Consider the following 115,343-nt stretch of genomic DNA (forward strand, 5'->3'; position numbering starts at 1 on the left):
CGGACCAGGTCCAGGTCGTGGCTGAGCAGGACGACCGCGATCCCACCCCGGGCCAGGCCGACCAGCTCGGTCGCCACGTCGCGTCGGGTGAGGTTGTCCTGCCCGGTGGTGGGTTCGTCGGCCACCAGCGACCGGGCCCCGGCCAGCAGGGCGTGGGCGATGACCAGCCGCTGCTGCTGACCGCCGGAGAGCTGGTGCGGAAAGCGACGCAGCAGGTCGCGGTCGTCCGGCAGGGAGACCCGCCGCAGGGCGGCGCGGGCCGCGGCGTGGACCCGGTGCCGCCGGGCACGTCGGGTACCGCCCGGTGGCATGTGCCGGCCGGCGATCTCGTGCAGCACCGCGCCGACCCGGCGGACCGGGTTGAGCACCGCCGCCGGTTGCTGCGGCACGTAGGAGATACTGCCCGCCGGTGGCGGGGTCTCGGGCGTGACGGTACGACCGGCGACCTCGATCCGGCCGGTGAGCCGAACCCCCGGGCCGGCCTCGCCGAGCAGGGCCCGGCCGAGGGTGGTCTTACCGCTGCCGGAAGCCCCCACGACAGCGAGTACCCGCCCGGCCGCCAGGGTGAACGAGACATCGTCGAGCAACCGGTGCCGCCCGGCCTCGGCCCGCAGCCCGGCCACCCGCAGCACGGTCCGGCTCACCGGCCCGCCTCCGCGTCGCCCCGACCACCGCGCTCCCCGGTAGACCCGCGCTCTGCGGTAGGCCCGCGCTCTGCGGTAGCGCCGTGCTCTGCGGCGTGGCTGCGGTCCGCGTCGAGCCTGCGGTCCGTGGCGTGGCTGCGGTCCGCGGCGTGGCTGCGGTCCGCGGCGCGGTTGCGGTCCGCGTCGAGCCTGCGGTCCGTGGTGAGAAGGGGACCCTTCTCTACCGAATGCGTTAACAAGGGGCCCTTCCTTACAGAGAGGGTGTCGGTTAGGAGGTTTAGGCCGATGGCCAGGGCGATGAGCAGGGTTGCCGGGGCCACGACCGCCCAGGGTTGCAGGGCGAGGCCGGCCCGGTTGCGGTCGACCATCACCGCCCAGTCGGCGGCGTCCGGGGCCACCCCGATGCCGAGGAAGCTGGCGGTGGCGACGAGGTAGAGGGCGCCGATGACGCGGACCCCCGCGTCGGCCAGCAGCACCCGCCGGACACCCCGGCCGACGTGGCCGACCGCCCGTCGCCACCAGCTCTCCCGGTACAACCGCAGCGCCTCCATGCCGGGGCCGTGCGCGAACGGCAGTGCGGCGGCGCGGCTGATCCGGGCCACCTCGGGCAGGCCGATCACGGCGACGATCACCACCAGGGTCGCCGGTCCGCGCGGCGCGGTGGCGGAGAGCAGGATCAGCAGCAGCAGGGACGGGATCGCCAGCAGCAGGTCCAACGGCCGCATCAGCAGCTCGTCCAGCCAGCGTCGGCGGGTCGTCGCGGCCCACAGTCCCAGGGGAACACCCACCAGGTACGCCAGCGCCGTGGCCGCCACCGCGACCCCGACGACGGACCGCCCGCCGAGTAGGAGCTGTCCCCACACGTCCCGCCCGACGAAGTCGGTGCCGAGCGGTCCGTCGCCGGTGAACGGCCGGCCCCGGTCCGCCGGGTCGCCGGCCAGCACCGGCCCGACCAGGGCCACCAGCAGCGGTACCGCGAGCAGCACCGCCCCGACCACGGCCCGCGACCGGCGTCGCCGGGATCCGGCGGAGTCCGGGTCGCCCGGGGAGGCCAGTTCAGCGGGGTGTGGCCCGGGGCCGGTGCGGTCGTGCTCCGGCGCGGTCACCGCAGCGCCCCGGTGCGTGGGGCCAGCCGGAACGCGACCAGGTCGGCGACGAGGTTCACGGTGACGGTGGTGACGGCGACCAGTACGCAGAGTGCCTGGATGGTGGGGACGTCCCGGGCGGTCACCGCGTCGACCAGGGCGGTGCCCAACCCGGGGATGACGAAGACCGCCTCGACGACGATGACCCCGCCGAGCAGCCAGTCGGTGGTCCGGGCGAGTTGCTGTACGACCGGGGCGAGGGCGTTCGGCAGGGCGTGTACCAGCCAGAGCCGGTGCCCCGGCACCCCGAGCCGGCGGGCGTGCCCGACGTACGCCGAGCCGGCCGCCTCGATCATCCCGGCCCGGGTGAGCCGACTGATCGAGCAGATCGGCCGGGCCAGGAGCACGACCAGCGGCAGGATCAGCACGGCGGGCCGGGACAGCAGGTCGCCACCGGTGCCGACGGCGGTCGGCGGGAACCAGCCGAGGCCGACGCCGAAGACGGCGACGAGCAGGACCGCCAGGGCGAACTCCGGCACCGCGTACAGGCCGACGACCACTGCGGACAGGGCCCGGTCGAGTCGACCGCCCTCGCGTCGGGCGGCGAGCACGCCGATCCCGATGGCCAGCGGCACCAGCAGCGCCAGGGTCAGCGTGGCCAACAGCACGGTCGGGCCCAGGTTGGCCACCAGCACGCCGGAGACCGGTCGCTGGGAGACCAGCGAGACGCCGAGATCACCCCGGAGCAGGCCGGTCAGCCAGCCCAGGTACCGCTGCCAGGCTGGCTGGTCCAGCTCCAACTGGGCGCGGACCAGTGCGATCCGTTCCGGGTCGGGGTGGTCCCCGGCGATCACCACGGCGGCGTCGCCGGGCAGCGCCTCGGTCAGGACGAAGACGACGGTGGCGACCCCGACGACCTGACCGAGGCCGAGCAGCAGCCGTTGGGTGGCGTACCGGGGCAGACTCAACCGAGCCAGACCTTGTCGAAGCGGGCCCAGTCCAGCGTGTTGGCCGGGGCGTCGGCCGACACCCCACCCACCTGCGGCGCGGCGGCCACCAGGAAGTCGGCGAAGCCCCAGATCAGGAAGCCGCCCTCGGCGTGCAGCATCCGCTGCATCTGTCCGTACGTCTGTCGTCGGGTGGCCTCGTCGGGGCTGGAGACGGCGCGGGCGTACAGGGCGTCGAAGTCGGGTCGGGTCCACCGGGTGGCGTTGGTGGTGCTGTCGGTGAGCAGCCGCTGGGAGATGTGCGTCTCGATCGGCATCGCCCCGGAGCGGTAGCAGGCCAGTACCCCGTCGGTGAGGATGTCCCGCCAGTAGGTGTCCTTGTTGCCGGTGGTCGGCACCACCGTCAGCCCGACCTTGCCGGCCTGCTCGGCCAAGCCGCTGGCGGCCTCGACGAAGCCGCTGGCCACGGCGGCGGTGTCCAGTTTGACGGTAAGTCCCCGGGCGCCGGCCCGGTCGATCAGGAAGCGGGCCCGGTCCAGGTCCGGCGTGCGTTGCGCGATGTCGTCGGCGTAGTACTGGTAGCCCTTGCCGAACAGGTCGTTGCCTACCTGTCCAGAACCGGAGAGCACCGTCTCGACCAGTTGCTGCCGGTCGGTCAGCAGGAACATCGCCTCGCGCAGGTCCCGGTTGTCGAACGGCGGCCGGTCGACCTTCATGGTGAAGCCCTGCATGGTGCTGTTGGGCATCCGGGTGATCGTCACCCGGTCGTCCCGCTGGTACGTCCGGGCGGTGGTGGGGGTGATGTCGTGCGCGTACTCGACCTGCCCACCGAGCAGGGCGTTGATCCGGGCCGACTCCTCGTTGGCGAGCACGTACTCCAACTCGTCGAGGTACGGCGCGCCGTCCCAGTACCCGTCGAAGCGGCGCAGCAGCAGGGAGCGTCCCGGCTGGAAGGAGTCGAAGCGGAACGGGCCGGAGCCGACCGGTTGCGCGAAGCTGTCCGCGCCGGCCGGCACCACGTACGCGCCGAAGGCGGCCAGCAGGTTGGGGAACTCGGCGAACGGGCGGGTGAGCGCGAACTCGATGGTGCGGTCGTCGACCGCCCGGCTGTTCGGCAGGTCGAGCAGGGCCAGGCTGGCGCGGGCCCGGAAGGCGCGCTTCGGGTCGGTGATCCGGGCGTAGCTGTGGAGCACGTCGGCGGAACGAACCGGCTGCCCATTGTGGAAGGTCGCCTCGCGCAGGCTGACCCGCCAGCGGGTCAGGTCACCGTTGGGCTCCCAGCCGCTGGCCAGCCGGGGCCGGATGGACACGTCGGGGCCGTAGTCGGCGAGTTTGTCGAACATCGCCTTGGCCCGGGACGCCTCGACGAAGAGGTTGGCCAGGTGCGGGTCGAGGGTCTCGTTGGCGCCGCCACCGGCGAAGGCCGCGCGCAGTCGGCCGCCCCGGCGGGGGGTGCCGGCGGCGTCGGGTGCCGGTTCGTCGCCGCCGCAGCCGGTCAACGCGGCGGTGGAGAGGGCGACCGCGCCGCCGAGCAGGGCCCGCCGGCTCAGCGCCGGCAGGTGGGTGGTCGAGGGGTACATGCGGAATGGTCCTTCCTGAGCAGGGTGGTTCGGGCCGGCGGCGGCCTCGGGCGGCGCCGCTCGGGCCGTGGATCGGGCGGGAGTTGAGGGCAAGCCGGGCCGTGGGTCGGGGCGAGGCGGGCGTTGGGTCGGGGCAGGTCGGGCGGGAGGTCAGGGCAGGTCGGGCGGTGGGTCAGGCCGGGTCCGGTCGGCGCGGCGGCGGGCGACCAGGTGCAGCCGGTCGCCACGCAGGTCGGTGCCGAGCGCGGCGTCGGCCCGCCAGGGCGGGTCGGTACGCGGGCCGGGGTGGTCGAAGAGGGCCAGCACCTCGAAGCCGGTGGTCTCCAGCAGGTGCCGCAGCTCCATCGGGAAGAGCAGCCGCCAGGCGGAGGTCTGCACCAGGGGGTCGGCGCATTCCGGCCAGGTCCACGTCCGCCTCCGTCGCAACAGCTGCTCAGCGTGATCTATCCACAGCAGAGTGTGCGATGTGTACGGGGTTCCGCGCCAGAGCACGGTGCGGGTCCGTACCCCGTCGAGCAGTTCGGTGTTGCCGAGGAAGAACGCGCCGTTGCGCGACTCGGTCACCAGCAGCCCACCCGGGGCCAGCTGGGTGTGGCACCGTTCGAGGAAGGCGACCAGGTCGGCGTTGGTGTGGCAGTAGAGCAACGCGCTGTCCAGGCAGCTGACCACGTCGAAGCGTCCGGGCAGGGCGAACGAGCGCAGGTCCGCCTGGACGAAGTCGACCCCGGGGTGCCGGGCCCGGGCGTGGGCCAGCATCCGGGCCGAGGTGTCGATCCCGGTGACCGTCCAACCCCGCCCGGCCAGGTGACCGGCGTCCCGGCCGGTGCCACAACCGGCGTCCAACAGCCGCCACCCGACCCCCGCCGGGCCGGCCGCACCGGTCCGTCCTGACGCCACGCGGGCCACTCCGGCAGCCGTCGGTTCGCTGTCGGTCGGGGCGGCAAAGCGGGTCACCAGGTCGGCGACGAAGCCGGCGGCCAGGTGGTCCGGGTCGGGGAACTGGGCCTCGTACAGCTCGGGGTTGTCGGTGAGCAGGTTGGCGGTGGCGACCGTCGGTCCGGTCATGCCCGGCCCTCCCCGGCGACGGCGGGGGCGGGGGCGACGGCCGGCACGGCCGGGGTGGGGGCCGGGGCGAGCCGGCCCGAGCGGTGCAGCAGCCAGACCGCGCCGGCCGAGGCCAGCCCGAGCGCGGCGCAGCACAGCCAGGCCACCGCCGGTACGCCGGTCGCACCGCCGCCGCTGTCCATCGCCCGGCCGACGGCGGCGGTACCGGCCGCCGCGACCACCCCGGAGACCAGGTAGAAGAGGCCGAAGTAGGTGCCGGTGAGCCCGGCGCGGGCGAACTCCGGGATCAGCTCCAGCACGAACGGCTGGGCGACGAGCACCCCGACGGCGAGCAGCAGGGCCGCGCCGAGCACCGGCAGCAGCCGTACCGGGGCCGGGCCGGGCAGCGACACCAACGGCAGGAGGAAACCGCCGCCCAGCACGGCCAGGCCGAGCGCGATGGCCGGCCCCCGGGCCACGTGCCGTTGCAGCCAGCCGGTGACCGGCACCTGCCAGGCCAGGGTGGCCACGGTGGAGACGACGAAGAGCGCCGCCACCGCCGCCGGGTGCCCGCCGACCTGCTCCGCCTGCACCGGAAGCACCAGGTAGAGCTGGTTCTGTGAGGCGTACAGGGCGCTCAGTGCCAGGGTGAAGAGCAGGAACCGGCGGTCGGTGACGCACTCCCGCCAGTCGCCGAGCACGCTCTGCCCGCTGGCCACCTTCGGCTGCGCCGGCAGGACCAGGGCCTGGGCGACGGTGAGCACCGCGAAGACCCCGGCGGCGGCGAGCGCGGCGGCCCGGAAGTCGACGAGCAGCAGCGCCCCGCCGAGCAGCGGGCCGACCAGCGCCCCGGCGCTGGCGAAGACGTTGAACAGGGCGAACGCCTCGGCCCGCCGCTCCGGCGCGGCCTGGGCCAGGTAGGCCCGGACCGCCGGGTTGAACAGCGCCCCGGCCAGCCCGGAGAGCACCGACGCGGCGAGCAGCACCGGCAGCGACATCCCGACCGCGAACAACCCGAACCCGACGGTACGCAGCGCGCAGCCGGCGATGATCACCCCGCGTGAGCCGAGCCGGTCGGCGGCGGTGCCGCCGAGCAGGAAGAGCCCCTGCTGGCTGAGGTTGCGCACACCGAGGATCAGCCCGATCAGCGCGGCGGAGAGCCCCACGTCGTCGGCGAGGTACCCGGCGAGGAAGGGCAGCAGCAGGTAGAAGCCGACGTTCACGCCGAACTGGTTGACCACCAGCAGCTGGATCGCGGCCGGGAAACCGCGCAGGGTACGCCAGGTGGCGCTCACCGGATCACCTCCGCGGCCGGCTGGATCGACGCGGCCGGCTGGGTCGACGCGGCCGGCTGGATCGACGCGGCCGGCTGGATCGACGCGGCCGGGTGGGCCGACGCGGCCGGCTGGGCCGACGCCGTCGGGTCGGGCGGCGGTGCCGACCCGGCCGGGTCCAACGGGTCGGGTCGGCGGGGCGTCACGCCCAGACCGGGCGTGCCGGTCGGGCGTAACGTCCCGTCGTGGCCACCGAGGCCGGTCCACGGGTCGTCGGCCAGCAGCAGGTGCCCGTCCAGGTCGACCCAGCGGGCATACCCGGCGAGGTGCAGCGCCGGGGCGATGCCGAGCGAACTGGCGACCAGGCAGCCGAGCATGACGGCCAACCCGTGCTCACCGGCGGCGGTGACCATCCGGGTGGCGGCCCGGATCCCGCCGCACTTGGCGAGCTTGATGTTCACCCCGGCCACCACGCCGGCGAGTCGGGGCAGATCGGCCTCGGTGGCCGCGTCCTCGTCGGCGACCACCGGGACCGGGGTCCGGGCGGCCACCCAGGCCAGCCGGTCGAGCTGACCGGCGGCGATCGGTTGTTCGACGGCGTCCAACCGGTACCCGGCCAGCGCGTCGAGCCGCCGGACGGCCGCCTCGGCGGTCCAGCCGCCGTTCGGGTCGAGCAGCAGCCGGGCGTCCGGGGCGGCGGCCCGGACCGCCGCCACCCGGGCCACGTCGTGGTCGTCGCCGGCCTTGAGCTTCAGGATTCGGAACCCGGCGGCGACCAGCCGCCCGGCGACCCGACCGGCCTCGGTCGGGGAGACCAGCCCGATGGTGTACGCCGTCGGCACCGCACCCGGCGCGGGTGCCCCGACCAGCCGGTGTACCGGTCGACCGGCCAGCCGGCCGAGCAGGTCGTGCAGGGCGGCGTCGAACGCGGCGGCGGTCCCCGGGTGCAGCCCGGCGACGACCGCGGGTAGTTCGGTGTGGAGCGCCTCCGGGGTGGCGTACCCGGTGGTCCGCGACCGCAGCACGGTCAACCCGGCGTGGATCCGGTCGAGGCCCAGGCCGGCGAAGACGCTGGTCACCACCTCGCCGTACCCGGTGTGGCCGGCGTGGTCGAGGCGGACGGTGACCGCGTCCCGCCGGTCCATCGTGGAGCGGGAGATCCGTAGTGGTTCCCGCAGCACCAGCGGAGAGCTGCGCCAGGACATCGTCACGCCCATGCCGCCACCTCGTGCCTCGTCCGGCGGGGGCGCTCCCGGGTCGGATCGACCACCGTGCGGCAGCGGCTCCACCGGGTCACCTCGACCGCCCGGGGGTGCGGGATCTCCACCGGGTGACCCCGGGTCGGGCCGAGCAGCCCGTGCCGGACGCACCAGTCGTCGTCGAAGATCGTCTCCAGGTACCGGTGCGGGCCGTCGGGGAAGACCGCCAGCACCCGGGCCGCCGGCTCGGTACGGGCCACCCAGGCGGCGACCCGGGCCACCGCGCCGGTGCTCCAGCCGCCGGTGACGAAGGCGTGTCGGGCCAGCGAGCGGCAGCTCTGCACCGCCTCGTGCGGGCCTACCCAGTGCACCTCGTCGAAGGCGGCGTGGTCGACGTTGCCAGGATGGATGCTGCTGCCCAGCCCGCGCATCAGCCGGGGCCGGGCCGGCTGGCCGAAGATGGTCGAGCCGACCGTGTCCACGCCGACCAGGCGCAGCCGGGGCCAGCACCGGCGCAGCCGTCGGGCCAGCCCGGCGCTGTGCCCGCCGGTGCCGACGCTGCACACCAGCACGTCCGCCTCGTCGACCTGGCCGAACAGCTCGTCGGCGAGGCCGGCGTACCCGGTGGCGTTGTCCGGGTTGTGGTACTGGTCCGGCCACCACACCCCGGGCGTGCCGGCCCGGATCGCGGCCAGCCGGTCCAGCCGGGCCTGCTGCCAGCCGCCGACCGGATGCGGTGCGTCGACCACGTCCAGCTGTGCCCCGTATGCCCGCAGCAGCGCCCGCATCGACGGCTCCAGCTCCCGGTCCACGACCAGGCGTACCGGGTGCCCCAGGGCCTGCCCGGCGAAGGCCAACCCGATGCCGAGGGTGCCGCTTGTCGACTCGACCACCGGGGCACCCGGGCGCAGGTCACCCCGGGCGCGGGCGGCGGTCAGCATGGCCACCGCCGCGCGGGCCTTCATCCCACCGGGGCTGGCCCCCTCCACCTTGGCCCGGAACCCGCCGTGCCGGTACGGCAGTGGCGTGTCCACGACCACCACCGGCGTCCCCCCGACCAACCCGAGCAGCTGCGGCGCGCTCACGCGCTCGGCATCGGCATAGCTCATGGCTCGCTCGCGTTGCCCGCTCACGCCGTCACCCGGTAGCGGTAGAGGGTGGTCGGGCCGCCGTCGAGCCAGAAGAACGGGTACGGCTCGGCCGACACGGCGGTCAGCCCCGCGCCGAGGAAGCACGGCAGCACCGCGCTGCCGGTCTGGGCGAACGCGACAAGCGGCTTCCCGGTGTCCCGGGCATGGTCGAGCAGCGGTTCGAAGGTGCCGTTGCCAAGCGTCATCCCGGAGACCAGCAGCGCGTCGGCCTCATCGAGCAGCGGCATCGGGTCGGGCCGGCTCGGCTCGCCCCACTCGGTACTGCCGCCCGCCCGGTCACAGGGCAGGTACCGCAACCCCCGCTCGCGCAGCGCCGCGAGCAGCGAGTTGACCACCCCGACCACCAGCACCGTCGCCCCCGGCCCGACCGGCAGCAGATCGACCACGGCCGCCGCCCGCGCCGTCGACTTGGCAAGCGACGACCCGCCGGGCAGCGACACCCGCTCGGCCTGCGACGCCCGCTCGGCCTGCGACGCCCCGCCGGGCAGCGACGCCGACTCGGCTCCGTTGTGTGGCCGGACCCCCATCAGGTACGCGTCCAGCACGGCCACCCGGACCGGTGGCAGCGGATGGGCGAGCAGGTCGGCGACGGTGTGCCCGACGCAGTCGTACGCCACCTCGTCGGGCAGTTCACCGGGCTCGACGGCGCAGGAGCCGACCGCCGCGCCGACCCGCAGACTGAGTACGTGATTGCGGTACGCCCGACCGCGCCCCGGATGCCGGGCCCCCTGCCGGGTGACGAACCCGACGCTCACCCGCTGGCCGGCCGGATCCACCCCGAACCGCCCGGCCACCACCGCCGCTATCACCTCGTCCACGGACCGGTACGCCGCCGTGGTCGCGGCCCTCACGCCGGGGCCCCGGTCAGCTCGTCGGCGTACCGGACGGCCAGCCCGGAGACGAGTTCCTCGGCGGCGGCGAGCGCCCCGGCACCGGTGGTGTCCACCGTCGACACGTGCCCGAGATACTCGTTGTTGCTGCTCGCGTCGCCGGTGCGGTGCCCGGCCGGCTTCACCGAGTGGTCGACCACCCGGGGGTCGTCGGTCAGCCGGTCGGTGCCGGTGATCCCGGCGACGGTGCCGGCCCGGGGCGGCAGCAGGAACGAGATGGCGGCGCTGCGTACCCCCGTGTCGGTGGGGGTGAGGTCGGGCCGCTCACCGAGGGCGAGCTGGGCGTACACCATGGGTAGGTCGATGCCGGTGACCCGGCGGACGAGTTCGGTGATCTGGTTGCCGGCGGGCCGGGGGTTGATCTCGATGACCCGGGGCCCGGCCGGGGTGAGCCGCAACTCGGTGTGGGCCACGCCCCGGTCGAGGCCGACGGCGGCGAGCGCGGCGACGGCGGTCTCGGCGGCGGCCCGGCTGGTCTCCGCCGGCAGGTCGGCGGGGAAGAGGTGCCCGCTCTCCACGAACCACGGCGCGCCCGCGAGCCGCTTCCCGGTCACCCCGACCACGGTCGTCACCGACCCGGTCGCGGCGGCGGGAACGGTGACCGTCTCGACGCTCACCTCCGGACCGGTGAGCAGCTCCTCCAGCAGGACCAACGGCACCCGGGGCTGCCGGCGGGCGTTGACCGGGAACCCGGCGAGCGCGTCGAAGGCGGCCCGCAACCCGGCCCGGTCGTCGACCCGCCGGACGTGCATCCCGGCGCAGAGGTCGACCGGCTTGACCACCAGCGGGTACCCGATCTCCTCGGCGGCGTCGAGGGTCTCGGCCCAGCCCTGCGCCACGGCGAACGCCGGCCCCGGCACCCCGGCCCGGCGCAGCGCCTGGCGGGCCAGGTCCTTGCGGTACGCCCGCTCGACCGCCCCGGGCGCGGCACCGGGCAGCCCGAGCCGCTCGGCGATCCGGGCCACCGTGCCGAGGTAGTAGTCACAGGAGGTGAGCACCCCGTCGAAGGCGAGCGTCTCGTGCAGCTTGGCGACGTGAGTCAACAGCGCCGGTACGTCGTTGGTCTCGGTGGTGAGCACGTTGTCGGCGGCGAGCAGCGGGTGGACCGTGCCGGGGGGTGTGGCGCGCAGGTAGTGGTGCAGGTCCCGGGTGAGGAACGTGAACCGGTGCCCGCCCTCCCGGATCGCCCTCGGCAGGAGGCCGCTCATCGCGCCCACCCAGCTCTCCACCACCAACAGATGACCCATCCCGACTCCTCACCCGTGCTCCCCTGGACACCCCCATCTTGTTGGAAACGGTTTTCGATTGCAAGAAGCCCGGCGTGTCGCCCGCCCCCGCGCCGCCCGCTTTGCGGCAAAGATCTCGGAAGAAATCGGCCCCTATGGGGGCACATTTCTTCCAAGATCTTTCCCGGGGGAGCGGCCCCGCCGCGCCGCACGGACGACGGGCGCGCGTTCGCCGCGCTGCGTGGGCGATGGGCGTGCGTTCGTCGCGCTGTGTGGGTGGCGGGCGCGCGTTCGCCGCGCCGTCTGAGCTGTCGCAGACGCCTTGCAGGCGTCAAAAAGGGCAAATAGGAAATAAAACCGTTCTACTTCTCAGCCAACCCCACCACCCCCGCCCCGATGCCCGCCTCGGCGGGCATCGGGGTAGATCTTGGACACTTACCGTCGTATTTGGACGGTAAGTGTCCAAGATCTACCCACTGGGTCGGGTACGGAGCGAGCGCGCCGGGGGAGGGCGGGAGTCGGGCGTTCGACGGGTCAGGTCTTTGGCCCGCCGCAGGCGCCTGAGCTGTCGCGGGTGCCCGGCGGGGGTAGGCGGGGCAGGTGGTTCGTGCTCCGGTCAGATCTCCCCGGGTGGTCCAGGCTCGGGACCGTCGGGATCGTCGGGGTCGTCGGGATCGTCGGGGTCGTTGGAGATCCGGGGGGCGTCGGAGGTCAGCCGGGCTGCGGTGGATCGACGGAGTCGTCCGGTGGGGGCGTGGTGGCCCAGAGCCGTACCCGGGTGGCGGTGTGCAGGACGTCGCGGGCGGCGTCGGCTACCGGGCACCCTGTCGTGCGGCAGGTGGGGCAGCAGCCGTCGGGGCCGGGCCGGTGTTGGCGGAGGACCTGGCGGGCGGTGAGGATCAGTCGGTTGTGGATCTGGGCCAGGCTCAGGAACGGGCCGGTCATCAGCCGACTCCGAGGGTGATGGCGAGGTGGGTGATGGTGGTCGGGGTGCGTGGGTCGCGGGCGAGGTGGGCGAGGAGGTCGCGGCCGGCGGGTCGGTGGCGTACCTCGGCGGGTGCGGTCCGGTCGGCTTCGGCCAGGAGCCGCCCGGCCGAGAAGGCGTCGTCGGTGTGCAGGTGGGCGCGGGCGGCGTCGATCAGATGGGCGGCGCGGTGTTCGGTGGGCAGCCAGCGCCAGCCGTCGCGGCGGATACCACTGTGGTGCCAGGCGATGGCCTGTCCGGCGTCGCCGAGGTCGACCGCCGCCGCGGTGCGGGCCAGCGCGACAGCGGTCGGCCCGAACCCGGTCCAGTGGTGATCAAGGCCGTCGCCGACCTCGGCGGCCAGCCCGGCGGCCTCGTCGAGCAGTTCCGCCACCGCACTGTCGTCACCGTCCTGAGCGGCGGCCAGCGCCGCCTGCACCAGCAGCGTTCCACACAACGACAGGTCCGCACCCCGCCCGGGTACGCCCGCGGTGACCCGGTACGCGGCGGCGAGCATCGCCGACTTCGCCACCCGTACCCGACCGGCGGCGCGTAGCACCTGCCCGAGCTGCACGGCGGCTGCCGCCACCAGGCTCCGGTCCCCGGTGGCGGCGATCATCGCCCGGTCGGCGGCCAGCCATGCCGACTCGGGATCGCCGAGCTTGACCAGCAGGGCTGCGGTGAGCCGGTAGGTGTGCACCAGTGGCACCCAGCCGGCGGCGGGATCGGCGGCGTGGGTGCGCTGGGCATCACCGAGCAGATCGGGCAGCAGACCGACCAGAAGCGGGTACCGGGCGTACTGGAAGGTCGTCCACGCGTGCCCGACCTGCCGGGCCAACCGGCCGGCGGACAGCACCGGGCGGCTACCCGGCGGCCGACCGAGCGGAACCTCGTAGCGCGACAGGGCAACCCGGATACGTTCCACCTCATCGACCCGGGTGCTCACCTCGACGGGCCGGGCGTCCCGACCGAGCAGCACCGCCGGGTCGATCCGCAGCACCGTGGCGATCTCCTGAAGGGTGGAGACCTTGTCCAGGGCCCGGACCCCGCGCTCCACCTTGTCCACCCAGCTCTTCGACTTGCCGAGCCGGTCGGCGAAGACCTGCTGCGACAACCGACGCCGACCCCGCCAGTACGCCACCCGCCGACCCACCGGCAACTCACCCACGACCACGCCGCCCGGCCCGAACTGCGACCACCCGGGTCGTCTCCTCGACCGGAATCCGCTCCGCCTCGGCCAGCGCGAGTATCCGCTGGCGGGCCGCCTCGTGCTCGGCCGCCTGGATCTGCTCACCCAGGCTCCTGGCCGGCTTGTCGTCACCCACTGCCACCCCCACGGGAAGGGGCGCGCCAAGGTGCTCTTGGAAGGATCGCCGCCGGCGCGCCCGGCTTCGGTTACCTGCTGAGAAACAGCAGGTAACCGCTCCGCCACAGGTTGCAATCACAGAGAGTTGGCGGACAGGTGCGGAAAGTGCGATTCGAAGATCCGGATTCAGCGACTCGGACGTGGCGTACCAGTCAGCGTGCGCAGCCCATCAGCTCAGTCAGGTCCGCCAGCTCGTCCGTCATCGCTCGACGGCGACCCAGCGCGATGGCGTTCACGATGTCCCGCGCGTACCGCTGCTGGCGCAGCCAGGTAGGTGCCGTGCCGCTCAGCTGTGTCAACACCGCAGTTGCCTTGCCATACCGCCGCAGTTCCGCGTACGCCCACGCCAGATCCAGACGATGCCGTCGCCACGCAGACTTGCTGATGGTGGGTACGGGCGGGATCAGTGCCGACAGCTCCAGCACCCGCCCTGCGTCACCGGCCACGGCCGCCGCCTCCGCCCGCTGCATCTGCACCTTGGCGGTGTCGAACCCGCCCACCAGCATGAGGTGGTCGGCCGCCGGCACCCGTTCACCGATCCGGACCGCAGCGGCAGCGGCGACGCCCACCAGATCGGCCACCTCGTCTGGCCGGTTGTCCCTGGCCTGGGCTGCGGCGGCGCTCAACAACAGCCACCCCCACGCGGCAAGATCGGCCGGCGTCGCCCGAGACAACCGTGGCTCGACCTCGTCGGCGGTGACCACCGCCAGCTCCGCTGCCTCACCGATGCGGCCTTGGCGCATCAACAACCAACACATCGTCCGGATGACGGTCGCCGCCACGACCTGATCCCCGGACCGCTGCGCCCCGTCGAGCGCTCCAGAAAGCGCGATCTGTGCCAGGTCGTCCGCCCGCAACTGGATCAGCAGTCCACCGGCCAGGTGGTGGGCGCGGGCGAGCAGGTCGTACGCCTCGCACTGTCGCTCGTCATCGGCAAGACCGACGGCCGCACGCGCGTTCACTAGCAACGATGGCACGACTCGCAACGCGGCGGCGTAGTCACCAGCGCTGTAGACCCGGTCGGCAGCGTGGAGGTTGCCGCGCAATACGTCGAGGCTGGGCGGCTCGGCCGTCGGCACGACGAGCGGAGCACCGCTGATCCCTCGCACCGGGGCCACGACCCGGCGGATCTCCGCCAACGACAGCTGCCGGTGGCCGGGTTCCCCACGTGCGGCGGCCTGCGATGCGTCACCGAGCAACGCGGACGTCGACACACCCAGAGCACGGGCAAGTGAGTGCAGCGTTTCGAGCCGAGCCGCGCCACGGCTGCCCTGCTCCAGTTTCCGGATCACCTCGACGCTGATCCCGGACCGCTCGGCAAGCTGCTCCTGCGTCAGCTTGCCCTCACGACGGATCGCCCCGAGGCGATCACCGACAGTGGGCTGGGTCATGCCATCTCCCGCAGACGCGATGAGCAACCACCGCCCGACCCGACGGGCTGCTACTTCGGACGGTACACCTGAAGCCGGGCGCAGAGAGTACCCGAACGCATGCCCTCGGTTGAGGCTTCCCTACTCGCTAGGAAGTCCGCGCCTCTGTTCTTGACGCCTCGACCAGGAGCCGGCCGATGTCCGCCACCCGCTGGACCGCCCGGTGAGACTGCGCCCGACGAGCCAGCTCCAACGCCCGCCCGGCCGTCTCGGCCGCCTGCTCGACCTCCCCGGCCTGAAGCAGGCTCTCGGCCAGCCAGGTGAGATACAGCGACGTCTCGCGAGGTGTGTCCGGGCCGTAGTGAGCGGTCACCCGGGCCAGGATCGGCACCGCCCACAGCGGCCGACGCAACTCCGTCCACACCCGGCCCGACATGATCTCCACCTCGTCGGGAGTCAGCCAGTACGCCCATGGCGGCACAACCTCCGGGTCACGGCCCGCGTACGCCTCCTCCACCATGCCCAACGCACGCTCGGCCAAGTCCCCCTCACCGACACGGGCGTGCGCCCACGCAACCCGTTCCAGCAGCAACGCGCGGCCGGTGGCCTCAGCCGCCTGCCGGCCACCGGCGTACGCGGAACGAGCCAGGGTGACCGCCTCGCGCCGATCCCCGACGTTCGCTTCGAGATAGCTCAGGGCGCTGAGACAGTTGGCCGCGCTGGCCGGGTCCCCCGCCGCATGCGCGGCCCGCATGCCAGCCAGGTAGAAACGGCGGGCGTCGACCAGCCGGCCGGTATCCGCAGCGACGAACCCGGCAAGCTGCCCCAGGTCCGCGACCGCTCCGAGCAGCCGACGCCCGACGGCCTCGACGTGGTTGCCCTCCCGCAACAGCACGGCGGTGGCGTCCAACTCGGCGACGACCATCGCGTACGTCTCGGCACCGCCGACGTGATCGTCCAAGCGGCGCAACTGCCGGACCCGACGCTCGACCCGGTCCACCGTCTCGGCACCCACTCGCCGGCCGGCGTTCAGTTCGTAGCGCTGCGGCGGGTCGGCGATCAACCACTGGTGCGCCAACTCGACAGCGTTCTCCGGGGTCGGTAGAGCGGTGACCAGCAAATCGGCAAGCTCTTCGGCGTCCTGCTGCCGCCACCGCGTGCCACAGCCGATCGTCCACCGTCCGCCCTCGCCCAGAACCGCCAGCGCGGCAAGCTCCCCGTTGCCGTCCAGCGCGGTGTCCAGCGCCTGGGCGGCCTCCGGCGTGGGCAGTTTCCGGCCGTGTGCCAGATCGTGGAGGTAGCTCTTGCCGTAGTAGGTGCGGGCCGCGAGCGCGCGGTAGGTGACGCCCTGTTCGTTGAGCAGCTCACGCAGACGCACCGCGAAACGCGAAGACGCCGACATGTCGAAAGCTCCCGGGTACGGGGTCGGGACGGCGGCGGCAACCAGCCACCACCTCGACGGTAGCCCGGTCACCTACCGGAGACTGACCCCACACACCGTCTTGCGGACAAGAGCGGACAGCCGGCCGGATCGGTTCCGCGCAGCGATGGCCCGGACCCACTCCACCGACTGCGCCGCGCCGTCGCGCTCACCGATCGCCAACTGCGCGGCGGCAAGCTGACACACGTACGTGCCGGTCCAGTCAGCCGACGCCGAATCGGCGTCCAGCCCGGCAAGCCCTGCGGTCAGCAACTCCACCGCCCGCTGATGCTCACCTAACACCGCCCGGGTGGTCCCGGATTCCAGATCGAAGAACGCCCGGTCCCGGTAGTAGTCCCACGGCGGCATTTCCCCCTGGTACTCCAGCGCGGCAATCGCCCGATCATCGGCCGCCACCGCCGTACTGACCGCCGCCTGCCGGTCACCAACCAGGACGTACGCCCGAGCCAACTGGTAGTGGTCGTACGCGATCTGCCCCGGCGACATACCCGACCTGCCCAACGCCGCCCGGGTGACCCCAAGCAACGCACCCACGTCGCCGGACTGCCCGGCCAGATCCGCCCGGAACGACAGCACCGTGCCCAGCAGCGCGTCATGACCGCTCTCCACGGCCCACTCCAACGCCTGATTCAGCCAGTGCCGCGACCACACGTGATCACCAGTGGCGATGCCCAACCACCCTGCGAACTGCGCCCACTGCGCCGCCTGGCCGATCAACTGGATGCGCATCTCATCGTGTGCCTCGCTGACCATCCGGCTGACCAGATCCAGGTTGGCCTGCACCGCTGGCATGACCGCCGCCGCACCGAGAACGTCATCGAGCCGACGGTGACTGGCCAACAGCGCCGCCAGCGCGTCGACCGTCGCCGGATCGGTCCGGGTCGGATGGCCGGCAGCGAAGGCGATCCGGTAGGCACCATCGTCCGGCAACCTCAACGGCCGAGCCAACACGGCCAACCGACCATCCGCACCGAGGGCATCATCCAGCCGTTGCGCCACGTCCGCACTCGGCTGCCGCCGTCCGGCTTCCAGATCATGAAGTTGACTCTTGCTCTGGTACACCACAGGCGCCAACGCGCGCAGCGAGAGCCGTGCACCGGAACGCAACCGACGCATCTCGGCACCGAAACGAGGATCGGCGATGGGCGACACGACACCCTCCATTGGACCGCTCGAACGGTGGCCCATCGAATTATTCCAGCGGGCCCACCACTTCGGACGCTACACCCAGAGCATCCGCAACGTCACGCCGCGCATTTCGCCGAGCCGAGCCCATGCGCTGTCGTAAATCCACCGCTCGTCGAAGATCACGAATGGCGGCATCGCTTGCCCCTCGCCATGCGCGGGGCCATCTTGCCCGCTCCCGTGAGACAGGAGTGTCTGCGATCTTCCTTGCGGCCGAAACCATCGGAAGTCGATCTTGAGGCGGTTGTTCAGGTGGGCCAGGAGAGCGGCATGATCGACTTGCAGGTCACTGTGCGATTCGCTTCCTCGATGACATACGAGCACACCACCACCTCGCCGTCGGAAATCGAGAGCGGTACGTGGCCCCACCACAGGTTCGAGAAGCCGGGCTCCCTTCGGACTCCCTGGTAAGGGTCTTCGAAGCGGGACAGCACCCATGCCGTCACCAGGTTGATCAAATCCTGATCGGGTTGCTGGGTGCTGATCCACAGATCAAGGTGCTGCTCGAAACCACGGAGGTGCCATAGTGATGGATCAGACACTGCTGGTGAACCTCGCCCGGAGTGAATCGAGGTTGTCCGGGTTGGCGGGCCGCTCATCGGTCACCGATTCAGCGAGCCACTCGTGCAGGCGCTCGCTGTCGAACACCGGTTCCTCCGCGTCGGAAGTCGGAGCACCGGTGGTGGCGAAATAGTCCCGGATCCACTCGTTACGGATGGTGGCGCTGGCCTGAGGACTCCGGTTGCTGTCGGCGAGTTGCCAGGGGCGCTCGCCGTGGCTGAGGTTCTCCAGATCGTTGCCGGTCAGCTTGCCGTACCGGGAGATCACGTACCCGATGGTGTTGAGCTCGGCCTCGCCCAGCCCTCGACGAGGTGGTGGGGGTTGCTGGTTCTTCTCGTCGCGCCACAGGGCGGCGACGACCGGGCCCATGTCCCAGGCAGCGATCGTCTCACCGAACAGCGGTCGGTCGAAGGTGGCGAGATGGTGGCCCTGGCAGTAATACAGCAGCTTGTGCAGCTTCTTGGCCCCGAGGCCGGGAAGGCGGCGGCGAAGTTCGGCGGCGATGTCATGGGCGGAGGCGGCCATGCGTCCAGTCTACGGACGGGTCTGACATCGGGGTGCCAACGAAACGAGGGAGTTTTGCGATCGACATGGCCTCTGAGCTGGCAATTCATGAGTTTTCCTCGGCTGTTGCCGGGTCGGGGCAGGCCGGGTAGCGGGTGGCGGGATCGAGGAAGAGGAGTTGGGCGCGTTTCTCCGGTAGGTCGATCTGCGGGCCGGGGACGAAACCGGCACCGACCAGCCGGGCGATGGCCCGATCGTTGCGGGCGTCCGGCTCGGCGAGGAGCCGGGTCCGGCCCGGGGTGCTGAGCACGAAGTCGAGGAAGACGCGCAGCAGCGTGCCGGTGAAGCCGGGTTGGACCCCGTCGGGCGGAGGCGGGCCGATCATCAGGTGGATGCCGAAGTCGCCGGGGCGGACGTCGTAGCACTCACCGACCGGGTCGTGCTCGGGCTGGTACGTCTGGAAGAGCGCCACCGGCACCCCGTCGAGCCGCAGCAGGTACGCGTGGTGGGTGTCGAGCGAGTCCAGGTACGCGTAGATCTCGCCTACCCGTTCCCGGTCCAGGCCGCGCATCCCCCAGAAGCGGGCCCGTTCCTGACCGACCCAGGAGTGGATCAGCTCCACGTCGGCGACCGGGTCGACCGGCCGGATGGTGACCTGCCCGAAGCCGGGCACGTCCGTGGTGGAGCCGAGCCGGCCCCAGTCGGTGACCACGGGCAGTAGGTCGCCGGCCGCCCAGTGCGGGAGCTGGTCGCGGTGGTGCGGGTCGCCGGGGACGCCGCTGGCCCCGAACGGCACCACCCACCGGCTGGCCGCCCGGTCGTGCAGGTCCCAGACGTAGCGGGCCACCGGTACCCGGAACGCCAGGTCGGTGACGCCGGGGACGCTGGAGGTGGAGAGCACGCAGTCGTGGTCGCCGGCGAGCCCGGGGAACTCCTCGGGCGGCCCGGCCGGCACCCGCCACGGCGCGGGCCGGTGCCGGTCGCCCCAGACCACCCCGGGCTCCAGGTCGGCGACGGCCTGCTCCAGTCCGGCCCGCAGCGCCGCGTCCCGGTCCAGCTCGGGCAGCGTCGCGCCGGCAAGCAACGGGTTCAGCGCGAACCCGACCCGCGAGGTCAGCGCCAGCCAGGGCCGGAACACCTCCGGGTACGGCAGCGGCCCGGCCAGCCCGGCCAGTGGCGGTTGGCCGGCGAGATGGCGTACGACGGCGTGCCGGACGGTCGCGTACGCGGCGGCGTCGGCGCTGTCGGCGGTCATCCGCCGGTCCCAGGCCAGCAGCCGGTCCCGGAGCGCGGCGGCTGCGGGGGTGAGCCCGTCGAGGCCGGCGAGGCGGGTCAGCAGCGGCTGTGCCGAGGGCAGGTACGTGTCGGTGTGGATCTCGGCCATCCGTTCGGCCGTCCAGTCGGTGCCCGCGTCGAGCAACTCGGCGATCCGGTCGGCCCGGTACGGCGGGGCGAACTCCACCCCGTACGGCGTGGCCAGCCCGCGTTGGTTGGCCATCACGGCGATGCCGTCGACCTCGGCGCGGGCCATCGGGGCGTGCCAGCCCTGCCAGGCGTACCCGGGCTCCCAGGCCGGCACCACCCGTCGGCCGTTGTCCCGGTGCCGGACGGGGACCGCCCCGGCGACCCGGTGCAGCAGGCCGCCTTCGGTGTCGGCGGCGAGGACCACGTTTACCGGTTCCGCCCAGCCGTCGAGGGCCCGGTCGACGTCGGCCACGGTCCGCGCCCGCAGCAGCGCCGGCAGCACCGCGAAGCCCAGCTCGCCCCGGACCCGGGGTGGGTAACGGAGACTGATCGCCGCCGGGCGGTCGCCGGCCCCGCCGTCGAGACCGCCGCTATCCGCCCCTTCGGAGCCGGTGGACGCGCGATCGAGGCCGCCGCCGGTCGCCCCGTCGGCGGAACCAGCGGGCGGGCCATCGGCGTTGGCCGGCAGGCCGGTGGGGCCATCGGGTAGGCCGCCGATGATGATGGGGCCGCGTTCGGTTTCGAGCACTTCGATCTGGACCGGGTCGGCGTCGGCCACCTCGATCGTCTCGACGTGGGCCGTCGCGTCCGCCCAGCCGTCGGGGCCGAGGGCCTGGACGCCGGTGGGGGTGCGGCGCAGCCGTTCGGCGTACAGGTCCTGGTAGTCGGCCATCGCGTTGGTGATCGCCCAGGCGACCGGGCCGGCGTGGCCGAAGTGGGCGATGCCGGGCACCCCGGGCACGGCGAGGCCGACCACGTCGTACTCCGGGCAGGTGAGCCGGACCTGCTGGTAGACGTTGGGGTCCTCGGCGATCCGGTGCGGGTCGCCGGCGATCAGCGGGCCGCCGGTGGCGGTCCGTTCGCCGGTGATCAGCCAGCCGTTGCTGCCGGCGGTGGCCGGCCCGTCGACGGCGAAGAGGTCGATCGCGGCGTCGCCGAGGTGGCGGGCGACCTCGGTACGCCAGAGCTTGCCGGGGAAGCCGGCGAAGAGGATGTGCGCCGACAGCCAGAGCGCCAACGGCACCCACGGTTCCCACCGCCCGGGGCGGAGCCCGGTGGCGGCGAACTCGGGGGCCCGCTGGGCACCGGCGGTGAGCCCGGCGTTGACCCCGTCGACGTACGCGCCGACCCAGGCGGCGGTCTCCGGGTCGAGGTTGGCGTGGCAGCGGCGGGCGGTGTCGGCCAGCCGGGCCCGGCGGGCGAAGGTGTCCCATTCCACAGCCGTCACACCGAGGAAGGTGGCGCTGGTGCCCTGGGCCCGGTGCCGCTCCACCTCGAGCTGCCAGGCCCGGTCCAGGGCGGTGGCCCGACCCTGGGCGTACGCCAGGGTGAGGTGGTCGGCGGCGCGCAGCTGCGGGATGCCGTGCGGGTCCCGCAGGACGTGCGGGACGCCGGGCGCGTCCGGGGGCAGGTGGTCGGCGGTGACGGACAGTGTTAGCTCCCGTGCCTCGGAGTGTCGGATGGCCTTGACAAGGCCTTAGGTTAGGTTAACCTAAGTCGCTGTCGCCGGCTGCCCCTGGTCGGAACGCGTGTCGAAGTCCCGGGCTCCGGGTCGGCAACCAGGGGTGACGCCGGCCGACGTATGTCCACTGTAGATCGTGGAGGAACTTTCATGACCGTTTCCGGGCAGCCCGTCGGGGCCACCACGGCCCGCGCGCACCTGTTCAACGACGGGTCGGTGGCGCAGTACCGGCGGATCCTGGCCAGCGGCGTCGACCGGGTGGCGACCCGGGTGGCCGGCGTCGACCGGCCGTTCACCGGGATCAGCCCGGACCGGTTGGCCGGCGAGGTCGACGCGGTGGACCTGGACACCCCGCTCGGTGAGCCCACGGCGGCGCTGGACGAGCTGGAGGAGCTGTACCTGCGCGACGCCGTCTGGTTCCACCACCCCCGCTACCTGGCCCACCTGAACTGCCCGGTGGTGATCCCGGCCCTGCTCGGCGAGGCCATCCTGAGCGCGGTCAACTCCTCGGTGGACACCTGGGACCAGAGCGCCGGGGCGACCCTGATCGAGCGTCGCCTGATCGACTGGACCGCCGGCCGGATCGGCCTCGGCCCGGCCGCCGACGGAGTCTTCACCAGCGGCGGCACCCAGTCGAACCTGCAGGCCCTGCTGATCGCCCGCGAGGAGGCCATCACCAGCGCCATCGCCCGCGCCGGCACCGGCCCGGCCCGCGCCGGTGCCGCCGGCCCGGACCGGAGCCCGGCCACCCTCGGCCCGACCGTCGGCCCGGCCACGGTCGGGACGGCGCGGGCCGAGCTGCTGCCCCGGCTGCGGATCCTCGCCTCCGCCGCCGGGCACTTCAGCGTGCAGAAGTCGGCCACCCTGCTCGGCCTCGCCCCGGACGCGGTGGTCACCGTGCCCACCGACGCCACCCGCCGGATGGACCCCGCCGCCCTCGCCCGCGAGGTCGAGCGCTGCCAACGCCAGGGCCTGGTGGTGATGGCCGTGGTCGCCACCGCCGGCACCACCGACTTCGGCTCGATCGATCCGCTGCCGGCAATCGCCGACGTCTGCGCCACCACCGGGGTACGGCTGCACGTCGACGCCGCGTACGGCTGCGGGTTGCTGGTCTCGCCGACCCGCCGGCACCTGCTCGACGGCATCGAGCGGGCCGACTCGGTGACCGTGGACTACCACAAGTCCTTCTTCCAGCCGGTCTCCTCCAGCGCCCTGCTGGTCCGCGACGGAACGACCCTGCGGCACGCGACGTACCACGCCGACTACCTGAACCCGGCCCGCGCGGTGGCCGAACGCATCCCCAACCAGGTCGACAAGAGCCTGCAGACCACCCGCCGCTTCGACGCGCTCAAGCTCTGGCTCACCCTGCGGATCATGGGGGCGGACGCGCTCGGTGAACTCTTCGACGAGGTGGTGGAGCGGGCCGCCGAGGCGTGGCGGATGCTCGACGCCGACCCCCGCTTCCAGGTGGTGACCCGCTCCCAGCTCAGCACCGTGGTCTTCCGCTGGCAGCCGACCGGGGAGACCGACGAACTGGTCGACGGCCTCGACGGCCCCGACGGGGCCGGGGCGGAGCTGGTCGACGACGCCAACCGGTACGCCCGGCAGGCGCTGGCCGCCTCCGGCGCCGGGATGGTCGCCGGCACCGTCGTCGACGGTCGGCAGTACCTCAAGTTCACCCTGCTCAACCCGGAGACCACCGGCTCGGACATCGCGTACGTGCTGGACCTGGTCGCCGCCCACGCCCGCCGGTACGTCCGCGAGCACCGGCCCGCCGCGCTCACCTGCCCCGTCGGATGACCACCCGTACTCGCCTGGAGCACCCCATGTCCCGCCACGACTTCGTCGCCATCGGCCTCGGGCCGTACAACCTGGGGCTGGCCTGCCTCACCGAACCCCTCACCGACCTGGACGGGGTGTTCCTGGAGGCCCGGCCGGACTTCGACTGGCACCCGGGGATGCTGCTGGCCGGCACCCGGCTGCAGACCCCGTTCCTGGCCGACCTGGTCACCCTGGCCGACCCGACCTCGCCGTACTCCTTCCTGGCCTACCTGAAGGAACGCGGCCGGCTCTACCCGTTCTACATCCGGGAGAGCTTCTACCCGCTGCGCAACGAGTACAACGACTACTGCCGCTGGGCCGCCGGGAAGCTCTCCACTGTCTTCTTCGGCCACCGGGTGACCGACGTGCGCTACGACGCCGCCGAGGAGTGCTACACGGTGACCGCCACCGTGGTGGCCACCGGGGAGACCACCACGTTCGCCGCCCGGCACCTGGTGCTCGGCACCGGCACCCCGCCGTACCTGCCGCCGGCCGTCCGGGACCTCGGCGGGGACCTGGTGCACAGCTCGGCGTACCTGCCGAACCGGGCGGCGCTGCGGGCCCGGCGCAGCGTCACCGTGGTCGGCAGCGGCCAGAGCGCGGCGGAGATCTACCACGACCTGCTCACCGACCAGGACGAGTACGGCTACCAGCTGAACTGGGTGACCCGCTCGCCCCGGTTCTTCCCGCTGGAGTACACCAAGCTCACCCTGGAGATGACCTCACCGGACTACGTGGACTACTTCCACGCCCTGCCCGAGCCGACCCGCTACCGGCTGGAGGCCGAGCAGAAGAACCTCTTCAAGGGGATCAACTCCGACCTGATCAACGACATCTTCGACCTGCTCTACGCCCGCAGCGTCACCGGGCCGGTGGACACCCGGCTGCTCACCAACACCGAGCTGACCCGGGCCGAGCACCACGACGGGCAGTACACGCTGCGCCTGCGGCAGACCGAACAGGACCGCGAGTTCACCCTGGACACCGAGGGGCTGGTGCTGGCCACCGGCTACCGGCACGAGGTGCCGGAGTTCCTGACCGGCATCGCCGAGCGGCTCCGCTTCGACTCGCACGGCCGCTTCGACGTGGCCCGCAACTACAGCGTCGACCACACCGGGCGGGAGGTCTTCCTGCAGAACGGCGGCACCCACACGCACAGCATCACCTCACCGGACCTGGGCATGGGGCCGTACCGCAACTCGTGGATCATCCGGGAGCTGCTCGGCCGGGAGCACTACCCGATCGAGCAGAGCATCGCCTTCCAGGAGTTCGGCGTACCCGGTCAGGCGGCGTCGTGACGGCGGAGACCTTCCGGCGGGTCGACCGCCGGCTCGGCGCGTTCGCCCTGCGCCCGCTCGACCCGGTGGCCGACGCCCCGGTGCTGCACCGCTGGGTGACCCACCCGAAGGCCGCCTTCTGGCTGATGCAGGAGGCCGACCTGGCCGCCGTGGTGGCCGAGTACCGGCGGATCGCCGCGCATCCGCACCACGAGGCGTACCTGGGGCTCTGGGACGGCCGGCCGGCGTTCCTGGCCGAGCGGTACGACCCGGCGCACGTCGAACTGGTCGGCCGCTACGACCGGCAGGAGGGTGACGTGGGGATGCACTTCCTCTGCGCGCCGGCCGAGCAACCGGTCTCCGGCTTCACCCTGGCCGTGATCACCACGGTGATGGCCTGGCTCTTCGCCGACCCGACCGTGCGGCGGGTGGTGGTCGAGCCGGACGTGCGCAACACCGCCGTGCAGGCGCTGAACGCCGCCGTCGGCTTCACCGTCGTCGGCACCGTCGCGCTGCCCGACAAGGAAGCCCTGCTCAGCACCTGCACCCGCGCCGACTTCCAGGCCCGCTACGAAGGAGAGATGCCCGCGTGAACCCCGTCGACGCCGTCGCGCACCTGACGCCGGAGCACTGGGCCACCGCCAACCGGCACCTGGTCCGCAAGGCCCTCGCCGAGTTCGCCCACGAACGCCTCATCACCCCCACCTGCAAGGAAGGGCCCCTTGTACAACAGAAAGCGATAACAGGGGGCCCTTCCTTGCAGTACGAGGTGGGGGGTGACGACGGGAGCGTGACGTACCGGTTCGCGGCCCGGCGGCTGGCGCTGGAGCACTGGCTGATCGATCCGGCGAGCATCACCCGCTGGCGGGGGGACGAGGAGCTGCCGCTGGACGCGGTGGAACTCTGCACCGAGCTGCGGGGCGCGCTCGGGCTGACCGACGAGATCCTGCCGGTCTACCTGGAGGAGATCAGCGCCACCCTGGCCAGCGCCGCGTTCCGCCTGCACCGGCCCGCACCCGACGCGGCCACGCTGTCCCGCGCGGACTTCCAGGCCGTCGAGGCCGGCATGACCGAGGGCCACCCGTGCTTCGTGGCCAACAGCGGCCGGCTCGGCTTCGGCAGCCACGACCAGCACCGGTACGCCCCGGAGGCCGCCGCCCGCGTCGAGCTGATCTGGCTGGCCGCCCAGCGCGAGCACTCCACGTTCAGCTGCGCCGCCGACCTGGACTACGACAGCCACATCCGGGCCGAGCTGGGGGAGCCGACGCTTGCCCGGTTCGCCGCGTCCATGGCGGGGCTCGGGTTGGACCTGGCCGACTACCACCTCATCCCGGTGCACCCCTGGCAGTGGTGGAACAAGCTGTCGGTGACCTTCGCCGGTGAGGTGGCCACGCGGCGGCTGGTCTGCCTCGGCGCCGGGGAGGACGAGCACCTCGCCCAGCAGTCGGTGCGTACCTTCTTCAACGCCACCTCCCCGCACCGGGACTACGTCAAGACGGCGATCTCGGTGCTGAACATGGGCTTCATGCGGGGGCTCTCGGCGGCGTACATGGCGGCCACCCCGGCGATCAACGACTGGCTGGCCGGGCTGATCGCCGGCGACGAGGTGTTCCGGGCCACCGGGCTGTCGATCCTGCGGGAGCGGGCCGCCGTCGGCTACCACCACCGGCAGTACGAGGCGGCCACCGACCGGTACTCGCCGTACCGGAAGATGCTGGCCGCGCTCTGGCGGGAGAGCCCGGTGCCGGGCCTGGAGCCGGGGCGGCGGCTGGCCACCATGGCCTCCCTGCTGCACGTCGACTCCGCCGGCGGCTCGTTGGCGGTGGCGTTGATCGAGGAGTCCGGACTGACCCCGGCGGAGTGGCTGCGCCGCTACCTGGACGCGTACCTGACCCCGCTGCTGCACGCCTTCTACGCCCACGACCTGGCGTTCATGCCGCACGGGGAGAACGTCATCCTGGTCCTTGAGGACGGCGTCGTGCAGCGGGTGATCTTCAAGGACATCGCCGAGGAGATCGTGGTCTTCGACCCGGACGCCGAACTGCCGCCGCTGGTCGGGCGGATCCAGGTACGGGTGCCGGAGTCGGAACGCCTGCTGGCGATCTTCACCGACGTCTTCGACTGTTTCCTGCGTCACCTCGACGCCGTGCTCACCGGGGCCGGGGTGCTCACCGGGGAGGAGTTCTGGCGGACCGTCGCCGAGTGCGCGCTCGCCTACCGCGACCGGGTGCCGCACCTGGCCGAGCGCTTCGACCGGTACGACCTCTTCGTCGAGGAGTTCGCGCTCTCCTGCCTCAACCGCCTCCAGTTGCGCAACAACCGGCAGATGGTGGATCTCGCCGACCCGTCGGCCGCGCTGCAGTTCGTCGGCACGCTGCGTAACCCCATCGCGGCGTACCGTCCGGCGCCGGCGCCGGCCTGACCGGGGCGCGTCGCGGGCCCGACGGTCAGCTCGTGGAGTGGTCGGCCCGGCGGGGGAAGGTGGCCCAGATGTGCTTGGTGGTCTCGGTGGCGTACCAGCCGACGTCGACGGAGAAGCTGCGGGCCAGCAGCAGTCCCCGGCCGCCCGAGCCCTCCGGCAGGGTGTCGGAGAGCTCCGGCAGCGGGGTCAGGTCGTGGTCGGCCACGTCGAGGACCAGGCAGTCGTCGGCGCGCAGCAGCCGGACGATGGTCGGCGGCAGCCCGTGCCGCAGGGCGTTGGTGGCGAGTTCCGTCGCCACCAACGCCATCTGCTCGGGCACCTCGTGCATCTGCTCGCCGTCGACCAGGGCGTTGCCGGTCAGCTCCCGGTGGATGGCCACGCGGAGGTCACGTAGTTCGGCTCCGCTGGTCAACGTCCAGCGTTGCACTTCGACCGCGTCGGGCGCGGGAGGAGACGTGCGGAGCGGCGTCATGGTCCAGACTTACCCTGGGTAGTCGGAATCCATGCCTGCTCCGCGCCGTTCCCACCGAGACGTGGGTAACTCAGCTCAGCGGCTTGCCGCCGGTGACCCCGAGCACCTCACCGGTGATGTAGCTGGACTCTCCGGCGGCGAAGAAGACGTACGCCGGCGCCAGCTCGGCCGGCTGCCCGGCCCGGCCCAGCGGGGTGTCGCCGCCGAACGACTCGACCTTCTTCTCCGGCATGGTGGCCGGGATCAACGGCGTCCAGATCGGCCCCGGTGCGACGCAGTTCACCCGGATACCCCGGTCGGCCAGGTTCTCCGCCAGCGCCTTGGTGAAGTTGACGATGCCCGCCTTGGTGGTGGCGTAGTCGAGCAGCTGGAACGAGGGCTGGTACGCCTGGATCGAGGCGGTGTTGATGATCGTCGCGCCCTCCTTCATGTGCGGCACGGCGGCCTTGCTCAGCCAGAACATCGCGTACAGGTTGGTCTTGAAGACCCGGTCGAGCTGCTCGGTGGTGATGTCCAGCAGACCGCCCTCCTGGGCCATCTGGTACGCGGCGTTGTTGACCAGGATGTCCAGCCCGCCCAGCTCGCTCACCGCCTGCTCGATGACGGCCTGGCAGTGTTCCTCGTCACGGATGTCGCCGGCCACCGCCACCGCCCTACGGCCGGCCTCCCGCACCAGCCGTACCGTCTCCCGGGCGTCCTCCTCCTCTTCGGGCAGGTACGTGAAGAGCACGTCGGCGCCCTCGCGCGCGTACGCCAGGGCGACCGCCCGGCCGATCCCCGAGTCGCCGCCGGTGATCACCGCGCGTCGATCGGTCAACTTGCCCGTGCCCTGGTACGACTCCTCGCCGTGGTCCGGCTCGTCCGGCATCCGGCTGGTCTTTCCTGGGGGCTCCTGCTGCCCGCCTGACTGCTCTTCCGGGGAACGGTACTGCTCCTGCGGATCCTGCGACTCGTACTGGTTCTGGCTCATCTCTGGTCCTCTTCCGGGGCCGGGTGCGTACCGGCTATCCCTTCCCCGTCAGGGCGCGCTCAATCCGGTCCGGTGTGGGGCAACGGGCACCGCGCGGTGGGTCTACCATCACCCAGGGCCGCGCGCGTCGTGACGCGCGCTACCCGGTAGGTCGGAGTCCCGTCCACTCCGGATCGCACCCCGTGGCGACACCCGCAACCGGTCGCCCTCGTTGAGCGTCCGACCCGGTGAAGACGATCACCGCTCAGAAAGAGAGCATGACCATCGCTACGAACGCGCCCAAGATCAGTGTCGTGGTGCCGGCCTACAACCCGGGACCGCACATCGAGAAACTGATCTCCTCGCTGCTGCGCCAGTCGTTGCCGGCGGAGGAGTTCGAGGTGATCGTCGTCGACGACGGCTCGACCGACGAGACGCCCGCCCGGCTGGACGAGCTGGCGGCCGAGCACCCGCACTTCCACGTGGTGCACATCGAGAACTCCGGTTGGCCGTCGCGCCCGCGCAACATCGGCATCGAGCGGGCCCGCGGCGAGTACGTCTTCTTCGCCGACGACGACGACTGGTTCGGCGACGAGGCCCTGGAGCGCCTGTACGCCTGCGCCACGGAGCACGACAGCGAGATCGTGGTCGGCAAGATGGTCGGTCACGGGCGGGGCGTGCCCCGGGAGCTGTTCCGGAAGAACCGGTTCGGGGTGACCCTGGCCGACGCGCCGCTTGTCGACAGCATGACCTGCCACAAGCTGTTCCGGCGGTCCTTCCTGCTGGCGCACGAGCTGCGCTTCCCGGAGGGGCGGCGACGGCTGGAGGACCACGTCTTCGTCATCCGGGCGTTCCTGCTGGCCAGCCGGGTCTGCGTGCTCTCCGACTACGCCTGCTACCACCACATCCGCCGGCAGGACGCCGGCAACGTCACCGCCGTGCGGATGGAGCCGGCGGGCTACTACACCAACCTGCGCGAGGCGCTCGACATCGTCGACAGGTACACCGAGCCCGGTGCGCTGCGCGACCGGTTGCACCGGCGGTGGCTGCGCAACGAGATGATCAGCCGGCTCTCCGGCAAGCCGATGCTGGAGGCCCCCGAGGACTGGGTGGCCGAGGTCGCCCGCGAGGTCCGCGACATCATCACCAAGAGGTTCGCGCCCGGGGTCGCCGCCGGGCTGCCGCCCCGGCAGCGCGCCGTGGCGTTCCTGGCCGAGCGGGGTCGCCTCAGCGACCTGCGGACCCTGGCCGAGTGGGAGACCGGGGTACGCGCCAGCGCCACCCTGGACCGGCGGGACCTGGCCGGTCACGTCCTGTCGGTGACCGTCTCCGGGCACCTGCTCTCCGGCGACCGGCCGGTCACCTTCGTCGAGGCCGACGGGCGGGACCTGCTCGCGTTGCCGGTGCCCGAGATCGACCCGGACCGGGTGGACTCCACCGTCGAGGTGGGGCGGGCCAAGATGGATCTGCTCGCCTGGCGCAAGGAGACCAAGGAGGAGATCTTCCTCCCGGTGGAGACCCGCACCGAACGCGTCGGTGTGCCGGACGGCCCGCCCGGGGCGTTCCAGCTCGTGCACCGCAGCACCGCGACCATCGACTTCGGCACCTTCAACAGTGGCCGGACGCAGGGCCAGTGGGTGCTGAAGGCCCGGATCCACAACTGTGGCTGGACCATGGACGTCAAGCTGCCCAAACCGGTCCGGATCCCCGCCGACGGCACCGCTCCCGTGGTGCCGGCGGCCCCGAAACCGGTAAGCCTGCGCCAACGGATCCGGAGCCGCCTACGCAGCCTGATCAGCCGCTGACGTGAAAGGAAGGGCCCCTTCTTAACGCTTTTTGTATAGCGGGGAACCCCTCTCACCGGCCGGGCGGCCAGGGCGTCACCCTGGCCGCGGTGGCGAGACGGGGCACCCGCGCCGGGGTCAGCCGGCCTGCCAGCCCGCCGGGTCGACGCCGCCGGGCACCGGTGCCGCCGGGTCGTAGGGCTGCCGGGTGAAGACGAAACTGCCGAGGTCGAGGTGGGTCACCTCGCCGGTGGCGTCGCGCTCCACCCGCAGCCGCTCGCCGGCGAAGTAGCCGCTGAGCCCCTCCCACCGGCCGTCACCGGTGGGGCGCAGCCGGGTGCCCCGTCCCTGCCGGCCGCTCAGCGGCATCAGCTCCAGGAAGCCGTCGGCCAGCGGGCGCAGCACGTACGGCGAGGGGCCCCAGTACCAGGGCCCGGCCAGCGCCAGCACCTGCGGATCGACCGAGGGCAGGGGTCGCCAGGGTGCCGGGATCCGGGGCTCCCGCTCGGCGACCGTCTCCAGCAGCTCGGCGGTGAGCGCGCCGACGGCGAAACCGGCGGTCACGTTGGCCAGGGCGACCGCGCCCAGCCCCTCGTCGACGCTCACCCAGATCGTGGCCACGAAGCCCGGCATCGAGCCGCCGTGGCCGGCCAGCAGCCGACCGTTGCGGCGCAGCAGCTGCACGCCGAGCCCGTACCCACCGTCCCAGTCGTGGGCCTCCGGCGGGCTTGCCGGGCGACGCATCTCGGCCACGGTGTCCGGGTGCAGCACCCGCTCGTCCCCGTCGAGCAGGAACGCGGCGAACCGGGCCAGGTCCGTCGCGGTGGACCAGAGCTCACCGGCGGGTGCCATCCGGCCGGTCCGCTCCGCCGGCTCGGGCAGCAGCACGTCGGCCCAGGGGTGCACCGCCCAGCCGGTGGCGTGCGGCGCGACCGGCAGCAGGGTGGTGCGGGTCATCCCGAGCGGCTCCAGCACCTCCCGCCGCAGCACCTCGCCCCACGCCTGCCCGCGCAGCTGCTCGACCAGCGCGCCGAGCAAGGCGTACCCGGGATTGGAGTAGTGGTGGCGTCGCCCGGCGGGGTGCAGCGGCCCGTCGGTGCCGAGCAGATCGGTCAGCTCGGGGCGGAGCGAGCCCGGGGTGCGTTCCCACCACGGGCCGGGCGGCTCGGCGGCCAGGCCGGCGGTGTGCGCCAGCAGGGTGGCGATGGTGGCCTGGCCGGCGGCCGTGCCGGGCAGGTGGGCGTCGAGCGGGTCGGTGAGGGCGAGCCGCCCCTCGTCGCGCAACCGCATCACCAGGGTCGCCACCATGGTCTTGGTGATCGAGCCGATCCGGTACTGGGTGTCGCCGTCCGGCTCTCGGCCGCCCCCGCCGACGCCGCCCCCGCCGACGCCGCCCCCGCCGACGCCGCCCCCGCCGACGCCGCCCCCGCCGACGCCGCCCCCAGCGGCGTCGCCCACAGCGGCGTCGCCGGCCACGCTGCCGTACCCCCGCACCCAGGCCGGGCCACCGTCGCGCACCACGGCGGCGACCACCGACGGCGCGCGGCCCTGCACCTGACCGGTGGCCAGCCGGTGCAGCAACGCACGTCGGGTCTCGGGCAGCAGCTCGGTTCGCAACGTCGACATGCCGGCAACCTACCGGCTGACCGGACGGTTCGGGCACCCGTTTCCCTCCCCGGCGTCCCCGTGGCCCGGCCGGTGGTGAACCGCCCGGGTAGCACCCCGCGCGGGTCGTGATTCCGGAAGAATGTGGTGGTCCCGGGGAGTCGGGCGGTGCGGGTGTCCCGACGGCTGGCCGCCGTCGGCGAGACCGGCGCGGGGGCCAAGGGCGAGGGGCGGCGTACCGGAGAGGGGGCGCCCTGATGACGGATCTGCCGACGGGTGGCTTCGGGCGTCGGCTGGACGAGCACGGTGCCCAGGGTGATTCGCCGGCCGGGCCCGGTGCCCCGGGGGAGCCGCCGGCCGGGCCCGGTGACGGGCTGGTCGACAGCGCCGTCTACGCCGCCGGCCGCCGGCTCGCGTCGCCGGGCAGCCTCGCCGAGACGTACCGGTGCATGCAGGAGCGGGCCGGGTCGATGGCCTGGATCGGCCTCTACCGGCCGGGGGCCGCGCAGATCGCGTCGCTGGCCCGGGAGTTCAAGCTGCACGAGCTGGCCGTCGAGGACGCCATCTTCGCCCACCAGAGACCCAAGCTCGAACGGTACGGCGAGACGCTCTTCGTGGTGCTGCGGGCGGCCCGCTACGACGACGTGCACGAGGTGGTCGAGTTCAGCGAGCTGCACCTCTTCCTGGGGCCCCGGTTCGTGATCACGGTCCGGCACGGCGAGGTGCCCGACCTGGTGGCGGTCCGACGGCGACTGGAGGCCGACGCGCAGGTGCTGGCCCGGGGCCCGGAGGCGGTGCTGTACGCGGTGCTGGACCAGGTGGTCGACGGGTACGCCCCGGTGGTGGCGGGGCTGGAGAACGACATCGACGAGATTGAGACCGAGGTGTTCGGCGGCGACCCCAACGCCAGCCGGCGCATCTACCAGCTCAGTCGGGAGGTGATCGAGTTCCAACGGGCGGCCCGACCGCTGCTCGGCATGATCGGCGTGCTCGCCGCCGGCAGCGGGGCGTACGGCGCCGACGAGGAGTTGCAGCGGCGGTTGCGGGACGTCTCGGACCACCTGACCCACGTGGTGGAGCGGGTGGACGGGTTCCGGCACCTGCTGCAGAACATCCTGACGGTGAACGCGACCCTGGTCTCGCAGCAGCAGAACGAGGAGATGCGCAGCCTGACCGCGGCCAGCTACGAGCAGAACGAGGAGATCAAGAAGGTCTCGGCATGGGCGGCGATCCTCTTCGCGCCGACCCTGATCGGCACGGTCTACGGGATGAACTTCGAGCACATGCCCGAGCTGGGCTGGCGCTTCGGGTACCTCTTCGCGGTGGTACTGATGGGACTGGTCTGCGGCACCCTGTACCGGATCTTCAGACGCCGGGGCTGGTTGTGACGCCGAGTAACAACCGCGTGAACAGACGTGAATTCGACTACGGCGAGTACGCGGCGACGGCCCGACGCCGGGTAGGATTCCGCCCGGCGCACCCGGATCCGGCCGGGCTGCGCGCACCGGGAGCGACGGGCGAGGGAGGTGGTCACCGCCATGGGTAGCGAACCTCCGAGTACCAACTCGACGACCATCGCCGCCCCCGCGGTCACCACCGGCTGAGCTGTCGCCGGCCCGAGGGGCGTGCCTTCCGCCCACCGGAGCCGAGGAGCCCCTCATGCCCGCGAAGCTGCGCGCTTTCGCCCTGACCAACGCCATCGGACGCTGGACCAACGGCTCGGCTGCGGTCCGGCCGCGTCCCCGCCCGCCGGCACCCAACGGGATCCCGGCGTCGACCAGCCGGCTGGTCGACAGCGCCGTCTACACCGGCGGCCGGCGCTACGCCTCCCCGGCCAGCCTCGCCGAGACGTACCGGTGCCTGCACGAGCAGGACGCGGCGATGGCCTGGATCGGGCTGTACCGGGCCGACGCGGGCCAGATCGCCTCGCTGGCCCGGGAGTTCAAGCTGCACGACCTGGCCGTGGAGGACGCGATCACCGCGCACCAGCGGCCCAAGCTGGAGCGGTACGGCGAGACGCTCTTCGTGGTGCTGCGGGCGGCCCGCTACGTCGACTCCCGGGAGCACGTCGAGTTCAGCGAGCTGCACCTCTTCCTCGGCCCCGGATTCGTGATCACCGTCCGGCACGGTGAGGCCCCCGACCTGGCCGCCGTGCGGCGCCGGATGGAGTCCGACCCGGCGATGCTGGCGATGGGCCCGGAGGCGGTGCTCTACGCGGTGCTGGACCAGGTGGTCGACGGGTACGCCCCGGTGGTGGCGGGGCTGGAGAACGACATCGACGAGATCGAGACCGAGGTGTTCGGCGGCGACCCGAAGGTGAGCCGGCGCATCTACGAGCTGAGCCGTGAGGTGATCGAGTTCCAGCGGGCGGCCCGTCCGCTGCTCGGGGTGCTGGAGAACCTGACCGCCGGCTTCGCCAAGTACGGCACCGACGAGGAGCTGCAGCGCCGGCTGCGGGACGTCTCGGACCACCTGACCCACGTGGTGGAGCGGGTGGACGGGTTCCGGCACCTGCTGCAGAACATCCTGACGGTGAACGCGACCCTGGTCTCGCAGCAGCAGAACGAGGAGATGCGCAGCCTCACCGCGGCCAGCTACGAGCAGAGCGAGGAGATCAAGAAGATCTCCTCCTGGGCGGCGATCCTCTTCGCGCCGACGTTGATCGGCACGGTCTACGGGATGAACTTCGACGCCATGCCGGAGCTGCACTGGCGGTTCGGGTACCTCTTCGCGGTCATGATGATGGGCCTGGTCTGCGGCACCCTCTACCTGATCTTCAAACGCCGCAACTGGCTGTAAGGAAGGGCCCCCTGTTAACGCTTTTGGTAGAGCGGGGCACCCCTCTCACCGACCCCGCTCGGCTGGGGCTCGCGTTGGGCGGATGCCCACCGCGGTTGCCCGCTCGGCGGGGCCCGCGCTGGGTGGTGGAGCCGGACCTGCGGCCAGTGGCGGCACCGTGACCCGGCGGCGCCCTGTTGCGTGCCGCCGGTGCACCCTCGCCGACGGGGCGTGTCGGGTCCTGAGCTTGATCCACCCTGCGTCGCGGATGGTGTGGTATCGATCCCGGCCGGCGGCCCCGGTATCCCGGATGGTGAGTGGATCAAGCTCGGGAACAGTCGTCGGCTGGCCTCGGGAAACGCCGTTGGCTTTCTTGTTCTGGCGGCCTATGGTGGTCCGATGTCGCTCCTGCGCCCTGGCTGCACCGCCGTCACCACCGTGACGGCGGGCCAGCGCGTGCGCGCCTCGGCGGGCAGTGTGCGGGGCCTGGTGCCTGCCGGGGTCAACGCGGGCGGATTGCCGAGCCCGGCTCGGTGTGGCCGCGGGCCGCCGGCAGGTCGTTCCTCCTATCGACGACCGCCAGGGCGAAGCTTCCGAGCTTCGGCCTTTTTCTTTTTCCGGACAACCCGAAAGGACCAACCATGAATATCGATGATCCTGCCGTCGACCAGCGCCGGCTGGCTGACCTGCGAGCGTCACTGACCGCCGGGTACGCGGCCCAGAGCGCCCGCCTCAGGGAACTGACCGAGCTCACCGCGGACACCGGCGACCCGGGCGCGGCGTACGGCCACTCGGCGTTGGTGGCCGCGACCCGGACCAGTATCGAGCAGATCAACGGCGCGTTGCGCCGGATCGCGGACGGCAGTTACGGCGTCTGCGAGAAGTGCGCGGTCCGGATCCCGGTGGCCCGGCTGGAGGCGCTCCCACATGCCCGCTTCTGCGTGCCCTGCCAGTCGAAGCAGCACGGCTGACCGGCCCGGCCGTCGCCGTGCGAGGCCCGGGTCGGGCGGTGCGGCGGCGGCCGGGTGCCGAAACACCCGCCACCCCTCGGCCCGGGTGCCGAAACCTCGCGGCGGATTGTCGGTGGTCGGCTCTAGAGTGCGGGGATGGCCGAGATCGATGTCAACCAGCTCCGGGTCGTGCTGACCGTCGACGACTTCGACGCCGCGGTGGCGTACTACCGGGACACGTTGGGCCTGCCGGAATCCGCCGCGTTCGCCGGCCCCGACGGAGCCCGGGTGGTCATCCTCGACGCCGGGCGGGCCACGCTGGAGCTGGCCAACGCCGCCCAGGCGCGGTTCATCGCCGAGGTGGAGACCGGGGGTACGCCCACCGGGGCGGTCCGGTTGGCCTTCGAGGTGACCGATGTCGGGGCGGCCACCGACGCGTTGACCGGGGTGGGGGCGCGGTTGGTGGCCGCACCGGTGCGGACCCCGTGGGGTTCGCGCAACGCCCGCCTGGACGGGCCTGCGGGCGTACCGGTGACGCTCTTCGAGGAGCTGGCGGCCGGCGACGGGCCGGCGGCATTGGTGGGGCAGCGGGTCGCGGAGCTGGGTGGGGAGGCTGGGGTGCTGGCCCGGACGGTCGACCTGGCGCAGCGGCACGGGGCGGCCGGGCAGTTGCCGTTCGTGGCCGTGGTGGCGCGGGCCGGCACGGTGGTGGGTGCCGGGGTGAACACCACGTTGACCGATCATGATCCGTCGGCGCACGGCGAGGTCACCGCGATCCGGGACGCCACCCGACGGACCGGGTCGGCGGATCTCGGCGGCGCGGTGGTGTACTCCAGCTGCGAGCCGTGTGCGATCTGCCGGACGGTGGCGGCCGCCGCCGGGGTGCGGGAGATCGTCTTCGCCGCCGGCCGGCACGACGTGCCGGCCGCCATCGACGCGACGCCGGAGGCCACCGGCGGGTTGATGGACGCGGTGACCGCGCGACTGCCCGGGATCGCCCGGCGCGGCGAGGCCGGCCTGTCGTCGGCCGAGCTGGTGGCACCCTTCGAGGCCTACCTCGCCGCCCGTGCTGCCGGGTGACAGGCCCTGGTCAGGGCACCCAGACGCTGTTGGGTCGGAAGGTGCCGAGGTCCGCGATCCCGCTGTTGGCCGCCACCTGGTACGGGCCGCCGGCGCAGTTGTCCAGGGCGAACAGGGCAGCCGAGGAGTTGCCGCCGTTAAGTACCGAACGGGCCCGGTCGCCGAAGCCGTGGCTGACCAGGCTGACGCAGGTGCCGCCCGAGGTGGTCGACGAGGCGGTGAACCGGGTGCCCTGGTAACCGGTCTGGTCGAACAGGCACACGGTCCTGCTGAACGGACAGTCACCGGCGGCACGTGCCGCGCCGGCAGCGCCGGTCGCCGGAGCAGCGATGACCACAGCGCCGGTGGCCGGAGCGGCGGCGGCCGGAGTCGCCGCCGCGACCACCGCCGTGCCGGTCAGGGCCAGCGTGGTCAGGGCGTACCGCACGCCGTTGCGCATCGACATTCCGGTCCCCTATCGAGTGACTCGCACAAACCGACCGTCGGAGATTAGCACTCGTCGATGGAGGTGGGGGATTGGTCGGGCTCGACTGCGGGGCACATCGCGACCAGGCAGGATCGGGGAATGACCGAACTCTTTCCACCCATTCCGTTGTCCGCCTGGCAGCCGACCAAGGAGACCCTGCACCGCTTCACGCAGATCGTCGGCAAGATCCGCCTGGACCAGGCGCCGTCGCGCAACCACTGGTGGCACGTGCCGTTCCACGTGACCGGACGCGGCATCACCACCCGGCCGATGGGGCGGGACAAGGTCTTCGCCGTCGACTTCGACTTCGTCGACCACCGGCTGGTGGTCAACACCCTCGCCGGGGAGTCGGTGTCGTTTCCGCTGGTCGGGCTCTCGGTGGCGGCCTTCCACGAGCGGCTCTTCGCCGCGTTGGCCTCGCTCGGCATCGACACCGAGATCTGGGCCGTGCCCTTCGACCTCGGCGACAGCACCCCGTTCGCCGAGGACACCGGGCACGACGCGTACGACCCGTTCTGGGTCACCCGGTACTGGCAGGTGCTCAGCCAGGTGGGGCTGGTGCTGGAGGAGTTCGCCGGTCGTTGTTATGGCAAGACCAGCCCGGTGCACCACTTCTGGCACACCTTCGACCTGGCCGTCACCCGGTTCTCCGACCGGAAGGTGCCGCAGCCGGCCGAGGCGGATCCGGTGACCCGGGAGGCGTACTCGCACGAGGTGATCAGTGCCGGGTTCTGGTTCGGCGACGACAACGTGCCCGAGCCGGCCTTCTACTCGTACACCGCGCCGGAGCCGGGCGGGCTGACCGAGGAGCCGCTGCGGCCGGCGCAGGCCCGCTGGGTGGCCAGCCGGGGTGCGCACCTGGCCCTGCTGACCTACGACGACGTCCGGGCCGCGGCCGATCCCCGCGCGGCGGTGCTGGACTTCCTGGAGAGCGCCTACCAGGCCGGTGCCCGCCGTGCCGGCTGGAACGTCCCCGAGTTGCGTACCCCGCGCGCCCCGGAGTGACCGGAGGGTACGCGAGCAGCACTCATATCCGACAGTAGTTGTCCGAATGCATTCAGCTATCTCTCAGTTTCCGGTGCTAGCTTCCCCGGCAGACCCGATCCACTGAGGACGTGCTCGATCTCCTTTACTGGCAAGGGTTTGGCGTGAATTCGGTTCACGTCACGTTCGTCTGATCGTCGTCGAGGGAGAAGTGCGTGGTCTTCAAGAAGATGCTGGGTGCCTTCGGAGTCGGTGCGCCCAGCGTCGACACGGTCCTGTCGAATCCGGACACCCGGCCGGGGCTGCCGCTGGACGGGCAGGTGAACCTCACCGGCGGCAGCCACGATGTCGAGATCGACCAGATCGTGGTCGGGCTGGTCACCCGGGTCGAGGTCGACGGTGCCGAGGAGGGGCACGACGCGGTGCTGGAGTTCCACCGGGTGCCGGTGGCCGGCGGCCTCACCCTGCGCGAGGGGCAGCACCTGTCCCTGCCGTTCCAGGTGCCGATGCCGTGGGAGACCCCGGTGACCGCCCTGTACGGGCAGCACCTGCACGGCATGACCATGGGTCTGCGTACCGAGGTCGCCATCCGCGGTGCCGTCGACAAGGGTGACCTGGACCCGGTCCAGGTCCACCCGCTGCCGGTGCAGGAGCGCATCCTGGAGGCGTTCGGCCGGCTCGGTTTCCAGTTCAAGGGCGCCGACCTGGAGTACGGCCGGATCTCCGGCCTGTCCCAGGCGCTGCCCTTCTACCAGGAGATCGAGTACTACACCGCCCCGCAGTACGCGGACGGGATCAACGAGGTCGAGTTGACCTTCGTGGCCAACGAGTACGGCGTGGACGTGGTGCTGGAGTTCGACAAGCGGGGTGGCCTCTTCACCGGCGGGCACGACTCGTACGGCCGGTACCAGGTGGCGCACGCCGACGCCGACCGGGTCGACTGGGCCGCCCAGGTCGACGGCTGGCTGCGGCAGGCCCTGACCCAGCGGCAGGGGCTGCTCGGCGGCCCCGCGCCCTACGGCATGCCCCCCGCCCAACCCGCCTACGGCCAACCCGCCTACGGCCAACCCGCCTACGGCCAGCCCGGCTATGCCCAGCCCGGTTACGGCCAACCCGGTTATGGCCCCGGGTACGGCCAGCCGGGACCTGCCCCCGGCTACGGCCAGCACGTGGAGCACCACGAGCAGCGCGGGCCCGGCATGGGCGCGGTGGTGGCCGGCGTGGCCGGCGGTGCGGCGCTCGGTTTCGCCGGAGGCATGATCGCCGACGAGGTCTTCGACTCCTTCGGTGATGACGAGGCCGAGGCCGAGGCCGGCGAGGCCGACGAGGACGAGGGCTAGGCCCGGCCCGGCGCTCTGACCGGTTCTCTGTGGCCTGTGGCGCGGCGGGCCGGGTTCATCCCGGCACGTTGGTCCTCAGTGGACCGGGTGCATCGCAAGATGATCTAATTGAGTAGGTTTAACCAGATCCGGTCGGTATTGCGCCGATCGGTGACTCAGAAGGAGTTGTGCATGCCCGTCACCGCCGACCTCACCAAGCTTGTCGACAAGGCGTACCAGGACAAGACCCTCGCCGAGCTGGTCGACGCCCCGGTTGCCGCCCTCGCCGGGGTCAGCGAAGGCGACGCCAAGCTGCTCAAGCAGGCCTTCAACATCACCACCGTGGGTGACCTCGGCCGCAACCCGTACTTCCGGACCGCCGAGGCGCTGGTCGCCCTCACCGGTAACTGACCCGGACACGCAGGCGGGTGCCGGGGCGGTTCGCGCTCACCGGCATCCGCCGCGCCGTCGGGGGTGTTAGCTGCTGGCGTGTCGAGCATCTATGGCGCTCTTGAGGTTGCTATGATGCCCGGCGTGAACCTCAAGGAGTGGGCGGCGTCGACCGGCATCGCGTACATCACTGCTCGGCGGCAGTACGCTGCCGGGACGCTGCCTGTTCCCACCTACCGGATCGGCCGGCTGATCATGGTCGGTGAGCCGGTCACCGGCACGTCGGCCGAGACCGGGCAGACCGTGGTGTACGCCCGGGTGTCATCGGCCGACCAGGAACCTGACCTGGATCGGCAGGTTGCCCGGGTGACGGTGTGGGCCACCGGGCAGAGACTCGGCGTTGACCGGGTGGTGACCGAGGTGGGATCCGCGTTGGACGGGCACCGCGAGAAGTTCCTCGCGCTGCTGCGCGATCCGGCGGTGTCAACGATCGTGGTCGAGCATCGGGGCCGGTTCGCCCGGTTCGGGGCCGAGTACGTCGAAGCCGCCTTGTCCGCGCAGGGCCGGCGTCTGCTGGTGGTCGACCCGGCTGAGGTCGACGACGACCTGGTTCGGGACGTGACCGAGATCCTGACCTCGCTGTGCGCCCGCCTGTACGGCAGTCGCGTTGCCGCGACCCGTGCCCGCCGGGCGGTCGAAGCCGTCACTGAGAGTGACCCGGTGTGAAAACGTTCCAGGCGTACCGGTTCGCCCTCGACCTCACCTCGCGCCAGGAACTCGACGTCCTCGCGCACGCGGGGGCGGCCCGGGTCGCACACAACTGGGCGCTCGCGCGGGTCAAGGCCGTCATGGACCAGCGCAGCGCCGAACGCTCATACGGCGTGCCAGACGAGTTGCTGACGCCTTCACTGCACTGGTCGCTGGCCGGTCTTCGGAAGGCGTGGAACGCCGCGAAACCCGCAGTCGCGCCGTGGTGGGGTGAGGTGTCGAAGGAGGCGTTCAACACGGGCCTCGACGCGCTCGCTCGCGGGTTGAAGAACTGGGCCGACTCCCGTCAGGGCGTGCGGGCCGGACGCCCGGCCGGTTTCCCCCGGTTCAAGTCCCGCCGCCGTACGGCACCATCCGTGCGGTTCACCACCGGGGCGATCCGGGTCGAGCCCGACCGGATGCACGTGGTGCTGCCCCGACTGGGCCGGTTGAAGTTGCACGAGTCCGCACGCAGACTGGCCCGCCGGTTGGACAACGGGACCGCCCGGATCATGTCCGCGACCGTGCGCCGTGACGGCGGCCGGTGGCACGTCTCCTTCACGGTGGAGGTCGAGCGCGCCGAGCGCGTCCCCGCCCGGCCGCAGTCGGTCGTCGGTGTGGACGTCGGGATCACGCACCTCGCGGTCCTGTCCACCGGTGAGATGGTCGGCAACCCGCGTCACCTCCTGGACGCGCAGCAGCGCGTGCGCTCGTGGGGCCGGGCACTGCCGCGCAAGACCGGCCCGGATCGGCGCACCGGACGACGAGCCTCGAAGCGGTGGGAACGAGCGGCGGCCCGGCTCGGCCGCGCTCACGCCCGGGTGGCGAACGTGCGCCGCGACGGCCTGCATAAGCTCACCACCCGACTCGCCCGCGAGCACGCCACGATCGTGGTGGAAGACCTCAACGTCGCCGGCATGCTGCGTAACCGCAGGCTGGCCCGGAACATCGCCGACGCCGCATTCGCGGAGATCCGCTGGTATCTGACGTACAAGACCCTGTGGAACGGTGGCCGGCTCGTGGTGGCCGACCGCTGGTACCCGTCATCGAAGACCTGCTCGGGTTGCGGCGCGGTGAAAGCCAAGCTCGCCCTGTCCGAGCGCGAGTACGAATGTGAGGCGTGCGGTCTGGTCCTCGACCGGGACCACAACGCCGCGCTCAATCTGGCCGCTCTGGCGGCTGATCTCGACACCGCCGGGAGTGGCCCGGTGGCAGCACGTGGAGCCGACCAGAAGACCCGCATACGCGGGCAGGTGGCGAAGAAGCGTGAACCCGGCACGGCATCCGTCGGTCAGACCGGGACCGTCCTACCGCAAGGCAGGACTACCAACCGTGTGCTCACCAAAACGCACTGAGAGGTAACGGTACGACGGGACACCCACGGTTCTGTGACGGTTGCGTGACGTTTACCCCGACGACCGGTCCATGGGTTTCGCCGGAGTCGACGCACGGGAACCAGTACGTCCGACGACAACTGTTGAAGGGACGGCTCTGGTGGAAGTTTCCGGCATCTTGACCGCCATCATCTTCGGTCTGATCATCGGCGCGCTGGGCCGGCTGGTCGTACCGGGCAAGCAGAACATCCCGATCTGGCTCACCATTCTCATCGGTGTGCTCGCGGCACTCCTCGGCACGATCGTCGCCGGCGCCTTCGGGGTGGCCGAAACCCCGGGCATCGACTGGATCGAGTTGGCCCTCCAGATCGGCTTCGCCGCGATCGGCGTCGCCGTCGTCGCCGGGACGTACGGACGCCGTCGCCACTGACCTACCGCTGACCTCCGACGGCCCGCCCTGCTCAGCAGGGCGGGCCGTCGTCGCGTTCGGGGCGTCGTCAGCTGCCGGGCCGGCCCGCCGGGGGCGAGCCGGCGTCGAGGCGGCCGGCAGGCGGGGTGGAGCCGGCGTGGTCACCGCCGGGCGGTTGCCGGGGGGCAGATCCGGTCCAGCCAGTCCAACTGACGTCGGGTGTGCAGCGCCTCGCCGCCCTCGTGGCCGTTGAACGGGTAGGTGTGCAGCTCCCGGACCGGCGGGGCCGGCAGCCCGGACGCGGCACCGTACTGGTTGTAGGCGGCGAAGCCGGTGCTCGGCGGGCACACGTTGTCCCGTAGGCCGATCCCGAAGTGGGCCGGCGCGGTCGCCCGGCGGGCGAAGGTCACGCCGTCCACGTACGACAGCGTGTGCCGGACCGCGGCCTCGGCCTCCCGGTGTACGGCGAGGTAGCGGGCGATCTCGCCGTACGGCACGGCGTCGGTCAGCTCGATGGCCCGCTGCACGTGGCAGAGGAACGGGGCGGTGGTCAGCACCGCCGCGAGGTCACCGACCAGGCCGGCCACCGCCAGCGCCAGCCCGCCGCCCTGGCTGTTGCCGGCCGCGACGACCCGGGTGGCGTCCACCCCGGGCAGGGCTCGTACGGCGTCGACGGCCCGGACCGCGTCGGTGATCAGACGGCGGTAGTGGTAGTCGTACGGGTCGAGGATTCCCCAGGTCGCCGGGGACGGGCCGCCGGCGGCGCCGTGCGGGTCCGGGGTGTCGCCGACGCCGTACAGCCCGGACTGACCCCGGCTGTCCATCAGCAGGTGGGCGTAGCCGGCGACCGGCCAGGTCAGCCGCTCGTGGGGCAGGCCACGCCCGCGTCCGTAGCCGACGTACTCGATCACGGCGGGCAGCGGCGTCGCCGCCCCGGCCGGGCGGGTGTACCAGGCCCGGACCGGATCACCGCCGAAGCCGGCGAACGTGACGTCGAAGGAGTCGACCAGGCGCAGGCCGGTGTGGTGCGGCCGGACGTCGAGCAGGACCGGTCGGGCGGCGGCCTCGGCCAGGGTGGCGCGCCAGAACCCGTCGAAGTCGACAGGTTCGGCGACGGTCGGCGCGTACCGCCGGAGCTGGTCGAGGGGGAGGTCGAACGGCACGGCACACCTCGCAGGCTCGGTGCGGGTCAGCGCGGGTCAGCGCGGGTCAGGGCAGCGCGGGTCAGCGCGGGTCGGTGCCCGTCGGGTCGGCGGGTGGCGCGGTGCTCTCCCGGACGATCAGCTCGGTCACCAGGTCGATCCGGCTGGTCGACAACTCGGCGCCCCGGGCCAGGTCGAGCAGCATCTGGGTGGCGGTGCCGGCCATGTCCCGCAGCGGCTGGTTGATCGTGGTCAGGGCGGGGCCGATCCAGGCGGCGAAGGGCAGGTTGTCGTACCCGATGACGGAGAGGTCCTCGGGGACCCGCAGGCCGAGCTGGCGGGCGGCCCGGAGCACCCCCATGGCCTGCATGTCCGACCCGGCGAAGATCGCGGTCGGCCGGTCGGGTCGGCCGAGCAGTTCCATGCCGTACGCGTAACCGGAGTCGATGTAGAAGCTGCCGTAGCGCACCAGCTCGGGATCGACCGGCACCCCGGCCTCGTCGTGGGCGAACCGGAAGCCGGCCGCGCGGGCCCGGCTGCACAGTACGTCCTGTGGGCCGGAGATGATCGCGATCCGCCGGTGCCCCAGCTCCAGCAGGTGGCGGGTGGCGAGCAGGCCGCCGTTCCAGTTGTTGGAGCCGACGGTCGGCACGGAGGCCGAGGTCGCGCTGTCGGTGTCGACGACGACGAACGGGATCAACTGGCGCTGGAGCTGCTGCTGCTGGAGCTCGGTCAGGTGGCAGAGCACGAAGAGCACCCCGAGGGGCCGGCGGGCGAGCGCCGCGTCCAGCCACTGGGCCGACGGGCTGTGCTCCCCGCCGAGCTGGGAGACGGCCACCCCGAGCCCGGCGGCGGAGGTCACCGCCTCGACCCCGCGCATGATCTCCATGGCCCACTCGGAGTCGAACTCGTGGAACACCAGGTCGATCTGTCCGGCGCTGGTCGGCTGCCGTCTGTTGCGGCGGCGGTACCGGTGGCGTTCCAGGCTGGCCTCGACCCGCGCCCGGGTCGAGGCGGAGACGTCGGAGCGGCCGTTGAGGACCTTCGAGACGGTGGCCACCGAGACCCCGACCTCACCGGCGATGGTCGCGATGGTGGCGGTGGCCGGTGGGCCGGACGACTGGGGGCGGGATGCTGTCATCGGAGCCTCATCCGCATCGAAAGTTTCGGAGACCTTAACACGCCCCTCGGCGACGCGGTGTCGGGTGTGGACGGTACGGGAGTGCGGGCCGATGACCCACCAAGACATCGATGCCCTTGACACGGTTTGACGCGGACCATAGGTTGCCGAAAACGGTAACGCCGCGATTACCGAAATTATCGGGCGCCGGTATCGGCTCCACGGGTCCTGCCCCGGCAGGCCGCACCACCCGGTCAGACCTAAGGGGTTTGCGTATGACAAGTCAGGTGTCCGTCGACAGTGGTCCATCGTCGGGTGCCATCGCCGACTGGCGCGATCCGCAGCTGTTGCCGGCCGAGCGGGCCGAGGCCCTCCTCGCGCTGATGTCGCTGGAGGAGAAGATCGCCCAACTGGTCGGGGTCTGGGTCGGCGCCGAGGCCTCCGGGGAGGGCGTCGCCCCGCACCAGTCCGACATGATCGACGGTACGCCGTCGTGGCCCGTCCTCATCCAGCACGGGTTGGGGCAGCTGACCCGCCCGTTCGGCACCGCACCCGTCGATCCGGTGCTCGGCGCGCGGTCGCTGGCCGCCTCCCAGGCGCAGATCGTGGCGGCGAGCCGGTTCGGCATCCCGGCACAGGTGCACGAGGAGTGCCTGACCGGCTTCGCCGCCTGGCGGGCCACCGTCTACCCGACCCCGCTGAGCTGGGGCGCCTGCTTCGACCCCGAGCTGGTCGAGGAGATGGCCGGGCGGATCGGGCGGTCGATGCGGGCCGCCGGGGTGCACCAGGGGCTGGCCCCGGTGCTCGACGTCACCCGGGACTACCGCTGGGGGCGTACCGAGGAGACCATCGGCGAGGACCCGTACCTGGTCGGCACGACCGGCGCGGCGTACGTGCGGGGCCTGGAACGGGCCGGCATCGTCGCCACCCTGAAGCACTTCGCCGGATACTCCGCCTCCCGGGGTGGCCGCAACCTGGCCCCGGTGGCGATGGGCCGGCGGGAGCTGGCCGACGTGATCCTGCCGCCGTTCGAGATGGCCCTGCGACTCGGCGGGGCCCGCTCGGTGATGAACTCGTACGCCGAGATCGACGGCGTGCCGGTCGCCGCCGACGAGGAGCTGCTCACCGGGCTGCTGCGGGTGCGGTGGGGATTCGCCGGCACGGTGGTGGCGGACTACTTCTCGGTGCGGTTCCTGCAGACCCTGCACGGGGTGGCCGGTCGCGGCGAGGACGCCGCGCGACTGGCCCTGCGGGCCGGGATCGACGTGGAGCTGCCCACCGTGGACACCTTCGGTCCGGAGCTGGTGGCGGCGGTGCGCGCCGGTGCGGTCGACGAGGCGTTGATCGACCGGGCGGTGCGCCGGGTGTTGCGCCAGAAGGCCGAGCTGGGCCTGCTCGACGAGGGGTGGCAGGCGCTGCCGCCGGAGGTCGACCAGCTCCGCCTCGACGACGAGGCCAGCCGGGAGGTCGCCGTACGACTGGCCCGGCAGGCCGTCGTGCTGCTGCGCAACGACGGGGTGCTGCCGCTGGCCGCCGGCCGGCGGATCGCGCTGGTGGGTCCGGTCGCCGACGACCCGACCGCGCTGCTCGGCTGCTACTCCTTCCCCAACCACGTGGGGGTGCAGCACCCCGGGCACGGGATCGGGCTGGACCTGCCCTCGCTCCGCGCCGAGCTGGCCGACCTGGTGCCCGGTCTGACCTACGTGCCCGGCTGCGCGGTCACCGGCGAGGACACCTCGGGCATCGCGGCGGCGGTCGCCGCGGCCACCGAGGCCGACGTCTGCGTGCTGGCCGTCGGCGACCGGGCCGGGATGTTCGGCCGGGGCACCTCCGGTGAGGGCTGCGACGCCGCCGACCTGCGCCTGCCCGGGGTCCAGGCGGAGCTGGTCCGGGCGGTGCTGGCCACCGGTACCCCGGTCGTGCTGGTGCTGATGACCGGGCGGCCCTACGCGCTCGGCGCGGAGTTCGACGCGGCGGCCGCCGTGGTGCAGGCCTTCTTCCTGGGCCAGCGGGGCGGGCAGGCGCTCGCCGAGGTGCTCACCGGCCTGGTCGACCCGTCCGGGCGGCTGCCGGTCAGCATTCCCCGCGACGCCGGTGGCCTGCCGGGCACCTACCTGACCCCGCCGCTGGGTAGGCGTACCGAGGTGTCGTCGGTGGACCCGACCCCGGCGTACCCGTTCGGTCACGGGCTCGGCTACACCACGTTCGAGTGGTCCGACGCGGCCCTGCTCGGGCCGGCCGACCAGCCGCGCACCGACCCGGAGCCGGCCGAGTGGGCGGTCGACGGCGAGGTGTCGGCACGGATCACCGTGCGCAACACCGGCTCCCGGGGCGGTACCGAGGTGGTCCAGCTCTACCTGCACGATCCGGTGGCGCAGACCACCCGGCCGGTGGTCCGACTGATCGGGTACGCCCGGGTGCCGCTGGCCGCCGGCGCGGCGGCCGAGGTGACCTTCCGGGTGCCTGCCGAGCTGACGTCGTTCACCGGGCTGCGCGGGCGGCGCATCGTCGAGCCCGGCGAGGTCGAGCTGCGTTTCGGCCGGTCCAGCGGCGACCCGGTGGCCCGCCTGGCGCTGCGCCTGACCGGTGCCGAGCGCGAGGTCGATCACCACCGCGAACTGCTCAGCGAGGTACGGGTGGCACCCGTCGGGCAGCACGGTCAGGCCGAGCGGTGACCTCCGGGACACTGCGGCCACCCCCGCAGCCGCCCGCCCCGCTCCCGTCGGGGCCGGTCGTCGGCCGTCCGGCGACGCGTCGTCGGAGCTGGCGGCAGGCGTTGCGCCGGGACTGGCAGCTCTACTCGCTGGCCGTCCTGCCGCTGCTGTTCTTCCTGGTCTTCCGGTACCTGCCGATGGTCGGCAACGTGATCGCGTTCCGCCGGTTCCGGCCCGGCGGCAGCATCTTCGGCGACTACTGGGTGGGCCTGCGGTACTTCCGGATGTTCCTGACCGACCCGACGTTCTGGGAGGTGTTCACCAACACCCTGGTCCTGGGGACGCTCACCCTGCTGTTCTGCTTTCCGCTGCCGATCGTGCTGGCGTTGCTGCTCAACGAGGTACGCGCCCGCCGGCTCAAGCGGTTCGTCCAGTCTGTGTCGTACCTGCCGCACTTCCTGTCCATCGTGATCGTGGCGGCCATGGTGATGCAGCTGACCTCGATGGACGGCACGGTCAACCAGCTCGTCCAGGCCACCGGGGCGGATCCGGTGCCGTTCCTGCAACGGCCGGAGTGGTTCCGTACCGTCTACGTCTCCTCCGAGGTCTGGCAGACCGTCGGCTGGGGCACGATCCTCTACCTCGCCGCGTTGACCACCATCGACGACAACCTGTACGAGGCGGCCCGGATCGACGGGGCGAACCGGTGGCGGCAGACCTGGCACGTGACCCTGCCGGGCATCCGGCCGACCATGGTGACCCTGCTGATTCTCAACATCGGCACCTTCATGGCGGTCGGGTTCGAGAAGATCCTGCTGCTCTACAACCCGCTCACCTACCCGACGGCCGACGTGATCTCCACGTACCTGTTCCGGATGGGCTTCGAGTCCAGCAACTTCAGCTACGCCGCCGCGATCGGGCTCTTCGAGGCGGTGATCGGGTTGGTCCTGGTCCTCTCGGCGAACCTCATCTCCCGGCGCACGGTGGGGACGAGCCTGTGGTGACCGTGACCGTGACGCGGGGGCGCCGGGTCTTCCAGCTGGTCAACGGGATCGTGCTGACCGGCGTGGTGATCGTGACGCTGTACCCGTTCGTCAACATCGTGGCCCGGTCGATGAGCGAGGAGGCGTACCTCATCGCCGGGCAGGTGAACCTGGTGCCGCGCGGGTTCGACCTGACCGCGTACCGGCTGGTGATGGCGGACGCGATGTTCTGGACGAACTACCGCAACACGGTGGTCTACACCGTGCTGGCCACCGCCATCGCGCTGGTGCTGACCACCTGCTACGCGTACGTGCTGTCGAAGCCGCAGCTGCGGGGCCGGCGGCTGCTGGTCGGCGTGGCCCTGTTCACCATGTTCTTCTCCGGCGGGCTGATCCCCAACTACGTCCTGATCACCAGCCTGGGGATGAAGAACACCGTCTGGGCGGTGGTGCTGCCCAACGCGATAAGCGTGTTCAACCTGCTGGTGATGAAGGCCTTCTTCGAGAGCCTGCCGACCGAGCTGGAGGAGGCCGCCGCGGTCGACGGGCTGAACACGTACGGCATCCTGCTGCGCATCGTGCTGCCGCTGTCCAAGGCGATCATCGCCACGATGGTGCTGTTCTACGCGGTGTCGTACTGGAACTCGTGGTTCACCGCCTTCCTCTACCTGGACCGTCAGGAGCTGTTGCCGGTCACCGTCTACCTGCGCAACCTGATCGCCGGGGCGACCGGGGCCAACTCGGCCGGCGCGGTCGCCGACGCCGACGCGGTCCAGGCCGCGGCCACCGTCCAGGCCGTCACGGTCGTGCTCACCACGCTGCCGATCCTGGCCGTGTACCCGTTCGTCCAGCGGTACTTCGTCTCCGGCGTGATGCTCGGCGCGGTCAAGGGATGAGCCGACCGGACCGCCGCACCCCCACCCACCCCACCTGAGAAGTGAAAGGACGAGCCATGCTCCACAGATCGTGGCGGGCAGTGGCGGTAGCCACCGCCGGTGTGCTCGCGCTCAGCCTGGTCGCCTGCTCCGAGGAGACCGCCGAGCAGACGGACCTGTCCGGCAACCGGGTCGGCGCGATGGCCGAGTACGGCACCGGAGACCAGTTCAAGGCGACCGAGGCGGTGAACTTCTCGATCCTCTACAACAACCACACGTTCTATCCGCTGAAGAACGACTGGCTGTTCTGGTCGGAGCTGACCAAGCGCACGAATGTGACGTTGGCGCCGGTGGCTGTGCCGCTGAGTGACTACGAGCAGAAGCGCAGCCTGCTGATCGGCGCGGGGGACGCTCCCCTGATCATTCCGAAGACGTACCACCCGGCGGAGAACGCCTTCGTCTCCTCCGGGGCGATCCTGCCGGTCAGCGACTACCTCGACCTGATGCCGCACTTCAAGGAAAAGATCGAGAAGTGGCAGCTCCAGCCGGAGCTGGACACGCTCAAGCAGTCCGACGGCAAGTACTACCTCCTTCCCGGCCTGCACGAGAAGCCCTGGCACGAGTACTCGCTGCTGATGCGCAGCGACATCCTCGACGAGCTGAACCTCGCCGTCCCGAAGACCTGGGACGAGGTGTACACCGTGCTCAAGGCGATGAAGGCGAAGTACCCGGACTCCTACCCGTTGTCGGACCGGTTCGGCAAGCCCACCCCGGGTGGTGCGCTGATGTCCTACCTCGGCGCGTCGTTCGGGACCCAGGCCGGCTGGACCTACCAGCACGCCACCTGGGTGCCGGCGGAGAAGAAGTTCGTCTACACCGGGGCCAGCGAGCAGTACAAGCAGATGCTGCAGTACCTCCAGAAGCTGGTGAGCGAGGGGCTGCTCGACCCGGAGAGCTTCACCCAGACCGACGACCAGGCCCGGCAGAAGCTCGCCAACGGCAGGTCCTTCGCGATCAGCGGCAACGCCCAGACCCTGGTCAACGAGAACCGGCCGGACCTGGCCAAGACCCAGCCGGACGCCAAGCTGGTCAAGATCCCGCTGCCGGTCGGCCCGGCCGGTGAGGTCAACCCGGCCAGCCGGCTGGAGAACGGCGTGATGATCAACAGCAAGGCCCGGGAGAGCAGGAACTTCGTGGCCATGATGCAGTTCATCGACTGGCTCTACTACTCCGACGCCGGCCAGGAGTTCGCCAAGTGGGGGGTGGAGGGCACCACCTACAGCAGGGACGCCGCCGGCAAGCGCACCCTCGCCGCCGACGTGGACATGATCGGGCTCAACCCCAAGGGCAGCAAGCACCTGCAGAAGGACTTCGGCTTCGGCAACGGGGTCTTCGCCTACGGCGGCAGCACCGAGCTGTTGCAGTCCTTCTTCAGCCCGGAGGAGATGGAGTTCCAGAACGTGATGAACGCCCGGCCGGCGAAGCCGGTGCCCCCGCCGTACCCGTTCACCGACGAGGAACGGGAACAGGTGTCGCTCTGGGAGAGCCCGCTGAAGGACTTCGTCACCCAGAATTCGCTGCGGTTCATCCTCGGCCAGCGACCCCTCACCGAGTGGGACGCCTACCTGACCGAGCTGAAGGGCAAGAACATGGACGCCTACCTGGAGTTGGTGGAGAAGGCGTACCAGCGTTTCCAGCAGGAGAACGGCTGACCCGCCACTCCGGTCGGGTCCGCGCGACGGCGGGCCCGACCGGGGAGCGGCCGTGACCGCCGAGGCCGGGCAGCGGTTCGGCACCGGTCCGCTGGCGCGGGCCGCCGCGCTGGTACACACCCTGCTCGTGGTGGAGGTGCTGCTGCTGGTCGGCACCCTGCCCGGCCTGCTGCCGCTGGTCCTGCTCGGCCACGACGCCAGCAACCTGCCGTTGCTCGCGGCCTGCCTGGTGCCGGCCGGCCCGGCGTTGGCCGCCGCCCTGTTCACCCTGCGGCACCAGCGGCTCGACCTGACCGAGCTGCGCCCGGCCGCGCTGTTCCGGCGCGGGTACCGGGTCAACCTGCTGCCGGTGCTGCGGATCTGGGTGCCGATGCTGGTCTGGCTGGCCGTGATCGGGGTGAACCTGGCCAACCTGCGCGCCGCCGGAGTCCCGTCCTGGTGGGCGGTGCTGCTGGTGATCGTCGCGTTGGCGGTGACCCTGGTCGGGGCGAACGCCCTGCTGGTGACCGCGCTGTTCCGCTTCCGGACCCGCGACGTGCTCCGGCTGGCCGGTTACTTCCTGACCCGTACCCCGAGTGTCCCGGTCGGCACCCTCGTCCTGCTGGCCGCGGCGGCCGGGATCACCGCGGTCTTCTCCGAGGCGGTGCTGGTGCTCCTCGGTGCCCCCTTCGTCCTGGCGTTCCTCCGGATCGGCGAACCGATGATCGACAAGATTCAGAAGGAGTTCACCACGTGAGTGTGCACGCGGCCTGGCTGCCGGCGGAGTCGTTCGTCGCGCTCGGCTCCCGACGGGTCCTGGTGCACGGCGACGGCGTCGACACCGTGCTGGACGAGGTGACCCGGGCCTGTGCCCGGCACGGCGGGCAGGTGCGCCGCTCGCCGTGCGGGGACGCCGACGTCGACCTGGTGCTCGCCCTGCGCCAGGCGGTCCCGCTGCCGGTCCCGGCCGCCCAGGCGGCCCGCCAGGCCGCCGGGGAACCCCCGGGTGACGAGGGGTTCGTGCTGACCCGCTCTGGGGACGTGACGGTGCTGCTCGCCGACACCCCGACCGGCCTGCTGTACGGGCTGTTCCACCTGGTCCGGCTCGGCGCGGCGGCCTTCACAGTGGACCAACCGACCCGGCGGCACCGCCCGGCGCTGCGCCGACGGATGCTCGACCACTGGGACAACGTCTCGGTGCACCCGGTGATGGGTCAGGTGGAGCGGGGCTACGCGGGCGGCTCGATCTTCTGGCGCGACGGGGCGGCCCGGCACGACCTGGCCCGGATCCGGGAGTACGGCCGGCTGCTGGCCGCCGTCGGGATCAACGCGATCTCGGTCAACAACGTCAACGTCGGCCCGGTGGAGGCCCGGCTGTTGACCGACCGGCTCGACGACGTGGCCGAGATCGCCGACGTGCTGCGCCCGTACGGCATCCGGGTGCACCTGTCGGTGACCTTCGCCGCCCCGGTGGTCCTCGGTGGCCTGCCCACCGCCGACCCGCGGGACGAGCAGGTACGCGCCTGGTGGGCCACCACCACCCGCCAGGTCTACGAGCGGATCGGCGACTTCGGCGGGTACGTGGTGAAGGCCGACTCGGAGGGGCAGCCGGGCCCGTTCAGCTACGGTCGCAGCCACGCCGACGGGGCGAACCTGCTGGCCGAGGCGCTCGCCCCGCACGGCGGGGTGGTGCACTGGCGGGCCTTCGTCTACAACCACCACCAGGACTGGCGGGACCGCTCCACCGACCGGGCCCGCGCCGCGTACGACCACTTCGTCCCGCTGGACGGCGACTTCCGTACCAACGTGGTGCTGCAGGTCAAGTACGGCCCGGTCGACTTCCAGCCCCGCGAGCCGGTCTCCCCGGTGCTCGCCGCCATGCCGGCCACCCGGCTGGCGATGGAGCTGCAGGTGACCCAGGAGTACACCGGTCAGCAGCGGCACGTCTGCTACCTCGGGCCGTGGTGGAGCGAGCTGCTCGGCTTCCGGCCGTGGCAGACGCCGGAGCGGACGGTCGCCGACGTGGTCACCGAGCTGGTGGCGGTCTCCAACGTCGGCGACGACCCGTTCTGGTGCGGACACCCGCTGGCCCAGGCCAACCTGTACGCCTTCGGCCGGCTCGCCTGGGATCCCCGGCTCGACCCGACCGCCGTGCTCGACGAATGGATCGACCTGACCTCCCCGCCGGGGAGCACGGGGGACACCGGGCGGGTCCGGGCGACCCTGCACGCGATCATGGACGACTCGTGGCGGACGTACGAGCGGTACACCGCCCCGCTCGGCGTCGGCTTCATGGTCGACCCGTTGCGCCACCACTACGGACCCAACGTCGACGGGTACGAGTACAGCCGCTGGGGCACCTACCACTTCGCCGACCGGGACGGGGTGGGCGTGGACCGGACCCGAGCCACCGGCACCGGCTACGCCGGCCAGTACCCGCCCGGCTGGGCCCAGGTGTACGAGTCGCTCGCCGACTGCCCCGACGAGCTGCTGCTCTTCTTCCACCACGTGCCGTACGACCACGTCCTGCACAGCGGCAGCACGGTGATCCAGCACATCTACGACACCCACTTCACCGGGGTGGCGCAGGTGGAGACGATGCGGGAGCGCTGGCGGCAACTGGCCGGGCTGCTCGACCAAGCGCTGTTCGAGCGGGTCGCCGAGCGCCTGGACGAGCAGGTCCGCAGCGCGACCGAGTGGCGCGACCAGATCAACACGTACTTCTTCCGCAAGTCCGGGGTGCCGGACGCGCACGGCCGCCCGATCCACTGACCGTCCCACATTTCGGGAAGCGGGATCTGGTGGTCGAACCGCCGACGGGCGGCCACGTAATGGCGACTGGCCGCAACCGAGGCAAGGAGACGCAGATGCCGGAGAAGAAGAAGTCCGAGCCCCCGAAGGAGGTGCGGGACCTCATCGCGCACCTCGACCGGGACGCCAAGGCCGCGTTTGAGAGTCTGCCGAAACACGTCCAGAAGCGGGTTGCGAACAAGGAGGACACGTCTGTCGTCGTGCGTGGACTGAATCGCTACCAGGCGGACGGCAGCGGGTCGAAGAAGTCCCGCTCGACCTCGCTGCGGAAACAGCTCCTCGCACATCAGACGATGCCCGGGTCCGCGGAGAGCTACCAGCAGCGACGGGCGGAGCTGAACGGGTTCGTCCGCGCCTACTGCGCGAATCGGGCGAAGCAGGACGCCGCGTCGGCCGGCACCGAACTCGTCTCGGCGGTGGCGGCGTTGTCGCTGGCCGGCGGGTCCTCCCCGGACGGCTCCAGCGCCGGGCCGGCGTACGCCAGCGGAAGCGGTCGCCACAAGGCGCCGAGCCGCTGATCCCGGCCCGGCCCCGGGCGCCCGGTTTCGGGTGACCGGCTCGCTGGCCGTACCGTTTCCCGGATGGGAGAGGACCGGGTCACGGTACGGCCGGCGACCGCGCACGACGTCGACGCCCTGGTGGCGCTCCGGGTGGCCAACGCCGACGTGCATCTGGCGCTGGACCCGCTGCTGTACCGGATGCCACCGGAGGCGGCGCTGCGGCGGCACTTCACGACGGTGCTGGCCGACGCCCCGGGGCGTAACGCCGTGTTCGTGGCCGAGCGGGACGGCCGGATCGTCGGCATGGTCGAGGTGCTGCGTGATCCGGACCCGCCGGCGCACCGGCTGCTGCGTCCCGAGCCCTCGGCGCAGATCCACACCGTGGTCTCGCCCGGGGTCCGGGCGCGGGGCGTCGGGTCGGTGCTGGTGGCGGCGGCCGAGCGGTGGGCGGCCGCGGCCGGGATGGTCCGGCTCTCCGCCGGCATCCACCACGCCAACGACCGTGCGGTGGGCTTCTACCAGCGGCACGGCTTCGTCGACGCGGAGATCTCCCTGGTCCGCCGCCTGGATGGCTGAAATCTGACCCTCGTCACTTCGAACCGTGGTGGGTTCTTGTCCGTTGATGCCTGTCGAAGCACCTTCAGCGGACGGAGTGCGCGATGGCTGACGAGTGGTACAACAACCACGACTACGGGGATCTGCGGGAACCTGACAACTACACCGCGTTCATGAACGCCCGGGCGGCATGGCAGGCCGAGCTGAGGGAACACACCGCATACAGCCCAGCGGGGGTGCGGGCGAATATGGAGCTGACTCAGGGGAAGAATGCCGCCGACATGGCGAGGGCATATCACCAGTCGAAGGCCCAGGGCCCGTTGCCCGGTGCCGAAGCACTGGGAAAGGGCGCTCCTGCCGAGGCCGGAAGGTCACCGGCCGCCCCGGCCCCGCGGATCGATGTGCTGGCCGCGATGAGTCTGTCCGAACTTGACCGGGTCGTCCTGCCGCCGCCGCAGGACCCCGGCCGTCTTCGGGTGCCCGGGTCGGCCACCGCACCGGCCCGGGACGGGCAGAACCAGGCGGCCGCCGGCGCCGGGCGGGCCAGGTAGCACGGGTGCGGTTCAGCGGGTGAGGGTGCCGGCGCGGGCCGGTGGCGGGGTGCCCGGGGTCACCAGACCACTCTGGTACGCCGCCACCACCGCGTGCGTCCGGTCGCGCAGGCCCAGCTTCATCAGGACCCGGCTGACGTGGGTCTTCACGGTCGCCTCGCCCAGCACCAGATGCTCGGCGATCTCCTGGTTGGACAGCCCGTACGCCATCAGCACCAGCACCTCGCGTTCCCGGGGGGTGAGCTGACGCATCCGGGTGGGGGTGGGCAGACCGGGGTCGGGGCGGGTGGCGAGGTCGTCGAGGAGCCGTCGGGTGACCGCCGGGTCCAGCCAGGCCTCACCGGCGGCCACGGCGCGTACCGCGGCGACGAGCTCCTGCGGGGCGGCGTCCTTGAGGACGAAACCGGACGCGCCGGCCCGCAACGCGGCGTAGACCGCCTCGTCGACGTGGTAGGTGGTGAGGATGATGACCCGGACCGGTCGCTGCGGGTCGTACTCCTCGGCGAGCCGACGGGTCGCCTCGACCCCGTCCGTGCCGGGCATCCGGACGTCCATCAGCACCACGTCGGGGTGCAGGCGGCGACTCAGCTCGACGGCCTGGGCCCCGTCGTCGGCCTCGCCCACCACCTCGACGTCGGCCACGGCGGCGAGCAGCATCGCCAGCCCGGCCCGGATGAGCGGTTGATCGTCGGCGAGCAGCACCCTGATCTGCATTCGTGCCCCCTGGTCCCACCGGGCCGGCGCGACGGTCGACCCTGTCAGAGAACAGTTATGCCCGGCCCGGCCCGGATTGGAAAGGGAGTTGTCAGAGAGCGGACGCCAGTGATCAAAGCCGGTCAGCCGTCCACCGGGTGCTGGGAGATCGGCAGGCCGGCGGCGACCCGGAAACCACCCTCGGGCCGGGGCCCGGTGCTGAGCCGTCCGCCGGCCCGGCGGATCCGCTCGCCGAGGCTGGCCAGGCCGTGCCCGGCGGAGAGCCCGACCGCCGGACGGGCCGAGGCGGCTGGGCCGTCGTCGTCGATCCGCAGCAACAGCACCTGCTCCTCCCAGGTGAAGTAGATCCGGACCCGGCTGCCGGCACCGGCGTGCTTCAGGGTGTTGGTCAGGCTCTCCTGCACCGTCCGGTACGCGGCCAGCTCCACGCTCGGGTCCAGCGGGGCGGCCCGGCCCGAGGTGTGCGTCCACACCGACAGTCCGGTCCGGCGCATCGAGGCGAGCAGCACCTCGATGTCGGCGAGCCGGGGCTGTGGCCCGAGCCGGTCGGCTCCGCCCGCCGGGTCGGCGTCGGCGGTCATCACGTCGAGCAGCCGGCGCAGCTCCGCCATCGCCTGCTGGCCGGCCTGCTGGATGTGCAGCAGCGCCTGCCGGGCCCGTTCCGGTTCGGCGGTGGCGACCTGGGCCGCGCCGGCCGCCTGGAGCACCATCACGGTCACCGAGTGGGAGACCACGTCGTGCAGCTCGGCGGCGATCCGCTGCCGTTCCCGGGTGACCGCCTCGTCCCGGGCGGCCTGCCGGTCGGTGTCGAACTGCCGGACCCGGGCCCGGTGGCCCCGCACCACCAGCCCGGCGGACCAGGCCGCGCCGTACACCAGGGCGAACATCAGCGCGGTGACCAGGAACTCGCCGAACCGGGCCCCGACGACCGGTTCGATCCGGTACGAGTCCAGCGCGTTGAGCAGCCCCCGGCCGCAGGCCGCCGCGTACGCCCCGGCGGAGACCGCGAGCGGACGCAGCACCGCCACCGAGTACAACGCGACGACCAGCGCCACCCAGGGCCGGTAGTCGTGCAGCAGGAACCACACCACGACGCCGTGCGCGCACTCGACGACGAAGACCGTGACCGGCGCCCGGTGCCGCCAGGCCAACGCCCCGACCGAGACCAGCGCGGCGAGCAGTTGCAGGAGCCAGGCGGTGGTGCTGACCGGCCGGTGCTGGATCACCACCGACGACGAGGTGAAGAGGTCGAGCAGGCCGAACGCCGGCAGCAGGACCGCGTCCCGGGGTAGCCGCCGGTGCCAGGGCAGGGTGCCGGTCACCGCTGCGTCCCTTCCGGTGCTACTGGTCGGAGTCCGGGCAGCCGATGCCGAAGAGCCGACAGGTCCAGCTCAGCGGGGTCTCCGGCGGCTCGTCCCCGCCCGGTACCCGGGCCGGTGCCGCGAGCTGCGGCCCGTCTCCGTCCGCGCGGCCGGGCCGCCGTTCACCACCGGCCGCCGCCGGGGCGTCGGCCACCGCACCACCGGCCGCCGCCGGGCCGTCGGCCATCGCGCCACCGGCCGCCGCCGGGGCGTCGGCCACCGCACCACCGGCCGCCGGGCCGTCGGCTACCGCCGGGCCGTCCGGCGCGGTCGGCGGCCAGAGCGGGTGGTCGTCCCGATCCAGCAGGGCGATGACCTGCCGTACCTCCTCGGTCGTGGTGCCGTGGGCGGCCGAGGCCGCCGGGGCGTACCCGTGGGTGGGGGTGACCATCACCAGGTCCGGCCGGCCGGCGGCGGCGCGGGCCAGCAGGCTCACCTCGTCGGCGGCCAGCGGCGCGGGCGCGCCGTCGCCGGGCCCGCCGGCCGGGTCGTCGCCGGGCCCGCCGGCCGAGCGGAGCCGCAGCTGCCCGGCGGCGGTGAGCAGGTCGGCCGCGCTGGCGCGCAGCAACAGGTGCCGGTCGTCCAGGGCCACGCCATGCGCCACCGTCGTCCACCGGTCACCGTCGGAGCTGTGTTGCAGGAGTACGACGAGCTGCGTGTCGATCGCCATCGGAGGTCCTTCGCCGAAGTGTGCACGCGGCGCTGTGCCGCGTACCCGCAGATTCTCGTCGGGGCGACCCGGCCGGCGGGTCCGTCCCCAGGGTGACTTTCCTCGTCCCCCTGTGGACGGAGGCGGACCGGGCGGCCTGCGTCCGGTCGGGGAGTCGAAAGCTCAGCCTGCGGCCGGACGGCGGCGACGGCCGGTTCGCCCAGGATGGTGGATGTCCGAAGCGCCCCGCCGACCGGCAACGACGGCGGAGCGGCGGCGGACACCCCGCCCGTATCCCGTCGTCGCAGAGGTGTGCCATGCCCACGCCAGGTGCCTTCCTGATCGCCGATCCGATCTTCGTCGACTCACCGGCGAACGTCGACGACACCGCGAGCCGCTTCCCGCTGGCCGCCGAGGTGCCGCCGGCCGGTTGGCAGACGGTCGCCGAGGGCGGCTGGGTGATGTGGTTCCCGACCGGGGTTAGCCTGCCCCGCCAGGGCTGGAAGGTGCACGTCTCGGTGGAGCTGGACGCCGCCGCCGAGGTGCTCGGCGAGGTCCGGGACTTCTGCGTCGAACGGGGCGTCGCCTTCAAGTTCCTGCGCAGCCGCCGACTGGCCCTGGCCCACAACGAGAAGTACGCCCACCGGGGCGGCAGCGGCAAACTCGCCGCCCTGTACCCGCCCGACGAGGCGACCCTGCGGCTGGTCCTCGACGAGCTGGGCGACCGCCTCGCCGGCCACCGGGGCCCGTACGTCCTCAGCGACCTGCGCTGGGGCGACGGCCCGCTGTACCTGCGCTACGGCGCCTTCGAGCAGCGGTACTGCCTCGACGGCGACCAGCCCGTCCCGGCCGTGCAGCGCCCCGACGGGACACTGGTGCCCGACGAGCGGAACCCGGTGTTCACCGTCCCCGACTGGGCGCCGGTGCCCGACTTCGTCGCCGCCCGGATGCGGGCGCTGGCCGAGGAGGCGGTCGCCGAGCAGCCGTACCGGATCGACGAGGCGCTGCACCACTCCAACGGCGGCGGCGTGTACCGGGGCACCGACCTGCGCGACGGACGGCAGGTGGTGCTGCGCGAGGCCCGCCCGTACGCCGGACTCGACGGCGCCGGCACCGACGCGGTCACCCGGCTGCGACGGGAACGCGACGCGCTGACCCGCCTCGCCGACCTGGACTGCGTACCCCGACTGGTGGACTACTTCACCTGGTGGGAACACGAGTACCTGGTGGAGGAGTACGTCGAGGGCGGCACCCTCCAGCACGAGGTGGCCCTGCGCCACCCGCTGATCTACCCGGACCCGTCGCCGACCGAACTGACCGGGTACACCGACTGGGCCCTCGACGTGGTGGACCGGGTCGAGCGGGCCCTGACCCAGGTGCACGAGCGGGGCATCGTCTTCGGCGACCTGCACACCGCGAATGTGATGATCCGCCCGGACGGCGGCGTCGTGCTCATCGACTTCGAGCAGGCGTACGGGATCGACGAGGACTTCACCCCCACCCTGGGCGACCCGGGCTTCGCCACCGCGCGGGTACGGCACGGCCGGGCGGTCGACGACTACGCCCTGGCCTGCCTGCGCCTGAGCATCTTCGCCCCGGCCACCCCGCTGCTGTCGCTTGCCGACGGCAAACTCGACGACCTGCTGGCGGTGGCGAGCCGCTTCCCGCTCCCGGCCGGCTGGCCCGAGCGGATCCGCGCCGACCTCCGACAGGCCCTGGCCGCCGGCTCCACCGCGACTTCGGATGTGGGCCCGGTTTCCGGCGCGGGCCTGGCGTCCGGCGCGGGCCTGGCGTCCGGCGCGGGCCCGGTTTCCGGCGTGGGCCTGGCGTCCGGCGTGGGCCTGGCGTCCGGCGTGGGCCCGGCTGCCGGCGCGGGTACGGCTGCCGGCGTTGGTCGGGCTGCCCGGCGGCTGCGGGCGGTCGATGCGTCCGGTGCGGTGGCGCGGCGGGTCGGGCGGTACCCCTGGCCGGTTGAGGCCGGGCCGGCCGAGCACGCCGGGCTGCTCGACTCGCTCGCCGCCGGTATCCGGGCCAGCGCCACCCCGGAACGCACCGACCGGCTCTTCCCCGGTGACCTGGGCCAGTACCCGCACGGCGGGGCCACCGTGGCGCACGGCGCAGCCGGCGTCATCCACGTGCTCACCAGCACCCGGATGGCGTACCCGGAACGGGAGGAACACCTGGACTGGCTGATCCGGGCCGCCGACCGGCTGCCCGGGGAGTACGTCGGCCTCTACGACGGCCTGGCCGGCATCGCCACCGTCCTGCACCGCACCGGACGCGGCGACGCGGCCCGCCAGCTGATCGCCAGGTGTCGGTCCCGACTGACCGAGGTACGCGGTGTCTCCCTGCACAGTGGACTCGCCGGCATCGGCCTGGCCCTCGCCGGACTGACCGTTCCGGATCGGGCGGTCGAGGACGACCTGCTGGTCATCGGGGAACGGCTGGTCCGGGCGCTCGCCGACCCGTCGGTGCCGGATGTCGTCGAACCGTCCCGCCCCGGCCTGCTGCGCGGCTGGTCCGGACCGGCGGTCTTCCTCTCCCGGCTCTACGACCGTACCGGCGACCCCCGACACCTGGCCGCCGCGTACGCCGCGCTCGACCGCGACCTGGCCCGCTGCGTGACCGACCGGTGCGGCAACCTGCAGGTCTCCGACGAACCCCGGTTGCTGCTCTACCTGGACGAGGGCAGCGCCGGGGTGGCGGTGGCCGCGCACGAGCTGCTCCGCCACGGCGAGGTAGCCCGCCTGCGCGAAACACTTACCGGGGTACGCCGGGCGCTCGGCGCGGAGTTCGTCCTGCTCCCCGGGCTGTTCCACGGCCGAGCCGGGTTGCTGGCCACCGCCGCCCGGTTGGCGACCAGCCCCCGGGCGACCACGAGTTCCCGGTTGGCAACCAGCCCCCGGGCGACCACGAGTTCCCGGTTGGCAGCCAGCCCCCGGGTGGCTGATGACCGGCCCGACCGGATCACCGTCGGCCGAGCCTGGCCGGGGGAGTCGGACCGGCAGGTCCTGGCTCACCTGGACCGGTTCGCCCACCACGCGTACGCCCTCGACGGTCAGCTCGCCTTTCCCGGCGACACGATGATCCGGCTGTCGATGGACCTGGCCACCGGAAGCGCCGGGGTGCTGTCCGCCCTGCACGCCGCGCTGCACCGGACCGGGGTCACCCTGCCCTTTCTCGACCTCCCACCGAGCCCCGCGTCCACCGACCACCCCCGTCCGGCCGGCGCCGACGAGCGAACCGTGTCGGCTGGTGCCGGCGAGCGAACCGTGCCGGCTGGCGCGGGCGAGCGAACCGTGTCGGCTGGTGCCGGCGAGCGAACCGTGCCGGCTGGCGCGGGCGAGCGACCGCTGTCGTCCGTGGCCTGATCCGCCGCGATCGACCGCCCCGACCACCGCCGGACCGGGTGGCCGACGGCCACCGCCGATCCAGGTGGGCCGACGAGCACCGGCCAACCCGGGCCGTCCCCGACCACCGCCACCCCGGCGGTTGACCGAACGCCACGACGAAGGAGGTGACCCCCATGACCGCGATCCTCGGCTTCCAGGCCCTGTCGCCCCAGAACCCGCAGGCCGTGCCCCCGATCTCCAGCACCCTGAGCTTCGGCTGCAACTGCCGCTGATCCCCTCGCACGTCCCCGCTCCAGCCGGGCGTGCCGAGGCCCCCGTCCCCTTCGACACCCGCAAGGAGGTGAAACCGACATGAGCATCCTCAACCTGCAGGGCATGCGGCCGGAGGCCGCCCGCCAGGTGCCCCCGGCGCTCTCCAGCACCGTCAGCGTGCTGTGCAACTGCAACTGATCCACCAGGGTTCCGGGGCGGGCGTGACCTCACGCCCGCCCCGGCGGCCTTCGACTCGTCTGTCCCGGCGGCCTTCGACTCGTCTGTCCAGCCTTGCGCTGCTTACCCGTCCCGTCCCGTCCCCGTTCTTCTTGATCGACTCGGTTGAGCGGAAATGGCGGTAACCAAAGCCGTTCGACCCAGCCATATCGCCCCAACCGAGTCGATCAACGCCGCCGACTAGAAGATCTAGGAACAATTCGGCCCTCATGGGTGCCCTTTCTTTCCAAGATTCTCTAACCGGTGGCCGGGCTGCAGGGCGACAGGGCTGCAGGGCGCTAACCGGCGGCAGGGCGTGGCCGGCGACCGTGCGGCAGGGCGCTAACCGGCGGCAGGGCGCTTACCGGCGGCAGGGCGCTAACCGGCGGCAGGGCGTGGCCGGCGACCGTGCGGCAGGGCGCTAACCGGCGGCAGGGCGCTTACCGGCGGCAGGGCGTTAGCCGGCGGCAGCACGGCAGCGCGGTAGCTGGCGGTAGGGCTCCAGCCGGCGGGGGCGGCGAAACCAGATCCGTTCGCGTTCACTCGACGACCTGTATCCGGGGAGAATCCGATGTCGTCCACCGGTCTGCGCCACAACCGAGACTTTCTGCTCCTGGCCGTCGCGCGTACCTCGTCCAAACTGGGCGGTCAGATCACTGCCGTCGGGCTGCCACTGTTGGTGCTGGCGCTCACCGGATCGGCGACCGCCGCCGGTCTGGTCGCCCTCGCCGAGGGGATCGCACTGGTCGTCGTCCTGCTCCCCGCAGGTCTGGTCGCCGACCGCTGGGACCGCCGGGGCATCATGCTCGTCACCGAGGCCGGTTCGCTGGCCGGGCTCGCCGCGATCGGCGTACTCGCGCTCACCGGGCATGCCTCGGTGCTGACGGTGGCCGCGCTGGCCGCGGTCGTCGCGGGCCTCGGGGCCGCGCTGCAACCGGCGGCGGCCGCCGCCACCCGGGCCGTCGTGGCCGACCGTGACCTGCGCGCGGCCACCGTCTTCAACGAAACCCGCAACGGTACGTTGCACCTGGCCGGTCCGCCGTTGGGTGGCTTCCTGTTCACGGTCAACCCGGCGCTTCCGTTCGTTGTCGACGCGATCACCTCGGCCGTCGCGCTGGCCGCGGTGGCCCTGCTGCGGGGGCCACTCAAGCGACCAGGTGCCGGGCGATCTCGTCGGGAGGGTGGGGAGTCGCTGCCCCGGCAGGCGGTCGCCGGTATCCGGTTCCTGTGGGGGCGGCCGGCGCTGCGGTACACCCTGATCAGCAGCGCGGTGCTGAACTTCGCCTTCTCCGGGGTACTGCTGGCGATCCTGGTCGTCCCGGTCCGCAACGGCGCGTCGGGGCTCTCCGCCGGCATGATCATCTCCTGTGTCGGGCTCGGCGCGGTCATCGGCTCGCTGGTCGCCTCCTGGCTGACCGCCCGGATCGCCACCCGTACCCTGATTCTTGCCGTCTTCTGGGCCTGTGGCCTGCTCACCGCCGCGATGACCCTGACCAGCAACGGGTACGTCCTCGGCGCGCTGGCCGGGGTCTCCGCCCTGCTCGTGCCGGCGGCCAACATCGGGATGCTCACCACCCAGGCCCTGCTCACCCCCGACCATCTTCAGGGGCGGGCGAACGCGGCGATCAGCTTCCTGGCGATGGTGGTGTCACCGTTCGGGCCGGCGGTGGCCGGACCCCTGATCGACCGCGCCTCGGCACCGGTGGTCTTCGGCTTCTTCGCCGTGCTGATGCTCGGCCTGGCGGCGGCCACCACCGCCAGCCCCGCCGTGCGGAGCCTGCCCGACCTGCGCCACCTCGACCGGCCGGAGGCTCCCGGTCACGCCGCCGAGGAGGTCACCCCGCAACCGGCCTGACCAGTCACACGCCATCGCTGCCCCGGATCGATCAATTATCCCCAACAGAGTGCCACGAGCCGGTTCGTATTACACTGTCTTACGTGCCGGAGCGCGAGTATGTCTGGACCGAAGAGGGCCTTGCCAACGCCCGGAGCAACGCTGTGAGCGTCGAAGAGGCGACCGACGCTCTCTATGCCCCAATGGGCCTACGCTATGAACGTACCCTCGGTGACCTGCTGCTTCTTGTTATGGGCATGGCGGGCAGCGGGCGAGTTGTGGCGGTCCTGTGCGATCGGATCGGTGGTACCCAGACCCACAAGATCATTGGGGTGCGCGCCCTGCGGGGCGGCGATCTTGACGAGTGGAGGAGGCGAGTCCTGTGAGTGAACCCGAATTCGACCGGATGACCAAGGCTGAGGTCATCGATTGGTTCCAGAGCACCGACAGTCTGGCGCCGGTGTTCGACTCGATGACGCCCGGACCGGCCGCTCCCGCCGCACCAGAGGCACCCTTGATGCTGGTGAGCATCCGTCTCCCCGTCGCAATGGTCGAGCGGCTCGATCACTTGGCGGAGGAGTCTGGCGTTCGCCGGTCCGAGGTGATCCGAACGGCTCTGCACGAGTACGTGGCTACCCGGAGCACGCCGATCGGCCGGGACGAGGCGGAGCATGCCCTCGACGTGCTGCGACGCATCGTCCGGTCGCACGCCCCGGAGGGGCATGCCGACGCCGCGTAACCCGACATCGATCGTGCGACGTCCATTCCGACTGGCAGACGTGGGGCGGCACTGAACACCGGGGCAGCGCTGAACCCGGGGCGGCTGGTGTCCGTAGAACGATTGTCGACGATCCAGCCGGCCGACGGAGAGTGGGATGACGGCAGAGCAGCTACCCGAAACGGCGGGGCAGGCGCCAGCGATCGACCCGGCGCAAAGGCGCAACCCCAGGCGTACGGCCGCTGACGACGGTCGCGCCGAACGGCTGATGACCGCCCTCGTCCGGCAGCGGGACGACCAGGTCACCGGGACCGGATACGGCTCCGACCTGCCCAGCTACCGGCCGGACGTCCGGTCGGGTCACTTCGCCGCTGAGCACGGGTCGGACCCCGCCCCCAGCTATCCGGTGCCGGGTCAGCCTGGCTTTGCCGAGATAGCTCGGGCGACCGTCCCGTCGGGACCGGCCACCGCAGCCCGCGGGCCGCAGGAACCGCCGTCCTACTCGGCCGCCACCAGGCCCGCTTCGCCAGCACTCGGCACGGCTCCGCCCGGCGGCCGGAGCACGGGGCCCGCCCGTGGTGGAGCCGGCTGAGTGGCCAGACCGGGTGAGCGAACTGGTGAGCAGAGCCGCTCCGAGCCCGTGGCCGGATCCAGGGCACCGACCACGATCTGAGTTTGCTCAGACGGGTCGCCGCCGATGTGTCTCCGGCCACGCACGCCGAGCCGGTGGGACGTGGATCGAACCGAGACGCTTCACATCCGTAGAGCCATGGTCGATGACCCTGACCAGCGGACGGAGACCCACCGTGCCCGACGAAGCGACGACGCCCAGCAGCGGCCGCCAGACCCCCGAAGATTCGGGATGGTACAGCTACAAAGAGGAGAAGTACGGCACCCTGTTCGAAGAGGGCAACTTTCGCCAGTTCGCCCAGGAGTACCTGAACCTGGATGCTCGGCAGCGGCAGAATCCCCGCCGGGATCGGGCACTGAGCGACAAAGTGGCAGAGATGCGCAAGGTCTACCTGGAGGGACGCGAGTTCCACTATCCGGAGGTGGTGCAGGCCGAGTGGGTGCAGAAAGGTCAGCAGAACCTTCGTGACTGGGACCTGACGGAGCAGTTCCAGAAAATGTCCCTGAAGGGCCAGGCGGAGCAGGGGCAGGCGTCGTTCCAGTCGCTGGGGGGTGCGCTGGCGACGTCTTCGGCCTCGCCCGGGCCACAGCCCGGCACGTCTGTCGCTGCCGGTCTGACGTCACCCGGGGCCTCCAGTTCGGCCGCGCCGCGACCTCAGCAGAACCCGTCCGACCCCTCCGCCCCGGCCAGCCCGACGCCGCATGGCGGCCGTCCCAGCAAGCGCGCCAAGAAAAGCTGATCCGGCGGCCACCGTTCCCTGGTGCCGGAACGGCCGGTCGGTCGCGGGTGGCCGTCGTGGTCCACCCGCGACCGACCGGGCCGCGACGAACAGGTACCCGCCCCGGCGAGTCACCTCCCTGGCTGGGCCCGCTTCAGGTCGGTGACGAAGGAGCGCCAGGCGGAGGGTGCGAAGGTGAGCGCCGGGCCGGCCGGGTCCTTGGAGTCCCGTACCGCGACGACCCCGGGCAGGTTGCCGGCCCACTCGACGCAGTTGCCCTCGGCACTGCGGCTGCTCTTGCGCCAGGCAGCGCCGGTGAGGTCAGTCATCGTAGCTCTCCTTGATGATGGTGCCGATCAGGTCTTCCGACGCCCGTTCGTCCAGGGCGCGGTCCCAGAGCAGTTGCCAGGCCTCGTTGTAGTCGGCGATCTCGTTGGGCCGGTCCAGGTAGAGGCTGCCGGTCAGCGACTCGCAGTAGACCGTGCTGGGCTCGGCGGGCCGAGTGCCAAACGCCGGGAAGTCCAGCAGGACGAACGCTCCCGCTACCGACACCAGGTGCGGCGGGGCCGACAGGGGTAGCACCCGCAGCCGCACATTGGGTGCCTGAGCCGCGTTCACCAGGTAGGCGAGCTGATGCCGCCATGTCTCGATGTCGGCAAGCGGACGGCGAAGGACCGCCTCGTCGACAACGGTTTCGAACAACGGGGCAGCCGGGCTGCGCCGGCTCAGCAGCTTTTGGCGTTCCAGTCGCAGGGCGACCTTGCGGGCGACCTCCCGAGGAGAGCGGCCAGGTCGGGTGGCGAAGAGCGCCTCCATGTACTCCGGTGTCTGTAGGAGGCCCGGTACCAGGGACGGTTCGTGGTAGCGGATCTGGTGGGCGGCGGCTTCCATGCCGACGTACAGCTCGAACCAGCTCGGGATGGCCTCGCCGCACGCGTGCCACCAGCCCTTGCTCTTGGTTTCCCGGGCCAGGGAGACCAGGACCTCGGTCAGCTCCGGGGAGGTGCCGTACTGCTGGCACATCAGGGTGACGTCGTGGGTGCGCAGGGCGACCTGGCCGCCTTCGAGCCGGTACATCTTGGCGCGGGACCACTCCAGCGCGTCGGCCGCCGCCTCCAGGTTGATCCCGGCCTCCTCGCGGGCCTGACGGAGCAGGCGGCCGAGTTGGCGGCGCGGTACGGAGGAACCGGTGTCGGGCATGGCACCTCGTCTCGGGTTGCCGGTGCGGATGTCTCAACTGAGACACCATGCCAGCGACAATAACGCAGCGTCAATATCGGACCACGAATTGTGGTTGAAGACGTTGCGTGTCGCCGTGCGGCTGCCGGATGGTCACTGGCAGTGAGACTTCTGGTCGATTCTTCGGGAGGCAACGGTGGCGCGATGGAAGTGGTTCCAGCGGCGGGAGGAGCCGGTCGACGTGGTGGGTCCGGCGACCCGGTACTCCAGGCAGGACGGACAGCCGCGTGGCCGCCTGGTGGTGAAGGCGAGCCATCCGGTCGTGGACCAGCCGACGGCGGTGTACCCGCAGGCGCGGCCCCTGCTGACCCGGGCCGGCTGGTGGCGGTCGAGCCGCTGCGTGGCCACCACCCGACGCGACGGCGGCACCGCCCGGCGCGGCGACGGCGCGACCCGGGAGGAGACCGGTGAGCGCTGAGCCAGGCGTGACCGACGGTGCGGCCGAGCGGGTACGGGCGGTACTGGCCGAGCTGCCCCCGGTCGAGGTGGCGAGCGTGCCGGAGGTGCTGGTGCTCGACGGCGACGAGGGGCCGATCGGCTGGGCGGTCGTGCTGCCGGAGGGGGACATCTGGATCATCAGAGACTCCCCTCGGGTGTTGACCCACTGTTCGGACGTGTCGGTGCTGGTGAGCTTCTGGGCGGCGGTCTTCGACTGTGAGGTGGGCCGGCCGACCGTCCGCCGCTGACCGGCCGGCCCACCCGGGTCAGGTGGTGGCGAGTGCGGTACGCAGGCGGCGGGCCTCGGTGACCAGTCGGCTGGAACCACCCCGGGCGGCGACCTCGGCCAGGCCGGGCACGTCGAGACGTACCCCGGTGGTGGTGGCCGTCTCGGCGGCCAGGGTGAGCAGGTCGGGCAGGCCCCGTGGGGCCTTCTGCGCGGTGAGCAGCGCCGGCAGGGCGGCGGCGAGCAGCCGCCACACGGTCAGCGGGGCACCGGCCAGGACGGCGTCGCGCAGCGGCTCCACCGCCCGGGAGAGCTTCACCCGCTCCCCGGCGACCAGCCGGCCCAACTGTTCACCGGTGCCCACCGGGTCGAACTGGCCGGCACCGGCCAGGGTGAGCAGGGCGTCCAGGGTGGCCACCCGGTCCGCGCCGTGCCGCGCGCCCAGGCCGTAGGCGACGGCGAGGTCGAGGGCCACCCCGCCGGGGCCGGTGCTCTCGGCCAGCAACGGCAGGACGGCGGTGCCGTGCTGCTGGTCCATGTCGGCACAGGCGGCCACCATCGGCAGGGCGGACGCGGCGACCACGCCCCGGTGGCCGGGCAGGACCGACGGCCACAGGTTCGGCCAGCCGAGGTCGTCCGCCTCCACCACGATCGGCGCGGGGTCGGCGGTGAGTAGCGCGTACGGGTCGGCGTACCCCTCGGGTGGGCGCAGTTCGACCAGGATCCGTCGGCTGGTGAGCTGGTCGTACTCCCAGTCGTGTTGCTTCTGGCGGTCCCGGCGCACGGCGGTGGCCTCGCGCATCGTGGGCTGGGGCAGCCCGCCGCCGCGCAGCCAGTCGGCGAGCCGGTCGCCGGCCGGGGTGCCCAGCGCGGCGGCCTTGGCGGCGACCGCCTCCTCGACCTCGGTGGGCAACCGCAGCAGGGCCTGGGTGAGGTCCCAGTGCCCCGGCTCCCGCGCACCGAGCGCGGTCAGCCGCTCCAGTAGGGCGAGCGGGTCGAGGCTGCCGTTGGCCGAGGTGGGGGTGGCCAGCAGGCCGGGGTGCCCCGGATCGTTGACGTGTACGCCGATCTCGGTGATCCGGGCCCGCAGCAGCCGGTGCACCGCCGGCACCCGGGGATTGGTGGCGACCAGCTCCGGCGTCCCCCGGTCGGTACGGCGTACCGCGGCGAGCAGGGCCTCCCACCGGCTGCGCCGTTGCGGTTGCTGGTCGGTGCCGGCGGTCTGGAACACGTCCACCACCACCTCGCAGAGGCAGAGCGGGTCCCACTGGTGCAGGCCACTCCAGGACCAGTGCCGGCGTTCGATCACCGGGGCGAGGGTGGCGTGCACCCGGGGCGCGTCGGCGGCGGTGAGCCGGACCAGTCCGTCGAGGACCCGGTCCAGCGGGGCGCCGTGGCCCCGGGTGCCGAGCAGGGCGGCGACCTCCTCGGCCAGCTCGTCCACGTCGGTGATGGGTGCCGGGGCGGGAGCCGGCGGCGCGGGCGGCGGCAGGTCGTCACCGCGCGACCGGAGCATCGCCGCACCGCCGGCAGCCTCGGCACCGGCCGCGCCACCCGGACCGGAAGCCGCACCCGGACCGGAGAGCCCACCCAGGGCGGAAGTTCCACCCTGGGCGGCAGCCGGATCGAGGCCGTGCCTGGTGGCCAGGGCGGTCGCCCGGTCCCGCAACTCGACGGCGGGATGCTCGACGGCGACCGTGATCACCTCGGCGATCTCGGCCGACCGGTCCCGGTGCGTCTTGCGGGCCAGCTGGTCCAGCCAGGTGAGCTGCGCCTTGACCAGGGATTTGTCCGGGCGGTGGAGCACCTGCCGGGAGGCGTCGAGGACCGACTCCAGCGGCAGGTCGGGCAGCTGTCGCAGCGCCTTCTGGGCCATCGTGGCGACCGGGGCCGGTGCGTCGGTGAGCAGCCGGAGGTAGTCGGTGCTGCGGGCGGTCACCTCGGCGGCGGTCGGCTGTAGCTCGCCGAGCAGGATGACGAAGGCGCGCAGCGCGCCGGGTCGGTCGCCGCGCAGCAACCGGCCGAGGGACCCGTCGACCAGCAGGGGCCGGTCGAGCACCCCCTCGGCGGCGAGGGTGGCCAGGGCGGTCGGCAGGGCGTGCCGCTCCTCGGTCTCCCGGTCCCGACCCACCAGGTCGTAGGCGAGCTGCGTGCCGAGACCGTCCACCTCGAAGATCCGGGGCAACATGGCAGGCAGGAAGGGATCCTGGCGCAACCGTTCGACCAGGGGTGCCCGGTGGCTTCGCTGGCCCCGTTCGGGGAACTGCACGCTCTGCAGCCAGAGCTGCACCGACCGCTCGTCGGTGGGTGGCGCGAGCCCTTCGGCCCGCAGCAGGGTGGCGACGAACCGCCAGCGCTCGACCCAGGTCTGCTGAGTGAACCGGGCGGCGATGCGCTGGGCCAGGTCACCGAGCCAGTCGATGCCCCGTTCGGTGGCGACCTCGCGGACCAGCGCGGCGTTGCGCTCGCCGTCGAGCGCCACCGTCCGCCGGCCGAGGATCGCCGCCGCCTTGGCGGCGGTGGGCAGGCAGCCGACCACGGCCACCGCGAGCGCACCGCCGGTACCGCTGCTCCACCACTGCGACCGGTCCCGTTCGCGCTTCCTGACCCAGCCGGTCAGCTCCTCGCCGATCTCCCGTCGGCGCTGCTCGGGCAGGCCGGCCAGGGCGTCCACGATCGGTCGGGCGGCGGCCAGGGTGATCAGTTCGAACAGGTCGGCGGTGCCACTGGCCAGCAACTGCCGGTGCCGGCGCTCGGTGGACATCGTGGCGGCGCTCATGCCCGCTCACCCATCAACTCGGTCTCGGCCTGCTCGTGGTCGGCCTGCTCGTGGTCGGCCCGGTCGGCAGTCGGGTCGTTGGTGAGCAACATCCGGGTGGCCAGGGCGTGCCGGCACGGGCCGCGTTGCCCCCGGTGTTTGGCCCACCAGGGACAGGTGCAGGTCAGGCTGCCGTCGGGCAGGTGCCGCACCCGGTAGACCTGCTCACCACTGCGGACGGTCGCCGCCGCCAACGCGGCGGATCCGCCCGCGACGCCGCCCGCCGCCCCGGCGGTGCCGGCACTGCCGGCAGTGTCCCCGGTCCCGCCGGCACTGTCGGCAGTGTCCCCGGTCCCGCCGGCACTGCCGGCGGCGTCGTCGTCCAGGGTCACGGCACCGGCTTCGAGCAGGGCCCGCGCGCCGACCAGGCGGGGATTGTCCCGCTCGGCCCGGCCCGCGTCGTAGGGCATCACCCGGTGGAAGTACGCCGCCTCGGCGACGTCGTAGCCGACCCGGCCGGCGGTGCCGAGCTGGGCCAGGGCGCCCCGGACCCGGGTGGGGTCGAGGCCGGCCTGGCCGGCGAGGTGGTCCACGTCGACGGTCGGGTCCCAGGAGAGCAGGGCGGAGATCAGGTCGGCGTCGTCGACCACGTCGTCACCGGCGAGCGCGGTCAGGGCGGCACCCTCACCGGAGAAGCCACGGTACGGCTCGGGGGAGAGGGTCAGTGACAGCCGCAGCGCGCCGGTGTCCAGCTCCCAGGTGCTCGGCACCGGGGCGGAACCCGGGGCCACCGTCGGCCCGTACACCCGGAGGGTCTTTGCGAAGCGCAGCATCGGGCGCAGCGCGACGAGCCGGCTCGCCCCGGCCAGGCAGACCGCGCCGGGAACCGGACGGGAGGTCAGCCGCAGGCTCCGCCCGGCCGGCACCACCCAGAGCACCGCCCGGTCGTTGCCGGCAGGTAGCCGGCGCAGGAACGCCGCCGCCTCGGTCGCCGGGATCTCGGCGCGGGGCTCGAACCGGGCGGCGAGCACCTGCACCTCGGCGAAGCCGCGCAGCCAGCGCACCGGCAGCGGAACCTTCTTCTCCACCACCGGACCGTCCAGCGTGGACACCGTCAGGTCGTCGGGGCCGACCGACAGGTGCAGCGGGTCGAGGCCGCCGACCCGGGCCAACGCCTCGCGCAGCGGATTGTTCACGTCGACGTTCGTGGTGCCGTGCTCGACCACGTCACCGTCGAGCCCCTCGGGCAGCGCGTCCATCCGGGCGTACACCCCGCAGCAGCCGGAGAAGGACTCGAACCGCAACCGGTCGCGGCTGCCGGTGACCACCGGGTCGAGGCTGGCCGGGCTGACCGGCCGGTGGTAGCGGGTGCGGGCCACCTCGGCCACCGCCAGCAGGCCGACCGCCGCCGCGTGCGGGGTGGTCAGGAAGCCGTCGAAGAAACGGGGATTCGGCGCCGGCCCGCCGCTGGTCTGCAGGGCCAGGCCGTCGCCCGACAGGGCCGAGGACCCGAGATACCGGTACGTCTGAACTGCGCTCACGTCCGCAGAAGCTAGAGCAGACCCCCGACAGAATCAGTCCGCGGCGGTCAGCCGGTACGCCAGCGCGGTGTGCCGACGGCCCGCCCCGACGGTGCGTACCGCCGCCGCCAGCGCCCGCCGGGAACCGACCAGCACCACCAGCTTCTTCGCCCGGGTGACCGCCGTGTAGAGCAGATTGCGTTGCAGCATCATCCACGCGCTGGTGGTCAACGGCACCACCACCGCCGGGTACTCCGAGCCCTGCGACCGGTGGATGGTCATCGCGTACGCGTGGGTCAGCTCGTCGAGCTCGTCGAAGTCGTACTCGATGGTCTCGTCCTCGTCGGTGCGGACGGTGAGGGTCTGCTCCTCGGTGGAGAGGGCGACGACCACGCCGAGGGTGCCGTTGAAGACCCCGGCCTGCCCCTTGTCGTAGTTGTTGCGGATCTGGGTGACCTTGTCGCCGACCCGGAACACCCGCCCGCCCATCCGTCGTTCCGGCTGCCCCTCGCGGGCCGGGGTGAGCCGTTGTTGCAGCAGCGTGTTCAGCGCGCCCGCCCCGGCCGGACCCCGATGCATCGGGGTGAGCACCTGTACGTCCCGGCGCGGGTCCAGGCCGAACCGGGCCGGGATCCGGGTGTACGCCACGTCGACGGTGAGCGCGGCGGTGGCCTCGGTGTCGTCGCAGGCGAAGAGGAAGAAGTCGGTCATGCCGTCGAGGGTCGGCGGCCGGCCGGCGTTGATCCGGTGCGCGTTGGTCACCACCCCGGACTCCGCCGCCTGCCGGAAGATCCGGGTCAGCCGGACCCGGGGCACCGCCTCGGCGGCGAGCAGGTCCCGCAGCACCTCACCGGCGCCGACCGAGGGCAGCTGGTCCACGTCGCCTACCAGCAGCAGGTGCGCCCCCGGCGGGACCGCCTTGACCAGCTTGTTCGCCAGCACCAGGTCGAGCATGCTGGCCTCGTCGACCACCAGCAGATCGGTGTCCAGCGGGTTGTCCCGGTCGTGGGCGGCGTCCCCGCCGGGGCGCAGCTGCAGCAGCCGGTGCACGGTGGCGGCCGGGTGTCCGGTCAGCTCGGCGAGCCGTTTCGCGGCCCGGCCGGTCGGCGCGACCAGGGTCACCTTCGCCTGCTTGGCGGCGGCCAGCTCCACGATCGACCGGACGGTGAAGCTCTTGCCGCAGCCGGGCCCACCGGTCAGCACCGCCACCTTCGAGGTCAGCGCCAGCCGTACCGCCTGCTCCTGTTCGGTGGCCAGCTCCGCGCCGGTGCGGGCCTTCAGCCAGGCCAACGCCCTGGTCCAGTCGACGGCGGCGAAGTGCGGCAGCCGGTCGGCGGTGCCGCGCAGCAGCCGCAGCAGTGAGTTGGCCAGGGACTGCTCGGCGCGGTGGAACGGCACCAGGTACACCGCCTCGACCGGCCCGCCGTCGCCGGCCCGGCCGGTGGGGACCGCCTCGGCCGGCAGCGTCTCGCGGACCACCCCGTCGGTGTCGGCCAGGTCGTCCAGGCAGGCCGTGACCAGCTCCGCCGGCACCTCCAGGATCTTCACCGCGTCCGCGATGAGCTGCGGTACGGGCAGATAGCAGTGTCCGTCGTCGGTCGCCTCGGACAAGGTGTACGCCAGTCCGGCCTTGACCCGTTCCGGGCTGTCGTGCGGGATGCCGACGCTGCGCGCGATGGTGTCGGCGGTCTTGAAGCCGATGCCCCACACGTCGGCGGCGAGCCGGTACGGCTCCCGGGTCACCACGTCGACGCTGGTGTCGCCGTACTGCTTGTAGATCCGTACCGCCAGCGAGGTGGAGACCCCGACGCCCTGGAGGAAGAGCATCACCTCCTTGATCGCCTTCTGCTCCTGCCAGGCGGCGGTGATCTTCGCGGTGCGTTTCGGCCCCAGCCCGGGGACCTCGACCAGCCGGGCCGGCTCCTCCTCGACGATCCGCAGGGTGTCCAGCCCGAAGTGGCCCACGATCCGCTCGGCGAAGACCGGCCCGATCCCCTTGACCAGCCCGGATCCGAGGTACCGCTGGATGCCCTGGACGGTGGCCGGCAACACGGTGGTGTACGAGTCGACCTCGAACTGCCGCCCGTGGCGCGGGTGTGACGACCACCGTCCGCGCAGCCGCAGACTCTCCCCGGGCTGCGCCCCCAGCAGTGCGCCGACCACCGTCAACAGGTCGCTGCCGCGCTCGGTGGCCACCCGGGCGACGGTGAAGCCGGTCTCCTCGTTGACGTAGGTCAACCGCTCCAACACCGCGTCCAGTACGGCGGTCGACGGGCGGGCGCTCACCCGCCCATCCTGCCGCCCGACCGTCCGCCGGCCCCGCCCGGGTGCAGCTTTGGCGACAACTTCCTTGTTGTAGTGGTCTCGGGCGGGTGGGTGGGGACAACATCCAGGAAGCTGCGGAACAACTGTGACGGCGGTTGCCCGTGGCGTCAGGTAGGTGTCACGAAGGGAGACGGTGCCGGGGGGCGTGAGCGGAGCGGGCTCAGGTGGTGGTGCAGGTGGCGCCGTTGAAGGTGAAGGCCGACGGTCGGCCGGTGTTGCCGGTGTGGGTGGCCTGGAAGCCGAAGCTGACCGAGGCCCCGGGGGCGAGCGCGGCGTTGTAGGACACGTTGCGGGCGGTCACCGCGCCGCTGGTCGGGGCGATGGTGGCGTTCCAGCCGCTGCTGACGCTCTGCCCGGCCGGCAGGGTGAAGGCCAGGGCCCAGCCGTTGACCGCGGTGGCGCCGGTGTTGGTGACGGTCACCTCGGCGGTCAGGCCGCTGTTCCAGGCGTTCACCGCGTACCCGACCCGGCAGGCACCGGCCGACGGCGGCGTGGTCGGCGGCGGCGTGGTCGGGGGCACCGTCGGCGGGGTGGTCGGGGGCGTGGTCGGCGGCGTGGTCGGGGGCACCGTGGGCGGCGTGCTGCCGTCGAGGCCGAAGAAGCGGATGGCCTGGGCGGCGTCGACCGGCAGGTTGTGCCCCACGCCCTGCATGCTGATCGCCTCGACCGGGGCGGTGCCGCCGGAGCCGCCGTACCGGGTGCGGGTGTAGCCGGCCTGCGGGGTGTCGGTGTACGTCGGGGTCTGGCTCAGGCCGTGCAGGTTGGTCCACTGCTTGATCTGCTCACCGAAGTTCGGGTACCGCAGGGTGTCGTCGTTGGTGCCGTGCCAGGTCTGCATCCGCGGGTGGGGGCCGGTGTAGCCCGGGTACGCGTTGCGGACCAGGTCGCCCCAGGCCTGCGCGGTCCGGGTCACCTGCCCGTTGGCGCACTCGCTGTTCCACTCCGAGCCGTTGGTGGTGGCGAAGCAGCCGAACGGCACCCCGGAGAAGGCCGCTCCGGCGCTGAACACGTCGGGGTAGAGCCCGAGCAGGACGTTGGTCATCATCGCCCCGGAGGAGATGCCGGTGGCGAAGATCCGGGTCGGGTCGACGGCGTACCGCTGCCGGACGTGATCGATCATGGACTTGATGCCGACCGGATCGCTGCCACCGTCGCGGCGCAGTGCCTGCGGCGAGGAGACGTCGAAGCACTGGCTGCTGCGGGTCACCGACGGGTAGACCACGATGTAGCCGTACCGGTTGGCCAGCTCGTCGAACTGGGTGCCGTTGTACATCGCCGGTCCGGTGCCGGTGCAGTAGTGCACGGCGACCACCAGCGCCGGCCGGGGCGCGACGTTGTCCGGCACGTACAGGTACATCCGCAGGTTGCTGGGGTTGGTGCCGAAGTTGGTCACCTCGGTCAGGGTGGCCGCCGAGGCGGGCGCGGGGACCGTCACCGCCACCAGCGCGGTCAGGACGGCGGCGAACACGGCAGCACACAGCACTCGGGCTTTCACATCCATGAGTGTGGATACGAGTGTCGGGTTTGGCAAGGGCCCGCGTGGCCGGGGGGCGGCAGTTGGCCGTCGAGCTGGCGGCGGCTAGGCGTCCAGGCGGCGGCGCAGCGTGGCCAGTGACCGGGTGATGAGCCGGGACACCTGCATCTGGGAGACCCCGACCTGCTCGGCGATCTCGCTCTGCGTCAGGTTGCCGTGGAAGCGCAGGTCGAGGATCCGGCGCTCGCGGGGCGGCAGGGTGGCGAGGGCCGGGCCGAGCGCGATCCGGCTCTCGGCCCGCTCCAGCTCGTGGTCGTCGACGCCGATCGTGTCACCGAGCTCCTGCGTGCTGTCGACACCGGTCGGCGTGGACAGTGAGGTGGCCCGGTAGGCCATCGCACCCTCCAGCCCCTCCAGGACGGTCTCCTCCGACACGTCGAGGTAGGCCGCGATGTCGGCCACGGTGGGCGAACGCTGCAACCGGTGGGTAAGGGTGCTGTTCGCCTCGGAGATCGACAGCCGGAGTTCCTGTAGCCGGCGGGGCACCCGGATCGCCCACGTGCGGTCGCGGAAGTAGCGCTTGACCTCGCCGAGGACGGTCGGGATGGCATACCCGGCGAAGTCGATGCCCCGGGCGGGGTCGAAGTTGTCCACCGCCTTGATCAGCCCGACGGCGGCGGTCTGGTCCAGGTCGTCGTCGGGGACCCCGCGCCCCGAGTAGCGGCGGGCCAGGTGGCGGGCCAGTGGCAGCCACGTCTCGATGGCGCGCTCGCGCAGCGCCGAGCGGCTCGACTCGTCGAGACCCGGTGCGGCCATCGCGGCCAGGATGTCCTCCGGGCGGTCGGTGGTGGGGACGGCTGGCTGGGTGCTCGACTTCTGCGTGCAGGTGGTGACCATGGTTGGTCCCTCCGCAACTGCCCGTGGCGGATCGACCGGAGGATCTCCGAAACCGGCGTTGGCCGGAAGCGCACCGACGGGCGGGGTGCGCTTGTCGCGGTCACGATCGCGGGCGGCGTCACCGCGTCATGTCGTGCACTGCGCACGCTACCCGAAAAGGTGGCCACCGGATAGCCGAAAGGGTGAGTTTGAGCAGGTGGATGTGGTGGGCCCGGTCACTCCGTGGCGGGTCCGGTCGGTCAGTTGCCCCGGTCCCGGCGCTTGCCGGTGGCCGTGGCCGGCAGCTCCGGGCCGACCGCGAAGGGGTGACGCAGTCGACGCATCGCCTCCTCGCTGCCGTCGAAGCTCACCTTCGCCTCGTCGGCCCCGTCGAGGGTGGGCGCGGAGAGGAACAGTGCCGGCACCTGATCGCCGTTGAGAGTCATGCAAGTCCTTTGCTGGGAAGCGGAAGCGCTTCGAGGTGCGGGAGGAACCAGCCGCCCGACATGGTGCGGCGCGGCGTGCGAGCCGGACCCGCAGGCCTGGTCGTGGTGTCCCGGTAGCGGGCGACTGCCCGTCGACACCGACCATACCCGCCCGCCACCACCCTTGATCGCCCCGGCACGACACGATGCGAAGTCGTCAGATGTCCGTCCACGTGCAGGAAACATGCTCGAGGCGGCGAGGGACGGCCGGTGGCCAGATCCCGTGATTCTTCCGGCATTCACGCATTGACGGCAGGTATCGAAAGCCTTTAACGTCTGATGTCTGGACTGCCGGGTACCACCACCCACCCCCGGTAAGTACCACCACCAACCCCCGTACTGGAGGGATTGCCATGTCCCGTCCCGCGATCTCCCGACGTTCGCTGCTGGCCGCCGCCGGCGCGACCGGTGCCGCTGCCGCCGTCGGCGGCCTGATCCGTCCCTTCCCCGCATCCGCCGCCATCCCCGGGCCGACCAGCTACTCCGAGAACTGGGCGTCGGTCGGTCAGCACCCGGCCGCGGCGGAGTGGTTCCAGGACGCCAAGTTCGGCATCTACTACCACTGGGGTGCGTTCAGCGTCCCGGCGTTCGCCAACGAGTGGTACCCGCGCAACATGTACAACCCCGGCTCGGGCGAGAACAACCACCACCGCAACACCTACGGCGACCCGGCGTCCTGGCCGTACCACAACTTCATCAACGGGGCGAACGACCGGTCGGGGCGGTTCGTGCAGTTCGCCCCGCGGCTGCGGTCGGCCGGCGGCAACTTCGACCCGAACGAGTGGGCGCAGCTCTTCGTCGACGCCGGCGCCCGCTTCGCCGGGCCGGTGGCCGAGCACCACGACGGCTTCTCGATGTGGGACAGCCGGGTCAACGAGTGGAACTCGGTGGCCCGGGGGCCCCGCCTCAACCTGCTCAAACTGCACACCGACGCGATCCGCGCGCGCGGGATGAAGGTGTTCGTGTCGATGCACCACGCCTTCAACTTCACCGGCTTCTACCAGTGGGCGCCGCAGCAGTCCGACCCGAGCCTGCGCAAGCTCTACGGGCAGCTCGGCACGGCGGCCCAGGAGCAGCTCTGGTACGACAAGCTGCGCGAGGTCATCGACCAGTCCCAGCCGGACATCCTCTGGCAGGACTTCGACCTGCGCCGGATCAGCGACGCGCAGCGGACGAAGTTCCTGGCGTACTACTACAACCGGGCCGTGGCGTGGGACAAGGAGGTCGTCGCCACCTACAAGGACGGTCTGGAGCTCGGCGGCGCGGTCTACGACTACGAGCGGGGCGGGCCGGCTGAGATCCGCCAGCCGTACTGGCTGACCGACGACAGCATCAGCAGTTCGAGCTGGAGCTACACCAACGGCCTCGGCTACTACTCGCTGCCCCAGATGCTGCACTCGCTTATCGACCGGGTGAGCAAGAACGGCACGATGGTGCTCAACATCGCGCCGATGGCCGACGGCACCATCCCGTCGGGTCAGCAGACGCTGCTGCGCGGCATCGGCGACTACCTGCGGCGTTTCGGTGAGTCGATCTACTCCACCCGGGCCTGGAGCATCTTCGGCGAGGGTCCGACCAAGATGGGTGGTGGCTACTTCGTCGCCCCGGTGGTCGGCACCCCGCGGGACATCCGGTTCACCCGCAGCAAGGACAACCGCGTGCTGTACGCGACGATCCTCGGCTGGCCGGGCAGCACCGTGAACATCACCACGCTGGCGTCGAACCGGATCAACCTCTCCTCGCTGACCGGCGTCCAGCTGCTCGGCTCGACCGCCGGCAGCTACGTGAACCTGCCGACCCGTACCCAGGACAACGCCGGCCTGCGGATCACCCTGCCGTCGGCGAACGCGCCGTTCAGCGCCACCGCCTACGTGGTGAAGTTGACCTTCAGCGGTGCGATCCCGTCTCTCGGTGGTGGCCCCGCCGTCCCGTCGACGTACCAGCGGATCACCAATGTGGTCAACGGCCTGGCGCTGGACAGCGGCGGCAACGTCGCCTCGGGTTCGCCGCTCAAGCAGTGGAGCTGGGACGGCAGCGTCAACCTCCAGTGGCAGCTCGTCGACCTGGGCAGCGGATACTACCGGATCGTCAACCGCGCCAACGGCATGGTCATCGACGGATTCGGCCAGACCGGCAACGGGGCCGCCGCCCAGCAGGCCGCGTGGAACGGTGGCAACAGCCAGCAGTGGCAGCTCACCGACCAGGGCAGCGGGCGCTACCGGATCGCCAACCGGGCCACCGGGCTGGTCCTCGACGGCGGTGGGCAGGTCGCCTCCGGCTCGACGGTCAAGCAGTGGAGCTGGGACGGCAGCAACAACCTGCTCTGGACCCTCACCGCGGTCTGATCCTTCGCCGATTCCAGGAGTGTGGCAATGAAACGTAAGGCTCTGCTGAGCGCGGGACTGACGCTGGTGCTCGGTGCGACGGCCGTCCTCGGCGCCGGCTGCGGCGAGGACGCCGGCGGCTCGACCGGCTCGGGCGGTGCCGAGCTGCTGGCCGGGGTGGACTACCCCCGCTCCGACACGGACTTCTGGAACTCGTACATCGGGTACGTGCCGCGGTTCGCCGACGAGATGGGGGTCGAACTCAAGACCACCAACTCGCAGAACGACATCGCGAACCTGATCTCGAACGCCCAGACCTTCATGAGCCAGGGTGTCAAGGGCGTGGTGATGGCCCCGCAGGACACGGCCGCCATCGCGCCCACCCTGACCCAGCTCGAAGACCGCAAGATCCCGGTGGTCACCATCGACACCCGGCCGGACACCGGCAAGGTCTTCATGGTCGTGCGCGCCGACAACCGCGCCTACGGCACCAAGGCCTGCCAGTTCCTCGGCACCAAACTGGGCGGTCGGGGCAAGGTCGTGATGCTCCAGGGCGGGCTGGACTCGATCAACGGCCGGGACCGCACCGAGGCGTTCAACGAGTGCATGCGCAGCAACTTCCCCGGCATCACCGTCTTCGGTGAGGCCACCGACTGGAAGGCCGACGTGGCGGCGTCGAAGCTGCAGACCAGGTTCGCCTCCGACCCGGACATCAAGGGCGTCTACATGCAGTCGTCCTTCGCCCTGTCCGGCACCCTGCAGATCCTCAAGCAGCGGGGCCTGCAGGTGCCGCCGAGCGACCCCCGGCACGTCTTCGTGGTCTCCAACGACGGCATACCGGAGGAGCTGAAGAACATCGGTGACGGTCTGATCGACGCCACCGTGAGCCAGCCGGCCGACCTGTACGCCCGGTACGGTCTGGAGTACGTCAAGGCGGCGATCGAGGGCAAGACCTTCCAGCCCGGCCCGACCGACCACGGCAGCACCATCATCCAGGTACGCGAGGGAATGCTGGAGGACCAGCTGCCGGCGCCGCTGGTGACGGCGGACGGCGCGCCGATCGCCGGCGAACCCACCGTGAAGTTCGACGACGCCTCGCTCTGGGGCAACAACGGATGAGTGTCGGCGCACACCACCCGTCCGGCGGGCCGGTCGGCGACGACCGGCCCGTGGTCGAGGCCGTCAACATCAGCAAGCGTTTCGGGTCGACGGTCGCCCTGGCCGGGGCGGGCATCACGGTCCGCCGGGGCGAGACGCACGCCCTGGTGGGGCGCAACGGCGCCGGCAAGTCGACGTTGGTCAGCATCCTCACCGGGTTGCAGGCCGCCGACGACGGCTCGGTCCTCTTCGACGGGCGTCCGGCTCCACCGCTGGGCGACCGCGACGCCTGGCGGCGGCGGGTGGCGTGCGTCTACCAGAAGTCGACGATCATCGACACCCTCACCGTGGCGGAGAACCTCTTCCTCAACCGGCACGCCCGGGGCCGGGCCGGGTTGATCGGGTGGTCGAGTCTGCGTCGCGAGGCGGAGCGGTTGCTGGCGGCGTGGTCGGTCGAGGTCGACGTGCGTCAGCCCGCGGCGACGCTCTCGGTCGAGCAACGGCAGTTCGTGGAGATCGCCCGGGCGCTCTCCTTCGGGGCCCGGTTCATCGTCCTCGACGAGCCGACCGCCCAGCTCGACGGCGCGGGCATCAACCGGTTGTTCGCCCGGATCCGCCACCTGCGGGCCCAGGGGGTGACGTTCCTGTTCATCAGCCACCACCTGCAGGAGATCTACGAACTCTGCGACCGGGTGACGGTGTTCCGGGACGCGCGGCACATCGTCACCGCCCCGGTGGCCGAGTTGAGCAAGCCGGCGCTGGTCGCCGCGATGACCGGCGAGGACGTGACGATGCCGGTGGCCGACCACCGATCGCTGCCGACCGACGCGCCGGTGCGGCTCGCCGTGCGGGACCTGGTCACCTCCTCCGGTGCCGAGGTGTCGTTCCAGGCCCGCGCGGGTGAGGTGGTCGGGATCGCCGGCGGCGGCGGCAGCGGCAAGGTCGAGGTCGCCGAGGCGATCGTCGGTCTGGCCCGCCGGGTGGGCGGCACCGTGGTCGTCGACGGTCGGGCGCTGCGGTCGGGCAGTGTGCCCGACGCCCTCGCCGCCGGGGTCGGGCTGGTGCCGCAGGACCGGCACCGCGAGGGGCTGGTGCCGTCGCTGTCGATCGCGGAGAACGTCACGATGACCGTGCCGGGCCGCATCGAGTGGCGCGGCCTGATCTCGCCGGCCCGGCGGGACGCCCTGGCCCGCCGGGCCATCGCCGATCTGGCGATCAAGGCGGCCGGCCCGCAGGTGCCGGTCGCGGACCTCTCCGGCGGCAACCAGCAGAAGGTCGTCATGGGCCGGGCACTGGCCAGCGATCCGAAGCTGCTGGTGCTCGTCACGCCGACCGCCGGCGTCGACGTGCGCTCCAAACAGACCCTGCTCGGTGTGGTCGAGGACGTCCGCCGCCGGGGCACCGCCGTGCTGGTGGTCTCCGACGAACTCGACGACCTGCGGATCTGCGACCGCGTGCTGGTGATGTTCCAGGGCCGGGTGGTCGCCGAGATGCCGTCCGGCTGGCGTGACAACGAGCTGGTAGCCGCGATGGAAGGGGTGGATCTCCACCATGTCTGAGACGCTCTCCACCACCACGGCACCGGCGGCGGCACCACCACCGCCGCCGGCCGGGTCACGGAGTCTGGCCCTGGCCCGGCTGCGGGACCTGGCGCTGGTGCCGGCGATCGTGGCGGTCGCGATCGTCGGGTCGATCGTCAACCCGGTCTTCCTCAGCTCCGACAACGTCATCAACGTGCTGCAGAGCATGTCGGAGATCGCCGTCCTGGTGCTCGCCCAGACCATCGTGCTGATCACCGGCAAGATGGACCTGTCGCTGGAGTCCACCTTCGGACTGGCGCCCGGCATCGCGGCCTGGTTGGTCGTGGATCCCGCCCTCACCCGGGGACTCGGGCTCGGTGCCCTGCCGGAGGCCTGGGCGGTCCCGGTCGTGCTGGCCGTCGGTGCCCTGGTCGGAGCCTTCAACGGGCTGCTCATCGTCCGGTTCGGGCTCAACGGCTTCATCGTCACGCTGGGCATGCTGATCGTCCTGCGCGGGTTGCTGACCGGCATCTCCGGCGGCCAGACCTTCTTCGCGTTGCCGGAGTCGATGACGTACCTCGGCTCCGCGACCTGGTTGCGGGTGCCGGCCTCGATCTGGGTGTCGTTGCTGCTCTTCGCGGTCGGCGTCGTGGTGCTCGGCTGGACCCGGGCGGGCCGTGCGCTGTACGCGATCGGGGGCAACGCGGACGCGGCCCGCGCGGCGGGCATCCGCACCGACCGGGTGCTGTGGATCGCGTTGGTGGTGGCCAGTCTGCTCGCGGCCCTGGCCGGTCTGCTGATCAGCGGCCGGTTGGCGGCGGTGCCGGCGGCCCAGGGCAGCGGCGCGATCTTCCAGGTCTTCGCGGCTGCGGTGATCGGTGGCGTCAGCCTCAACGGCGGCAAGGGGAGTGTCTTCGGCGCGTTCACCGGCGTCCTGCTGCTTTTTATGATCATCAACGTGTTGACCCTGGCCGGGGTGCCCGCGCAGTGGACGAACTTCCTCAACGGCACCGTCATCCTGGTGGCCCTGGTGGTCTCCCGAATCACCGGAGGCAAGTCGCAGAACTGAGGTGGACCGGTCCAACGGTAAGCAGCTGTTCGATTCTCCAGGAGTCTCGGTGACTGAGCGCATCTCGTCCGTAGAAACGATCGACGTACGGTTTCCCACCTCGCGGCACCGCGACGGGTCGGACGCCATGAACCCGTTCCCGGACTACTCCGCCGCCTACGTGGTCCTGCGGACATCGGCGGGCGCATGCGGGTACGGCCTGGTCTTCACGGTGGGGCGGGGCACCGAGATCCAGGTCGCGGCCGTGCGGTCGCTGGCGTCGATGGTGATCGACCGGCCGGTCGACGAGCTGACCGCCGACCCGGGGGCGTTGGCCCGGCGGCTGGTCGGCGACAGCCAGATCCGCTGGCTGGGGCCGGAGAAGGGGGTCGTGCACATGGCGGCCGGCGGTCTGGTCAACGCGGTCTGGGACCTCGCCGCGCGGCGGGCCGGCAAGCCACTGTGGAAGCTCCTCGCCGACCTCACCCCGGAGCAGCTCGTCGCGCAGGTCGACTTCCGCTACCTGCGCGACGCCCTGACCGAGCAGGAGGCGTTGGCCCTGCTACGGGCCGCCGTCGACGGGCGGGCCGAGCGGGAGCGGCGGTTGCGGACCGAGGGATACCCGGCGTACACCACGACCCCCGGTTGGCTGGGCTACGACGACGAGAAGCTGGCCCGGCTCTGCGCGGAGGCGGTGCGGGACGGGTACCGGTTGATCAAGATCAAGGTCGGTGGGAACCTGGCCGACGACGTACGCCGGATGGGGATCGCCCGGCGGGCGGTCGGCCCGGACGTCCGGATCGCGGTGGACGCCAACCAGATCTGGGGCGTACCCGAGGCGATCCGGTGGATGCGTGAGCTGGCCCCGTTCGACCCGTACTGGATCGAGGAGCCGACCTCGCCGGACGACGTGCTCGGGCACGCCGCCGTGCGGAAGGCCCTCGCCCCGGTCCGGGTGGCCACCGGCGAGCACGTGCACAACGCGGTGATGTTCAAGCAGCTGCTCCAGGCCGACGCCGTCGACGTGGTGCAGATCGACGCCTGCCGGGTCGCCGGGGTCAACGAGAACCTGGCGATCCTGCTGCTCGCGGCGAAGTTCGGGGTGCCGGTCTGCCCGCACGCCGGCGGGGTCGGGCTCTGCGAGCTGGTGCAGCACCTGGCCATGTTCGACTTCGTCGCGCTCAGCGGCAGCACCGAGGACCGCGCCATCGAGTACGTCGACCACCTGCACGAGCACTTCACCGACCCGGTACGGGTAAGCGGCGGCAGGTACCACGCGCCGACCGCCCCGGGTATGAGTGCCGAGATCGTGCCCGCCTCGGTCATCGAGTACCGCTACCCTGACGGGCCGCAGTGGATGCCGGTGTCGGCCGTGCCGGTCGGGACGGGAGCACCGACGGCGTGATCATCGACGCGCACCACCACCTGTGGTTGCCGGAGCGTGGCTACGACTGGCTCGACGCGCCCGAGGTGGCCGCCATCCGCCGCCCGTTCACCCCGGCGGACCTGACCGCCGAGCTCACCGCGGCCGGGGTCACCGGCACCGTGCTGGTCGAGGGCGGTCGTTGCCACCCCGACGAGGCGGCGGAGTTCCTCGGCTACGCCGCCGACACCCCGCCGATCCTCGGGGTGGTGGCCTGGCTCGACGTCGCCGCCGGGGACGTGGCCGCCACCATCGGGCGCTACCGCCGGCTGCGCGGGGGCGAGCTGCTGGTCGGGGTACGCGCCCAGGTGCAGGGCGAGGCGGACCCGGACTACCTCGACCGGCCCGACGTACGGCGTGGGCTGGCCGAGATCGGTGCCGCCGGCCTGGTCTTCGACCTGGTGATCCGGGCCGACCAGTTGCCGGCGGCGGCGCGGGCGGCGCGGGCCGTGCCCGAGCTCCGGTTCGTCCTCGACCACCTGGGCAAACCCCGCATCGACGAGGGTGCGGCGGGCCTGCGCCGGTGGCGGGACCCGTTCGCCGCGCTGGCCGCCAACCCCAACGTCACCGGCAAGCTCTCCGGGCTGGTCACCGAGGCCCGGCCGGACTGGACGCCGGCGGACCTCCGGCCGTTCGTCGAGGTGGCGGTCGAGGAGTTCGGCGCCCATCGTCTGATGTTTGGCTCCGACTGGCCGGTCTGCCTGCTCAGGTCGGACTACCCGGGGGTGCTCCGGACGCTGACCGCCGCGTTGCCGGCACTGCCGGCCGAGCAGCGGCACGAGATCTTCGCCGGCACCGCCGTGCGCACCTACCAGCTGCGGGTCGACCGGCCCGCCCCGGTGGCATCGGAATGACGGTCACCGCCGTGCGGTCAGCCACCGGCCGCCTGCGCGGCGAGCACCGTACGCAACCACGCCTCACTGGTGTTGACGTGCATCAACGCGGTGGCGTGGGCGAGCAGCTGGTCGCGCGAGCGCAGCGCGAGGTAGATCGCGTGGTGTTCGTCGATGGTCTTGTGCGCCGCGTTGCCCTCGATCAACCCGCGCCAGACCCGGGCCCGCAAGGTACGGCTGGACAACCCGTCCAGCAGCGAGGTGAGGGTCTCGTTGCCGGTGGTCGCGACGACCGTGTGGTGGAAGGCCGTGTCGAAGCGGATCAACTGCTCGGCGTCGTCGGCCGCGGCCCGCATGTCCTCCAGGATCCGGCTCAGCTCGTCCAGCTCGACGTCGGTCATCCGCAGCGCCGCCAAGCCGGTGGCCACCGGCTCCAGCATCCGGCGGACCTCCATCACCTCCAGCAGGGTGTCGTCGCGCAGCAGCTCCACCGCGACGCCCAGGCCCTCCAGGAGCAGCCGGGGGGCGAGGCTGGTGACGTACGTCCCGTCACCGCGGCGTACGTCGAGCACCCGGGCCGACTCGAGCACCTTGACCGCCTCCCGGACCCCGCTGCGGGACAGCCCCATCTGGGCGGCCAGCTGCGGCTCCGGTGGCAGTCGCGTGCCGGGTGGCAGCTCGCCGCTCTGGATCATGCTGCGGATCCGCGCGATCGCGTCGTCGGTCAGTGCCATCCGGGCCCCCTTCTCCGCGGGCCGTCGAGCGCCGTCGCGACGGGCCCGCCGCCAGTGACCGGCAACGGCGGCCCTGACCAATATAGAGACATCGGACGTTTGTTGTCGTCAGGGATGTCCCGCGACCTGACCGAGGAGCCCAGGTGAACCGCAGCGCGCACTACGTCGGCCCGCACACCTTCGTCGTCGAGGAGACCGCCGAGGTGCCGCCCGGCCCCGGCCAGGTACGCATCGACGTGGCGTACACCGGGATCTGCGGCACCGACCTGCACATCGCGCACGGCGCGATGGACCAGCGGGTGACGGTGCCGGCGGTGATCGGCCACGAGATGTCCGGCCGGATCGCCGAGCTCGGCCCGGACGTCCAAGGCCACCGGGTGGGTGATCCGGTGACCGTGCTGCCGCTGGACTGGTGCGGCGAGTGCCCCGCCTGCCGCGCCGGCCACACCCACATCTGCCACCGGCTCAACTTCGTCGGCATCGACTCGCCCGGCTCCATGCAGCACTCCTGGACGGTGCCGGCCCGGATCCTGGTGCCGTTGCCGGCGGAGCTGCCGCTGGCCCACGCCGCGCTTGTCGAGCCGACCGCGGTGGCCGTGCACGACGTACGACGTTCCCGGCTGGCCGCCGGCGAACACGCGGTGGTGATCGGGGCCGGCCCGGTCGGCCTGCTCATCGCCACGGTCGCCCAGGCCACCGGTGCCGTGGTCACCGTGCTGGAGCTCGACAAGGGTCGCCGGGACCTCGCCGCCGACCTCGGGCTGCGCACCCTGGACCCGGCGGCGGTCGACGTCGCCGAGCAGGTCCGGGAGGCCACCGGGGGTGCCGGGGCCGACGTGGTCTTCGAGGTGTCCGGCTCGGCGGCCGGGGTCCGGACCGCCACCGACCTGCTCGCCGTACGCGGCCGGCTGGTCGTGGTGGCGATCCATCCCACCCCGCGCGAGGTGGACCTGCACCGGGTCTTCTGGCGGGAACTGGAGTTGATCGGGGTACGGGTCTACCAGAGCGAGGACTACACCGAGGCGGTCCGGCTGGTCCACGGTGGTCAGGTGCCCGCCGAGCGGCTCATCTCCCGGATCGTGCCGCTGGACGACGTGGCCCAGGCCTTCGTGGCCCTCGCCGCCGGTGGTGACGTGAAGGTGCTCGTCGACTGTGGAGGTAATCCGTGAACCCGTTCGACCTCAGCGGCCGGTTGGCCGTGGTGACCGGCTGCCGGCGGGGCATCGGCCTGGCGATGGCCGAGGCCCTGGCGGCGGCCGGCGCCGACGTGATCGGGGTCAGTGCGGAGCTGGAGGAGGAGGGCAGCGAGGTCGCGCGGCGGGTGGCCGCCCAGGGGCGCACGTTCGTGGCGTACCGGGCGGACCTGTCGGACCGGGCCGCCGTCCGCGCGCTCGCCGGCTGGCTCGGCCAGCGGGACCGGCCGGTCGACATCCTGGTCAACAATGCCGGCACGATCCGTCGGGCACCGGCGGTCGAGCACACCGACACCGACTGGGAGCACGTCCTGGAGGTCGACCTCACCGCGCCCTTCGTGCTCTCCCGCGAGATCGGCCGGGACATGGTCCGGCGCGGCACCGGGAAGATCATCTTCACCGCGTCCATGCTGAGCTTCCAGGGGGGTGTCACCGTGCCCGGTTACGCCGCGGCCAAGTCCGGGATCGCCGGGCTGACCCGGGCGCTGGCCAACGAGTGGGCACCGCACGGGGTGAACGTCAACGCGATCGCGCCCGGCTACATCGGCACCGACAACACCCGTGCCCTGCGGGACCAGCCGGACCGCAACCGGGCGATCCTGGAGCGGATCCCGGCCGGGCGGTGGGGTAGCCCCGAGGATCTGGCCGGGGTCACCGTCTTCCTCGCCTCCGACGCCGCCGCCTACGTGCACGGCGCGGTGATCCCGGTCGACGGCGGATGGCTCGCCCGCTGACCCACCCCCCGACGCCCCCGGCCAGACCGGCCGAGGGTGAGGGAGGTAAGGAAGGGCCCCTTCTTAACGGCCGACGGTGAGCGGGGTGACCCGCTCTACCGAAAGCGTTAACAAGGGGCCCTTCCTTACGCGGGGGCGTGGCGGTGGCGTCGGCGGGCGAGTAGACCGAGGACCACGTCGACGACGAGGAAGCCCAGCAGGGTGACGCCGAACCAGGGCAACGCCCACCCGAGCGCCGCCACCACCGGTACGCCGACCAGCAGCGCCCACCACGGCAGATCCCGTACGCCACCCCGGGCGGGCGGGGTGCCGAGCGCGGCACGGCGGTCGGACCGGGTGGGCCGGCGCTGCCACCACATGCGGTAGCCCCAGACGATCACGCAGAGCAGACCGATGGCGAGCGCGGCCAACAGCACCTGGTTGACCGGGCCGAACAGCTGACCCATGTGCGCCTGGATGCCGAGGCTGCTGAGCTGGGCCAGTAGCGGCCAGTCGGCGAAGTCGCTGCGGTCGACCACGGTGCCGGTGGCCGGGTCGACGGCGATCCGGTCCAGCCTGACCGGCCAGGTGTTGTCGTTCTGGTTGACCACCCACGCGCTGCCGGACTCCTCGGCCGGGGTGATCTCCACCGGACCGTTCAGACCGGTGTCCCGGGCGACCGCGAGGACCCGTTCGTAGCTGGCCGGCTCCGCCGCCGTCGTCGGGGCCGGACCGCCGTGCCCCTGGTGTTCCCCGCCCCCGGCGGCCGGCGGGACGCCGTCGAGTCCGGTGGCGACGGCCGGGCGGCTGGCCGACAGCGCGTCCAACCCGGCGCTGAAGTTCGCCCCGGCGAAGCGGGACCAGGTCAGGCCGGTGACCGACAGGAAGAGCAGCCCGACGGCGAGCCAGACGCCCGTGGTGGCGTGCCAACCCCGCGTCCGTCGGACCCCCTTGCCGGCGGAGAGGTCCGGCACGAGCAGGTGCTTCATCCGGGTACGGGAGGTGGCGCGGCGACGCCACCACAGGACCACGCCGCCGAGGGCGAGGACCCACAGCCAGCTGGCCGCGATCTCGGAGTAGTGCCTGCCGAACTCGCCCAGCTGCAGGTTGCGGTGCAGGTCGTCCAGCCAGGTGCTGGCCGGGGTGTACCCGAACCAGGTGGTCAGCTGCCCCTTCACCTCGCCGGTGTACGGGTCGACGTAGACGGTGTGCTGCCGGTCGTCGGTCAGGTCGGGTTGGGAGAACGTGACCCTGGTGGTCTGCTCGTCGGTGCCGATCGCCACGGTGGCGATGGTGCCGTCGGGGTGCGCGGCGCGGGCGGCGGCGACCTGCTCGGCCAGCGGCTTCGGCTGCTCACCGACGGCGGCGACGGTGAGCTGGTCGCCGTAGAGGATCCGGTCCACCTGGGGGCTGACCGTGTAGGCCAGCCCGGTCAGCGCGGCGACCACCAGGAACGGAGCGACCAGCACCCCGGCGTAGAAGTGCAACCGGACCAGCAGGGCCGCCCACGGCGCGGGCCGGCGCACCGGGCGAGCGGGGTCGCCGTTGGCGGGCGGGTTCGGTGTGGGATCGACCAGTTCGGTCACGGACATGGACTACTCCGATCGGAAGGCGGTGCTGCGCAGGTGGCGGTGTCCAGCTGCGGGCACCGTCTCCCGGTCGAGTAGTCGGGCACGGTCCCGGACAAGTTCCCGTCCCGGTGCCGCCACAACGGGAAACCGCCAGACATCGACGCAGCTCAGGCCGGCTCTCTGGCGGCAGGCCCCGGTTCTGCCCTGGCGATGCCGGGCGGTGTCGGGCAGACTGGCGAGGCCCTGACATTTACCGGCGACGATCAGACGACGCGTGCGTACATTGAGGTGAATCGGTGGGGAGAGTCCTCCGCTTGGCGTTGGTGACCGCAACTACGAACCGGCGGGTGGGGGAACCGGAGTGACCCGGGGTGCCGCCGGGTCCCGACAGCTGGCCCTCTTCCGGGCGCTGGTCGTCGGCACCTCGGCCGCGACCTTCGGCAGCTACCTGAACATGGTGGCGCTGAACCTCTTCGTCTACCAGGCGACCGGCAGCGCGTGGCAGACCGGGGTCTTCATGGCCCTGCGCCTCGGTGCCGGCGTCGTCGCGGGTCTGGTCGGCGGGCTGGTGACGGTCCGGCTGCCCCGCCGCCCGGTGCTGGTCCTGTGTGACCTGGGTCAGGCGACCACGCTGCTGGTGTTGGCGCTCGCCGGGCAGCAGACCCGGATCGGCCTGCTGCCGGTGGTGGCCGTGCTGACCGGGCTGCTCAGCACCACGAGTTCGGTGCTGCTGCGCAGCAGTGTGCCGGACCTGGTGGGCGACGAGCACCGGATCGACGCCAACGGGCTGCTGGTGACCGGCCGGGCGGTGGCGACGGCGTTGGGGTTCGCCGCGGGTGGACTGCTGGTCGGCTGGCTCGGTTACGGGCCGGTCTTCCTGGTCACCGCCGGTGCCTTCGCCTTCTCGGCGACGATGCTGGGCGTCCTGCCGCTGCGGTTTCCCCGTCGCCGCAGCTCCATCGTGGAGGGTACGTCCCCGCCGACCGGCAAGGCCGACGGCGGAACCGGCCGGCGGTGGCGCGGGCAGGTGGTCGTCGGGGTGCTGGCCGCCGCGCCGACGGTGTCGGTCATCCTCGCCGTCCGGGCGGTCGACGCGTTGGGGTCCGCCTCGCACAACGTCGGCATGCCGGTCTACGCCACCCAGATCCAGCCCGCCGACCCGGCCGGCTTCGTCGGCAACTTCTTCGCGGTCTGGGCGGTGGGGCTGTTCGCCGCGCACCAGGTGATCAAGGGGATCCGGCGGCGTACCAGCGGTCTCGACGATCCGCACCGCAGCGAACTGGCCTTCATCGTCGGTACCTGCCTGATGTCGGCGGCCTTCGTGGCGGCCTTCGCCGGCATCGGGCAGCCGTGGGTCCTGGTGGTGGCCCTGGTCGCCGGCCTGGCCGACGGCTTCACCGAGATCACCTACACCACCCGGGTGCAGGCGGAACCCGATCCGCGTCGGGGCTACTTCTTCGGGCTCACCGCGATGGCCGAGAACGGTGGCCTGGGGCTGGGCATGCTGCTGGCCGCCGCGCTGCTGGAGGTGTGGCGGCCGATCCAGGTGGCCGGCGTGATGCACGGCGCCGTCGTGCTGCTGGCCGTCGTCGTGGCGGTGGGCGTCACGGTCGGCCGACGCAGGGCGGGACCCGCCGCCGAGCAACCGGATCCGGCCGTGCGGCCACAGCAGAGCAGGAGGTGACCGGTGGACGAGCTGACCGAGGCGTTGGCCCGACGTACCGAGCTGATCGACGTGGCGGTGGTCGACCGTACCGGCTTCGACGGCGTCCGGTACCGGGTGGCGTACGTCGTCCCCGCCCCCACCGGCACCCCGGCGCAGGCCCGGCGGGCGGCGCAGGCGGCGGTGGCGGCGACGGGTGACTCCGGTGGGCCGGTACCGGTCGCCGTGGTGTCGGGCATCCCGCGCGACGCCGACGGCGTGGCGGACCCGGCGGCGCTGCGGGCGGTGCCGGTCGCCACGACCGCCGGCGGCACCCTGGTCCGCCGGCCCGACCGGAAACCGGACCGGATCCACCTGGCCGACGTGCTGGAGCTGCCGCCGCGCTGGGGATCGGACCTGGTCGCCCCGGCCGCCGGCCCGGCACCGGCGGTATCCGGCGACACCCCGAAAGATCCGGGTACGCGGCCGGCCGAGTCGGCTGTGCCGCCGCGCGATGTGCCGGCGGCCGAGCCGGATGCGCCGTCGGCCGAGCCGGCGGTTGAGGCGGTCGGGGGCGTACCCGAGGTCGGTGGGGACCTTCCGGCGACGCTGCCGGAGGCATTGCGGCGGGCCGCCCGGGACCGGCCCGAGCAGGGGCTGCGGCTGGTCGAGGCCGACGGCACCCGGACCCTGCGCTACCCGGAGCTGCTCGACGCCGCGCTGCGGACGCTGACCGGGCTGCGGGCGGCCGGGCTGACCACCGGCGACCCGGTGATCCTGCACCTGCCGTCGCTGGCCGATCACTTCGTCGCGCTCTGGGCCTGCCTGCTGGGCGGGCTGCGGCCGGTGGCCGTCGCGCAGGCCCCCGGGTACCAGGCCCGCAACGCCACCCTCGACAAGCTGCAGCACGCCTGGCGGAGCCTGGACCACCCGGTCGTGCTCACCAGCGGCACCGTCACCGCACAGCTGGGGACCTACGCCGACCGGGCCGGGTGGGGCGGCCTGCGGGTGCTCGACCTGGCCGACTGCCGGGCCCACGAGCCGGCCGGGGAGCTGCCCCGGCCCACCCCGGACGACGTGGCGATGCTGCAACTCTCCTCCGGCAGCACCAGCGCGTCCAAGGTGATCCCGCTTACCCACCGGGGCATCGTGCGGTACGCCCGGGACGCCTGCCAGGTCGCCCGGGTACGCCCCGACGACGTCATGCTCAACTGGCTGCCGCTGGACCATGTGGCCGGCCTGGTGATGATGCACCTCGGTCCGGTCGTGCTGGGCTGCGACAACGTGCACGTCGGCACGGCGCTGGTGCTCACCGACCCGCCACTCTGGCTGGACCTGATGCAGCGGTACCGGGTGCGGCACAGCTGGTCGCCGAACTTCGGCTTCAAGCTGGTCACCGAGGCGTTGCGGGCGCAGCCGGACCGGCGGTGGGACCTCAGCGGGGTGCGTACCCTGATCAACGCGGGCGAGCAGTGCACCGAGCCGGTAATGCGCGGCTTCCTGGCGGCCACGGCCGACAGCGGGCTCGCCCCGGACGCGTTGGTGCTGGCCTGGGGGATGGCCGAGACCTGCACCGCGATCAGCTACCAGACCTTCGGCCCGGACGCGGTGCAGCACGCCGAGCTGCACGCCGACGGCAGCCGGGTCCGGCTGGCGCCGGCCAGCGCCCCGGGGACGACCACCTTCCTCAGCATGGGCCCACCGGCGCCGGGCACCCGGTTCCGGGTCACCGCACCGGACGGCCGGACCGCCCTGCCGGAGCTGCGGATCGGCCGGTTGCAGGTCCGGTCCGAGCGGGTCACCCCCGGCTACCTCAACCATGACGAGGCGAACCGGGCGGCCTTCCCGGACGGACCGTGGTTCGACACCGGTGACCTCGCGTACCTCCACGACGGCCGGCTCACCATCACCGGCCGGGGCAAGGAGGTGATCATCGTCAACGGGGTGCACTACTTCTGCCACGAGATCGAGGACCTGGTCGGGGCGGTGCCGGGGGTGGCACCTACCCAGGTGGCGGCGTTCGGGGCCCCGGGACCCGACGGCATCGAACGCATCGTGGTGCTCTTCTGCGCGCAGGAGGCGCTGGACGCGGAGCTGCTGACCCGGATCCGGCAGCGGCTGGCGCAACGGCTGCAGGTCGGCTCGGCCCACCTGGTCTGCGTGCCGCCGGAGCAGTTCGAGAAGACCACCAGCGGCAAGATCCAGCGGACCAGCATGCGCAACCGGCTGCTGGCCGGCGGCTACGAGCCGCAGTCGCGCCGGGTCGACCTGCTCGACGCCGCCCCCACCACGGTCGCCGACTGCGTCCACCGGCCGGTGTGGACAGCCCGCCGGTTCACCCGTGCCACCCCGCCAGCCGGGCCGGTGCTCGTGGTCGCCGACACCCTGGGGCTGGCCGCCCGCCTCGGCCGGGACCTGCCCGACGCCGTACTCGTGGACCCCACCGGCCGCCCGTACGACGATCCGGATCGGGCCGGCCGCCCGTACGAGGATCCGGATCGGTGGGTGGAGCTGCTGCGGTCGTTGGCGGCGGGCGGGCGTACCCCGGGACTTGTCGTGTTCGCGGCCAGTTACCTGCCCACGCCCGACCTCGACGACACCGACGCCACCCGGCGCGCCGTCGAGGTGTGCGGCACCGGTCCGCTCGGCCTGCTGTGTGCCCTGGCCGCCCTCGACTGGACGGGCACCCTGCTCACCCTGAGCCGGGGCCTGTACCGGATCCGGGGCGACGAGGCGGGTTGCCCGCCCGCCGCGTTGACCGCCGCCCTGGGCGAGACCCTCGGGGTCGAGCAGCCGGGGGTCCGCGCCTGGCATCTGGACCTGCCCGGCGACGAGGTCGCCGGGGACGCGGCCACCGTCGTCGCGGCCTGCGGCTGGGCGCACCGGGAACCACTGGTCGCCTGGCGGGGCCGACCCCTGGTCCGCGCGGTCGAACGGGTCGAGCCGGCAAAGGGGCCGGCCGTGCTCCGGCCCGGCTCACGGTGGCTGGTCACCGGCGGGCTCGGCGGGGTGGGCCGGGTGATCCTCGGTGACCTGCGCGCCGAGCTGGACCTGCGGGTGCTGGTCGTCGGACGGAGCGAACCCGGTCCGGCCCTCGCCGAGCTGGCCGCCGCCGGCCCCGACCGGGTCCGCTACGCCCGGGTGGACGTCACCGACGGCACGGCGTTGGAGGCCGCGGTCGTCGAGGCCGAACGCGCCTGGGGAGCACCGCTGGACGGCGCGCTGCACCTCGCCGGCCGGTACCGGACCGTGCCGCTTTCCGCGCCACGTGCCGGACAGTGGCGTCCGGAGACCGACCCGAAGGTGGCCGGCTCGATCGAGGTGGCCCGGCTGCTCCGGCGTCGACCGGGCAGCCACCTGGTGGCCTTCTCCTCCCTGCTGTCGCTGACCCCGGTGGTCGGTGCGGGCGGTTACGCGGCCGCCAACCGCTTCCTCGAAGCCCTCTGCGCACAGCTCGGCGACGCCCACTGCCTCAGCTACGGGATGTGGCGCGGGGTGGGACTGAGCGAGCAGGGTGGCGTGGAGGCGGCCACCCGGCGGCACATGCTCAGCTTCTCGGTACCGCAGGGACAGGCGTTGACCCGGCTGGCCCTGCACCAACCCGCCGGCCACCTGCTGGTCGGCTTCGACACCAACGCCACCCGGGTGCGACACCTGGTGCGCCCGGTGTGGGCGCTGGAAGGCGTCCGGGCCACCGCCAGCTCCGGCGCTGCCGCCGGCAGCGGGACGTCTGGCGCTGCCACCGGCAGCGGGGTGCCTGGCGCTGCCGCCGGCAGCGGTGTGCCCACGGACGTCTTCGGTGTCCCGGTGCCGGTGGTGGCCGACCCGGTCGGATCCACGCCGGACGCCGTCGACGATGCCAGCCCGGCCAGCACCGCGCCGGCTCCGGGCGGCTCGGCGACGGCCGGCCCCGACCCGGTCGGGGTCGCCAACGCGGTACGGCAGGCGCTGCGCCAGACGGTGCCCGGCGGGGTGGACGAGCACACCGCCTTCCACGACGCCGGCCTGGACTCGGTGCGCCTGCTGCGGCTGCACACCCTGCTGCAGCAGTCACTCGGTAGGCAGTTCCCGCAGACCACCCTCTTCACCCACGGCACCCCCGCCGCCCTCGCCCGGCACCTGGCTGAACGGTTCACCCCGTCGGGTGGGGAGCTGGCGGCAACCGGGTCCGCCGACAGGCCGGGTGAGCAGCGGATCGCGGTGATCGGCCTGGCCGCCCGGCTGCCCGGCGCGGACACCGTCGAGCGGTACTGGCAGAACCTGCTCGCCGGCCGGGTCGACGTACGCCGGTTCAGCCGCGCCGAGCTGCTCGCCGCCGGACTGCCACCGGCACTGGTGGACGATCCGGCGTTCGTACCGGTGAGCGGCGCGCTCGCGGACATCGAGGGCTTCGACGCCGAGTTGTTCGGCATCAGCGCCCGGGAGGCGGCGCTTGTCGACCCGCAGCAGCGGCTCTTCCTCCAGGTCTGTCTGGAGGCCCTGGAGGACGGCGGACAGGCCGGCACCGACCGGCGGGTGGGGGTGTACGCCGGTGCCGGCATGCACCTCTACTCGCTGCGGAACTACCTGCTGGACCGGTTCGCCGGGGCGGACCCCGCCGACCAGGTGGCGGCCCTGCAGGTGACCATCGGCAACCAGCCCGACTTCCTGGCCACCCGGGTCGCGTACCGGCTCGGATTGACCGGGCCGGCGATCAGCGTGCAGACCGCCTGCTCGACCTCGCTGGTCGCGGTGCACCTGGCGGTACGGGCGCTGCTGGCCGGGGAGACCGACCTGGCGCTGGCCGGGGCGGCCGCGGTGCACGTGCCGCAGGCGGCCGGCTACCGGTACGAGGAAGGGTCGATCCTGTCCCGCGCCGGAGCCTGCCGGGCGTTCGACGCGGCGGCGGACGGCACCGTCGGCGGCAACGGGGTCGCGGCGGTGCTGCTCAAACGCCTCGACGACGCGCTCGCCGACGGCGACACCGTGTACGGCGTGATCATCGGCTCGGCGGTCAACAACGACGGTGCCACGAAGACCGGCTACACCGCTCCCAGCGTCACCGGGCACGCCGAGGTCATCCGGGCCGCCCTGGCCCAGGCCCGGGTCGACGCCGACTCGATCGGGTACGTCGAGACGCACGGCACCGGCACCCGGATCGGCGACCCGATCGAGGTGGAGGCGCTGCGTACCGTCTTCGGTGGGCGCGGACGGCCGCTGCCGCTCGGCGCGGTCAAGGCGAACATCGGCCACCTCGACACCTGCGCCGGAATGGCCGGCCTGATCAAGGCGATCATGGTGGTCCGGGACGGGAAGGTCCCCCCGGTCGCCGGCCTGCGCCGACCCAACGCCGAGCTGCGGCTCGACGAGGGGCCGTTCGAGCTGCCGACCGAGGTACGGGACTGGACCGGTCCCGGTCCCCGGCGGGCCGGTGTCTCGTCGCTCGGCGTCGGCGGGACCAACGCCCACGTCGTGGTCGAGGAGCCACCGGCACCCGTGGCGGCCCGGCGGAGTCCACCGGCCGGGCCGGTCGTGGTGCCACTCTCCGCCCAGCATCCGACCGCGCTGCGCCAGCTGGCCGAGCGGTTCGCCGACCGGCTGGCCTCGGCGGACGCGCCCCGGCCCGACGACGTACTGGTCACCCTCGGCGCGGGCCGGCGGGCGTTGCGCCACCGGCTGGTGGCCTGGTCGGACTCGCCGGCCGGGGTGGCTGACGTCCTCCGGCGGGCGACCTCGACCCCCGCCGGGGCCGGGCTGGTGGCCGGGAGCGTGCCGGCTGGTGGCCCCGGGCCGGTCGTCTTCGCCTGCTCCGGACAGGGCAGCGACCTGACCGGCGCCGCCGCCGGCCTGTTGGCACACGAGCCGGCGCGCGAGGTGCTGGAGCAGTGCGCGGGGTGGTACCAGCGGACGTGGGGCGTCGACCTGCTCGCCGCACTGCGCGGCGAGCCGCACGAGTGGACCACCGCCACCGTCCAGCCGGCGCTCTACGCGGTGCAGGTCGCCTTCGGCCGGCTGCTGGAGTCGGTGGGGGTGCGGCCGGACGTGCTCATCGGCCACAGCGCCGGTGAGTACGCGGCGCTCTGCCTGGCCGGTGCGCTCCCGGTCGCCGACGGGCTGCACCTCGCGGCGGTACGCGGGCAGCTCATGCAGAGTCGTACCCCCGAGGGGGCGGCCCTGGCGGTGCTCGCCGACGCCGCGCAGCTGGCCCCGGTGCTGGCCCAGGTGCCGGGGGCGGAGCTGACCGTGCGCAACGGGCCGCGCCGGTACGTGCTCTCCGGCACCCCGGAGGTCGTCGCCCGCGCCGGTGAGCTGCTCCGGGCCGCCGACCTCGACCACCGTCCGCTGGCGGTACGCCGGGCCTTCCACAGTGCGCTGATGGAACCGGTACTGGCCGAACTCGGCGCGCAGGCCGCGACGCTCGACTGGCAACCGTTGGGCACCTCGCTGGTCAGCAGCCTCTCCGGGGTACGCCTCGCGCCGGGGACCCGGCTCGACGCCGAGCACGTCCGCCGGCAGACCCGGCAGCCGGCCGACTACCACGCCGGGGTCGAGGGGCTCGTCGCCGACGGCTGCACGACCTTCGTCGAGATCGGACCGGACGCCACCCTGACCGCCCTGGGGCGGCAGTGGCCGGACACCAGCTGGATCCCGGTCCAGCGCGGCCGCGACCGGGCCGGGTCGGTGTTGGCGGCCCTGGCCACCCTCTACGCCCGGGGCGTGCCGGTGGACTGGGCCGCCCTCGCACCGACCGGCCGCCGGATCCCGCTGCCCACCTACCCGTTCCAGCTCACCCGGCACTGGGCCGCCCCGACGCCCCCGCCACCGCTCACCCCCGAAGCACCGCACACCCCCGAAGCACCGCACACTCCCGCAGCGCCGCTCACCCCCGAAGCAGGAGGTACGCCCAGGATGTCCCCGGCCGTCCCGGCGAACCCCGCCGCCGACATCGTGCTGCGCCAGGTCCGCGAACTCACCGCCCGGCACCTCGACGAGGACCCGGACCGCATCGCCGCCGACGCCGCCTTCTTCGATCTCGGCGCCGACTCGCTGCTGATGATCAACCTGCTGCGTGACCTGGAGGCGACGTACCGGATCCGGGTGACGATGCGGGAACTCTTCGAGGACCTCGACACTCCGCAGCGGCTCAGTCAGGCGGTGCTGGAGCGGATGACGCCCGAGCGGCTGGCCGCCCTGACCCGGGACGAGGCGACCCCGGACGACGTGATCGCTGCCGCCGCGACGCCGGACGGCGTGATCGCTGCCGCCGCCCCATCAGCGGGGACGGTCCCGTCGGCGGGGACGGTCCCGTCGACGGCGGCCGTCGCGCCCAGTGTGCCGTTCGAACCGGCCGCCGTGGCGGGCAACGGCAACGGGACGCGCCCGCACCCGGCCGGGCCGCCGGACCAGACCTTCACCGGTCTGCCGTCTGTCGCACCCGCCGGTCCGCCCGCCGTAGGCCCGCCGCCCGTCGCCGGTCCGCCCGTCGCCGGTCCGCCCGCCGCGCCGGCCACGGTGAGTGGAGCGGCGGTAACACCGGCCGCCGAGTTGATCCGCGCCCAGCTCGACCTGATGGGCCGGTTCGCCGACCTGATGACCCACCAGCTCGCCGCGCTCTCCGCCAGCCCGGAACCGGGCGTGCCACCGGTCCCGGCACCCGGCCCCGCGCCGGCCCTTCCCGCGCCCGCGCCTGCCACGTCCGCGCTCGCCGCGCCCGCGCCCGTCATGCCCGCGTCCGTCATGCCCGCGCCCGTCATGCCCGCGCCCGCCACGCCTTCGACCGCCGTACCGTCGTCGGGCCCCGCGCCGCGGTCGGCCGCGTCCGCGCCGCCGGCCGGGGAACCGGGGGCGGCCGGGGATCCGGTGGCGGGGAACGGCGCGGGGCCGGCGCAGCTCGGCCCCCGGCCGCTGCGGGTCAGCGGTGGAGCCGGCAGCGGCCGGTTGGACGAACGCCAGCGGGCCCACTTCGACGACCTGGTCCGGCGGTACGTCGAACGCACCCGACGCTCCAAGGAACTCGCCCAACACCACCGGCCCTGGCTGGCCGACAGCCGGGCGGTGGTCGGTTTCCGTCGGGCGACCAAGGAGATGCTCTACCCGCTGACCGCCCGCCGGGCCCGGGGCGCCCACCTTGAGGACGTCGACGGCAACAGCTACGTCGACATCACGATGGGCTTCGGGGCGCTGCTCTTCGGCCACGAGCCGGAGTTCCTCACCAGCGCCATCGCCACCCACCTCGCCGACGGGCTCCGGCTCGGCCCGCGGGGCGAGGAGGCCGGGGACGCCGCCCGGCTGCTCTGCGAGCTGACCGGGATGGACCGGGCCGCCTTCGCCACCACCGGCACCGAGGCCAACTCGGCGGCCTTCCGGCTGGCCCGCGCGTACACCGGGCGGGACCTCGTCGTCACCTTCGACGGGGCGTACCACGGGCACTTCGACCCGGTGCTGGGCCGGGGTGTGCAGGAGGGCGGGAGTTGGCGCACCAGACCGGTCTCCGCCGGGGTGCCCGCCTCGGCCGTGGCCGACGTCCGGGTGCTGCCGTACGGCGCGGCGCAGAGCCTGGAGGTCATCCGGGAGCACGCCGACCGGATCGCCGCCGTGGTGGTGGAACCGGTGCAGAGCCGGCACCCCGACCGCCAGCCCGGCGAGTTCCTGCACGAGCTGCGCCGGCTCTGCGACACGTACGGGATGGTGCTGCTCTTCGACGAGATGCTCACCGGTTTCCGCCCGCACCCGCAGGGCGCGCAGGGGGTCTTCGGGGTCCGCGCCGACCTGGCCACGTACGGCAAGGTGATCGGGGGTGGCTTCCCGGTGGGGGCGGTCGCCGGCCGGGCCGACATCATGGACTGGGTCGACGGCGGCTTCTGGCGGTACGGCGACGACAGCGTCCCGCCGCAGGACACCACCTTCTTCGGCGGCACCTACATCCAGCATCCGGTCTCGATGGTCGCCGCCCGCGCGGTGCTGACCGAGCTGCGCCGCCGTGGGCCGGCCCTGCAGGAGGGGCTGAACCGGGCCACCACCCGGCTCGCCGACACCGTCAACGCGTTCTGCGTCGCGGAGGACTTCCCGGTCCGGGTGCACCACTTCGGCTCGCTGTTCCGCCTCGCCTCCCCGACCGACCTGAACCTGCTCTTCAACCACCTGCTGCTGGCCGGCGTACACGTCTGGGAGTGGCGGAACTTCTTCCTCTCCGACGCGCACACCGACGCCGACGTGGACACGGTGATCGACGCGGTCCGGGAGTCGCTGTACGACCTGCGCCGGGGCGGTTTCTTCCCCGGCGGCCAGGCACCACCGCCGGCCCCCGCCCGCCCCGCCGAGGCCGCACCCGCCCCGGCGGCGGCCTCAGTGCCGGCTGTGGGGTCAGCGCTGGCTGTGCAATCAGCGCCGGCTGTGCAATCAGCGCCGGCTGTGGGATCAGTGCTGGCTGTCCAGGCAGCGGCGGGCAAGGGGCGGCCGGCGGGCGTACCGGATCTCAGTCTGTACTTCTTCGGCGACTACCCGCAGCAGCGGGTCGAGGACCGGTACGCGGCGGTGCTGGCGGCGGCCACCTTCGCCGACCGGCACGGCCTGCACGCGGTGTGGTTGCCGGAACGGCACTTCGACTCGTTCGGTGGGATCTTCCCCAACCCGTCCGTGCTGGCCGCCGCGGTCGCGGCCCGGACCGAGCGGGTACGCATCCACGCCGGCTGCGCGGTGCTGCCGCTGCACGACCCGATCCGGGTCGCCGAGGAGTGGGCGGTGGTGGACAACCTCTCCGGTGGGCGGGTCGGGATCGGCTGCGCCTCCGGCTGGCACGCCCGGGACTTCGTGCTCGCCCCGCAGGTGTACGGCCGGCACCGGGAGGCGATGTACGAGGCGGTCGGACAGATCCGCACCCTCTGGCAGGGCGGGGCGCTCACCCGTACCGCCGGCAACGGTGAGCCGGTCGAGGTCCGGCTCTTCCCCCGGCCGGTGCAGCCGATGCCGCCGATGTTCGCCGCCGTGGTGGGCAACCCGGACAGCTACCGGCGGGCCGCCGAGGCCGACCTGGGGATCATCACCAACCTGATGTCGCAGAGCGTGGAGCAGTTGGGCGAGAACATCGCCCGCTACCGGGCGGCGCGGGCCGAGCACGGCCTCGACCCGGCGGCCGGGCGGGTCGTGTTGCTGCTGCACACCTACCTCGGTGACGACACCAAGCGGGTACGCGACGAGGCCTTCGGGCCGTTCTGCGACTACCTGCGGTCGTCGTTGGCCCTGTTCGGCCAGGTGACCAACAGCCTCGGGGTGACCATCGACCTGGCGAACACCGCCGAGGAGGATGTGGCGTTCCTGCTCCGTCGGGCCTACCGTCGCTACACCACCGACCGGGCCCTGATCGGCAGCCCGGCGGACTGTGCGTCCATCGTGGCCCGGGTCGCCGAGCTCGGGGTCGACGAGATCGGCTGCTTCGTCGACTTCGGGCTGCCGCCGGACCGGATGCTGGCCGGCCTGCCCGGCATCGAACAACTCGGCGCACTGGTCGGCCACCCCACCGGCCCGCCGCCGGCCGTACCGTCGTCGCCGGCCGCGCTGTCGTCCCAGGCTGTACCGTCGTCCCAGGCCGCGCTGTCGTCCCAGGCCGTACCGTCGTCGCCGGCCGCGCTGGTGGATGCCGGCTCGTCGGCGCAGGTCGCGCCGTTGTCGGTGGCGCAGCGGGAGGTCTGGTTCGTCGAGCGGATGCTGCCGGGCCGGCCGACGTACACCGAGACGAAGGTGGTCCGCCTCACCGGCGAACTCGACGTCGACGCGCTGCGGACCGCCCTGGAGTCGGTGGTCCACCGGCATCCGGCGCTGCGTTCGGTCGTGCGTGAGGTCGACGGCGAGCCGCGCCAACTGGCCCTGCCACCCGGCCGGCTCGACCTGCCGGTGGAACAGGCCGACGCCAGCGGCGACGAGGCGGGTGCCGTCGACTCCGCCGACGCCGGAGCGGTGGCCGCGGTGCTGCGGCAGGAGAACGCGCACCGGTTCGACCTGGCCGCCGGGCCACTGTTCGCCCCCCGGCTGGTCCGGCTCGCTGCCGACCGGCACCTGCTGGTCCTGCGGATGCACCACCTGGTCATCGACACCGTCTCGGCGCAACTGGTCAGCCGCGAGATCGCCGCCGGCTACCGGGCGGCGCTGGAGCGTCGGCCGGCCCAGTTGCCGCCGGCACCGCCCTGGCCGGCGGTGGCCGCCGAGCCCGACGAGGAGACGCTGCGTGGGCACCTGGCGTACTGGACCGGGGCGCTCGCCGGCCTGCCGACCCGCCCGGACCTGCCGACCGACCGGCCGCGCCCGGCCGTGCCGAGCGGCGCCGGCGGGGTGGCCGCCGCCGAACTCGACGCCGACCTGACCCGGCGGGTACGCCAGTTCGCCCGAGCCCACCGGGTCACCCCGTTCATGGTGCTGCTGGCCGGGTTCGCCGTACTGCTGAGCGACCTGGTCGGTCGACGGGAGGTGCTGGTGGGCACCCCGGTGGCGCACCGCCCGCCCGGCACCGAGCAGGCCGTCGGGATGTACGTCAACACCCTGCCGTTGCGCATCGACGTGGCACCCGAGGCCGGCTTCGGCGAGCTGGTGCGGACGGTCCGGTCGGTGCTGCTGGACGCCCAGGAACACCAGGACGCACCGCTGCCGCGCATCGTCGCCGCCCTGGGTGGCCAGCCCGAGCCCGGCCGGCACCCGCTGTTCGACGTGGTCGTCGAGTTCGACAACGGCGCGGTCTTCGAGCTGGACCTGCCCGGGGTACGCGCCGAGCTGCTGGACGCGGCCGTCGACCGGGCCCCCTTCGACCTCGCGCTGTTCCTCACCGGCCGGGCCGAGCGGGTCGACTGTCAGCTCAACTTCGCCCGGGACCTCTTTGACCGGCCCACGGTGACGCGGATCCTGGACCGGTTGGCGGTGCTGCTGCGGGCCGGCACCGACCAGCCGGAGCTGCCGGTGGCCGAGCTGCCCCGGCTCACCGACGACGAGCGGGAGCGGATCGACCGCTGGCAGGACGGCGGACCGCCGGCTCCCGGCGCGGGCCGTACCCTGCTGGCGGGGTTGTCCCTGGACACCTCGACGGTGCTCGACCAGCACGGCCGGCTGGCCGGCCCGCAGCTGGGCCGACGGGCCGAGGCGGTGGCGGCGGCGCTGCGCGCGGCCGGGGTCGGCCCCGGCCAGCTCGTGGCGGTGCACCTGCCGCGCGGGGCCGACGCCGTGGTGGCGATGCTCGGCGTGCTGGCCACCGGGGCCGGGTACGTGCCGCTCCCGCCGGACCAGCCGGCCGCCCGGTCGACCGCCATCCTGGCGTCGGCCCGGGTCGCCGCCGTGGTCGCGCACACCGCCCAGCCGAGGCTGCCGGTTTCGGTGCCCACCGTGCTGGTCGACCAACTGGCCCCGGCGGCACCCGGGGCCGGGGATCCACCGGAAACAGTCGCGCTGAGCCTTCAGGGCGCGGCCACGGCCGCGCTGAGCCGTCAAGGCGCGGCCACGGCCGCGCTGAGCCCCGAGGATGTCGCGTACGTGCTGTTCACCTCCGGCTCGACCGGTCGGCCGAAGGGCTGCGTGATCCCGCACCGGGCGATTGCCAACACCGTCGCCTGGTACGTCCGGGACCTCGGCCTCACCGCCGCCGACCGGCTGAGCTGGTTCAGCAGCCCCGGCTTCGACGCCACCTGCCTCGAGGTGTGGCCGGCGCTGACCGTCGGCGCGACGCTCTGCGTGGTGCCGGAGGAGGCGCGTTTCGACCCGGTACGGCTGCGCGACTGGCTGGTCGGGACCCGGGTGACGGTGGCGATGATGCCGACCCCGATGGGGGAGCTGCTGATCGACCTGGACTGGCCGGCCGGGACGGCGCTGCGGCACCTGGTGGTCGGCGGGGACCGGCTCCGTCGGCAGGCCCGCGCGGAGCTGCCCTTCCGGGTGACCAACGGCTACGGCCCGACCGAGGCGGCCGTGCTGTCCACCTGGGCGCAGCTGACGCCGGCCGACGGCGCGGTGCCGCCCATCGGTCGACCCGTACCGGGGACCTGGGTCCGGGTGCTCGACGGGTACGGCCGGCCGGTGCCGGTGGGCGCGGCGGGTGAGCTGCACCTCGGCGGTGCCCAGCTGGGGCTGGGTTACCTGGACGATCCGGCCGAGACCGGCCGGCGGTTCCGGCGGCATCCCGAGCACGGTCCGCTCTTCGCCACCGGCGACGTGGTCCGCTGGCGGCCGGACGGGCGGTTGGAGTTCCTGCACCGCAACGACGCCCAGGTGCAGATCCGGGGGGTACGGGTGGAGCCGGCCGAGGCCGAGTACCACCTGCGGCAGCTCGACGGGGTCCGGCAGGCCGCCGTCCGGGCCTGGCGCGACGAGCGCGACGAGGCGTACCTCGCCGGCTACGTGGTGCCGGCCGACCCGGAGGTGACCGCCGACCGGCTCCTGCGGGCGCTCGCCGAACGCCTGCCGGCACAGTTGGTGCCCACGGTCTGCGTGCTGCTGCCGGAGCTGCCCCTGCAGGACAGCGGCAAACTGGACCGGGCCCGGTTGCCCGAGCCGGACCGCGGCGACCTTGTCGCGACCGGCCCCCGGGTGGCCCCGGCGACCGAGCTGGAACGGCGGCTGCACGAGCTGTGGCGGGCCGAGCTGGGCCTGACCGACCTCAGTGTCGAGTCGAGCTTCTTCCAGCTGGGTGGCACCTCGCTGACGGCGTTGCGGCTGCTCAACCGGACCGCCACCGAGCTGGGCCGGACGGTGGAGATCCTCGACTTCCTCCGGGACCCCACGGTCCGGGCGATGGCCCGCCGACTCACCCCGCCCGACCCCGCCGGCCCTGCCGGCCTGTCCGGCCCCGCCGGCCCCGCCGGCCCCGCCGGCCCCGCCGGCCTGTCCGACCCCGCCGGCACCGCGGATCCGGCCGGCACCGCTGATCCCGCCGTGGCTGGGGGCGGGTCGGTGGGCGACGACCGGGCCGCGCCGGTCGGCGAGGTGGTACGTACCGCGCCGGCGAGCTTCGGTCAGGCCCGGCAGGTCCTGCTGACGATCCGCAGCGACGAGCCGCAGACCCTCACCGTGGCGACCCGCTTCGCGCTGCGTGGACGGCTCGACCGGGCGGCGCTGCGGCGGGCGCTGACCGCCCTGGCCGACCGGCAGGCCGTGCTGCGCACCAGGTACGCGATCGAGGACGGTGTGGTCCGGCAGGAGGTGCTCGCCACCCGCCCGGTGGACCTGCCGGTGGTCGAGGTGGCCCCGGACCGCCTCGATGACACGGTCACCGGCTGGGCGGCCCAGCCGTTCGCCCTGGAACGGGAACCCTGCTTCCGGGCCCTGCTGGTGCGACTGACCGCCCCGACCGACCGCGCCGACCCGGGGGAGCGGCACGAGTTGGTGCTGGCGGTGCACCACGGGGTCATCGACGGCTGGGGGGTCGACGTGCTGGTGCGCGACCTGGGCGCGCTCTACACCGCCGAGGTCACCGGAGCACCCGCCGACCTGCCGGTGCTGGCTGCGGACTTCCTCGACTTCAGCCGCTGGGAGCAGCGCTTCCTCGCCGAGGAGCAGACCCGTGACCTGGTACGCGGCTGGGCCGAGCAGGTCCGGGAACAGGCCGCGCCGGTCCGGCTGCCCACCGACCGGCCCCGCCCGTCGACGGTGGTCAGCGCCGGCACCTCGGTCCGCGCCGAGATCGCCGCGGACCTGGTCACCGCCGCGAACGACTACGCGGTACGCCGGAAGGTCACGCCCTTCGTCGTCTTCGCCGCCGCCTTCGCGGGGTTCCTGCACGAGCTGACCGGTCAGCCGAGCATCACGCTCACCGTACCGGTGGCCAACCGGCTGGATCCCCGCTTCGCCGACCTGGTCGGCGGCCTGGCGCACGTACCCTGGCTGGTCGTGCCGGTCGACGGCGCGGCGGGCTTCGACGAGCTGGTGGACCGGACGACCGCCGCGACCTGGCAGACCCTGGCGATGCAGTCGGTGCCGCTGCCGGTGTTGACCGAGGCGCTCGGCGAGCGGTTCGCCGGCAACCCGCCCCGGGTGTACTTCTCGATGTTCGACCTGGCCCCACCGGTGCTGCGGCTGCCCGGTCTGGACCCGGCACCGGCCCGGGACGTGCTGCTGGCCGGGGCCCGCGCCGACCAGCTCTGGCAGGTGACGCCCGCGCCCGACGGGGCGATGGCGCTGGTCGTGGAGTACGCGACCGCGCTCTTCGACGCCGACACGGTCACCGGCTGGATCGCCGGCTACCAGCACCTGCTGCGCCGGGCGCTGGCCGGACCCGACGCCACGCTGCCCGGTACGTCGGCGGTTGCCGCCGGGGACTGACGGGGGCGGCCGGACCGGTCATCCGGTCCGGCCGCCCCGGTGCGTGCGGTCAGTTGTCGAGCGGTTTGATCCAGATGTTGCGGTACTGGACCGGGTCGCCGTGGTCCTGGAGCCGGATCGCACCCGTGGCGGGGCCCTCGGGCCGGCTGCCACCGGTCGGGCCGAGGATCTCCACGTCGTCGTGGACCAGCACGCCGTTCCAGGTCACCGTGACCCGGGGGTTGGCGACCTTGGCGCCGGTCGCGTCGTAGCGGGCCTGCCGGTACTCGATGACGTACGTCTGCCAGGTCTCCGGCGGCCGGGCCGCGTTCACGTCCGGCGCCTTCTGGGTGTAGATGGCGGCGGCGTCGTTGGTCTTCGGCACGGCGATGCCGAACGAGTCGAGCACCTGGATCTCGTACCGGTCCTGCAGGTACACCCCGCTGTTGGCGCGGGCCTGGCCGGTCACCTCCGGTGGGTAGAGCGGCAGCTTGAACTCCACGTGCAGGCGGAAGTCGCCGAAGGCCTGCACCGTCCGCAGGTCACCGTTGCGGACCGTCATGGCGTTACCGGCGACCGTCCACTCCGGTTCGCGTCCGTCGGTGTGCTGCCACTCGGTGAGGTCACCGCCGTCGAAGAGGGTGATCCGCTCACCGCGTGGCCGGACGGCGAGCACGTCGAGGTTGACGTGCCCGGAGTCGGCGGCCTCCTTGCGGTACTCCACCACGTTGTGTCCCCGCCTGAGCCGGGCCTTGGTGGTGACGGTGCCCCACTCCTGCCAGGTCACCGTGGAGGGGAAGACGGTCTGCTCGACGCGCTTGCCGTTGACGTACAGGCTCAGCTGTTTGACGCCGGAGTAGGGGTTCGGGCCGTTGCTGTAGCGCATCGCCAGGTCGTAGTTGCCGGCCTCGGTCACGTCGACGGAGATCCGGGTGGACGAGCCGTCGTTGGCGAATCCGGCGGCGAAGCCGGCACCGGAGTAGGCCGGGTGGTCGGTGGCCATCCCGACCCCGACGGTACGGCCCTCCTCGGCCTCGAAGAAGGTCTGCGGCTGCACCACCCGGCCGGGGATCTCGTTGAGCGTGTACCAGGCCTCGGTGTTCCAGAGTTCCGCGCCGTCGGTGGCGGAGAACGGGCGCGGGGAGCGGACGTGCACCACCCGGTTCTCCTTCAGGCCGGCGATCTTCAGCCGGACGGTGCGACCGTTGGCCGCCAGCACCGCCTTGGTCACCCGCAACGTCTCCTGGTCGAGCTTGGGACCGCCGTACTGGCTGGTCGCGCCGTAGCGCCACTGCGTCACCTGGTACGCCTCGGCGAGCCGCTGCGCGGTCTCCGGACTCAGCGGCCTGGTGTACTCCAGGTCGAACCCGCCGGCCGTGGCCCGCATCTGCTTGACCTCGAAGACCGAGGTGCCGTTGGGGGTCAGCTTCTGCAGGCCGTACCGGAGTTTGCCCTCCTGCCCCCAGTTGCCGCCGGCCCCCAGGCCCCCCAGGTAGAGCGAGCCGTCAGGGCCGAGGGTCACCTCGTTGACGCCGGCCTCCAGGCCCTGGGTGTGCCGGAACACCGCGCCCTGGTACTGCCCCTCGACCTCGTCCAGGAAGACCCGTTGCAGACCGCCGTAGGTCACGTCGCCGACGACCAGTTGCCCCGCGTACGGGCCCTGCTCCAACAGCACCGGAGTGGAGGGCGAGTTGGCGATCTCGTTCTGCGGGAGCCACACCACGGGCCGGGTCACCGGCTTGTCGTCGAACGGGCCGGCCGGCGTGGTGTAGTGGTTGTAGAACGCCCCCTGCTGGATCTGCACCAGTTTGGACGCGGGCAGCCAGCCGCCCTGGTTGTCGGTGACGAAGACCTCGCCGCGCGGGCCCCAGCCGATCCCGTTGGGGGTACGCAGCCCGCCGGCGACGTACGAGATCTTGCCGGTCCGGGCGTTGACCTTGATCGAGGTGCCCCGGTTCGGTGCCGGCTGCGGCACCGTGGTGGCCCCACCCTGGTTGATCGCCACCGACAGGTTGAGGTGGAAGAACCCGTCCCGGTAGAGCAGGCCGAACGCGAACTCGTGGAAGTTGCCGCCCCAGGGCCAGGTGGCGACGGTACGCCGGTCGTCGGCCACCCCGTCGCCGTCGGTGTCGCGCAGGGCGGTCAGCTCGTGCTTCTGGCTGACGTAGACGGTGCCGTCGACCACCGCGACGCCCTGGGGCTCGCGCAGCCCGTCGGCGAACCGGCGGTAGGTCACCTTGCCGGGGTCGGTCTGGCCGGTGACGCCCTCGGCGACGTAGATCTCGCCGGTCGGGTTCTCGGCGCTGCCCCAGGTGGAGAGGACCAGGGCGCCGTCGGGGCGGAACGCCATCCCGGTGACCTGTGGTTCGAAGCCGTCGGGACGCAGCTCCGTCAGGGTGTAGCCGGGGTGCACCCGGTCCAGTGGCAGACCGTCGCCGGCCGAGTCGGTGGCCCCCTCGCAGTACTTCCAGCCCGGCGCGGTGACCCGGACGACGCCGGCGTCGGTGCTCAACGCGGAGGTCGGCACCAGCTCGAAGTTGGCGGCACCGGGCCGACGCCATTCCAGCCGCAGCACCTGGCCGCCGGTGTTGTCGAAGAACTCGACGCGCAGCGGGTGCAGGCCGGCGGCGAGGGTGACCGTGCCCTCCTTGGCGGTCTCGCCGTGCCGCCCGTCGTGGTCGACGACGAGCTGGTCGCCGATGGTCAGCCGGGAGCCGTCGTCGCTGGTCAGCCGGAACGTGTAGCTGCCCTCGACGGGCGTGGTGAGGTTGCCGGTGACGTGGCTGATGAACCGGTCGGTGAGCCCGAACTCGTCGGTGCTCGTCCAGTTGATCTGCGGCATGAGCTTGTCGACGTTCGGCGTCTGCGCGGGTTTGAGGGTGCAGAGTGCCGAGAGCGCGGTGCCCATGTCGTACGAGCGCAGGGTGACCCCGGGCTCCTGGGGCGGGACGTCGGCGGTGGTGGTGGGGGCGGCGGTGGCGGGTGCGGCGAGGGCGGTGGCGAGCAGGGTCGCCATCGCGGTGCCTGCGGCCACGAGCGCGGGTCGGCGCTGCCAGCGCCGCCGGCTCGGTGCGGTCATGGTTCCTCCTGTGGTGGTGGAGTCCGCGCAAGATCGATCGCTGACGCTACCAGTTTTCACTGATGCATGGAAACTTTTGCATCTCTAGGCAAAAGTTGGTCAGCGTGACCCGCCCCGAGCCGCCGGGACGATGTGCGGACGGCCGCTGTCCGGATGCGCGATGACGTGGGCGGACACCCGGAACACCCGCTTCAGCAGATCGGCCGTGATGACCTCGTCGACCGGACCGTCGGCCACCACCGTGCCCGCGTCCAGAACGACTATCTGGTCGCAGTACTCGGCGGCGAGGTTGAGGTCGTGGATGGCGACCAGTGTGGTGCCGGTGTGCGCGCGGACCAGCCCGAGCAGCTGCTCCTGGTTGGCGAGGTCCAGGTGGTTCGTCGGCTCGTCGAGGATCAGGACCGGGGCGGCCTGGGCAAGCGCCCTACCCAGGAACGCCCGCTGCCGCTCGCCACCGGACAGCGTCGCGGCGCTGCGGTGGCGCAACTGCTCCAGGTTGACCCGCCGCAGGCTCTCGGTGATCACGTCCCGGTCGCGCTTCCGGTCCATCCCGAGAGCGCCGGTGTGCGGGATGCGACCGGCGGCGACGATGTCCTCGACGGTGAGGTCGAAGACGATCGGGGTGTCCTGTGGGACGGCGGCGATCACCCGGGCCAGCTCCCGGCGAGGCAGGGTACGCAGTTCCCGGCCGTCGACCGTGACCTGTCCCTGCTGGTAGGCGGTGTGCCGGTAGAGGCAGCTGAGCAGCGTGGACTTGCCCGCGCCGTTGGGCCCGACGACGCCGACGACGCTGCCCCGCCGGACGGTGAGGTCGACCCCGGAGAGGATCCGCCGGCCGCCACGGTGGACCGTCAGGCCCCGTACGGTGAGCACGTCGTCGGGTACGGCGGTCACGGCTCTCCCAACCGGCCGCCGCGGCGCGCCATCAGCAGTAGGAACGCGGGTGCGCCGAGGACCGCGGTGACCACACCCACCGGCAGCTCCTCCGGCGACATGACCACCCGGCCGAGCAGGTCGACGGCGACCATGAAGACCGCGCCGAGAATCGCCGCGACCGGGGTCAGCCGGCGGTGGTCGCTGCCGACGAGCAGGCGGGCGGCGTGCGGCACGACCAGACCGACGAAGGCGATCACCCCGGACAGCGCGACGGAGACGCCGGTCAACGCGGCGGCGACGACGTACAGCAGCAACCGGACCCGGTGCGGGTCGATGCCCAGGGCGGCGGCCGTGGCGTCGCCGAAGAGCAGCGCGTTGAGCTGGCGGGACATCAGCAGGACCACGAGGATCCCGGTGAGCAGCACGACGGTGGGCAGCAGGAGTTGATCCCAGCGGGCTCCGGCCAGGCTGCCGAGGAGCCAGAACAGCGCCGAGTTGGTCGTACCCTGGTCCCGGGCCGTGAAGATCAGGAAGTTGGTCATCCCGGAGAAACCGGTGCCGATCACGATCCCGGCCAGGACCAGCCGGCCCGAAGAGAACGAGCCGGTGACCCGGACGAAGCCGGCCACCGTGAGCAGTGCGACGATCGCCCCGGCGAAGGCCGCCACCCCGACCGTCGCGCCGCCGAACGCCGCCGCGCCGAGCACCAGCCACGCCACCGCGCCGAACGCGGCACCCGAGGAGATGCCGAGGACGTACGGGTCGGCCAGCGGGTTGCGCATCACCCCCTGGGACACCACGCCGACCACCGAGAGCGCCGCGCCGACCAGGATCGCGAGGGCGACCCGGGGCAGCCGCAGGTTCCAGACGATGTCGTCCTGGATCAGCGTCCAACGGCTGGGGTCACCCAGGCCGGTGAGCCGGTACCCGACGATCTCCACGACCGTCGTCGACGGGATGGTGGCGCTGCCGATGCCGACCGCGACGACGCAGAACGCGACCCCCGTGAGGGCCAGTGCACCGAGCACGAGCCCGGACCGGTGCGACCGGGTGCGACCGGCCCGGGCTGCCGTGCCGGTCACTGCGGGAAGGCTGCCGGATGCAGAACCGTGGCGAGCTTCTCGACCGCCTCGGCGTTGCGTACACCGCCGAGGTAGTACGTCTCGGCGAGCACCGGTACGAACGCCTGGTTCTTCACCGCGGTCACGTTCTTCAGCGCCGGGTCGGTGGTGAAGAAGGTCTTGGCCTTGGCGACCACCGCGTCGAACTCCGCCTGGGTGGCCTTGCCGAACACCTCGATGACGATCACATCGGGATTGCGCGCGGCGACCTGCTCCCAGCTGACCTCGCCGTAGACGGCGGCGACGTCGTCGAAGACGTTCTTCCCGCCGGCCTGGCCGATGATGGCGTTGGAGAGGTTCTGGTTCCCGACGGCGTAGGCCTTCCCGCCGCCGTCCTCCCAGCTGTACGAGAACACCTTGGGTCGGGGCGCGTCCTTCGTCCGCTCCCGCACCCGCGCCACGGTGTCCTTCATCCGGGTCACCAGCGCGGCGGCCTCCTCCTCGACGTCGAAGATCGTGCCGTAGTTCTCGATGTCCTGGTAGACAACGGACAGGTCGGTCACCGGTGCGGTCCGAGCGCAGCTCGCAGCGAAGGCGAAGTAGGAGTTCAGCCCCCGCTCGGTCAGCTCTGCCTGGGACAGGGCGCCCTTGGTGGAGTCGAAGTTCGACGGCCAGCCCCCGACCACGAAATCGGGGTTCGCCGAGAGCAGCTGCTCCCGCTGTACCGGGACGAAGTTGCCCGGTACGTACGTGCCGCCGAGGCGCGGGATCGACTCCGCCATCGTGGCCAGGTCGGCGGGGAACGCCCCGGGTGCCTGAGCCTGCATGCCGACGATCCGGTCCTTGAGGCCGAGCGTCAGGAGGAACTCCACCACACTCGTGGTCACCGCGGCGGCCCGGGTGGGCGCGGCGGTGAAGGTGGCGGTGGTGCCGGTGCAGTCGGTCACCGTACGGGTGCCGTAGCCCGCGTCCGACGACGCGACCGGTTCGGCCGTACCGCTCGGGCCGCCACAGCCGGCCAGCACGACCGACACACCCATCGCTGCGGCGGCAGCCGCGACGCGCTTTCTCACCCGAGAACTCCTCCGCGTTGGCTGCCGACCCCGAGGCTTCCGGCAGCATCATCCGTACCCGTGCCGGTCCCGCAGGATCGCGGTGCCGTGCCGGTAGCGGATTGGTCGGCCAGCGCCCGGCCCGGGTTCCCGGCACCTTCGGTGGTGGCCGAAACCACGCCGGGAGACGGGCCTCGAATTAATTGACAAGTATCGAGCTAAGGAATACATTCGCGTCGATCAGGAAGCTTCTGCACCTCGCCGCACTCGCGAATGGTCCGCCTTCGTCGTGCCGTGGGAGCGCTCCCGGTTACCGTCGTCGCGCCTGGCGACAGGCGTGCCACCACCATTTCCGGAGGGCCACAGCAGCGATGAGAAGCGTCAAGAGAAGACTCAAGGTCAGGACCGCCGGGGTGGCGGTCGGTGCCACGCTCCTGGCCTCGGCCGGGGTCGCGGTGGCCCTGCCGGCCGGTGCGGCCGCCGCCGGCTGCTCGGTACGGTACGCCGTGTCGTCGCAGTGGCAGGGCGGCTTCGGTGCCGACGTCACCATCACCAACCTCGGTGACCCGGTCAGCGGCTGGACGCTCACCTGGGACTACAGCGCCGGCCAGCGGGTCGCCGAGGCGTGGAACACCACCCTGAGCCAGAGCGGTGCCACGGTCACCGCCCGCAACGTCAGCTACAACGGTGCGATCGCCACCAACGGCACCGCCTCGTTCGGCTTCAACGGCTCGTGGTCGGGCAGCAACCCGGCCCCGACCAGCTTCGCCCTCAACGGGGTCACCTGCACCGGCGGCACCGCACCCACCACGCCACCCACGACGCCCCCCACCACCCCACCGACCACGCCGCCCACCAACCCGCCGACCGGGCCGGCGGACATCACGGTCAACACCGGCACCCGGTACCAGACGGTCGACGGGTTCGGGGCCGCGCATTCGATCTGGGGCAGCGCCTGGTCCACGGCGGAGACCCAGACCCTGGTCGGGCTCGGTGCCAACCAGCTCGGGCTCTCCATCGTGCGGACCGGCATCTCACCGGTCTCCGGTGAGTGGGCGACCCACGTCAACTCGCTGAAGACGGCGAAGTCGGCCGGGTCGGGGGTGAAGATCCTCGCCTCGCCGTGGACGGCGCCGGCGTCGTTCAAGACCAACAACAGTCGGGTCAACGGCGGCAAGCTCAAGACCGACTACTACGACGACTACGCCAACCACCTGAACAGCTACGTCCAGTACATGCGCAACCAGGGCGTGCCGATCGACGTCACCTCGGTGCAGAACGAGCCGGACTGGCACCCGGACTACGACTCGATGGACTGGAGCGGCACCGAGCTGCGCAACTGGGTACGCGACCAGGGCGCGAAGGTGCAGAACACCAAACTGATGGTCGCCGAGGCGGTGAACCTGAACTACGGCTACACCGACCCGACCCTCAACGACACCACCGCGCGCAACAACATCGGCTACATCGGTGGCCACCTGTACGGCACCGAGGGGGCCGGCCGGCTGCGCTCGTACCCGCTGGCCGACCAGCACAACAAGCCGGTCTGGATGACCGAGTGGAACCTGCACGCCGCCGACGGCAACGGCTCCAACATCTGGGGCAACCCGGCCAACCAGACGGTCTGGAACGAGACGCTCGACGACATCATGCGTACCGTGCACCGGTCGATGGAGGCCAACTGGACCGCCTACATCTGGTGGTACGGCAAGCGCTACTACTCCTTCATCGGCGACGGTGAGGCGGCCTTCGGCACCACCGCCGGCGCACCGCTCAAGCGCGGGTACGCGTTCTCGCAGTACAGCAAGTACGTCCGCCCCGGCTACCAGCGGGTCGCCCTGTCGAAGAGCTCCAAGGCCTCGCCGCTGGAGGTGACCGCCTACACCGGCGGCGGGAAGACCACCCTGGTGATCCTCAACCGGTCGACAAGCGCGGTCAACAACGCGGTCATCCAGGTCCCGCAGAACATCAGCCGGGCCGAGCACTACCTGACCTCGGTGAACGCCAATGCGGCCAGCCAACCGGTGAGCGTCAACGGCGGCCAGGTGAGCGTCAACGTGGGCGCCCGCAGCATCTCCACGGTCGTGCTCACCCCCTGAGCCGGGTCCACGCCGACCGCGGACGGGTACGACCGGTAGGTCCGTACCCGTCCGCCGGTCCGGTCAGCGACTGCGCTCGACGACGTAGTCGGTCAGGTCGAGCAGGAACCGGCCGTCCTCGGTGTCGGCGGCCGGGCCGAGGGCCCGCTCTCCCTCGGCCCGGGCGGCGGCGGCCAATTCGCGGGCGCTGCACCGGGCGGACTCCACACAGTCGTAGGCGAGCAGTCTCCGGTGCAACCAGCGCACCTCCGACGCCGTCCGCTCGGCCCGGGTCCGGCCCAGGAAGCTGACCAGCCGTTCGCGCTCCTGGCCGGTACAGCGCCGCAGGAAGTCGATCAGAATCAACGTGCGCTTGCCCTCCCACAGATCACCCGCGATCTCCTTGCCGTACCGGGCGTAGTCCCCGACGAGGTTGAGCGCGTCGTCCTGGATCTGGAACGCGGCACCGAGATACCAGCCGTACCGGTCGAGCACGTCGACCGCGTCGGGCCGCCCGGTGGCGACGAGGATCCCGGTACGACACGGGTAGATGCAGGTGTACCAGGAGGTCTTCTTCAGGCACATCCGGTAGTAGTCGTCCGCGTCGAGGTCACACACGTTGTCCCGGATCCAGCCGACCTCGATCGCCTGCCCCTCCACCGAGTGCCGCAGCATGAGCTGGGTCTCCTCGAACAGCCGCCAGGAGACCTGCGAGCCCAGGGCCTGCCGGTTGGCGGCCAGCCGTTGCAGCGCGAGCAGATTCGTCATGTTGCCGACGTTGAGGGCGACGCCGACGCCGTACTCGCCGTGCAGGGTCCGTGCCCCGCGCCGCTGCTCACTCTGGTCCTGGATGTCGTCGTGGATGAGGAACGCGTTGTGGAACAGTTCCACGGTCACCGCGGCGTTGAGCCCCACCGCCGGCGTACCGCCGAAGGCCCGGCAGGCCGCCAGGCAGAGCGCGGCGCGCAGCCCCTTGCCCCACCGGCGCGGGTACTCGGCCACCAGGTCGTAGAGGTAGCGGGGGCCGCCCGTGGGC

The 115,343-nt window shown here is 72.5% G+C and carries 85 protein-coding genes and 1 pseudogene (2 of these 86 only partly in view); 43 read left to right on the forward strand and 43 right to left on the reverse strand.

Going from position 1 to position 115,343, the window contains the following annotated elements; all coding sequences use genetic code 11:
• From GA0070617_RS30990 to GA0070617_RS03445, 19 genes and pseudogenes are all read right to left on the reverse strand, one after another.
• Window positions 1-644, reverse strand: the start of a protein-coding gene (locus GA0070617_RS30990) for an ATP-binding cassette domain-containing protein (RefSeq protein WP_217628763.1). Its footprint begins 1,384 nt before the window's first position; only the first 644 of its 2,028 coding nucleotides appear in the window; the start codon lies at window positions 642-644; its stop codon lies off the left edge, out of view.
• Window positions 641-1,750 carry an ABC transporter permease subunit gene (locus GA0070617_RS03365; protein ID WP_229688404.1) on the reverse strand — a complete coding sequence of 370 codons (1,110 nt, stop codon included), beginning with the start codon at window positions 1,748-1,750 and terminating at the stop codon, window positions 641-643. The genes GA0070617_RS30990 and GA0070617_RS03365 overlap by 4 nt, the downstream gene beginning before the upstream one ends.
• Window positions 1,747-2,697 carry an ABC transporter permease gene (locus GA0070617_RS03370; protein ID WP_091433826.1) on the reverse strand — a complete coding sequence of 317 codons (951 nt, stop codon included), beginning with the start codon at window positions 2,695-2,697 and terminating at the stop codon, window positions 1,747-1,749. Before GA0070617_RS03370 ends, GA0070617_RS03365 begins: the two co-directional genes overlap by 4 nt.
• Window positions 2,694-4,256 (reverse strand): ABC transporter substrate-binding protein, encoded by a 1,563-nt coding sequence (locus GA0070617_RS03375; RefSeq protein WP_091433833.1) that lies wholly within the window; start codon window positions 4,254-4,256, stop codon window positions 2,694-2,696. The genes GA0070617_RS03370 and GA0070617_RS03375 overlap by 4 nt, the downstream gene beginning before the upstream one ends.
• 150 nt (window positions 4,257-4,406) lie before the next feature.
• Complete coding sequence (locus tag GA0070617_RS03380; RefSeq protein ID WP_091433835.1) at window positions 4,407-5,321, reverse strand: class I SAM-dependent methyltransferase; 915 nt, start codon at window positions 5,319-5,321, stop codon at window positions 4,407-4,409.
• A complete protein-coding gene (locus tag GA0070617_RS03385; protein ID WP_091433838.1) occupies window positions 5,318-6,595 on the reverse strand; it encodes an MFS transporter in 1,278 nt (425 codons plus the stop codon). The genes GA0070617_RS03380 and GA0070617_RS03385 overlap by 4 nt, the downstream gene beginning before the upstream one ends.
• Entirely contained in the window at window positions 6,592-7,791 is a 1,200-nt protein-coding gene (locus GA0070617_RS03390) for a dipeptide epimerase (protein WP_091433839.1), read from the reverse strand. Before GA0070617_RS03390 ends, GA0070617_RS03385 begins: the two co-directional genes overlap by 4 nt.
• Window positions 7,782-8,858 (reverse strand): PLP-dependent cysteine synthase family protein, encoded by a 1,077-nt coding sequence (locus GA0070617_RS03395; RefSeq protein WP_280519200.1) that lies wholly within the window; start codon window positions 8,856-8,858, stop codon window positions 7,782-7,784. Before GA0070617_RS03395 ends, GA0070617_RS03390 begins: the two co-directional genes overlap by 10 nt.
• Window positions 8,859-8,902: 44 nt before the next feature.
• Window positions 8,903-9,775, reverse strand: a complete 873-nt coding sequence (locus tag GA0070617_RS03400) for a Rossmann-like domain-containing protein (RefSeq protein WP_091433843.1) — start codon at window positions 9,773-9,775, stop codon at window positions 8,903-8,905.
• Window positions 9,772-11,061: an ATP-grasp domain-containing protein gene (locus tag GA0070617_RS03405; protein WP_091433844.1), complete on the reverse strand. Its 1,290-nt coding sequence runs from the start codon at window positions 11,059-11,061 to the stop codon at window positions 9,772-9,774. Before GA0070617_RS03405 ends, GA0070617_RS03400 begins: the two co-directional genes overlap by 4 nt.
• A gap of 690 nt (window positions 11,062-11,751) precedes the next feature.
• Complete coding sequence (locus tag GA0070617_RS03410) at window positions 11,752-11,985, reverse strand: hypothetical protein (protein WP_091433846.1); 234 nt, start codon at window positions 11,983-11,985, stop codon at window positions 11,752-11,754.
• Window positions 11,985-13,172: a helix-turn-helix domain-containing protein gene (locus tag GA0070617_RS03415; protein WP_229688403.1), complete on the reverse strand. Its 1,188-nt coding sequence runs from the start codon at window positions 13,170-13,172 to the stop codon at window positions 11,985-11,987. Before GA0070617_RS03415 ends, GA0070617_RS03410 begins: the two co-directional genes overlap by 1 nt.
• A complete protein-coding gene (locus GA0070617_RS30345; RefSeq protein WP_175440379.1) occupies window positions 13,165-13,329 on the reverse strand; it encodes a hypothetical protein in 165 nt (54 codons plus the stop codon). The genes GA0070617_RS03415 and GA0070617_RS30345 overlap by 8 nt, the downstream gene beginning before the upstream one ends.
• A gap of 193 nt (window positions 13,330-13,522) precedes the next feature.
• Window positions 13,523-14,761, reverse strand: a complete 1,239-nt coding sequence (locus GA0070617_RS03420; protein ID WP_091433848.1) for a helix-turn-helix domain-containing protein — start codon at window positions 14,759-14,761, stop codon at window positions 13,523-13,525.
• 127 nt (window positions 14,762-14,888) lie between these two features.
• Window positions 14,889-16,118 (reverse strand): helix-turn-helix domain-containing protein, encoded by a 1,230-nt coding sequence (locus tag GA0070617_RS03425; protein WP_175440422.1) that lies wholly within the window; start codon window positions 16,116-16,118, stop codon window positions 14,889-14,891.
• 96 nt (window positions 16,119-16,214) lie between these two features.
• Window positions 16,215-17,384: pseudogene (locus GA0070617_RS03430) on the reverse strand (helix-turn-helix domain-containing protein); the annotation flags it as partial.
• A gap of 230 nt (window positions 17,385-17,614) precedes the next feature.
• On the reverse strand, window positions 17,615-17,908 hold the full coding sequence (locus tag GA0070617_RS03435) for a hypothetical protein (protein ID WP_091433854.1): 294 nt from the start codon (window positions 17,906-17,908) through the stop codon (window positions 17,615-17,617).
• Complete coding sequence (locus tag GA0070617_RS03440; RefSeq protein WP_091433856.1) at window positions 17,901-18,452, reverse strand: Panacea domain-containing protein; 552 nt, start codon at window positions 18,450-18,452, stop codon at window positions 17,901-17,903. Before GA0070617_RS03440 ends, GA0070617_RS03435 begins: the two co-directional genes overlap by 8 nt.
• An 85-nt stretch (window positions 18,453-18,537) precedes the next feature.
• Window positions 18,538-21,222, reverse strand: a complete 2,685-nt coding sequence (locus tag GA0070617_RS03445) for a GNAT family N-acetyltransferase (RefSeq protein WP_229688413.1) — start codon at window positions 21,220-21,222, stop codon at window positions 18,538-18,540.
• Here GA0070617_RS03445 and GA0070617_RS31245 point away from each other — a divergent pair.
• The 5 genes from GA0070617_RS31245 (at window position 21,157) to GA0070617_RS03465 (ending at window position 26,877) form a co-directional block, all read left to right on the forward strand.
• On the forward strand, window positions 21,157-21,333 hold the full coding sequence (locus tag GA0070617_RS31245) for a hypothetical protein (protein ID WP_229688402.1): 177 nt from the start codon (window positions 21,157-21,159) through the stop codon (window positions 21,331-21,333). The genes GA0070617_RS03445 and GA0070617_RS31245 overlap by 66 nt on opposite strands.
• Before the next feature lie 174 nt (window positions 21,334-21,507).
• On the forward strand, window positions 21,508-23,157 hold the full coding sequence (locus tag GA0070617_RS03450; protein WP_091433860.1) for a pyridoxal phosphate-dependent decarboxylase family protein: 1,650 nt from the start codon (window positions 21,508-21,510) through the stop codon (window positions 23,155-23,157).
• Between the two features lie 26 nt (window positions 23,158-23,183).
• The gene (locus GA0070617_RS03455) at window positions 23,184-24,476 is read left to right on the forward strand and encodes a lysine N(6)-hydroxylase/L-ornithine N(5)-oxygenase family protein (protein WP_091433862.1); all 1,293 of its coding nucleotides are present in this window, start codon (window positions 23,184-23,186) and stop codon (window positions 24,474-24,476) included.
• Entirely contained in the window at window positions 24,473-25,048 is a 576-nt protein-coding gene (locus GA0070617_RS03460) for a GNAT family N-acetyltransferase (RefSeq protein WP_091433864.1), read from the forward strand. Before GA0070617_RS03455 ends, GA0070617_RS03460 begins: the two co-directional genes overlap by 4 nt.
• A complete protein-coding gene (locus GA0070617_RS03465; protein ID WP_091433866.1) occupies window positions 25,045-26,877 on the forward strand; it encodes an IucA/IucC family protein in 1,833 nt (610 codons plus the stop codon). Before GA0070617_RS03460 ends, GA0070617_RS03465 begins: the two co-directional genes overlap by 4 nt.
• A gap of 25 nt (window positions 26,878-26,902) precedes the next feature.
• Here GA0070617_RS03465 and GA0070617_RS03470 read toward each other — a convergent pair whose 3' ends face one another.
• On the reverse strand, window positions 26,903-27,349 hold the full coding sequence (locus tag GA0070617_RS03470; RefSeq protein WP_091433867.1) for an ATP-binding protein: 447 nt from the start codon (window positions 27,347-27,349) through the stop codon (window positions 26,903-26,905).
• A gap of 70 nt (window positions 27,350-27,419) precedes the next feature.
• Window positions 27,420-28,319: an SDR family oxidoreductase gene (locus GA0070617_RS03475; RefSeq protein ID WP_091433868.1), complete on the reverse strand. Its 900-nt coding sequence runs from the start codon at window positions 28,317-28,319 to the stop codon at window positions 27,420-27,422.
• Between the two features lie 257 nt (window positions 28,320-28,576).
• Between GA0070617_RS03475 and GA0070617_RS03480 the strand changes: the two genes are divergently transcribed.
• Window positions 28,577-30,103 carry a glycosyltransferase family 2 protein gene (locus GA0070617_RS03480; RefSeq protein WP_091433869.1) on the forward strand — a complete coding sequence of 509 codons (1,527 nt, stop codon included), beginning with the start codon at window positions 28,577-28,579 and terminating at the stop codon, window positions 30,101-30,103.
• A 117-nt stretch (window positions 30,104-30,220) separates the two neighbouring features.
• Here GA0070617_RS03480 and GA0070617_RS03485 read toward each other — a convergent pair whose 3' ends face one another.
• The gene (locus tag GA0070617_RS03485; RefSeq protein ID WP_091433870.1) at window positions 30,221-31,708 is read right to left on the reverse strand and encodes a serine hydrolase domain-containing protein; all 1,488 of its coding nucleotides are present in this window, start codon (window positions 31,706-31,708) and stop codon (window positions 30,221-30,223) included.
• Between the two features lie 236 nt (window positions 31,709-31,944).
• Between GA0070617_RS03485 and GA0070617_RS03490 the strand changes: the two genes are divergently transcribed.
• The 4 genes from GA0070617_RS03490 to GA0070617_RS03505 all read left to right on the forward strand — a co-directional run bounded on the left by GA0070617_RS03490 (window position 31,945) and on the right by GA0070617_RS03505 (window position 36,495).
• Window positions 31,945-33,075: a magnesium and cobalt transport protein CorA gene (locus tag GA0070617_RS03490; RefSeq protein WP_091433871.1), complete on the forward strand. Its 1,131-nt coding sequence runs from the start codon at window positions 31,945-31,947 to the stop codon at window positions 33,073-33,075.
• A gap of 271 nt (window positions 33,076-33,346) precedes the next feature.
• Complete coding sequence (locus GA0070617_RS03495) at window positions 33,347-34,486, forward strand: magnesium and cobalt transport protein CorA (protein WP_091433872.1); 1,140 nt, start codon at window positions 33,347-33,349, stop codon at window positions 34,484-34,486.
• A gap of 620 nt (window positions 34,487-35,106) precedes the next feature.
• Window positions 35,107-35,436, forward strand: a complete 330-nt coding sequence (locus GA0070617_RS03500) for a TraR/DksA family transcriptional regulator (protein WP_091433873.1) — start codon at window positions 35,107-35,109, stop codon at window positions 35,434-35,436.
• A gap of 135 nt (window positions 35,437-35,571) precedes the next feature.
• Window positions 35,572-36,495 carry a VOC family protein gene (locus GA0070617_RS03505; RefSeq protein ID WP_091433874.1) on the forward strand — a complete coding sequence of 308 codons (924 nt, stop codon included), beginning with the start codon at window positions 35,572-35,574 and terminating at the stop codon, window positions 36,493-36,495.
• A 10-nt stretch (window positions 36,496-36,505) separates the two neighbouring features.
• On the opposite strand, the gene GA0070617_RS03510 is transcribed toward GA0070617_RS03505, so the two are convergent.
• Complete coding sequence (locus GA0070617_RS03510; RefSeq protein WP_091433875.1) at window positions 36,506-36,940, reverse strand: peptidase inhibitor family I36 protein; 435 nt, start codon at window positions 36,938-36,940, stop codon at window positions 36,506-36,508.
• Window positions 36,941-37,060: 120 nt separating this feature from the next.
• Here GA0070617_RS03510 and GA0070617_RS03515 point away from each other — a divergent pair, with 120 nt between their 5' ends.
• The 6 genes from GA0070617_RS03515 to GA0070617_RS03540 all read left to right on the forward strand — a co-directional run bounded on the left by GA0070617_RS03515 (window position 37,061) and on the right by GA0070617_RS03540 (window position 42,165).
• Window positions 37,061-37,966: a DUF5996 family protein gene (locus GA0070617_RS03515; protein ID WP_091433876.1), complete on the forward strand. Its 906-nt coding sequence runs from the start codon at window positions 37,061-37,063 to the stop codon at window positions 37,964-37,966.
• Window positions 37,967-38,160: 194 nt separating this feature from the next.
• Window positions 38,161-39,285, forward strand: a complete 1,125-nt coding sequence (locus GA0070617_RS03520; RefSeq protein ID WP_091433877.1) for a sporulation protein — start codon at window positions 38,161-38,163, stop codon at window positions 39,283-39,285.
• Window positions 39,286-39,456: 171 nt separating this feature from the next.
• Window positions 39,457-39,675, forward strand: coding sequence for a hypothetical protein (locus GA0070617_RS03525; RefSeq protein WP_091433878.1), 219 nt, complete (start codon window positions 39,457-39,459; stop codon window positions 39,673-39,675).
• 123 nt (window positions 39,676-39,798) lie between these two features.
• Window positions 39,799-40,380: an IS607 family transposase gene (locus tag GA0070617_RS03530; protein ID WP_091445840.1), complete on the forward strand. Its 582-nt coding sequence runs from the start codon at window positions 39,799-39,801 to the stop codon at window positions 40,378-40,380.
• Entirely contained in the window at window positions 40,377-41,756 is a 1,380-nt protein-coding gene (tnpB, locus tag GA0070617_RS03535; RefSeq protein WP_091433879.1) for an IS607 family element RNA-guided endonuclease TnpB, read from the forward strand. Before GA0070617_RS03530 ends, tnpB begins: the two co-directional genes overlap by 4 nt.
• 139 nt (window positions 41,757-41,895) lie before the next feature.
• The gene (locus GA0070617_RS03540) at window positions 41,896-42,165 is read left to right on the forward strand and encodes a GlsB/YeaQ/YmgE family stress response membrane protein (RefSeq protein WP_091433880.1); all 270 of its coding nucleotides are present in this window, start codon (window positions 41,896-41,898) and stop codon (window positions 42,163-42,165) included.
• 140 nt (window positions 42,166-42,305) lie between these two features.
• Here the strand turns inward: GA0070617_RS03540 and GA0070617_RS03545 are convergent, their stop codons facing one another.
• Window positions 42,306-43,307 (reverse strand): acetylxylan esterase, encoded by a 1,002-nt coding sequence (locus tag GA0070617_RS03545; protein WP_091433881.1) that lies wholly within the window; start codon window positions 43,305-43,307, stop codon window positions 42,306-42,308.
• A gap of 61 nt (window positions 43,308-43,368) precedes the next feature.
• Window positions 43,369-44,427 carry a LacI family DNA-binding transcriptional regulator gene (locus GA0070617_RS03550; RefSeq protein WP_091433882.1) on the reverse strand — a complete coding sequence of 353 codons (1,059 nt, stop codon included), beginning with the start codon at window positions 44,425-44,427 and terminating at the stop codon, window positions 43,369-43,371.
• Between the two features lie 266 nt (window positions 44,428-44,693).
• Between GA0070617_RS03550 and GA0070617_RS03555 the strand changes: the two genes are divergently transcribed.
• The 9 genes from GA0070617_RS03555 to GA0070617_RS03595 all read left to right on the forward strand — a co-directional run bounded on the left by GA0070617_RS03555 (window position 44,694) and on the right by GA0070617_RS03595 (window position 55,026).
• Complete coding sequence (locus GA0070617_RS03555; RefSeq protein ID WP_229688401.1) at window positions 44,694-47,081, forward strand: beta-xylosidase/alpha-l-arabinosidase; 2,388 nt, start codon at window positions 44,694-44,696, stop codon at window positions 47,079-47,081.
• On the forward strand, window positions 47,078-48,064 hold the full coding sequence (locus tag GA0070617_RS03560) for an ABC transporter permease (protein ID WP_229688400.1): 987 nt from the start codon (window positions 47,078-47,080) through the stop codon (window positions 48,062-48,064). The genes GA0070617_RS03555 and GA0070617_RS03560 overlap by 4 nt, the downstream gene beginning before the upstream one ends.
• Window positions 48,061-48,939, forward strand: a complete 879-nt coding sequence (locus tag GA0070617_RS03565) for a carbohydrate ABC transporter permease (protein ID WP_229688399.1) — start codon at window positions 48,061-48,063, stop codon at window positions 48,937-48,939. Before GA0070617_RS03560 ends, GA0070617_RS03565 begins: the two co-directional genes overlap by 4 nt.
• 56 nt (window positions 48,940-48,995) lie before the next feature.
• Window positions 48,996-50,630, forward strand: coding sequence for an ABC transporter substrate-binding protein (locus GA0070617_RS03570; RefSeq protein WP_091433886.1), 1,635 nt, complete (start codon window positions 48,996-48,998; stop codon window positions 50,628-50,630).
• A gap of 52 nt (window positions 50,631-50,682) precedes the next feature.
• Complete coding sequence (locus GA0070617_RS03575) at window positions 50,683-51,366, forward strand: DUF624 domain-containing protein (protein ID WP_091433887.1); 684 nt, start codon at window positions 50,683-50,685, stop codon at window positions 51,364-51,366.
• A complete protein-coding gene (locus GA0070617_RS03580) occupies window positions 51,363-53,381 on the forward strand; it encodes an alpha-glucuronidase (protein ID WP_091433889.1) in 2,019 nt (672 codons plus the stop codon). The genes GA0070617_RS03575 and GA0070617_RS03580 overlap by 4 nt, the downstream gene beginning before the upstream one ends.
• Before the next feature lie 95 nt (window positions 53,382-53,476).
• Complete coding sequence (locus GA0070617_RS03585; RefSeq protein WP_139135563.1) at window positions 53,477-53,938, forward strand: hypothetical protein; 462 nt, start codon at window positions 53,477-53,479, stop codon at window positions 53,936-53,938.
• A gap of 63 nt (window positions 53,939-54,001) precedes the next feature.
• Entirely contained in the window at window positions 54,002-54,496 is a 495-nt protein-coding gene (locus GA0070617_RS03590) for a GNAT family N-acetyltransferase (protein WP_091433892.1), read from the forward strand.
• 83 nt (window positions 54,497-54,579) lie between these two features.
• On the forward strand, window positions 54,580-55,026 hold the full coding sequence (locus GA0070617_RS03595) for a hypothetical protein (protein ID WP_091433894.1): 447 nt from the start codon (window positions 54,580-54,582) through the stop codon (window positions 55,024-55,026).
• 12 nt (window positions 55,027-55,038) lie between these two features.
• On the opposite strand, the gene GA0070617_RS03600 is transcribed toward GA0070617_RS03595, so the two are convergent.
• The 3 genes from GA0070617_RS03600 to GA0070617_RS03610 form a co-directional block, all read right to left on the reverse strand.
• A complete protein-coding gene (locus GA0070617_RS03600; protein ID WP_091433896.1) occupies window positions 55,039-55,740 on the reverse strand; it encodes a response regulator in 702 nt (233 codons plus the stop codon).
• A gap of 122 nt (window positions 55,741-55,862) precedes the next feature.
• Window positions 55,863-57,062: a sensor histidine kinase gene (locus GA0070617_RS03605; protein WP_091433897.1), complete on the reverse strand. Its 1,200-nt coding sequence runs from the start codon at window positions 57,060-57,062 to the stop codon at window positions 55,863-55,865.
• Between the two features lie 19 nt (window positions 57,063-57,081).
• Window positions 57,082-57,771 (reverse strand): hypothetical protein, encoded by a 690-nt coding sequence (locus GA0070617_RS03610; RefSeq protein ID WP_091433899.1) that lies wholly within the window; start codon window positions 57,769-57,771, stop codon window positions 57,082-57,084.
• Window positions 57,772-58,067: 296 nt separating this feature from the next.
• Here GA0070617_RS03610 and lanKC point away from each other — a divergent pair, with 296 nt between their 5' ends.
• The 5 genes from lanKC (at window position 58,068) to GA0070617_RS03635 (ending at window position 65,493) form a co-directional block, all read left to right on the forward strand.
• Entirely contained in the window at window positions 58,068-61,121 is a 3,054-nt protein-coding gene (gene lanKC, locus GA0070617_RS03615) for a class III lanthionine synthetase LanKC (RefSeq protein WP_091433901.1), read from the forward strand.
• Between the two features lie 1,021 nt (window positions 61,122-62,142).
• Window positions 62,143-63,426, forward strand: a complete 1,284-nt coding sequence (locus GA0070617_RS03620; protein ID WP_091433903.1) for an MFS transporter — start codon at window positions 62,143-62,145, stop codon at window positions 63,424-63,426.
• Between the two features lie 83 nt (window positions 63,427-63,509).
• The gene (locus GA0070617_RS03625) at window positions 63,510-63,791 is read left to right on the forward strand and encodes a hypothetical protein (RefSeq protein WP_091433906.1); all 282 of its coding nucleotides are present in this window, start codon (window positions 63,510-63,512) and stop codon (window positions 63,789-63,791) included.
• Complete coding sequence (locus GA0070617_RS03630) at window positions 63,788-64,144, forward strand: ribbon-helix-helix domain-containing protein (RefSeq protein ID WP_091433908.1); 357 nt, start codon at window positions 63,788-63,790, stop codon at window positions 64,142-64,144. The genes GA0070617_RS03625 and GA0070617_RS03630 overlap by 4 nt, the downstream gene beginning before the upstream one ends.
• A gap of 755 nt (window positions 64,145-64,899) precedes the next feature.
• On the forward strand, window positions 64,900-65,493 hold the full coding sequence (locus GA0070617_RS03635) for a hypothetical protein (RefSeq protein WP_139135564.1): 594 nt from the start codon (window positions 64,900-64,902) through the stop codon (window positions 65,491-65,493).
• A 110-nt stretch (window positions 65,494-65,603) separates the two neighbouring features.
• Here the strand turns inward: GA0070617_RS03635 and GA0070617_RS03640 are convergent, their stop codons facing one another.
• Complete coding sequence (locus tag GA0070617_RS03640) at window positions 65,604-65,801, reverse strand: DUF397 domain-containing protein (protein WP_091433912.1); 198 nt, start codon at window positions 65,799-65,801, stop codon at window positions 65,604-65,606.
• Window positions 65,794-66,672, reverse strand: a complete 879-nt coding sequence (locus GA0070617_RS03645) for a helix-turn-helix domain-containing protein (protein ID WP_091433913.1) — start codon at window positions 66,670-66,672, stop codon at window positions 65,794-65,796. The genes GA0070617_RS03640 and GA0070617_RS03645 overlap by 8 nt, the downstream gene beginning before the upstream one ends.
• 175 nt (window positions 66,673-66,847) lie before the next feature.
• On the opposite strand from GA0070617_RS03645, the gene GA0070617_RS03650 reads away from it, so the two are divergent.
• Both GA0070617_RS03650 and GA0070617_RS03655 read left to right on the forward strand, forming a co-directional pair.
• Window positions 66,848-67,129: a hypothetical protein gene (locus GA0070617_RS03650; protein WP_091433915.1), complete on the forward strand. Its 282-nt coding sequence runs from the start codon at window positions 66,848-66,850 to the stop codon at window positions 67,127-67,129.
• Complete coding sequence (locus tag GA0070617_RS03655; RefSeq protein WP_139135565.1) at window positions 67,119-67,397, forward strand: hypothetical protein; 279 nt, start codon at window positions 67,119-67,121, stop codon at window positions 67,395-67,397. The genes GA0070617_RS03650 and GA0070617_RS03655 overlap by 11 nt, the downstream gene beginning before the upstream one ends.
• Before the next feature lie 18 nt (window positions 67,398-67,415).
• Here the strand turns inward: GA0070617_RS03655 and GA0070617_RS31970 are convergent, their stop codons facing one another.
• The 6 genes from GA0070617_RS31970 to GA0070617_RS03685 all read right to left on the reverse strand — a co-directional run bounded on the left by GA0070617_RS31970 (window position 67,416) and on the right by GA0070617_RS03685 (window position 76,774).
• Window positions 67,416-70,154, reverse strand: a complete 2,739-nt coding sequence (locus tag GA0070617_RS31970; protein ID WP_175440424.1) for a DUF6493 family protein — start codon at window positions 70,152-70,154, stop codon at window positions 67,416-67,418.
• Window positions 70,151-71,674, reverse strand: a complete 1,524-nt coding sequence (locus GA0070617_RS03665) for an SWIM zinc finger family protein (RefSeq protein WP_091433920.1) — start codon at window positions 71,672-71,674, stop codon at window positions 70,151-70,153. Before GA0070617_RS03665 ends, GA0070617_RS31970 begins: the two co-directional genes overlap by 4 nt.
• A 33-nt stretch (window positions 71,675-71,707) precedes the next feature.
• A complete protein-coding gene (gene recD2 / locus GA0070617_RS03670; protein ID WP_091433922.1) occupies window positions 71,708-73,939 on the reverse strand; it encodes an SF1B family DNA helicase RecD2 in 2,232 nt (743 codons plus the stop codon).
• Between the two features lie 199 nt (window positions 73,940-74,138).
• On the reverse strand, window positions 74,139-75,479 hold the full coding sequence (locus GA0070617_RS03675; protein WP_091433924.1) for an extracellular catalytic domain type 1 short-chain-length polyhydroxyalkanoate depolymerase: 1,341 nt from the start codon (window positions 75,477-75,479) through the stop codon (window positions 74,139-74,141).
• 78 nt (window positions 75,480-75,557) lie between these two features.
• Window positions 75,558-76,349 carry a SigB/SigF/SigG family RNA polymerase sigma factor gene (locus tag GA0070617_RS03680; protein WP_091433926.1) on the reverse strand — a complete coding sequence of 264 codons (792 nt, stop codon included), beginning with the start codon at window positions 76,347-76,349 and terminating at the stop codon, window positions 75,558-75,560.
• A gap of 239 nt (window positions 76,350-76,588) precedes the next feature.
• Window positions 76,589-76,774, reverse strand: a complete 186-nt coding sequence (locus GA0070617_RS03685) for a hypothetical protein (protein ID WP_091433927.1) — start codon at window positions 76,772-76,774, stop codon at window positions 76,589-76,591.
• A gap of 392 nt (window positions 76,775-77,166) precedes the next feature.
• Between GA0070617_RS03685 and GA0070617_RS03690 the strand changes: the two genes are divergently transcribed.
• From GA0070617_RS03690 to GA0070617_RS03715, 6 genes are read left to right on the forward strand one after another with little or no spacing between them, the layout of a single operon-like run.
• Window positions 77,167-79,158, forward strand: a complete 1,992-nt coding sequence (locus GA0070617_RS03690) for an alpha-L-fucosidase (protein ID WP_091433929.1) — start codon at window positions 77,167-77,169, stop codon at window positions 79,156-79,158.
• A gap of 27 nt (window positions 79,159-79,185) precedes the next feature.
• Window positions 79,186-80,256, forward strand: coding sequence for a sugar ABC transporter substrate-binding protein (locus GA0070617_RS03695; protein ID WP_091433931.1), 1,071 nt, complete (start codon window positions 79,186-79,188; stop codon window positions 80,254-80,256).
• Window positions 80,253-81,794 (forward strand): sugar ABC transporter ATP-binding protein, encoded by a 1,542-nt coding sequence (locus tag GA0070617_RS03700; protein ID WP_091433933.1) that lies wholly within the window; start codon window positions 80,253-80,255, stop codon window positions 81,792-81,794. Before GA0070617_RS03695 ends, GA0070617_RS03700 begins: the two co-directional genes overlap by 4 nt.
• A complete protein-coding gene (locus tag GA0070617_RS03705) occupies window positions 81,787-82,824 on the forward strand; it encodes an ABC transporter permease (protein ID WP_091433935.1) in 1,038 nt (345 codons plus the stop codon). Before GA0070617_RS03700 ends, GA0070617_RS03705 begins: the two co-directional genes overlap by 8 nt.
• 49 nt (window positions 82,825-82,873) lie before the next feature.
• Window positions 82,874-84,208 (forward strand): enolase C-terminal domain-like protein, encoded by a 1,335-nt coding sequence (locus GA0070617_RS03710; RefSeq protein WP_091445845.1) that lies wholly within the window; start codon window positions 82,874-82,876, stop codon window positions 84,206-84,208.
• On the forward strand, window positions 84,205-85,080 hold the full coding sequence (locus GA0070617_RS03715; protein WP_091445846.1) for an amidohydrolase family protein: 876 nt from the start codon (window positions 84,205-84,207) through the stop codon (window positions 85,078-85,080). Before GA0070617_RS03710 ends, GA0070617_RS03715 begins: the two co-directional genes overlap by 4 nt.
• A 17-nt stretch (window positions 85,081-85,097) precedes the next feature.
• Here GA0070617_RS03715 and GA0070617_RS03720 read toward each other — a convergent pair whose 3' ends face one another.
• Window positions 85,098-85,793: a FadR/GntR family transcriptional regulator gene (locus GA0070617_RS03720; protein WP_091433937.1), complete on the reverse strand. Its 696-nt coding sequence runs from the start codon at window positions 85,791-85,793 to the stop codon at window positions 85,098-85,100.
• Between the two features lie 143 nt (window positions 85,794-85,936).
• On the opposite strand from GA0070617_RS03720, the gene GA0070617_RS03725 reads away from it, so the two are divergent.
• Together GA0070617_RS03725 and GA0070617_RS03730 are read left to right on the forward strand one after the other, a co-directional pair.
• Window positions 85,937-86,962: a zinc-dependent alcohol dehydrogenase gene (locus tag GA0070617_RS03725; RefSeq protein ID WP_091433940.1), complete on the forward strand. Its 1,026-nt coding sequence runs from the start codon at window positions 85,937-85,939 to the stop codon at window positions 86,960-86,962.
• A complete protein-coding gene (locus tag GA0070617_RS03730) occupies window positions 86,959-87,720 on the forward strand; it encodes an SDR family oxidoreductase (protein ID WP_091433942.1) in 762 nt (253 codons plus the stop codon). Before GA0070617_RS03725 ends, GA0070617_RS03730 begins: the two co-directional genes overlap by 4 nt.
• Window positions 87,721-87,845: 125 nt before the next feature.
• Here GA0070617_RS03730 and GA0070617_RS03735 read toward each other — a convergent pair whose 3' ends face one another.
• Window positions 87,846-89,291 (reverse strand): PepSY-associated TM helix domain-containing protein, encoded by a 1,446-nt coding sequence (locus GA0070617_RS03735; RefSeq protein WP_091433944.1) that lies wholly within the window; start codon window positions 89,289-89,291, stop codon window positions 87,846-87,848.
• A 340-nt stretch (window positions 89,292-89,631) separates the two neighbouring features.
• On the opposite strand from GA0070617_RS03735, the gene GA0070617_RS03740 reads away from it, so the two are divergent.
• On the forward strand, window positions 89,632-90,954 hold the full coding sequence (locus GA0070617_RS03740) for an MFS transporter (protein ID WP_091433946.1): 1,323 nt from the start codon (window positions 89,632-89,634) through the stop codon (window positions 90,952-90,954).
• A gap of 3 nt (window positions 90,955-90,957) precedes the next feature.
• Complete coding sequence (locus GA0070617_RS03745) at window positions 90,958-106,182, forward strand: hybrid non-ribosomal peptide synthetase/type I polyketide synthase (RefSeq protein ID WP_091433948.1); 15,225 nt, start codon at window positions 90,958-90,960, stop codon at window positions 106,180-106,182.
• A 49-nt stretch (window positions 106,183-106,231) separates the two neighbouring features.
• Here GA0070617_RS03745 and GA0070617_RS03750 read toward each other — a convergent pair whose 3' ends face one another.
• The 4 genes from GA0070617_RS03750 to GA0070617_RS03765 form a co-directional block, all read right to left on the reverse strand.
• Window positions 106,232-109,240 (reverse strand): 3-keto-alpha-glucoside-1,2-lyase-like domain-containing protein, encoded by a 3,009-nt coding sequence (locus GA0070617_RS03750; protein WP_229688398.1) that lies wholly within the window; start codon window positions 109,238-109,240, stop codon window positions 106,232-106,234.
• Between the two features lie 99 nt (window positions 109,241-109,339).
• The gene (locus GA0070617_RS03755) at window positions 109,340-110,134 is read right to left on the reverse strand and encodes an ABC transporter ATP-binding protein (RefSeq protein WP_217628764.1); all 795 of its coding nucleotides are present in this window, start codon (window positions 110,132-110,134) and stop codon (window positions 109,340-109,342) included.
• Entirely contained in the window at window positions 110,131-111,198 is a 1,068-nt protein-coding gene (locus GA0070617_RS03760) for a FecCD family ABC transporter permease (protein ID WP_091433950.1), read from the reverse strand. The genes GA0070617_RS03755 and GA0070617_RS03760 overlap by 4 nt, the downstream gene beginning before the upstream one ends.
• Window positions 111,195-112,250, reverse strand: a complete 1,056-nt coding sequence (locus GA0070617_RS03765) for an ABC transporter substrate-binding protein (protein WP_139135566.1) — start codon at window positions 112,248-112,250, stop codon at window positions 111,195-111,197. Before GA0070617_RS03765 ends, GA0070617_RS03760 begins: the two co-directional genes overlap by 4 nt.
• Window positions 112,251-112,600: 350 nt before the next feature.
• On the opposite strand from GA0070617_RS03765, the gene GA0070617_RS03770 reads away from it, so the two are divergent.
• A complete protein-coding gene (locus GA0070617_RS03770; protein ID WP_091433954.1) occupies window positions 112,601-114,328 on the forward strand; it encodes a cellulose binding domain-containing protein in 1,728 nt (575 codons plus the stop codon).
• A gap of 63 nt (window positions 114,329-114,391) precedes the next feature.
• On the opposite strand, the gene GA0070617_RS03775 is transcribed toward GA0070617_RS03770, so the two are convergent.
• Window positions 114,392-115,343 carry the 3' portion of a polyprenyl synthetase family protein gene (locus GA0070617_RS03775; protein WP_091433956.1) on the reverse strand. The gene runs 89 nt beyond the window's last position, so only the last 952 of its 1,041 coding nucleotides appear in the window; its start codon lies off the right edge, out of view; its stop codon occupies window positions 114,392-114,394.

The organism is Micromonospora yangpuensis (assembly GCF_900091615.1).
Classification (GTDB): Bacteria; Actinomycetota; Actinomycetes; order Mycobacteriales; family Micromonosporaceae; genus Micromonospora; species Micromonospora yangpuensis.

Excerpts from the sequence above, each read along its gene's own strand:
- GA0070617_RS03375 (WP_091433833.1), bottom strand. The coding sequence starts at position 4,256 with ATGTACCCCTCGACCACCCACCTGCCGGCGCTGAGCCGGCGGGCCCTG.
- GA0070617_RS03380 (WP_091433835.1), bottom strand. The coding sequence starts at position 5,321 with ATGACCGGACCGACGGTCGCCACCGCCAACCTGCTCACCGACAACCCC.
- GA0070617_RS03390 (WP_091433839.1), bottom strand. The coding sequence starts at position 7,791 with ATGGGCGTGACGATGTCCTGGCGCAGCTCTCCGCTGGTGCTGCGGGAA.
- GA0070617_RS03405 (WP_091433844.1), bottom strand. The coding sequence starts at position 11,061 with ATGGGTCATCTGTTGGTGGTGGAGAGCTGGGTGGGCGCGATGAGCGGC.
- GA0070617_RS03410 (WP_091433846.1), bottom strand. The coding sequence starts at position 11,985 with ATGACCGGCCCGTTCCTGAGCCTGGCCCAGATCCACAACCGACTGATC.
- GA0070617_RS03420 (WP_091433848.1), bottom strand. The coding sequence starts at position 14,761 with ATGACCCAGCCCACTGTCGGTGATCGCCTCGGGGCGATCCGTCGTGAG.
- GA0070617_RS03440 (WP_091433856.1), bottom strand. The coding sequence starts at position 18,452 with ATGGCCGCCTCCGCCCATGACATCGCCGCCGAACTTCGCCGCCGCCTT.
- GA0070617_RS03450 (WP_091433860.1), top strand. The coding sequence starts at position 21,508 with ATGACCGTTTCCGGGCAGCCCGTCGGGGCCACCACGGCCCGCGCGCAC.
- GA0070617_RS03455 (WP_091433862.1), top strand. The coding sequence starts at position 23,184 with ATGTCCCGCCACGACTTCGTCGCCATCGGCCTCGGGCCGTACAACCTG.
- GA0070617_RS03470 (WP_091433867.1), bottom strand. The coding sequence starts at position 27,349 with ATGACGCCGCTCCGCACGTCTCCTCCCGCGCCCGACGCGGTCGAAGTG.
- GA0070617_RS03475 (WP_091433868.1), bottom strand. The coding sequence starts at position 28,319 with ATGAGCCAGAACCAGTACGAGTCGCAGGATCCGCAGGAGCAGTACCGT.
- GA0070617_RS03480 (WP_091433869.1), top strand. The coding sequence starts at position 28,577 with ATGACCATCGCTACGAACGCGCCCAAGATCAGTGTCGTGGTGCCGGCC.
- GA0070617_RS03485 (WP_091433870.1), bottom strand. The coding sequence starts at position 31,708 with ATGTCGACGTTGCGAACCGAGCTGCTGCCCGAGACCCGACGTGCGTTG.
- GA0070617_RS03490 (WP_091433871.1), top strand. The coding sequence starts at position 31,945 with ATGACGGATCTGCCGACGGGTGGCTTCGGGCGTCGGCTGGACGAGCAC.
- GA0070617_RS03495 (WP_091433872.1), top strand. The coding sequence starts at position 33,347 with ATGCCCGCGAAGCTGCGCGCTTTCGCCCTGACCAACGCCATCGGACGC.
- GA0070617_RS03500 (WP_091433873.1), top strand. The coding sequence starts at position 35,107 with ATGAATATCGATGATCCTGCCGTCGACCAGCGCCGGCTGGCTGACCTG.
- GA0070617_RS03505 (WP_091433874.1), top strand. The coding sequence starts at position 35,572 with ATGGCCGAGATCGATGTCAACCAGCTCCGGGTCGTGCTGACCGTCGAC.
- GA0070617_RS03510 (WP_091433875.1), bottom strand. The coding sequence starts at position 36,940 with ATGTCGATGCGCAACGGCGTGCGGTACGCCCTGACCACGCTGGCCCTG.
- GA0070617_RS03515 (WP_091433876.1), top strand. The coding sequence starts at position 37,061 with ATGACCGAACTCTTTCCACCCATTCCGTTGTCCGCCTGGCAGCCGACC.
- GA0070617_RS03525 (WP_091433878.1), top strand. The coding sequence starts at position 39,457 with ATGCCCGTCACCGCCGACCTCACCAAGCTTGTCGACAAGGCGTACCAG.
- GA0070617_RS03550 (WP_091433882.1), bottom strand. The coding sequence starts at position 44,427 with ATGACAGCATCCCGCCCCCAGTCGTCCGGCCCACCGGCCACCGCCACC.
- GA0070617_RS03570 (WP_091433886.1), top strand. The coding sequence starts at position 48,996 with ATGCTCCACAGATCGTGGCGGGCAGTGGCGGTAGCCACCGCCGGTGTG.
- GA0070617_RS03585 (WP_139135563.1), top strand. The coding sequence starts at position 53,477 with ATGCCGGAGAAGAAGAAGTCCGAGCCCCCGAAGGAGGTGCGGGACCTC.
- GA0070617_RS03590 (WP_091433892.1), top strand. The coding sequence starts at position 54,002 with ATGGGAGAGGACCGGGTCACGGTACGGCCGGCGACCGCGCACGACGTC.
- GA0070617_RS03595 (WP_091433894.1), top strand. The coding sequence starts at position 54,580 with ATGGCTGACGAGTGGTACAACAACCACGACTACGGGGATCTGCGGGAA.
- GA0070617_RS03600 (WP_091433896.1), bottom strand. The coding sequence starts at position 55,740 with ATGCAGATCAGGGTGCTGCTCGCCGACGATCAACCGCTCATCCGGGCC.
- GA0070617_RS03610 (WP_091433899.1), bottom strand. The coding sequence starts at position 57,771 with ATGGCGATCGACACGCAGCTCGTCGTACTCCTGCAACACAGCTCCGAC.
- lanKC (WP_091433901.1), top strand. The coding sequence starts at position 58,068 with ATGCCCACGCCAGGTGCCTTCCTGATCGCCGATCCGATCTTCGTCGAC.
- GA0070617_RS03620 (WP_091433903.1), top strand. The coding sequence starts at position 62,143 with ATGTCGTCCACCGGTCTGCGCCACAACCGAGACTTTCTGCTCCTGGCC.
- GA0070617_RS03635 (WP_139135564.1), top strand. The coding sequence starts at position 64,900 with ATGACCCTGACCAGCGGACGGAGACCCACCGTGCCCGACGAAGCGACG.
- GA0070617_RS03640 (WP_091433912.1), bottom strand. The coding sequence starts at position 65,801 with ATGACTGACCTCACCGGCGCTGCCTGGCGCAAGAGCAGCCGCAGTGCC.
- GA0070617_RS03645 (WP_091433913.1), bottom strand. The coding sequence starts at position 66,672 with ATGCCCGACACCGGTTCCTCCGTACCGCGCCGCCAACTCGGCCGCCTG.
- GA0070617_RS31970 (WP_175440424.1), bottom strand. The coding sequence starts at position 70,154 with ATGAGCGCCGCCACGATGTCCACCGAGCGCCGGCACCGGCAGTTGCTG.
- GA0070617_RS03675 (WP_091433924.1), bottom strand. The coding sequence starts at position 75,479 with ATGGATGTGAAAGCCCGAGTGCTGTGTGCTGCCGTGTTCGCCGCCGTC.
- GA0070617_RS03680 (WP_091433926.1), bottom strand. The coding sequence starts at position 76,349 with ATGGTCACCACCTGCACGCAGAAGTCGAGCACCCAGCCAGCCGTCCCC.
- GA0070617_RS03685 (WP_091433927.1), bottom strand. The coding sequence starts at position 76,774 with ATGACTCTCAACGGCGATCAGGTGCCGGCACTGTTCCTCTCCGCGCCC.
- GA0070617_RS03690 (WP_091433929.1), top strand. The coding sequence starts at position 77,167 with ATGTCCCGTCCCGCGATCTCCCGACGTTCGCTGCTGGCCGCCGCCGGC.
- GA0070617_RS03695 (WP_091433931.1), top strand. The coding sequence starts at position 79,186 with ATGAAACGTAAGGCTCTGCTGAGCGCGGGACTGACGCTGGTGCTCGGT.
- GA0070617_RS03700 (WP_091433933.1), top strand. The coding sequence starts at position 80,253 with ATGAGTGTCGGCGCACACCACCCGTCCGGCGGGCCGGTCGGCGACGAC.
- GA0070617_RS03705 (WP_091433935.1), top strand. The coding sequence starts at position 81,787 with ATGTCTGAGACGCTCTCCACCACCACGGCACCGGCGGCGGCACCACCA.
- GA0070617_RS03720 (WP_091433937.1), bottom strand. The coding sequence starts at position 85,793 with ATGGCACTGACCGACGACGCGATCGCGCGGATCCGCAGCATGATCCAG.
- GA0070617_RS03735 (WP_091433944.1), bottom strand. The coding sequence starts at position 89,291 with ATGTCCGTGACCGAACTGGTCGATCCCACACCGAACCCGCCCGCCAAC.
- GA0070617_RS03750 (WP_229688398.1), bottom strand. The coding sequence starts at position 109,240 with ATGACCGCACCGAGCCGGCGGCGCTGGCAGCGCCGACCCGCGCTCGTG.
- GA0070617_RS03770 (WP_091433954.1), top strand. The coding sequence starts at position 112,601 with ATGAGAAGCGTCAAGAGAAGACTCAAGGTCAGGACCGCCGGGGTGGCG.